95 protein-coding genes and 1 tRNA gene (2 of these 96 only partly in view) are annotated in these 114,302 nt (G+C 73.5%); 41 read left to right on the forward strand and 55 right to left on the reverse strand.

Translation table 11 applies throughout. From position 1 onward, the window contains the following. The 3 genes from EAH89_RS05040 to EAH89_RS05050 form a co-directional block, all read left to right on the forward strand. Positions 1–2,030, forward strand: partial view of a circularly permuted type 2 ATP-grasp protein gene (locus tag EAH89_RS05040; RefSeq protein WP_140881705.1) — the 3' portion only. Its footprint begins 427 nt before the window's first position; only the last 2,030 of its 2,457 coding nucleotides appear in the window; the start codon falls outside the window, past its left edge; the stop codon is at positions 2,028–2,030. Next, positions 2,027–2,899 carry a transglutaminase family protein gene (locus tag EAH89_RS05045; RefSeq protein ID WP_140881706.1) on the forward strand — a complete coding sequence of 291 codons (873 nt, stop codon included), beginning with the start codon at positions 2,027–2,029 and terminating at the stop codon, positions 2,897–2,899. Before EAH89_RS05040 ends, EAH89_RS05045 begins: the two co-directional genes overlap by 4 nt. A 108-nt stretch (positions 2,900–3,007) precedes the next feature. Next, positions 3,008–4,045, forward strand: coding sequence for an ABC transporter substrate-binding protein (locus EAH89_RS05050; protein WP_140881707.1), 1,038 nt, complete (start codon positions 3,008–3,010; stop codon positions 4,043–4,045). 12 nt (positions 4,046–4,057) lie between these two features. Here the strand turns inward: EAH89_RS05050 and EAH89_RS05055 are convergent, their stop codons facing one another. The 6 genes from EAH89_RS05055 to EAH89_RS05080 form a co-directional block, all read right to left on the reverse strand. Next, positions 4,058–4,801, reverse strand: coding sequence for an endonuclease/exonuclease/phosphatase family protein (locus EAH89_RS05055; protein ID WP_140881708.1), 744 nt, complete (start codon positions 4,799–4,801; stop codon positions 4,058–4,060). Then, positions 4,798–5,367, reverse strand: a complete 570-nt coding sequence (locus tag EAH89_RS05060) for a hypothetical protein (RefSeq protein WP_140881709.1) — start codon at positions 5,365–5,367, stop codon at positions 4,798–4,800. Before EAH89_RS05060 ends, EAH89_RS05055 begins: the two co-directional genes overlap by 4 nt. 80 nt (positions 5,368–5,447) lie before the next feature. Beyond that, positions 5,448–6,410 (reverse strand): Bug family tripartite tricarboxylate transporter substrate binding protein, encoded by a 963-nt coding sequence (locus tag EAH89_RS05065; protein ID WP_162861304.1) that lies wholly within the window; start codon positions 6,408–6,410, stop codon positions 5,448–5,450. Between the two features lie 53 nt (positions 6,411–6,463). After that, positions 6,464–7,933 carry an ATP-binding protein gene (locus EAH89_RS05070; protein ID WP_140881711.1) on the reverse strand — a complete coding sequence of 490 codons (1,470 nt, stop codon included), beginning with the start codon at positions 7,931–7,933 and terminating at the stop codon, positions 6,464–6,466. A 76-nt stretch (positions 7,934–8,009) separates the two neighbouring features. Beyond that, on the reverse strand, positions 8,010–8,522 hold the full coding sequence (locus tag EAH89_RS05075; protein WP_140881712.1) for a hypothetical protein: 513 nt from the start codon (positions 8,520–8,522) through the stop codon (positions 8,010–8,012). Continuing rightward, positions 8,519–10,162, reverse strand: coding sequence for an ATP-binding protein (locus EAH89_RS05080; RefSeq protein ID WP_140881713.1), 1,644 nt, complete (start codon positions 10,160–10,162; stop codon positions 8,519–8,521). Before EAH89_RS05080 ends, EAH89_RS05075 begins: the two co-directional genes overlap by 4 nt. A gap of 224 nt (positions 10,163–10,386) precedes the next feature. On the opposite strand from EAH89_RS05080, the gene EAH89_RS05085 reads away from it, so the two are divergent. Further along, positions 10,387–11,868, forward strand: a complete 1,482-nt coding sequence (locus EAH89_RS05085) for an amidohydrolase family protein (protein WP_140881714.1) — start codon at positions 10,387–10,389, stop codon at positions 11,866–11,868. A 25-nt stretch (positions 11,869–11,893) separates the two neighbouring features. Continuing rightward, positions 11,894–12,673 carry an SDR family NAD(P)-dependent oxidoreductase gene (locus EAH89_RS05090; protein ID WP_206667454.1) on the forward strand — a complete coding sequence of 260 codons (780 nt, stop codon included), beginning with the start codon at positions 11,894–11,896 and terminating at the stop codon, positions 12,671–12,673. Here EAH89_RS05090 and EAH89_RS05095 read toward each other — a convergent pair. Beyond that, the gene (locus tag EAH89_RS05095) at positions 12,666–13,040 is read right to left on the reverse strand and encodes a DUF1232 domain-containing protein (RefSeq protein WP_140881716.1); all 375 of its coding nucleotides are present in this window, start codon (positions 13,038–13,040) and stop codon (positions 12,666–12,668) included. The genes EAH89_RS05090 and EAH89_RS05095 overlap by 8 nt on opposite strands. A gap of 67 nt (positions 13,041–13,107) precedes the next feature. Between EAH89_RS05095 and EAH89_RS05100 the strand changes: the two genes are divergently transcribed. Next, a complete protein-coding gene (locus tag EAH89_RS05100) occupies positions 13,108–14,562 on the forward strand; it encodes a dihydroorotase (RefSeq protein ID WP_241666867.1) in 1,455 nt (484 codons plus the stop codon). Here the strand turns inward: EAH89_RS05100 and EAH89_RS05105 are convergent. The 3 genes from EAH89_RS05105 to EAH89_RS31735 all read right to left on the reverse strand — a co-directional run bounded on the left by EAH89_RS05105 (position 14,528) and on the right by EAH89_RS31735 (position 17,740). Next, positions 14,528–16,867 (reverse strand): xanthine dehydrogenase family protein molybdopterin-binding subunit, encoded by a 2,340-nt coding sequence (locus EAH89_RS05105; protein ID WP_140881717.1) that lies wholly within the window; start codon positions 16,865–16,867, stop codon positions 14,528–14,530. The two genes, EAH89_RS05100 and EAH89_RS05105, sit on opposite strands and share 35 nt — an antisense overlap. Before the next feature lie 73 nt (positions 16,868–16,940). Next, entirely contained in the window at positions 16,941–17,354 is a 414-nt protein-coding gene (locus tag EAH89_RS05110; RefSeq protein ID WP_140881718.1) for a DUF3775 domain-containing protein, read from the reverse strand. Between the two features lie 110 nt (positions 17,355–17,464). Next, complete coding sequence (locus EAH89_RS31735; RefSeq protein WP_140881719.1) at positions 17,465–17,740, reverse strand: hypothetical protein; 276 nt, start codon at positions 17,738–17,740, stop codon at positions 17,465–17,467. A gap of 148 nt (positions 17,741–17,888) precedes the next feature. Between EAH89_RS31735 and EAH89_RS05120 the strand changes: the two genes are divergently transcribed. Then, positions 17,889–18,629, forward strand: a complete 741-nt coding sequence (locus EAH89_RS05120; protein WP_140881720.1) for an SDR family oxidoreductase — start codon at positions 17,889–17,891, stop codon at positions 18,627–18,629. A gap of 120 nt (positions 18,630–18,749) precedes the next feature. Then, on the forward strand, positions 18,750–21,014 hold the full coding sequence (gene glgX, locus EAH89_RS05125; protein ID WP_140881721.1) for a glycogen debranching protein GlgX: 2,265 nt from the start codon (positions 18,750–18,752) through the stop codon (positions 21,012–21,014). 78 nt (positions 21,015–21,092) lie between these two features. Here the strand turns inward: glgX and EAH89_RS05130 are convergent, their stop codons facing one another. Next, entirely contained in the window at positions 21,093–22,091 is a 999-nt protein-coding gene (locus tag EAH89_RS05130; RefSeq protein WP_140881722.1) for a polyprenyl synthetase family protein, read from the reverse strand. 164 nt (positions 22,092–22,255) lie between these two features. Between EAH89_RS05130 and EAH89_RS05135 the strand changes: the two genes are divergently transcribed. Continuing rightward, entirely contained in the window at positions 22,256–22,474 is a 219-nt protein-coding gene (locus EAH89_RS05135; protein WP_338325519.1) for a putative signal transducing protein, read from the forward strand. Continuing rightward, positions 22,459–23,211 (forward strand): tRNA1(Val) (adenine(37)-N6)-methyltransferase, encoded by a 753-nt coding sequence (locus EAH89_RS05140; RefSeq protein WP_241666868.1) that lies wholly within the window; start codon positions 22,459–22,461, stop codon positions 23,209–23,211. Before EAH89_RS05135 ends, EAH89_RS05140 begins: the two co-directional genes overlap by 16 nt. Here EAH89_RS05140 and EAH89_RS05145 read toward each other — a convergent pair. From EAH89_RS05145 to EAH89_RS05190, 10 genes are all read right to left on the reverse strand, one after another. Beyond that, complete coding sequence (locus tag EAH89_RS05145) at positions 23,208–23,477, reverse strand: hypothetical protein (protein ID WP_140881723.1); 270 nt, start codon at positions 23,475–23,477, stop codon at positions 23,208–23,210. The genes EAH89_RS05140 and EAH89_RS05145 overlap by 4 nt on opposite strands. Before the next feature lie 163 nt (positions 23,478–23,640). Further along, on the reverse strand, positions 23,641–24,705 hold the full coding sequence (locus EAH89_RS05150) for a ribonucleotide-diphosphate reductase subunit beta (protein ID WP_140881724.1): 1,065 nt from the start codon (positions 24,703–24,705) through the stop codon (positions 23,641–23,643). Between the two features lie 162 nt (positions 24,706–24,867). Next, entirely contained in the window at positions 24,868–26,718 is a 1,851-nt protein-coding gene (locus tag EAH89_RS05155; RefSeq protein ID WP_140881725.1) for a ribonucleoside-diphosphate reductase subunit alpha, read from the reverse strand. 319 nt (positions 26,719–27,037) lie between these two features. After that, positions 27,038–28,057 (reverse strand): amino acid ABC transporter substrate-binding protein, encoded by a 1,020-nt coding sequence (locus tag EAH89_RS05160; RefSeq protein ID WP_140881726.1) that lies wholly within the window; start codon positions 28,055–28,057, stop codon positions 27,038–27,040. A 180-nt stretch (positions 28,058–28,237) separates the two neighbouring features. Then, positions 28,238–29,833, reverse strand: coding sequence for a glutamine-hydrolyzing GMP synthase (guaA, locus tag EAH89_RS05165; protein WP_140881727.1), 1,596 nt, complete (start codon positions 29,831–29,833; stop codon positions 28,238–28,240). Between the two features lie 30 nt (positions 29,834–29,863). Next, on the reverse strand, positions 29,864–30,439 hold the full coding sequence (locus tag EAH89_RS05170) for a GNAT family N-acetyltransferase (protein WP_140881728.1): 576 nt from the start codon (positions 30,437–30,439) through the stop codon (positions 29,864–29,866). A 34-nt stretch (positions 30,440–30,473) separates the two neighbouring features. Then, on the reverse strand, positions 30,474–31,781 hold the full coding sequence (locus EAH89_RS05175; protein ID WP_140881729.1) for an RsmB/NOP family class I SAM-dependent RNA methyltransferase: 1,308 nt from the start codon (positions 31,779–31,781) through the stop codon (positions 30,474–30,476). Continuing rightward, entirely contained in the window at positions 31,778–32,452 is a 675-nt protein-coding gene (locus EAH89_RS05180; protein WP_140881730.1) for a haloacid dehalogenase type II, read from the reverse strand. Before EAH89_RS05180 ends, EAH89_RS05175 begins: the two co-directional genes overlap by 4 nt. Further along, positions 32,449–33,945, reverse strand: coding sequence for an IMP dehydrogenase (gene guaB / locus EAH89_RS05185; protein ID WP_140881731.1), 1,497 nt, complete (start codon positions 33,943–33,945; stop codon positions 32,449–32,451). Before guaB ends, EAH89_RS05180 begins: the two co-directional genes overlap by 4 nt. A 684-nt stretch (positions 33,946–34,629) precedes the next feature. Then, a tRNA-Gln gene (locus EAH89_RS05190) sits at positions 34,630–34,703 on the reverse strand. 252 nt (positions 34,704–34,955) lie between these two features. Here EAH89_RS05190 and EAH89_RS05195 point away from each other — a divergent pair. From EAH89_RS05195 to EAH89_RS05205, 3 genes are all read left to right on the forward strand, one after another. Then, on the forward strand, positions 34,956–35,969 hold the full coding sequence (locus tag EAH89_RS05195) for a Ppx/GppA phosphatase family protein (RefSeq protein ID WP_241666869.1): 1,014 nt from the start codon (positions 34,956–34,958) through the stop codon (positions 35,967–35,969). Between the two features lie 32 nt (positions 35,970–36,001). After that, positions 36,002–36,700: an RlmE family RNA methyltransferase gene (locus tag EAH89_RS05200; protein WP_140881733.1), complete on the forward strand. Its 699-nt coding sequence runs from the start codon at positions 36,002–36,004 to the stop codon at positions 36,698–36,700. 285 nt (positions 36,701–36,985) lie between these two features. After that, on the forward strand, positions 36,986–38,002 hold the full coding sequence (locus EAH89_RS05205) for a Bug family tripartite tricarboxylate transporter substrate binding protein (RefSeq protein WP_140881734.1): 1,017 nt from the start codon (positions 36,986–36,988) through the stop codon (positions 38,000–38,002). Between the two features lie 41 nt (positions 38,003–38,043). On the opposite strand, the gene EAH89_RS05210 is transcribed toward EAH89_RS05205, so the two are convergent. After that, on the reverse strand, positions 38,044–38,892 hold the full coding sequence (locus EAH89_RS05210) for a creatininase family protein (RefSeq protein WP_140881735.1): 849 nt from the start codon (positions 38,890–38,892) through the stop codon (positions 38,044–38,046). A 377-nt stretch (positions 38,893–39,269) separates the two neighbouring features. Between EAH89_RS05210 and EAH89_RS05215 the strand changes: the two genes are divergently transcribed. Then, positions 39,270–41,135, forward strand: coding sequence for a glycoside hydrolase family 2 protein (locus tag EAH89_RS05215; protein ID WP_140881736.1), 1,866 nt, complete (start codon positions 39,270–39,272; stop codon positions 41,133–41,135). 108 nt (positions 41,136–41,243) lie between these two features. Here EAH89_RS05215 and EAH89_RS05220 read toward each other — a convergent pair whose 3' ends face one another. Beyond that, positions 41,244–41,648 carry a lipocalin-like domain-containing protein gene (locus EAH89_RS05220; protein WP_161993483.1) on the reverse strand — a complete coding sequence of 135 codons (405 nt, stop codon included), beginning with the start codon at positions 41,646–41,648 and terminating at the stop codon, positions 41,244–41,246. Then, positions 41,573–42,820 (reverse strand): LysR family transcriptional regulator, encoded by a 1,248-nt coding sequence (locus tag EAH89_RS05225; protein WP_140881738.1) that lies wholly within the window; start codon positions 42,818–42,820, stop codon positions 41,573–41,575. Before EAH89_RS05225 ends, EAH89_RS05220 begins: the two co-directional genes overlap by 76 nt. Positions 42,821–42,977: 157 nt before the next feature. Here EAH89_RS05225 and EAH89_RS05230 point away from each other — a divergent pair, with 157 nt between their 5' ends. Both EAH89_RS05230 and EAH89_RS05235 read left to right on the forward strand, forming a co-directional pair. Further along, positions 42,978–43,955 (forward strand): Bug family tripartite tricarboxylate transporter substrate binding protein, encoded by a 978-nt coding sequence (locus tag EAH89_RS05230; protein ID WP_161993484.1) that lies wholly within the window; start codon positions 42,978–42,980, stop codon positions 43,953–43,955. Between the two features lie 224 nt (positions 43,956–44,179). After that, positions 44,180–44,677, forward strand: a complete 498-nt coding sequence (locus EAH89_RS05235) for a VOC family protein (RefSeq protein ID WP_140881740.1) — start codon at positions 44,180–44,182, stop codon at positions 44,675–44,677. 180 nt (positions 44,678–44,857) lie between these two features. Here EAH89_RS05235 and EAH89_RS05240 read toward each other — a convergent pair whose 3' ends face one another. Further along, positions 44,858–45,745 (reverse strand): LysR family transcriptional regulator, encoded by an 888-nt coding sequence (locus EAH89_RS05240; RefSeq protein WP_161993485.1) that lies wholly within the window; start codon positions 45,743–45,745, stop codon positions 44,858–44,860. A gap of 556 nt (positions 45,746–46,301) precedes the next feature. Between EAH89_RS05240 and EAH89_RS05245 the strand changes: the two genes are divergently transcribed. Continuing rightward, a complete protein-coding gene (locus EAH89_RS05245; RefSeq protein ID WP_140881742.1) occupies positions 46,302–49,217 on the forward strand; it encodes an ATP-binding protein in 2,916 nt (971 codons plus the stop codon). Between the two features lie 29 nt (positions 49,218–49,246). Here the strand turns inward: EAH89_RS05245 and EAH89_RS05250 are convergent, their stop codons facing one another. Both EAH89_RS05250 and EAH89_RS05255 read right to left on the reverse strand, forming a co-directional pair. Further along, complete coding sequence (locus tag EAH89_RS05250) at positions 49,247–49,819, reverse strand: hypothetical protein (RefSeq protein ID WP_140881743.1); 573 nt, start codon at positions 49,817–49,819, stop codon at positions 49,247–49,249. A 19-nt stretch (positions 49,820–49,838) separates the two neighbouring features. Next, entirely contained in the window at positions 49,839–50,618 is a 780-nt protein-coding gene (locus EAH89_RS05255) for a VOC family protein (protein WP_206667455.1), read from the reverse strand. A gap of 162 nt (positions 50,619–50,780) precedes the next feature. Between EAH89_RS05255 and EAH89_RS05260 the strand changes: the two genes are divergently transcribed. Then, complete coding sequence (locus tag EAH89_RS05260; protein ID WP_140881744.1) at positions 50,781–51,398, forward strand: TMEM175 family protein; 618 nt, start codon at positions 50,781–50,783, stop codon at positions 51,396–51,398. Between the two features lie 10 nt (positions 51,399–51,408). Here EAH89_RS05260 and paoC read toward each other — a convergent pair whose 3' ends face one another. From paoC to EAH89_RS05275, 3 genes are read right to left on the reverse strand one after another with little or no spacing between them, the layout of a single operon-like run. Then, complete coding sequence (paoC, locus tag EAH89_RS05265; RefSeq protein ID WP_140881745.1) at positions 51,409–53,634, reverse strand: aldehyde oxidoreductase molybdenum-binding subunit PaoC; 2,226 nt, start codon at positions 53,632–53,634, stop codon at positions 51,409–51,411. Continuing rightward, entirely contained in the window at positions 53,624–54,589 is a 966-nt protein-coding gene (locus EAH89_RS05270; RefSeq protein ID WP_140881746.1) for an FAD binding domain-containing protein, read from the reverse strand. Before EAH89_RS05270 ends, paoC begins: the two co-directional genes overlap by 11 nt. Next, positions 54,586–55,077 (reverse strand): 2Fe-2S iron-sulfur cluster-binding protein, encoded by a 492-nt coding sequence (locus tag EAH89_RS05275; RefSeq protein ID WP_140881747.1) that lies wholly within the window; start codon positions 55,075–55,077, stop codon positions 54,586–54,588. The genes EAH89_RS05270 and EAH89_RS05275 overlap by 4 nt, the downstream gene beginning before the upstream one ends. A 371-nt stretch (positions 55,078–55,448) precedes the next feature. Here EAH89_RS05275 and EAH89_RS05280 point away from each other — a divergent pair, with 371 nt between their 5' ends. The 4 genes from EAH89_RS05280 (at position 55,449) to EAH89_RS05295 (ending at position 58,993) form a co-directional block, all read left to right on the forward strand. Next, positions 55,449–56,363 carry an NAD(P)-dependent oxidoreductase gene (locus EAH89_RS05280; RefSeq protein WP_140881748.1) on the forward strand — a complete coding sequence of 305 codons (915 nt, stop codon included), beginning with the start codon at positions 55,449–55,451 and terminating at the stop codon, positions 56,361–56,363. Positions 56,364–56,471: 108 nt separating this feature from the next. Beyond that, the gene (locus EAH89_RS05285) at positions 56,472–57,023 is read left to right on the forward strand and encodes a thiamine pyrophosphate-binding protein (RefSeq protein ID WP_140881749.1); all 552 of its coding nucleotides are present in this window, start codon (positions 56,472–56,474) and stop codon (positions 57,021–57,023) included. After that, complete coding sequence (locus EAH89_RS05290; protein WP_140881750.1) at positions 57,020–57,628, forward strand: thiamine pyrophosphate-dependent enzyme; 609 nt, start codon at positions 57,020–57,022, stop codon at positions 57,626–57,628. Before EAH89_RS05285 ends, EAH89_RS05290 begins: the two co-directional genes overlap by 4 nt. A gap of 276 nt (positions 57,629–57,904) precedes the next feature. Further along, positions 57,905–58,993: a TRAP transporter substrate-binding protein gene (locus EAH89_RS05295; RefSeq protein WP_140881751.1), complete on the forward strand. Its 1,089-nt coding sequence runs from the start codon at positions 57,905–57,907 to the stop codon at positions 58,991–58,993. Between the two features lie 467 nt (positions 58,994–59,460). Here the strand turns inward: EAH89_RS05295 and EAH89_RS05300 are convergent, their stop codons facing one another. Beyond that, entirely contained in the window at positions 59,461–60,003 is a 543-nt protein-coding gene (locus EAH89_RS05300; RefSeq protein ID WP_140881752.1) for a DUF421 domain-containing protein, read from the reverse strand. A 290-nt stretch (positions 60,004–60,293) separates the two neighbouring features. On the opposite strand from EAH89_RS05300, the gene EAH89_RS05305 reads away from it, so the two are divergent. Further along, positions 60,294–61,280, forward strand: coding sequence for a Bug family tripartite tricarboxylate transporter substrate binding protein (locus EAH89_RS05305; protein ID WP_140881753.1), 987 nt, complete (start codon positions 60,294–60,296; stop codon positions 61,278–61,280). Positions 61,281–61,489: 209 nt separating this feature from the next. On the opposite strand, the gene EAH89_RS05310 is transcribed toward EAH89_RS05305, so the two are convergent. The 12 genes from EAH89_RS05310 to EAH89_RS05365 all read right to left on the reverse strand — a co-directional run bounded on the left by EAH89_RS05310 (position 61,490) and on the right by EAH89_RS05365 (position 76,727). Then, positions 61,490–63,775, reverse strand: a complete 2,286-nt coding sequence (locus tag EAH89_RS05310; RefSeq protein WP_140881754.1) for a M12 family metallo-peptidase — start codon at positions 63,773–63,775, stop codon at positions 61,490–61,492. A 310-nt stretch (positions 63,776–64,085) separates the two neighbouring features. Next, positions 64,086–64,472, reverse strand: coding sequence for a hypothetical protein (locus EAH89_RS05315; protein WP_140881755.1), 387 nt, complete (start codon positions 64,470–64,472; stop codon positions 64,086–64,088). A 5-nt stretch (positions 64,473–64,477) separates the two neighbouring features. Further along, entirely contained in the window at positions 64,478–65,800 is a 1,323-nt protein-coding gene (locus EAH89_RS05320) for a sulfite oxidase (RefSeq protein ID WP_140881756.1), read from the reverse strand. 154 nt (positions 65,801–65,954) lie between these two features. After that, positions 65,955–67,181, reverse strand: coding sequence for an MFS transporter (locus tag EAH89_RS05325; RefSeq protein ID WP_140881757.1), 1,227 nt, complete (start codon positions 67,179–67,181; stop codon positions 65,955–65,957). A gap of 74 nt (positions 67,182–67,255) precedes the next feature. Continuing rightward, positions 67,256–69,685, reverse strand: coding sequence for a penicillin acylase family protein (locus EAH89_RS05330; RefSeq protein ID WP_140881758.1), 2,430 nt, complete (start codon positions 69,683–69,685; stop codon positions 67,256–67,258). Positions 69,686–69,836: 151 nt separating this feature from the next. Beyond that, complete coding sequence (locus tag EAH89_RS05335; protein WP_161993486.1) at positions 69,837–70,790, reverse strand: tripartite tricarboxylate transporter substrate binding protein; 954 nt, start codon at positions 70,788–70,790, stop codon at positions 69,837–69,839. A 44-nt stretch (positions 70,791–70,834) separates the two neighbouring features. After that, positions 70,835–71,782, reverse strand: coding sequence for a tripartite tricarboxylate transporter substrate binding protein (locus tag EAH89_RS05340; protein WP_140881760.1), 948 nt, complete (start codon positions 71,780–71,782; stop codon positions 70,835–70,837). A gap of 34 nt (positions 71,783–71,816) precedes the next feature. Beyond that, on the reverse strand, positions 71,817–72,800 hold the full coding sequence (locus tag EAH89_RS05345) for a VOC family protein (RefSeq protein ID WP_140881761.1): 984 nt from the start codon (positions 72,798–72,800) through the stop codon (positions 71,817–71,819). A 2-nt stretch (positions 72,801–72,802) separates the two neighbouring features. Continuing rightward, the gene (locus EAH89_RS05350; RefSeq protein ID WP_140881762.1) at positions 72,803–73,651 is read right to left on the reverse strand and encodes a fumarylacetoacetate hydrolase family protein; all 849 of its coding nucleotides are present in this window, start codon (positions 73,649–73,651) and stop codon (positions 72,803–72,805) included. A gap of 24 nt (positions 73,652–73,675) precedes the next feature. Beyond that, positions 73,676–75,151: a bifunctional 3-(3-hydroxy-phenyl)propionate/3-hydroxycinnamic acid hydroxylase MhpA gene (gene mhpA / locus EAH89_RS05355; RefSeq protein WP_206667456.1), complete on the reverse strand. Its 1,476-nt coding sequence runs from the start codon at positions 75,149–75,151 to the stop codon at positions 73,676–73,678. Beyond that, the gene (locus tag EAH89_RS05360) at positions 75,148–75,780 is read right to left on the reverse strand and encodes a nuclear transport factor 2 family protein (protein ID WP_140881763.1); all 633 of its coding nucleotides are present in this window, start codon (positions 75,778–75,780) and stop codon (positions 75,148–75,150) included. The genes mhpA and EAH89_RS05360 overlap by 4 nt, the downstream gene beginning before the upstream one ends. Before the next feature lie 173 nt (positions 75,781–75,953). Further along, a complete protein-coding gene (locus EAH89_RS05365) occupies positions 75,954–76,727 on the reverse strand; it encodes a helix-turn-helix domain-containing protein (protein ID WP_140881764.1) in 774 nt (257 codons plus the stop codon). Positions 76,728–77,079: 352 nt separating this feature from the next. Between EAH89_RS05365 and EAH89_RS05370 the strand changes: the two genes are divergently transcribed. Next, positions 77,080–79,386, forward strand: a complete 2,307-nt coding sequence (locus tag EAH89_RS05370) for a heavy metal translocating P-type ATPase (protein ID WP_241666870.1) — start codon at positions 77,080–77,082, stop codon at positions 79,384–79,386. Positions 79,387–79,420: 34 nt separating this feature from the next. On the opposite strand, the gene EAH89_RS05375 is transcribed toward EAH89_RS05370, so the two are convergent. The 4 genes from EAH89_RS05375 to EAH89_RS05390 all read right to left on the reverse strand — a co-directional run bounded on the left by EAH89_RS05375 (position 79,421) and on the right by EAH89_RS05390 (position 82,589). Continuing rightward, complete coding sequence (locus tag EAH89_RS05375; RefSeq protein WP_140881765.1) at positions 79,421–80,425, reverse strand: hypothetical protein; 1,005 nt, start codon at positions 80,423–80,425, stop codon at positions 79,421–79,423. A gap of 297 nt (positions 80,426–80,722) precedes the next feature. Next, positions 80,723–81,157 carry a hypothetical protein gene (locus EAH89_RS05380; RefSeq protein WP_140881766.1) on the reverse strand — a complete coding sequence of 145 codons (435 nt, stop codon included), beginning with the start codon at positions 81,155–81,157 and terminating at the stop codon, positions 80,723–80,725. Positions 81,158–81,522: 365 nt separating this feature from the next. After that, positions 81,523–82,155 (reverse strand): hypothetical protein, encoded by a 633-nt coding sequence (locus tag EAH89_RS05385; protein WP_140881767.1) that lies wholly within the window; start codon positions 82,153–82,155, stop codon positions 81,523–81,525. Then, positions 82,152–82,589: a hypothetical protein gene (locus EAH89_RS05390; protein ID WP_140881768.1), complete on the reverse strand. Its 438-nt coding sequence runs from the start codon at positions 82,587–82,589 to the stop codon at positions 82,152–82,154. Before EAH89_RS05390 ends, EAH89_RS05385 begins: the two co-directional genes overlap by 4 nt. 283 nt (positions 82,590–82,872) lie before the next feature. Between EAH89_RS05390 and EAH89_RS05395 the strand changes: the two genes are divergently transcribed. Further along, complete coding sequence (locus tag EAH89_RS05395; protein ID WP_140881769.1) at positions 82,873–84,930, forward strand: BTAD domain-containing putative transcriptional regulator; 2,058 nt, start codon at positions 82,873–82,875, stop codon at positions 84,928–84,930. A gap of 9 nt (positions 84,931–84,939) precedes the next feature. Here the strand turns inward: EAH89_RS05395 and EAH89_RS05400 are convergent, their stop codons facing one another. From EAH89_RS05400 to EAH89_RS05430, 7 genes are all read right to left on the reverse strand, one after another. Continuing rightward, positions 84,940–86,529 (reverse strand): ABC transporter substrate-binding protein, encoded by a 1,590-nt coding sequence (locus EAH89_RS05400; protein WP_140881770.1) that lies wholly within the window; start codon positions 86,527–86,529, stop codon positions 84,940–84,942. A 172-nt stretch (positions 86,530–86,701) separates the two neighbouring features. Next, the gene (locus EAH89_RS05405; RefSeq protein WP_140881771.1) at positions 86,702–87,016 is read right to left on the reverse strand and encodes a hypothetical protein; all 315 of its coding nucleotides are present in this window, start codon (positions 87,014–87,016) and stop codon (positions 86,702–86,704) included. Between the two features lie 94 nt (positions 87,017–87,110). After that, complete coding sequence (locus EAH89_RS05410; RefSeq protein WP_140881772.1) at positions 87,111–87,503, reverse strand: nuclear transport factor 2 family protein; 393 nt, start codon at positions 87,501–87,503, stop codon at positions 87,111–87,113. 320 nt (positions 87,504–87,823) lie between these two features. Then, positions 87,824–88,909, reverse strand: coding sequence for an alpha/beta fold hydrolase (locus EAH89_RS05415; RefSeq protein ID WP_161993487.1), 1,086 nt, complete (start codon positions 88,907–88,909; stop codon positions 87,824–87,826). A gap of 163 nt (positions 88,910–89,072) precedes the next feature. After that, complete coding sequence (locus tag EAH89_RS05420; protein ID WP_140881773.1) at positions 89,073–91,886, reverse strand: bifunctional diguanylate cyclase/phosphodiesterase; 2,814 nt, start codon at positions 91,884–91,886, stop codon at positions 89,073–89,075. Between the two features lie 337 nt (positions 91,887–92,223). Then, a complete protein-coding gene (locus EAH89_RS05425) occupies positions 92,224–93,843 on the reverse strand; it encodes a tannase/feruloyl esterase family alpha/beta hydrolase (protein WP_140881774.1) in 1,620 nt (539 codons plus the stop codon). A gap of 63 nt (positions 93,844–93,906) precedes the next feature. After that, positions 93,907–95,946 carry a 3-hydroxybutyrate oligomer hydrolase family protein gene (locus EAH89_RS05430; protein ID WP_140881775.1) on the reverse strand — a complete coding sequence of 680 codons (2,040 nt, stop codon included), beginning with the start codon at positions 95,944–95,946 and terminating at the stop codon, positions 93,907–93,909. A gap of 296 nt (positions 95,947–96,242) precedes the next feature. Here EAH89_RS05430 and EAH89_RS05435 point away from each other — a divergent pair, with 296 nt between their 5' ends. After that, entirely contained in the window at positions 96,243–99,443 is a 3,201-nt protein-coding gene (locus EAH89_RS05435) for a bifunctional diguanylate cyclase/phosphodiesterase (protein WP_140881776.1), read from the forward strand. 24 nt (positions 99,444–99,467) lie between these two features. On the opposite strand, the gene EAH89_RS05440 is transcribed toward EAH89_RS05435, so the two are convergent. After that, on the reverse strand, positions 99,468–100,433 hold the full coding sequence (locus EAH89_RS05440; protein WP_140881777.1) for a Bug family tripartite tricarboxylate transporter substrate binding protein: 966 nt from the start codon (positions 100,431–100,433) through the stop codon (positions 99,468–99,470). Between the two features lie 363 nt (positions 100,434–100,796). Here EAH89_RS05440 and EAH89_RS05445 point away from each other — a divergent pair, with 363 nt between their 5' ends. From EAH89_RS05445 to EAH89_RS05515, 15 genes are all read left to right on the forward strand, one after another. Then, positions 100,797–101,555: an SDR family oxidoreductase gene (locus EAH89_RS05445; RefSeq protein WP_206667457.1), complete on the forward strand. Its 759-nt coding sequence runs from the start codon at positions 100,797–100,799 to the stop codon at positions 101,553–101,555. After that, a complete protein-coding gene (locus EAH89_RS05450) occupies positions 101,552–102,349 on the forward strand; it encodes an alpha/beta fold hydrolase (RefSeq protein ID WP_140881778.1) in 798 nt (265 codons plus the stop codon). Before EAH89_RS05445 ends, EAH89_RS05450 begins: the two co-directional genes overlap by 4 nt. Continuing rightward, on the forward strand, positions 102,342–103,172 hold the full coding sequence (locus EAH89_RS05455) for an IclR family transcriptional regulator (RefSeq protein ID WP_140881779.1): 831 nt from the start codon (positions 102,342–102,344) through the stop codon (positions 103,170–103,172). Before EAH89_RS05450 ends, EAH89_RS05455 begins: the two co-directional genes overlap by 8 nt. Continuing rightward, on the forward strand, positions 103,169–104,098 hold the full coding sequence (locus EAH89_RS05460; RefSeq protein ID WP_140881780.1) for a VOC family protein: 930 nt from the start codon (positions 103,169–103,171) through the stop codon (positions 104,096–104,098). Before EAH89_RS05455 ends, EAH89_RS05460 begins: the two co-directional genes overlap by 4 nt. A 3-nt stretch (positions 104,099–104,101) precedes the next feature. Beyond that, positions 104,102–104,881 (forward strand): SDR family oxidoreductase, encoded by a 780-nt coding sequence (locus EAH89_RS05465; RefSeq protein WP_140881781.1) that lies wholly within the window; start codon positions 104,102–104,104, stop codon positions 104,879–104,881. Positions 104,882–104,892: 11 nt separating this feature from the next. Next, a complete protein-coding gene (locus EAH89_RS05470; protein ID WP_140881782.1) occupies positions 104,893–106,575 on the forward strand; it encodes a thiamine pyrophosphate-binding protein in 1,683 nt (560 codons plus the stop codon). Position 106,576: 1 nt separating this feature from the next. Next, entirely contained in the window at positions 106,577–107,401 is an 825-nt protein-coding gene (locus EAH89_RS05475; protein WP_140881783.1) for an aspartate dehydrogenase, read from the forward strand. An 88-nt stretch (positions 107,402–107,489) separates the two neighbouring features. Next, positions 107,490–108,455, forward strand: coding sequence for a PDR/VanB family oxidoreductase (locus tag EAH89_RS05480; protein WP_140881784.1), 966 nt, complete (start codon positions 107,490–107,492; stop codon positions 108,453–108,455). A 109-nt stretch (positions 108,456–108,564) separates the two neighbouring features. Next, entirely contained in the window at positions 108,565–108,795 is a 231-nt protein-coding gene (locus EAH89_RS05485; RefSeq protein ID WP_206667458.1) for a recombinase-like helix-turn-helix domain-containing protein, read from the forward strand. Between the two features lie 4 nt (positions 108,796–108,799). Then, on the forward strand, positions 108,800–109,900 hold the full coding sequence (locus EAH89_RS05490; RefSeq protein ID WP_140881785.1) for an aromatic ring-hydroxylating oxygenase subunit alpha: 1,101 nt from the start codon (positions 108,800–108,802) through the stop codon (positions 109,898–109,900). A gap of 35 nt (positions 109,901–109,935) precedes the next feature. Continuing rightward, positions 109,936–110,313 (forward strand): hypothetical protein, encoded by a 378-nt coding sequence (locus EAH89_RS05495; protein WP_140881786.1) that lies wholly within the window; start codon positions 109,936–109,938, stop codon positions 110,311–110,313. Positions 110,314–110,458: 145 nt separating this feature from the next. After that, positions 110,459–112,798 (forward strand): xanthine dehydrogenase family protein molybdopterin-binding subunit, encoded by a 2,340-nt coding sequence (locus EAH89_RS05500; protein ID WP_140881787.1) that lies wholly within the window; start codon positions 110,459–110,461, stop codon positions 112,796–112,798. Further along, the gene (locus EAH89_RS05505; RefSeq protein WP_140881788.1) at positions 112,791–113,669 is read left to right on the forward strand and encodes an FAD binding domain-containing protein; all 879 of its coding nucleotides are present in this window, start codon (positions 112,791–112,793) and stop codon (positions 113,667–113,669) included. The genes EAH89_RS05500 and EAH89_RS05505 overlap by 8 nt, the downstream gene beginning before the upstream one ends. Further along, positions 113,666–114,142, forward strand: a complete 477-nt coding sequence (locus tag EAH89_RS05510) for a (2Fe-2S)-binding protein (protein WP_140881789.1) — start codon at positions 113,666–113,668, stop codon at positions 114,140–114,142. Before EAH89_RS05505 ends, EAH89_RS05510 begins: the two co-directional genes overlap by 4 nt. Beyond that, positions 114,132–114,302, forward strand: partial view of a CoxG family protein gene (locus tag EAH89_RS05515; protein WP_140881790.1) — the 5' end (the start) only. It continues 576 nt past the right edge of the window; 171 of the gene's 747 nt are visible here — the first part of the coding sequence; the start codon lies at positions 114,132–114,134; its stop codon lies beyond the right edge, outside the window. The genes EAH89_RS05510 and EAH89_RS05515 overlap by 11 nt, the downstream gene beginning before the upstream one ends.

A 114,302-nucleotide genomic window follows, 5' to 3' on the forward strand; every position in this document is an offset into this window, starting at 1 on the left:
CCTTCCTGCACCTTTACGCCGCGGACCTGCTGCGCGGGGCGGACGGCGCCTGGCGGGTGGCCGGGGACAGCGTGGTCGGCATGGAGGGCCTCGCCCAGGCCTACGCCAACCGCTCCCACATGGCGCGGACCCTGCCCGAATGCGCCCGCGCCGTGCAGATGCGCCCGCTGCGCCCCTTCATGGACGCCTGGCGGGACGTCCTCCAGCGCGCCGTGGGCGGGGAGCCGGCGGGCGCCGCGACGGTCGCGCTGCTGACGCCGGGCGTCGGCCATCCCCACTGGGCCGAGCACGTCACCCTCGCCCGCGACCTCTCCTGCGCCCTCGCCGAGGCGGGGGACCTCACCGCGCGGGGCGGCGCGCTCTTCCTCAAGACGCTCCGCGGCCTGCAGCCGGTGCGCGTGCTGCTCTCCCGCGTGCCGGGGGCGCTGCTGGACCCGCTGGAGCTCGGCGGGCGCACGGCGGCCGGCGTGCCCGGGCTGCTCGACGCCGCGCGGGCGGGGAACCTCGTCGTGCACAACCACCCCGGCGCGGGGCTGGCCGAGGCGCCGGCCCTGCCCGCCTTCCTGCCCGCCCTCTGCCGCGACCTCCTCGGCGAGGAGCTCGCCCTCCCCTCGGTCGGCACCCTCTGGCTCGGCGACCCCGGTTCCCTCGCGCGCTACGCCGCCGCGCCCACGGGCTTCGCGCTGCGCGCCGCGGGCGAGGCGGGGCGGGGCGCGGAGGCGCTGTCCGGCGACCCCCGCGGCTGGGCCGCCGTCGAGCGCCCCGCGGCCTCGCTGGCCCCCACCCTCGTCGGGGAGCGGCTCGAGCCGCGGCCGGTCGCGCTCCGCCTCTTCCTCCTGCACGACGGCGCCGGCTGGCGCTGCCTGCCCGGCGGCGTCGCGCGCGTGGCGGACGCGGAGGGGCGCGGCGGCGAGGTCTCCAAGGACGTCTGGGTGCTGTCCGAGGAGGGCGCGGAGATCCGCGGTCCCGCCGCGCTGCAGGTGCCGGCCCTCGCGATCCGCCGCGCGGCGGGCGACCTTCCCTCCCGCGTGGCCGACAACCTCTTCTGGCTCGGCCGCTACGTGGAGCGGCTGGACGATTCCGCGCGGCTGATGCGCGCCACCATGGCCCGCCTCGACCGCGCGCCCATGCTCCCGCGGGACCTGGCGGAGGTCGCGGCGCTGTCGCGCTGCCTGCTCGACGCGAAGCTGATCACGGAGGAGCAGCTTCCGACCTCCGGCGACGACGCCGCCCTCCGCCGCGCCATGCTCCAGGCCGGGCGCAAGGGCGGGCGGGTCCACCGGCTGACGGGGGAGGTCGCGCGGCTGGTGGAGGGCACGCGCGACCGGCTGACCGGGGACATGCACGCCGCCTTCACCCTGCCGCTGCGCGACTGCCGCGCGGCCCTCATGGAGGCCTCGACCCCGGCCGCGCTCGGCGCCGCCCTCGGCGGCCTCGTGCGCTACGCCTCGGGCGTCGCCGGGGTGGCCGCCGAGAACATGGTGCGCGGCGGCGCCCACAGCTTCCTCGACCTCGGGCGGCGGCTGGAGCGGGGGGCGAGCGTCGCGGCCCTGCTCGGCCACCTGCTGGCCGAGCCGCCGGCGCGGGTCGAGAGCGCGCTGGCCCTCGCGCTCGAGCTCTGCGACTCCGTCATCACCTACCGCACCCGCTACCTCCACCTCCTGCAGCCGGCGCCGGCGCTGGACCTCGTGATGGCGGACCCCGCCAACCCCCGCGGCCTCGTCTTCCAGCTCGCCGCCGCCGAGGCGCTGCTGGCGGGGGTGGAGGGCGGCGGCGACCCCAGCCTCTCCGCCTGGGCACGGCGCCTGCGGCTGGAGGGGGAGGCCATGGCGGCCGAGGTCGCGGGCGCGGCGGAGGGGGCCACGGCCGCGACCCTCCTCTCGCCCCGCCTCCTCGCGCTCGAGGAATCGGTGGGGGCGCTCTCGGACGCGATCGGGCGGCGCTACTTCACCCTCGTCGCGCCGCCGCGGCTGCTCGGCGTCGACACGGCGGAGGCGCCCGCGCGCGGCGCGGTGCGGGGGGCGGCGTGATCTACCGCCTCCGCCACGTCACGGCCTATGGCTACGAGCTGCCGGTGGAGATGGCGACGCACCTCCTCCACCTCACGCCGCGCCCGCTTCCGCGCCAGCGCGTGCTCGACGCGGCGCTCGACTGCGACCCGCCGCCGGCGCGGCGGACGGAGGGGATCGACCACTTCGGCAACCCCAGCGCCTGGCTCTACCTCGACCGGCCGCACGCGCGGCTGACGGTGACCGCGGAATCGACCGTGCAGGTGACGGCGCCCCCGCCCCTGCCGGCAGCGACCCCGCCCTGGGAGGCGATCCGGGCCCTCGCGCTGGGCTACGCGGAGGCCGCGGAGTTCCTCTTCCCCAGCCCGACCCTGCCGCCGGTCGAGGCCGCGCGGGCCTTCCTCGCCCCCTACTTCACGCCCGGGCGCCCCGTGGGGGAGGCGGCGGTCGGGCTGATCGCGCATTTCCGGGACCACATGGCCTTCCGGGCGGGGGTCACCACCGTCTCCACGCCGGTCGAGGAGGTGCTGCGGCGGCGGGCCGGGGTGTGCCAGGATTTCGCGCACCTGCTCGTCACGGGGCTCCGCATGCTCGGCATCCCCGCCCGCTACGTCTCCGGCTACATCCGCACGCGGCCCGCGCCGGGGGGCGTGCAGCGGGTGGGGGCGGACCAGTCGCACGCCTGGGTGGCGGCCTGGATGGGCCCGGAGGCCGGCTGGATCGAGATGGACCCGACGAACAGCCTCTTCGTCGCGGACGAGCATGTCGTGCTCGGCTGGGGGCGCGACTTCGGGGACGTCTCGCCGTTGCTGGGGGTGATCCTGGGCGGGGGGAGGCACAGCGTCACGGTCGGCGTGGACATGGAGGAGGCGGCTTCCGTTTCGGGCTGAACCGATCCGGCACCGTTCCTGCATGGACGACCGCTCCGCGCCGGGCGATACCGGCGCCCGCCACGTCCCGGCATCCCCGAAGCCGGCATCCCCAGGAGAACGCCGCCCATGCTTGCTCGTCGCACCCTCCTCGCCGCCGGCGCCGCCGGGCTGGCCGCGCCCCTCGCCGCGTCCCTCTCCTCGCCGGCCCTGGCCCAGGCCGGGGCGCCCGTGCGCTTCGCGCTCGACTGGGCGCTGCAGGGCAACCACGCCATGTTCGCGCTGCCCGACGACCGCGGCGTCTTCCGCCGCGAGGGCATCGCGCTCCGCATGGACCGCGGCTTCGGCTCGGGCGACACGACCGTGAAGGTCGCCTCCGGCGCCTACGACATCGGCTACACCGACGTCTCGACCCTCGTGAAGTTCAACGCCGAGAACCCGGACAAGCGCCTCGTCTCCTTCTACCAGGTGCTCGACCGCACGGCGGCGGCGCTGATCACCCTCAAGAAGTCGGGCATCACCACGCCGAAGGGCGTCGCCGGCAAGCGCCTCGGCGCGCCCGAGGGCGAGGGCAGCCGGATGCTCTTCCCGGCCTTCTCCCGCGTGGCCGGGATCGAGGCGTCCGGCATCCGCTGGACGAGCATGGCGGCCAACCTGCGCGACACGATGCTCGCCCAGGGGCAGGTGGACGCGGTGACGGGCTTCCTCTTCACCACCTACTTCAACCTCGTCGGCCTCGGCACGGCCGAGAGCGACATCGTCGCCTGGCCCTACGCCGAGAACGGCCTCGACATCTACGGCAGCGCCCTCGTCGCCCGGGCCGAGTGGCTGGAGCGGAACCCGCAGGTGGCGGCCGGCTTCGTGCGCGCCTCGGTGGAGGGGCTGAAGATGCTCATCGCCGAGCCCGACGCCGGCATGGCCGCCCTCAAGAAGCGCGAAGCGCTCTTCGACGAGGCGCTGGAGAAGCGCCGCTGGGGCATGACCTACGAGCGCTCCATCCTGACGCCGAACGTCAAGGCCGGCGGCACGGGCGTGCTCGACAGCGCCCGCGCCGAGACCCTCATCCGCGTGAACGCGGAGGCCTACGGCGTCGCGAACCCGCCGAAGGTCGCGGACATGTTCACCGACCGCTTCCTGCCCCCCGCGGCGGACCGCCGCATCGGCTGATCCCCGCGCCGGTCACCGCCCGCGGAGCGAGACGCGCGCGGTCAGCGGCAGGTGGTCCGAGGCGCGGCGGGCGAGCGGCGTGTCGTGCGCCGCGACCGCCGCCGCCAGCCCGGCCGGGTGCGTCATGATCCGGTCGAGCGCGAGGAAGGGCCGGAAGGCGGGGAAGGTCGCGACTGCGGGCGGAGTCCCGAAGGCCGGCCGCAGCACGCCGAGCACGGAGCCGCCGGCGCGCCACTCGTTGAAGTCCCCGACCAGCACGGTCGGCAGCCCCGCGCCCGCGCCGGCCTCCATGGCCGCGAGCAGCGCCTGCCCCTGGCGCACCCGCCGCGCGGCGCCGAGGCTCAGATGCGTCGCGATGAGGCGGAAGGGGCCCCAGCCGAGGTCGAGCTCGGCCATGATCGCCCCGCGCGGCTCCATCCCGCCGATCCGCAGCCCGACCGGCGGCCGCAGCACGGTCGCGTCCCGGCGCACGAGGACGATGTTGCTCCGCCAGCCCTGCTCCCGCGGACGGTCGGGCAGGCGGAGCGGGCGCAGCCCGGCCTCCCGCGCCAGAAGTTCCTCGTCGAGCATCGGCGCGTCCGGCCGGAGGTAGTGCTGCGCCTCCTGCAGCGCGATCAGGTCGGGGCGGATCTCGGCGATGACGCGGGCGATGCCCTCCGGGCGGAACAGCCCCGCGGGCGGGCGGCCGCGATGGACGTTGTAGGTCGCGACGAGCATGTCCCGGTCGCCGCGCGCGGGGGGCGGCGCGTGGATCAAGCGCGCGGCCCCCGGCGACGGGCGGCGAGCGCCGCGGCGACGACGGCGCCGAGCGTGGTCAGCAGGATGTCCGTCCAGGTGTCCGTGAAGTCGCCGATGAGGCCGGTGATCGCCTCGAAGACCTCCCAGGCGCATCCCAGCGCCAGGCCGAAGCCGGCGCCGGCGAGGAGGATGCGGCGCGGGGTCCGCGCGCGGCCGTCGGCCAGCAGCAGCCCCACGAAGACCGCGCCGGCCAGGCCGCCGCTGACGAGGTGGACGACCTCGTCGTAGGGGTTCTCGCCGTAGAACCAGTTGAGCCCGTAGCCGGGGCTGCTGAGCAGGCTGGCGAGGAGCGGCGCGGCGTCGAGCGCGCGCGGGAGGGCGCGCAGGCGCTCCGGCAGCACCGCCATCCGCTCCCGCGGCGGCAGGATCAGGCCGAGACAGCCGACGACGGAGACGAGCACGCCCATGGAGGCGTTGCGCTTGTCCAGCGACCAGAACCAGGCGGAGATGGCGAGAAGGAGAAGCAGGCAGGCCCAGGCCGTGACCGATTGCCGGCGGAGGTCGTCGCGCGTCAGCAGGGGCAAGCCCGTCTCTCCCTCCCGGCCGCCTCGGCCGGAATGGCTGAACGCCGGGGCGGCGGGCCGGGTTGTGGCGGGCGGCGCCCCTAGTCCGGCGTGATCGGCGCCTCGCGCACCACGCGGATCCACTCGTCGAGCTCCCGGTTCACCCGGGCCTGGATCTCGGCGGGCTGCATGACGCGGATCACGGCGCCCTGCTCCTCCGCCCGGCGGCGGAACTCGGGCGTGGAGACCACGGCGTTGCAGCCCTCCACCAGCCGCGCAAGCACCGGCGCCGGGGTGGCGGCGGGGGCGAAGACGGCGAACCAGCCGACCACCTCGAGGTCCGGCAGGCCGGATTCCGTGAGCGTCGGCACCTCCGGCAGGGCGGGGGAACGCTCGCGCGCGGTGATCGCCAGCGCCTTGAGCTTGCCCTCCCGCACGAAGGGCATGAGCGGCGGGGGCGTCGTCATCATCATCTGCACGCGCCCGGAAATCAGGTCCTGGGTGGCCGGGCCGGTGCCGCGGTAGGGAACGTGCGTCATCTCCGTGCCCGTGCGCAGCCTCAGCAGCTCGCTGCCGAGGTGCTGGAGGGAGCCGATGCCGGAGGAGGCGTAGTTCAGCACGCCCGGGTTGGCCTTCGCGTAGGCGATGAACTCCGCGACGGAGCCGGCGGGCACGGAGGGGTGCAGGAAGATCACCTGCGGCGCGTCCAGCAGGAGAGAGACCGGCGCGAAGTCGCGGCGGACGTCGTAGCCGATGTTCGGCACGATCGCGGGCGAGCCGACGTGGTAGCCGGAATACTGCACCAAGAGCCGGGTGCCGTCCGGCCGCGCCCGCGCCACGTCCTGGGTACCGAGCGCGCCGTTCGCGCCCGCCTTGTTCTCGACGACGACCGTCTGGCCGAGCTGGCGGGACAGGGGCTCCGCCAGCAGGCGCGCCGCGAAGTCGGTGGTGCCCGCGGGCGCGGTCGGAACGACGAGGGTGATGGTCCCCGCCTGGGCCGCCACGCTCCGGGCGATGAGCGCGGCAGCGAGGCCGCCGGTGGCGGCGCGGCGCGTGACGGGCATCGAGGACCTCCCCATTTCCGGCGAGGATGGCGCAGCCGCCCGCCCCGCGCCACTCACGCAGCCGCGGGATCCCCCGGTGCCGTCTCCCAGGCGAGGCCGACGAGCGCCACGACGCGGCGCCCGCCGGCGGCCGGGCGGGTGACGATCAGGCCCTGCTCCTCGATCCAGGTCAGCAGCCGCCGCGCCCGCCCGGCGGAGCGGCTGCCATAGGCGCGGGCGATGGCCGCGTCCGACGGGCAGGGCAAGCCCTGGCGCGCCGCGTGGGCGAGGAGGAGGAAGACGCCCTGGGTGTCCTCGGGAAGGGTCTCGGCGCGGGCCGCGGCCTCGGGCCAGCCGGGATCGTTCGCGGCCTCGGGCGGCACGCCCGCGCGGGCGACGGCGAGCAGGCGGCGGAAGGCGGGAAGCTCCGGCGGGCGGCCCGCGACGGCGTGGATGCGCAGCCGCACGAGCAGGTCCTGGTAGAGCACGCCGATCGGGCGGAAGGCCGCGTCGGGCTCGTCGAGCATCGCCTGCAGGATGGCCCCGACCCGCGCGCCGCGCTCGGCCTCCTCCTCCGGCGTGGGCTCGGGCTCCGGCGCCTTCGCGGCGACGGGGCGGGCCTGGGCGAGCTGGGCCAGCATGTCCTGCGGCGGCACCGGCGGCGGCCGGCGGGAGGGGCGTGGAGCGGCGGCCCCGGGGGCGGCCAGGATCAGCTCGCGCGCCTCCTCGGGCGCGGTCTGCGGCAGCGGCATGAGGCTCGGTCCGGCACCGCGGCTCTCGGTTTCCACGGGGCCGATGCGGATGGAGAGCGGGCGGCGGGAGAGGGCGGGGCCGAGGCCGATGAACTGCCCGCGGCCGAGGTCCCGGAAGGCCTCCGCCTGGCGCCGCTCCATGCCCAGCAGGTCGGCGGCGCGGGCCATGTCGATGTCGAGGAAGGTGCGGCCCATGAGGAAGTTCGACGCCTCCGCCGCCACGTTCTTGGCGAGCTTGGCCAGGCGCTGCGTCGCGATGATGCCGGCCAGGCCGCGCTTGCGCCCGCGGCACATGAGGTCCGTCATGGCCGAGAGCGAGGCGCGCCGGGCGTCGTCGGACACGTCGCCGCCGGCGGCCGGGGCGAAGAGCTGGGCCTCGTCCACCACGACGAGCATGGGCGTCCAGTGGTCGCGCTCGGCGTCGAAGAGGCCGCCGAGGAAGGCGCTGGCGTGGCGGAGCTGGCGGTCGGTCTCCAGCCCCTCGAGGTTGAGCACGACGGAGACGCGGTGGCGGCGCACGCGGTCGCCGGCGGCGGCCATGGTCTCCTCCGCGTGGGCGGCGGCGTCGATGACGAGGTGGCCGAAGCGGTCGGCCAGCGAGGTGAAGTCCCCTTCGGGGTCGATGATCGCCTGCTGCACCCAGGGGGCGGACTGCTCCAGCAGGCGGCGCAGGAGGTGCGACTTGCCGCTGCCCGAGTTGCCCTGCACCAGCAGGCGCGTGGCGAGAAGCTCCTCCAGGTCCAGCCGGGCCGGGCCCGTGCTCGCCTGCCCCATTTCGATGCCGACCGTCATGGCCCCCCTGCCCGCCGGGCGTCGATCCCCGCGGCGGCTCCTATAGCGGATCGGGCGGGGCTGTGCAGGCCCGGCGCTACCGCTCGGCCACGCGGGCGACGCAGCCGTACCAGTCCCGGCCGGACACCCCGGCATCGGGCACGCCGAGAGCCGGCAGCTCGGCGCCCGATCCCTGCACGCTGGCCGTCCCGCCGCCGAGGAGGTCGCGGATATAGGCCTCGCCCCGCTCGTCGAGCGGGATGGTCGCGAGCGCCGCGCGGCCGCTGCCGCGGGCCGGCGCCTCCCAGCTCCCGTCCTCGCCCCGGAAGACGATCCGCGGCCGCCCCCCGGCGCGGCGGCCCGGCGAAGCCGCGGAGAAGGTGACCTCCTTGCCCGGGCCGGCGGTGATGCCAAGCGTCGCCTCGCGATGCGCGACCTGGGCGGTGCAGCGGTCCCCGGCGACCCCGAAGGACCAGGCGCCCTCCACGCGCGCGGGCACCGGGCGGGGGGCCGGGCGCGCGGCGCGCGGAGCTGCCACGGGGGCCGGCGGCGGAGCGGACTGGCACGCGGCGAGGAGGAGGGGGAGAAGGAGCCAGGCGGCCCGCCTCATGAGGGCGCCCCGCCGATGGCGAAATGCCGCCAGGGGCTCGCGCTGTAGCGCCGGGCCGCGCGCGAGACGGTCAGCACGCGCCAGGCGTAGCGGCCGGCGCCGGCGAGCTGGACGAGCTGCTGGTCGGGGGCCTCGGCATAGGCCGCGAAGACCTCGCGGAAGGCGGGCACGCCCTCCCCCGGGCGGCCGGCGCCGAGGGAGACGACCTCGATGAAGCAGCAGCCGGGGCGGTTGTCCCCCGGGGTGGACCAGGCGAGCACCACCCCGCGCCAGGCGGCGTCGGCCGGCAGGGTGGTGCCCTCCGGCGGGTAGGCGAGGCTCGCGGCCGCGGGGGCCGGTAGGTCCTCCTCGCCGGCAGATGCGTCGCGCTCCTCCGCCGCGGCACCGGGCTGGGCGAGGGCGAGCTCGATGGTGCCGGGGCGCGGGGCCGCGCCGCCGGGCGCGCCGAGCTGCGCCGCGCCGGCGTCCAGCCCGCCAAGCCCCGCGATGCGAAGCGCCGCCTCGCGGTCCTCGCGGAAGAAGTAGCTGAGCGCCGGGCCCGCCGGGGGGCGGGAGACCGGGAAGGGCGCGCCGACCGCGATCCCCGCCTGGGTCAGCGAGGCCGCGAGGGCCACCCCGCGCCGCGCGGCCTCCGCGGCGCCGCGCGGGTAGGTGAGGACGACCCGGACCATGGCGCCGGACGGAAGGGCAGCGCCGGCAGTCCGCGGCGGGGCGGGCGCGGGGTCGGCCGGCGGAGGCGCCGGCGCGGCGGCGGCCTGCTCGCCGGGCGGGGCCGCGCCCTCCGCGCGCGTGGCCGGCCTCGGCACCTCCCGCGCGGAGAACCAGGCGAGGCCGCCCAGGAGAAGGACAATCGCGCCCGCGAGGACGGCGGGGGCGAGCCGGCGCCGGGCGGGCTCCTCCTCCGGCGGGGGCGGCGGCGTGAGGGAGAGGGCCCGGCCGAAGGACCGCGGCGCGGGCTCCGGGCGGCCGAGCCGGACGGGCTTGCCGGCGGGCTCGGCCGCCGCGCGGGGCGGCGGCGCGTCGTGGCCGGCCAACGCCTCGGCCGCCTCGGCGCGCAGCGCGGCGGCCTCGCGCACGTGGCTCTCGAGCACCGTCTCGCCGCCGGTCATGTCGGCCTCGTGGTAGGCCATGGCGAGGAGCAGGTTCAGGAGCCGCGGGGTGCCCCCGGAGAGCTCGGCGAGCGCCGCCGCGGCCCCCTCGGTCAGGCGCGCGGCATCGAGTTCCGCGATGATCATGCGGGCGGTGAGATAGGACGGGATCTCGCCCGCCGGAAGCGGCGGCAGCTCGACGATCCGGTGAGGCCAGGGCGCGAGGCGGCGGGCGAGCGGGGGCAGGCCGACGAGGACGGCGAAGCATCCCTCGCGCTCCGCCACCTCCTCGAGCGCCGACTCGCTCATCCGGTCGGCCTCGTCGACGAGCAGCACCTCGGTCTCGGGCGCGGCCGCCAGCGCGCCCTCCGCGCCGTCTCCGCTCTCGAGGCGGAGCACGCGGATCGCCTGCGGGCGCAGCGCCGCTTCCACCTCGCGCAGCAGGCAGGTCTTGCCCACGCCGGGGGGCCCGAGCAGGGCGACGAGGTGCTCGCCCGTCGCGAAGGCCTGGAGGATGGCGCGCCGCGCCGCCGCCCAGGCGGCGTGCGGCACGGGGGCCGTTCCGCCCGACGCGCGTGGAATCGTGATCGGCCCGGACACCATGCCGCTTTATGGGCCGGGCGCCGGGGTCGTCACAATGGTTCCGCTTGCGACCGAACCTCGCGGGAGGATCAAGGATCGGTGTCCTGTGTTAACACGCGGCGGGTGTTGGCCGCGGGCCACGCGGCGGTCGGGGCGGCCTATGGCGTCCCGTGGAAGGGACCTAAGGTCCCCGCATGAAGCGACTCCTCATCCACGGCGCCCGGGTCCTCCTGCCGGACGCGACCGCCGCCCCGCACCGCGACATCCTCGTCGAGGATGGCCGCATCGCCGCCCTGCTGGCACCCGGCACGGCGGTGGAGGACGCGTCGCGGCACGACGCGACGGGGCGGCTGGTGATGCCGGGGCTGGTGAACGGGCACACGCACGGCCATGGCGGCCTCTCCAAGGGCATGGGCGACAAGTGGGACCTCGCCCTGCTGCTGACGCACGCGGGCTGGATCGGCGGCTCGCGCGGGCTGGAGGACAAGCGGCTGGCGACGACGCTCACCGCGGTCGAGATGCTGCGCAAGGGGTGCACGGCCGGCTACGACCTCGCCTTCGAGTTCCCGGGACCGACGGTCGATGGGCTGCAGGCCATGGCCGAGGCCTACCGCGCCGTGGGGCTGCGCGCCGTGCTCGCGCCGATGGTGGCCGACCTCACCTTCTTCCAGGCGACGCCCGGCCTCCTCCAGGCGCTGCCCGAGCCGCATCGCGCGCGGGCGGCGGCGATGTCGATGGCCAGGGCGGACGACATCCTCTCCACCATCCACGAGGCGGCGAAGGGCTGGCGCGGCGGCGAGGTCCGCCTGGGCTGCGCGCCGACGATCCCGCTCCACTGCTCCGACGACTTCCTAGCGGGCTGCCGCGACCTCGCGGAGGAGCACGGCCTGCCCGTGCAGACCCATGTGGCGGAGGCGCGCTACCAGGCCGCCGGCGGGGAGGTGCGCTACGGCTCCACGCTGCTCGCGCACATGGACGCGATGGGGCTCGTCGGCCCGCGCTTCAGCGTGGCGCACGGGGTGTGGCTGACCGAGGCCGACCTCGCGCTGCTCGCCGCGCGCGGGGCGGGGCTCTCGCACAACCCGGGCTCCAACATGCGGCTCGCCTCCGGGATCGCGCCGGCGCGCGCCGCGATCCGCGCGGGGGTGACGGTCGGGCTCGGCACGGACGGGTCGGGGTCGTCGGACAACCAGAACATGTTCGAGGCCATGCGCCTCGCCGCCTTCGCCTCCCGCCTCTGGGAGGACGCGACCGAGGAGCACTGGCTGGGCACCGCGGAGACGGTGCGGCTGGCAACCCAGGGCTCGGCCCGGCTGCTCGGGCTGGACGCCGGCGCGATCGAGGCGGGGAAGCTCGCCGACATGCTCTTCCTCGACCTCGCCCACGTGAACTGGGCGCCCTTCAACGACGCGGCCAACCAGCTTGTCTGGACCGAGGACGGGCTGGCGCTGCGCGAGGTGATGATCGGCGGCGAGTGGAAGCTGCGGGACGGCCGCGTCCTCGGCGTCGACGAGGCGGCGCTGGCACGGCAGGCGCAAGAGGCGGCGGACCGGCTGGCCGCCGCCAATGGAGGCACCCGCGCCTGGTGCGAGGCGGTGGCGCCGCACGTCGCCTGCCACTGCCGCGCGCTGGGCGGCCGCTTCACGGCGGCCCGGCGCCTGCTGCCGGCTCATTAGGGCCGGCTCATTGGGGATGGAATCCATGCTGCTGAAGGACCGCGTGGTCGTCGTGACCGGCCCCGCCAAGGGAATGGGGGCGGCGGCGACGCTGCTGATGGCCGACCACGGCGCCGACCTCGCCCTCGTGGGCCGCGACACCGCGGCGATCGGGCCGGTGGCGGCGGAGGCGCGCGCGCGGGGACGGCGGGCGGAGGTCTACGGCTGCGACATCACCGACGCGGACGCGGTCGGCGCCATGGCCGCCGCGGTGCTGCGGGACTTCGGGCGGGCGGACGTGCTCGTGAACATCGCGGGCGGCACGGGCCCGCTCGGCAAGACCTTCTGGGAGACCACGCCGGAGGAGTTCCGGGAAATCCTGGACCTCAACGTGACCGGCTGCTTCCTCACCATGCGCGCCTTCGCGCCGGGCATGATCGCGGCGAAGGGGGGCAAGATCGTCAATGTCGGCGGCACCTTCGGCCTGCGCGGCAAGGCCGGGCGCGCTGCCTATTCCGCGAGCAAGTGGGGCCTGCGCGGCATCACCAAGTCGGCCGCGCTGGAACTCGGGCCGCACAACGTGAACGTGAACTGCGTCTGCCCCGGCATGATCGAGGGCCCGCGCTTCGAGAAGGTGCGCGGCGAGATGGCGGCCCGCCTCGGCATCACGATGGAGCAGGCGCGGGAGGAGTACGCCAAGGACTACGCGCTGCGCCGGATCAGCACGGACGCGGACGTGGCGGGGGCGGTGCTGTTCCTCGCCTCCGATCTGTCGCGGCAGGTCACGGGGCAGGACCTGGCGGTGGACGGGGGCTGGGTCATCTAGCGCCGCTCAGCCAGAGGTCGAGGCCGGCCGCCGCCGCGATCCAGAGGGCGACGATGACGGCGGCGCCCGCGCGGCTCACCGGCCGCGCCGCCGCCCGGGCGGCCGCCTCGCGCTGCTCCGGCATGACCGCGGGCGGGATCAGCCGAATGGCGAGCAGGATCAGGGGCGGCAGCAGCAACGCCTCGTCGAGCAGGCCCAGCACCGGGATGACGTCCGGGATCAGGTCGATGGGCGAGAGGGCGTAGGCGGCGATGGCGAGCGCCAGCGCCTTCGCGTACCAGGGCGTGCGGGGGTCCCGGGCGGCGAGGTAGAGGGCGTGCACGTCGCGCCGGATGCGCCGCGCCCAGGCGATGAGCCGTTCCAGCATACCCTCCCCTCCCTCCGCCGCGCCGGCCCCTCTATCGGCATCCTGCCCGCCTGCGGGATAAGAGGCGATGGAACCCCAGGAGGGCGTGATGGAGCCGATGGCCGACCTTCTCATCACCGGCGGCACGGTGGTGAACGAGACCGGGCGCTTCGCGGCCGACGTGGCGGTGAAGGACGGGGTGATCGCCTTCCTTGGCCATCCGTCCCTCGCGCCGCCGGCGCGGGAGGTGATCGACGCGCGCGGGCGCCACGTGATCCCCGGCGCCATCGACGTGCACGTCCACATCCGCGAGCCCGGGATGACGCACAAGGAGGACTGGACGACCGGCACCCGCGCCGCCGCGGCCGGCGGGGTGACCACGGTCTTCGACATGCCCAACACCGACCCGCCGACCTGGGACCTGGAGGCGCTGGCGATCAAGCGCGAGGCCGCCGAGCGCCAGGCGCACGTCAATTTCGGCCTCTACGGGCTCGTTGACGAGCGCAAGCTCGACAGCCTGGAGCCGCTGATGGACGCGGGCGTCGTCGCCTTCAAGCTGTTCTACGGGAACACGACCGGCAACCTCCCCGCGCCGAACGACGGCGCGGTGTTGGAGGCCTTCGAGGTGCTGGCCGCGCGCGGCCACCGCTGCACCATCCACGCCGAGAACTCGCCCATCCTGTTCTGGCGCGAGAACCGGATGAAGGCGGCCGGGCGCACGGACAGCTACGCCCACTGGTGCGCGCGCGCCGACATCGTGGCGCTGGAGAGCCTCAACCGCTGCATCGTCCTCAGCGAGTGGACGGGGGCGCGCATCCACATCGCCCACGAGAGCTGCGCGCGCTCGGTGCCCTATATCCGAGCCGCCAAGGCGCGGGGCGTGCCGATCACGGTGGAAACCTGCCCGCAATATGTGCTCCTCGCCGCCGAGGACCTGACCGGCGAGGCCGCGCGGATCGGCCGGCTGAACCCGCCGATCCGCGAGGGCGCCCAGCGCGAGGCGCTGCTGGAGGCGCTGGCCGAGGGCACGATCGACATCCTCGGCACCGACCACGCGCCGCACGCGGTGGCGGAGAAGACAGACCCCTCCATCTGGGGGAACGCCTGCGGCTTCCCGGGCGTCGAGACCTCGATGCGGCTGATGCTTACGCTGGTGAATCAGGGCAGGCTGACGCTCGAGCAGTACGTTCGGATGGCCGGCGCCGCGCCGGCGCGCGCCTTCGGCCTCTACCCGCGCAAGGGCGTCGTGCAGCCCGGCGCGGACGCGGACCTCGCCGTGGTCGACCTCTCGGCGGAGGGGGAGATCCGGGGGGCGGAGCTGCACTCGCTCCGCAGCCGCTTCACGCCCTTCGAGGGGATGCGGACCACCGGCGCGCCGGTCGCCACCATCGTGCGCGGCCGCGTGGTGATGCGGGACGGCGTCGTGGCCGAGGCCGCGGGCTGGGGACGGATGGAGCGGCCCGACATGCCCGCCCCCGCCCCCCGCAACCTCGCCACGACGACGGCGGCTATTCTGCGGCCCGGCGCGATGCCGTTCGGCTGAGGGCCATCGCCCGCCACACCTTCTCCGCGGTGAGCGGCATGTCGATGTGGTCCACGCCGAGCGCGTCGCAGACGGCGGAGACGATGGCCGGCGGCGCCCCGCAGGCGCCCCCCTCCCCCGCGCCCTTCACGCCGAGGTCGTTGGTGGGGGTGGGCACGACGTTGAGCGCGAGGTCGAAGCCGCAGGCGTCGCCCGCGCGCGGCAGGGCGTAGTCCTGGAAGGTGCTCGTCAGGAACTGGCCGCTCTCCGCGTCGTAGCGCGCCTCCTCCATCAGGGCCTGGCCGATGCCCGTCATGATGCCGCCGTGCATCTGGCCGTGGACGAGGAGCGGGTTGATGACGTTGCCGACGTCGTCCACGGCGGCGTAGCGCGCGAGCGTCACCTGCCCCGTCTCGGGGTCCACCTCCACCTCCGCCACGTGGCAGCCGTTCGGGAAGTTGCACTCGGTGTCTCGGGTGTAGGTGAGGAGCTCGTCGAGGCCGGGCGTCTCGCCCTCCGGCAGCCGGGCGGGGTCGTGCGCGGCGGCGATCACGCGCGGCCAGTCGACGCCGATGTCGGTGCCCGCGACGCGGAAGCGGCCTTCGGCCAGCTCCACGTCCCCCGGGGCGGCCTCGAGCAGGTGGGCGGCGATGCGCCGGGCCTTCTCCGCCACCGCGTTGCTCGCGCGGAGCACCGCGACGCCCCCCATCTGGGAGGAGCGGGAGCCGCCGGTGCCGCTGCCGGCGGGGAGCTCGTCGCTGTCGCCCTGCACGAAGTCCATGGCGTCGGGATCGAGGCCCAGGCGCTCGGCCACGATCTGCAGGAAGGCGGTCTCGTGGCCCTGGCCGTGGCTGAAGGTGCCGACGCGAAGCTCCACCCTCCCCGAAGGCGTGATCCGGAGCCGGACGGTCTCGCTCGTCAGCCCGCCCGAGGCCTCGATGAAGTAGCCGAGCCCGATGCCGCGCAGCCGCCCCGCCGCGCGCGAGGCCGCGCGGCGCACCGGGAAGCCGTCCCAGTCGGCCAGCCGCAGCGCCATGGCCTGGGTGCCCGCGAAGTCGCCGGAATCGATGAGGTTCCCGGCCGCGTTCCGGAAGGGCATGGCCTCTTGTCGGATGTAGTTGCGACGGCGGATCTCGTCCCGCCCGATCCCCAGCGCCTCGGCGGCGCGGTCGAAGAGGCGCTCCATGATGTAGGCCGTCTCCGGGCGGCCGGCGCCGCGGAAGGCGTCGGTCGGCACGGTGTTGGTGAAGACGCAGCGCACCTGGTTGTTGATGGCGGTGCAGTCGTAGACCGTGCCCATGACGCGGGCGCCGCCCGTGGTGGGCACGCGCGGCCCCATGTCCATGAGGTAGGCGCCCATGCTGGCGACGGTGCGGATGCGGACGGCGAGGCACTTGCCCCCCTCGTCGAGCGCCATCTCGGCCGTCGTCACCTGGTCGCGCCCGTGCGGGTCGGACTGGAAGGTCTCGGTCCGCCCGGCGAGCCACTTCACGGGCCGGCCGAGGCGGCGCGCGGCCCAGAGGACGAGGGCGTTCTCCGGCATCAGCTTGCCGCGGGCCCCGAAGCCGCCGCCGACATCGGGCGAGACGACGCGGAGCCCGGCGGGCGGCACCTTGAGGGCGAGCTTGGCGAGGTTGTCGCGCAGGCGATGGGTGCCCTGGCTCGGGCCGTGGAGGAGGTAGCGACCGCTTTCGGCATCCCACTCGCCGATGGCGACGCGGGGCTCCATGGGGTTGGCGACCATCCGGTTGTTGACGAGCGAGACCGAGACGGTCCGGCGCGCCGCGGCACAGGCGGCGTCGACCTCGGCCGCGCGGCCGCTGTCCCAGAGGACGCAGAGGTTGTCGGCCCGCCCCTCCCAGATCACGGGGGCGCCCGGCGCGGCGGCGGCGGCGGTGTCGGTCACCGCGGGGAGCGGCTCGTACTCCACCTCCACCAGCTCCGCGGCGTCGAGCGCCCCCTGGCGGGTCTCGGCGACGACGAGGGCGACGGGATCGCCGACGTAGCGGACGCGCTCCGTCTGCAGGATGTCCCGGCCGGGGTCGAAGAGCGGCGCGTCGCGGCCGGGGACGTCGAAGAGGGTGGCGAGGCGGCCCAGCCCGTCCGCCGCGGCGTCATGCCCGGTGAGGATGCCGATCACCCCCGGCAGGGCCGCCGCCGCCCTGGTCTCGATCCCGAGGATCCGGGCATGGGCGTGGGGGGAGCGCAGGACGACCGCGTGGGCACAGCCGGGCGGGTCGATGTCGTCGGTGTAGCGGCCCCGGCCCGTCAGCAGGCGGACATCCTCGCGCCGGCGCACCGGCTGGCCGATCCCGTTCTTTTCCATGGTCCGCTCCCCGTTCCCGGCGGGGAGTATAGGGGCTGCGGCCGCCGCGGGTAGGCGGCGGCCGCGGGCGTCGCTAGCGCGCGACCTCCTCGGCCGAGATGCCGAAGGCGGCGACGCCCTCGGAGAGGTAGTCCCCGAAGAGCTCCATGTTGGTCAGGTATTCGGCCGCCGTGCCGCCCTCGTTCCGCTCCTTGGCGAGGCGGAGTGCCTCGGCCCATTCGGAGGCGTCGTGGTCGCCGCGGCCGATCCAGGTGAGGGCGATGAGCGAGGCCTGCTCGTCCTCGTTCAGCTCGTCAATCAGCCCCTTGAGGGTGTCGGCGATGGCGTCCGGGTCGTTGTCGTCGAGGTTCTCCTCGTCCTGGACGTCCTCGTTGTCCTGCTCCTCCTCCAACTCTCCCATCGCGCGGGCGGCATCGATGATGCCGACGACGGTGGCGAGGCTGATTCCGAGGTCCATCTCGTCATCGGGGGCTGGACGATCGCTCATGGGTGGCGCTTCCCGGCTGGGGTTCGTGGGGGCCGGCGGCGCCGCGCGGCGAACGGGCCCCTTCCGGGGCCGGCCGCCGGGCGGGCGCCGCCGGGACTGTTCCTCGGCGGCTATTCCTCGGGGCGCTCGATCATCCGGCGCCCGCGGATCGGCGAGATGTCCACGGGACCGCCGAGCGCCTGCGCCAGCTCCGAGCGGTCGCCCGCCTGGAACTCGCCGGGCGAGACCGGCTCGGCCGCGGTGCCGGAGGCCGGGTCATCGCCGCGCTCATCCGCCATGCGCCCGTGGGCCTGGCGGTGGGCGAGGGGGTTGTCCTGGATCGGGTTCTCGTGGGTGACGCTCGTGTCCGGCGTCGGGTCGCGCTCGCGATCGGTCTTGTCGCTCATGGCGGCGTTCCTTTCTGTCAGGCTTGGCCTGTCAGGCCTGGAACGCGACCTTTTCGGCAGGGTTGCCCGCGGCGGCCGGGGGGCGGCCGGCCTTGCCAGCGCGGCCGGCGCCCCCCAGGCTCCGTGCCTCACAACGGGGGGAAGGTCCATGGCGGATCGGTTCGCGGTCGTCACCGGCGCGGGGCAAGGAATCGGGCGGGCGGCCGCCCAGGCGCTGCTGGCGGAGGGATGGCACGTCGCCGTCCTCGGCCGCCGGATGGCGCCGCTGGAGGAGACGATCGCCGGCCACGACCGGGGCGTCGCCTTCACGGCGGACGTGGGCGACCGGCCGCAGGTGGAGGCCGCCTTCGCGCGGGTGAAGGAGCGCTTCGGGCGCCTGGACGTGCTGTTCAACAACGCCGGGCGCGGCGCGCCGGCCGTGGACTTCGACGAGCTCTCCCCCGAAGACTGGGAGGGGGTCGTCGCCGCCAACCTCAACGGCACCTTCTTCTGCGCCCAGGCGGCCTACCGGATCATGCGGAACCAGTCCCCCCAGGGCGGCCGGATCATCAACAACGGCTCGATCAGCGCCCACGCGCCGCGGCCGGGGGCGGCGGCCTACACCGCCACGAAGCACGCGGTCACGGGCCTGACGAAGCAGATCGCCCTCGACGGGCGCAAGCACGACATCACGGCGAGCCAGATCGACATCGGCAACGCCGCGACGCCGATGACCGAGCGGATGACCAAGGGCGTGCTCCAGCCGGACGGCTCGACCATGGTGGAGCCGCGGATAGACGTCGCCCATGTCGGGCGGGCGGTGGCGCACATGGCCTCGCTGCCGCTGGAGGCGAACATCCCCTTCATGACGATCATGGCGACCAAGATGCCCTTCCTCGGCCGCGGCTGAGGGCGGCGCGGCCGGCCCGGGGAAACCCGGGCCCCGTCCCGTGGTTCAAGGAAGGGGGACGGCGCTCGGCCGGACGAGGACAGTCCCCCCTCCCCTCCCGCACAGGTTCAGCCGCTCCCCATGCCCGACAGCACGCCGACGATCGGCCGCGCCAACATCGCCACCGCCCAGAACGGGCGCCAGCAGCGGATCAGCGAGGGCCGGCCGTTTCCCCTCGGCGCCACCTGGGACGGGCTGGGCGTCAACTTCGCCCTCTTCTCCGCCAACGCCACGAAGGTGGAGATCTGCCTCTTCGACGCCACCGGCGAGAACGAGCTCGAGCGCGTCACGATGCCCGAATACACCGACGAGGTGTTCCACGTTTACCTGCCCGACGCGCGCCCCGGCACCGTCTACGGCTACCGCGTGCACGGCCCCTACGACCCCGCGAACGGGCACCGCTTCAACGCCAACAAGCTCCTCCTCGACCCCTACTCCAAGGGAACGGTCGGCGAGCTGAACTGGCACCCCTCCCATTTCGGCTACGTGATGGAGAGCGGCGACGACACCACCTTCGACGAGCGCGATAGCGCGCCCTACACGCCCAAGTGCCGGGTGGTGGACCCCGCCTTCACCTGGGGCAACGACCGCCCGCCCAACGTGCCCTGGGGCGAGACCATCTTCTACGAGACCCATGTGAAGGGCTTCACCAAGCTGCACCCCGCCGTGCCGGAGCCGCTGCGCGGCACCTACGCGGGGCTCGGGCAGAAGGAGGTCGTGGACTACATCCGCGCGCTCGGCGTCACCTCGGTGGAGCTCCTGCCCGTCCACGGCTTCGTGCAGGACCAGCACCTCACCGACAACGGCCTTGCGAACTACTGGGGCTACAACACGATCTCCTTCTTCGCGCCGGAGCTGCGCTACTCCGCCACGGGCTCGCTGAGCGAGTTCAAGGAGATGGTGGCCCGGCTGCACGCGGCCAACCTCGAGGTCATCCTCGACGTCGTCTACAACCACACGGCCGAGGGCAACGAGCGCGGGCCCACCCTGTCCTTCAAGGGCATCGACAACGCCTCCTACTACCGGCTCATGCCCGACGAGAAGCGCTACTACATCAACGAGACCGGCACTGGGAACACGGTGAACCTCTCGCACCCTCGCGTGCTGCAGATGGTCACGGACAGCCTGCGCTACTGGGTGCAGGAGATGCACGTCGACGGGTTCCGCTTCGACCTCGCGACCATCCTCGGCCGCGAGCCCTACGGCTTCGACGAGGGCGGCGGCTTCCTCGATAGCTGCCGGCAGGACCCGATCCTCTCCTCGGTGAAGCTCATCGCCGAGCCCTGGGACATCGGTCCCGGCGGCTACCAGGTCGGCGGCTTCCCGCCGGGCTGGGCGGAGTGGAACGACAAGTTCCGCGACACCGTCCGCGAGTACTGGAAGGGCAGCGAGGGCAAGCTGCCCGGCCTGGCCACCCGCCTCACCGCCTCCGGTGACGCCTTCAACAAGCGCGGCCGGCGCCCCTGGTCCTCGGTGAACTTCGTCACCGCGCATGACGGCTTCTGCCTGCACGACCTCGTCAGCTACAACGAGAAGCACAACGAGGCGAATGGCGAAAGCAACCGGGACGGCCACTCCGACAACCAGTCCTGGAACTGCGGCGCCGAGGGGCCGACCGAGGATCCTGCCATCAACGCGCTGCGCGAGCGCCAGAAGCGGAACTTCCTGGCGACGCTGATGCTCTCCCAGGGCACGCCGCTGCTTCTGGCGGGGGACGAGCTGTCCCGCTCGCAGTCCGGCAACAACAACACCTACTGCCAGGACAACGAGCTGAACTGGATCGACTGGGCGAACATCCCCGAGGACGGGCAGTCCCTGATCGAGTTCACGCGCAAGATCATCGCGCTCCGCAAGGCCCTGCCCATCCTCCGCCGCGGCCGCTTCCTCACGGGGCGCCACAACGAGGAGCTGGACGTCCTCGACGTCGACTGGATCTCCCCGGACGGCCAGCCGATGCGACCGGAGCAGTGGGACGATCCCAGCGCGAAGTGCCTCGGCATGCTGCTGGACGGGCGCGCCCGCGCCACGGGCATCCACCGCCCGGCGATGGACACCAGCGCGCTGCTGGTGCTGAACGCGCACCACGACGTCGTCTCCTTCACCCTACCGGAGGTGGCGGGCGGCGCGGCCTGGCACTGCCTGATGGACACGAACCACCCCTCGGGCGTCGAGGTGGAGACCTTCCAGATGGGCGACACCTACCTGGCGACGGGGCGTTCGTCCCTGCTCTTCACCCTGGAACTCGGCGAGGGGCAGTCCATCGCCCTGCGGCAGGCGACGCAGGCGCTGCAGGAGTTGCAGGAGACGCCCTTCGAGCCGCCCACGCAGGATGGGTCCCCGAAATAGGGGGCACGGCGCGCCATCCGCACGAAAAAGGGGAGGTTCCCGGGCGGGACCTCCCCTTCTCCTTGCCGCGGCGGCCGCTCAGCGGGCGCGGGCGATGCAGAACTCCACGATCCCCGCCAGCGCGCGGCGCTCCGGGCAGTCCGGGAAGATCGAGAGCGCCGCGAGCGCGCGGGCGCCGTAGTCGCGGGCGCGGCGGATGGTCGCGTCCAGCGTGCCGCGGGACTGCATGAGGGCGATGGCGCGGTCGAGGTCCCCCTCGGCTTGGTCGCGGTCCTCCAGCACCCGGCGCCAGAAGCCGCGCTCGGCCTCGTCGGCCGCGCCGAAGGCGAGGAGGACCGGCAAGGTGATCTTTCCCTCGCGGAAGTCGTCGCCCACCGTCTTGCCGAGCGCCGCCTGGCTCGCGGAGTAGTCCAGCGCGTCGTCCACGAGCTGGAAGGCGACGCCGAGGCAGTGGCCGTATTCCCGCAGCGCCTCCGCTTCCACCGGCGGGCGGTCGGCCACCACCGCGCCGATCTCGGTCGCCGCGGCGAAGAGGGCGGCGGTCTTGCCCTCGATCACCTGGAGGTACTGCTCCTCGGTGGTGCCGGTGTCGTTCTGGGTGACGAGCTGGAGGACCTCGCCCTCCGCGATCGTGGCCGAGGCGGTCGCGAGGATGTCCAGCACGCGGAGCGACCCGTCCGCCACCATCACCTGGAAGGCGCGCGCGAAGAGGAAGTCGCCGACCAGCACGCTCGGCTTGTTGCCGAAGACCGCGTTCGCGCTCGGCGCCCCGCGGCGCAGCGCGCTCTCGTCCACGACGTCGTCGTGGAGAAGGGTCGCCGTGTGGATGAACTCGACGCAGGCGGCGAGCGCGACGTGGCGCTGCCCCCGGTGCCCGCACATCCGCGCGGCGGCGAGCGTGAGAAGCGGGCGGATCCGCTTTCCCCCGGCCGCGACAAGGTGCGCGGCAAGCTGCGGGATGAGCGCGACGGGGCTCTGCATCCGCTCGACGATGAGCCGGTTGCAGGCCTCGAGATCGGTGCGGACGAGATCGGTGAGGACCTCCAGCGCGTGTTCGGGATCGGGCGCGGGGTGCATGCTAGGGGCTCGAACAAGGGGCGCGCCTGGATCAGGCGCGGTGGTGGCGCTCACGCGGGCATTGACCTGTCCATGGGGGGCGGCACCATAGCCACGGGGTGGACCGGCAGCAACCGGCCCCCCAGAGGGTGGTGACGAAGCCGCGAATACGAAGGGGGCGAGGGATGATCCGCGTGCTGCTGTCGGAGGGCGACCCGATCCGGCTCGGCTTCCTCCAGGCCCTGCTGCGGGACGGCGGCCTGCGCCCCCTCCTGCTGGACAGCCACATGAGCGCCGTCGAGGGCCGGATCGGCGCCTTCCCGCAGCGCCTCGCCGTCCCTGAGGAGGAGGCCGCCGCCGCCGAGTCCCTGCTGCGCGAGGCCGGGGAGTGGCGACTGGGCTGAGCGGGGCCGGGCCCGTCCAGGCGCTGCTCGGCGGGCGGGTGCGGCTCCGCCAGCCGGCGACAGGGCTGGGCGCGGGGCTGGACGCCGTGATGCTCGCGGCCTCCGTCGAGGCCCCGGCCGGCGGGGTGGTGCTCGACGCCGGCTGCGGGGCGGGCGCGGTCTTCCTCTGCGTCCTGGCGCGCCTCCCGGGGGTCCGCGCCGTCGCCGTGGAGCGCGACCCGGAACTGGCCGCCCTGGCGCGCGGCAACGCCGCGATGAACGGCTGGTCCGACCGGGTCGAGGTGATCGAGGGCGACGTCGCGGAGGGAGCGCTCCGGGAAGGCCTGCCGCCCTGCGCGGCGGCGGTCAGCAACCCCCCCTACTGGTCCGGCGGATCCCGGCCCCCGGCCCGGCTGCGCGCCGGCGCGACCCACGCGGGGGATCTCGGGCTCGACGCCTGGGCCTCCCTTCTCGCGGCCGCGCTCGGGCGGGGCGGTCGGGCGTCGATGGTGCTGCCCGCGGCCCGGCTGGAGGAGGGGCTGGTGGCGCTCCGCCGGGCGGGCCTCGGCGGCACCGAGGTGATGCCGCTCTGGCAGCGGCAGGGCCGGGCGGCCAAGCGGGTGCTGCTCCGGGCGGCCCGGACGCCCCGGGCGCCCAACCGGCTCCTCCCGGGGCTCGTGCTGCACGGGGAGGCCGGCTGGACCCCGGCGGCCGACGCCGTGCTGCGGGGCGCCGCCCTCGGCTGGGCGGCCGGCTAGTCCTCGGGGTGGCGGAGGTGCCAGAGCCGTTCGTGCGCGGCCACGAAGCTCTCGATCGTCTTGCGCCGGTTCTGGCCCGGATGGACCTCCCGCCGGGCGACCATGGTCTCGAGGATCCCGAGCAGTTGGTCGGCTACCTCGAAGTCGCGCTGGTCGCAGGCCTGGTGGAAGGCGATGAGGATCTTGTCGGTCAGGCGCCGCGTGTAGCGGGGAACCGGGGCGCCCCGCCCCTCGGTCCCGTCCTCGCCCGTGTCCTGCCCCGGCATGCGCTGAAGAACCTTCCCCTCGTTCCGGCGACCGTATGATAAAAACCTCCAGCGCCGGCCGCCATAGCCAGGTTGAAGGCCACGCCGAAGGTGATCGGCCGGCAGAGAGACGGCGCCCGTTGCTCTCGCAACGGGCGCCGTTCCGCAGGACAGGCCGGCCGGGTCAGCGGCGCGCGTCTTCCCCAAGCAGGATCGCGCCCTCGGGCTGAGGGGAGCCAAAGGTCTGGTCGGCGAAGGCTTCCTCCCAGGTGCCCTCGGTCGAGGCGCGGGAGTACTCGGTCGAGCGGTTCTCGAAGAAGTTCGTGTGCTCGACGGCGTTGAGCATCTCGTCAAGCCAGGGAAGCGGGTTCTTCTCGATGTGGTAGAGCGGGTCGAGGCCGAGCTGCTGCAGCCGGCGGTCGGCGATGAAGCGGATGTACTCCTTCGTGTCGGCGGCATTCAGCCCATCCACGCCGCCCATGCTGAAGGCGAGGTCGATGAAGGCGTCCTCGTGGTCCACGATGGTCGCGCAGATGTGGTAGAGATCGCGCCGCAGCTCCTCCGTCCAGATTTCCGGGTTCTCCTGCACGAAGGTGCGGAAAAGGCGGATGACCGAGAGGCAGTGGAGCGTCTCATCGCGCACGGACCAGGAGACGATCTGGCCCATCCCCTTCATCTTGTTGTGGCGCGGGAAGTTCATGAGGATGGCGAAGGAGGCGAAGAGCTGCAGCCCCTCCGTGAACGCGCCGAAGGCGGCGAGCGTCTTCGCGATCTCGGTCTTATTCTCGACCGAGAAGTTCTGCATGTAGTCGTACTTGTCCTTCATCTCCTTGTACTTGAGGAAGGCCGAGTACTCCAGCTCCGGCATCCCGATGGTGTCGAGGAGATGGCTGTAGGCGGCGATGTGGATCGTCTCGATGTTGCTGAAGGCAGACAGCATCATCAGCACTTCCGTCGGCTTGAAGACCTGGGAGTAGTGCTTCATGTAGCAGTTGTTCACCTCGACGTCGGCCTGGGTGAAGAAGCGGAAGATCTGCGTCAGCAGGTTCTTCTCGGCCGGGGTGACGTTGCGCTGCCAGTCCTTCACGTCGTCCGCCATCGGCACCTCCTCGGGCAGCCAATGGACGCGCTGCTGCGTCAGCCAGGCGTCGTAGGCCCAGGGGTAGCGGAAGGGCTTGTAGACGGGGTTGGCGGTCAGCAGGTCGAAGCGGACGGGAAGCTCGTCGCGGGAGATGGCGCCGTCGGGCATGGGAGCGGTTCCTCGGAAAGATAGCCGATAGGGCGGTGAGGATGTCGGGAAAGGGCCACGGCGGGCATCGCGCCCGCCGCTGGCCAAGGCTATTGCGCCGGAACGCGCGGCGATCCCTCCGGCGGCGTCGGGCGCCGCCGGTGCCGGATCAGCCCGGCGGCCTCATTGGCAGGCGAGGCATTCCTCGTAGTTGGTGCTCTCGGCGGGGGCGGCGGCAACGGGCAGCGGCAGCACGGCGTCCACCGCATAGCCGAGCTTCGGCTGCACCGCCACCTTCTCGCTGATCGTGTCCGCGCGCTGGATCGACAGGCTGCGGCAGTAGTAGAGCGTCTTAACGCCCTTCTTCCAGGCCTGGTAGTGGATCTGGTGAAGGTCCCGCTTGTGGATGTTGGCGGGCAGGAAGACGTTCAGCGACTGCGCCTGGCAGATATAGGGCGTGCGGTCGGCCGCGTGCTCGATCACCCAGCGCTGGTCGAGCTCGAAGGCCGTCTTGAAGACGTCCCTCTCCTGCTGCGTCAGGAAGTCGAGGTTCTGCACCGAGCCCTTGTTCACGGTGATCGAGGTCCAGGTCTCCTCGTCGTCGCGCCCGTGCTTCGCCAGGACCTTCTGGAGATAGGGGTTGCGGACGATGTAGGAGCCCGAGAGCGTCTTGTGGTTGTAGACATTGGCCGCGATCGGCTCGATCCCGGGGCTCGCGCCGCCGCAGATGATGCTGATGCTCGCCGTCGGCGCGATCGCCATCTTGTTCGAGAAGCGCTCCATGATGCCGTACTCGGCGGCATCCGGGCAGGGACCGCGCTCGGCGGCGAGCTCGCGCGAGGCGGCGTCGGCCTGGGCGCGGATGTGCCGGAACATCTTCATGTTCCAGACCTTCGCGATCACGCTCTCGAAGGGCACGCTCTGCGCCTGTAGGAAGGAGTGGAAGCCCATCACGCCGAGCCCGACCGAGCGCTCGCGCATGGCGCTGTACTTCGCCTTCGCCATGGTGTCGGGCGCGGTCTCGATGAAGGACTGCAGCACGTTGTCGAGGAAGCGCATCACGTCCGGGATGAAGCGCGGCTCGTCCTTCCACTCGAACCAGGTCTCGCAGTTGAGCGAGGAGAGGCAGCAGACCGCCGTGCGGTCGCGCCCGTGGTGGTCCCGCCCCGTCGGCAGCGTGATCTCGGAGCAGAGGTTGGAAGTCTTCACCTCAAGCCCGGCGAGCTTGTGGTGCTCGGGGCGCGCGCGGTTCACGTGGTCGGCGAAGATGAGGTAGGGCTCGCCCGTCTCGATCCGCGCGGTCAGGATGCGGATCCAGAGCGCGCGCGCCGACACCTTGCGCACGAGGGCGCCGTCCTTCGGGCTGGTGAAGGCCCACTCCTCGTCGGCCTCGACCGCGCGCATGAAGGCGTCGGAGACGAGGATGCCGTGGTGGAGGTTGAGCGCCTTCCGGTTCGGGTCGCCCCCTGTCGGGCGGCGGATCTCGACGAACTCCTCGACCTCGGGATGCGAGATCGGGAGATAAACGGCGGCCGAGCCGCGGCGGAGCGAGCCCTGGGAGATGGCGAGCGTCAGGCTGTCCATCACGCGGATGAAGGGCACCACGCCCGAGGTCTTGCCGTTCAGCCCGACCTTCTCGCCGATGGAGCGCAGGTTGCCCCAGTAGGAGCCGATGCCGCCGCCCTTGGAGGCGAGCGCCACGTTCTCGTTCCACAGCCCCACGATGGCGTCGAGACTGTCGTCGGCCTCGTTCAGGAAGCACGAGATCGGCAGACCGCGCTTCGTGCCGCCGTTCGACAGAACGGGCGTCGCCGGCATGAACCAGAGTCGCGAGATGTAGTCGTAGATGCGTTGCGCGTGCGCGGCGTCGTCGCCATAGGCGCTGGCCACGCGGGCAAAGAGGTCCTGGTAGGACTCGCCCGGCAACAGGTAGCGGTCGCTCAGCGTGGCCTTGCCGAACGCGGTGAGCAGGTCGTCGCGCGAGCGGTCGACCTGAACCTGGCCGTGGCCCTCGAGCTGGATGGCATCGAACATCGAACGAACCCCTAATTTCCCCCGCGCCGGAGGATGCCTCCTGTAGGGCGGCCCGCACAAGATGTCGGGCCTCGCGGAGAGAACGAACCCTATATCTGGGGGTTTCCCGTTGCAACGAGGACACGGTCCGGGGGTTGCGGGGATACGACTCGCGCAATTTCAGCGAGTCGTAAGACGATGTTCATCGTTTCGCGCGGCAGAAAAATTTTTGTGAGACGGGCCGTCCCCGTGATCCCCGCAATCCACAGCCCGCGGCGCATGAAAAAGGGCCGGGGAGGCGCGCTCCCCGGCCCTTGCGCCGCCCGGTGCGGCCGCGGCGTCAGCGCATCGGCGGCGCGTATTGCAGGCCGCCCTGCGTCCAGAGGCTGTTGATCCCCCGCGGGATGCCGATCGGCGTGATGTTGCGCTCCCACACCTCGCTGAAGTTCCCCACCTGGCGGACGATCTGCACCGCGAAGTCGTTGTTCAGGCCGAGCTGCTTCCCGAGGTCGCCGCTCCGCCCCATGAAGCGCTGCACGTCCGGGTTCCCGCTGTCGTTGAAGGTCGCGAGGTTGGTGCTGTTGATGCCCATCTCCTCGGCGTTGACCATGGCGAAGTGGCTCCAGCGCACGACGTCGAAGAACTTCCAGTCGCCCTTCCGCACGACGGGGCCGAGCGGCTCCTTCGAGATGATCTCGGGCAGGAGGAGGTACTGCTCGGCGTTCGGCCCCTGGCTTGCGCGGAAGGAGGCGAGGGAGGAGGCGTCGTTGGTGTAGACGTCGCAGCGCCCGGCGATGAAGGCGGCGCGCAGCTCCTCGATGTTGTCGATGATGACGGGCGTGAAGCGGATGCGGTTGGCGCGGAAGTAGTCGGCCATGTTCAGCTCGGTCGTGGTGCCCGGCTGCACGCAGACCGTCGCGCCGTCGAGCGCGCGGGCGGTGGTCACGCCCGAGGCGCGCTTCACCATGAATCCCTGGCCGTCGTAGAAGTTCACGCCGGCGAAGGCGAGGCCGAGCGCCGCCTCGCGCCCGAGCGTCCAGGTCGTGGAGCGGACGAGAAGGTCGATCTCGCCGGACTGCAGCATGGTGAAGCGCTGCTGCGTGCTGGCGGGGATGAAGCGCACCTTCGTTGCATCGCCCAGAACGGCGGCGGCAACGGCGCGGCAGGAATCGACGTCGATCCCGCGCCACTCGCCGCGGCTGTCGGGAATCGAGAAGCCGGCGGTCGACGGCGCGACGCCGCAGGTGAGCATCCCGCGCGCGCGGATGGCGGCGACGGTGTCGGCGGGTTGTTGGGCCAGGGCCGGAAGGGCCGAGGCCGCGGCGGCGAGAAGCCCGGCGGCAAGAGTGGCGAGACGCATCCTGGAAACCTCCGCGAGGAACCGCCCGGGCTTCCTTGCCGGTTGCGGGTTCGACGGCGAAGCTTCCCTGGCTGGCGCGGGGCCCGCAAGAGCGGGCCGGGCGCGGATTTCAGCGCGCGAGGCGCCGCGCTGCCGCGGGCTTGGGCAGCCTGGCGCCCGCTTGGGCGGCCGCGCCCCGCCCTACTCCCACTCGATCGTCCCGGGCGGCTTGCTCGTGACGTCGTAGGTCACGCGGTTGATGCCGCGCACCTCGTTCACGATCCGATTCGCGACCCGGCTGAGGAAGGCGACGTCGAAGGGGTAGACGTCGGCCGTCATGCCGTCGACGCCGGTCACGGCGCGCAGGGCGCAAGCCTGCTCGTAGGTGCGCCCGTCCCCCATGACGCCGACGGTGCGGACGGGCAGCAACACGACGAAGGCCTGCCAGATCGCGTCGTAGAGGCCGGCGGCGCGGATCTCCTCGAGGAAGATAGCGTCGGCCTTCTGCAGGATGGCGACGCGCTCGGGCGTCACCTCGCCGGGGATGCGGATGGCCAGGCCCGGCCCCGGGAAGGGGTGGCGCCCGACGATCGCCTCGGGCACGCCGAGCTCCCGGCCGAGCGCCCGGACCTCGTCCTTGAACAGCTCGCGCAGCGGCTCCACCAGGCGCATGCGCATGCCCTCGGGCAGGCCGCCCACGTTGTGGTGGGACTTGATGGTGACGGAGGGGCCGCCGGTCGCGGAGACGCTCTCGATCACGTCGGGGTAGAGGGTGCCCTGGGCGAGGAAGTCGGCGCCGCCGATCTTCGCCTGCTCCTCCTCGAAGACCTCGATGAACAGCCGCCCGATGGTCTTGCGCTTCAGCTCGGGGTCCGTCACGCCCGCCAGCGCGCCGAGGAAGAGGTCCGAGGCGTCGCGGTGGACGAGCTTGATGTTGAAGCGGTCGCGGAAGGTCGAGACCACCTGCTCCGCCTCGCCGCCCCGCAGCAGGCCGTGGTCGACGAAGATGCAGGTGAGCTGGTCGCCGATGGCCTCGTGCAGGAGCACGGCGGCGACGGAGGAATCGACGCCGCCCGAGAGGCCGCAGACGACGCGGCCGCCGCCGACCTTCGCGCGGATCCGGGCGATCTCCTCGGCGCGGAAGGCGCCCATCGTCCAGTCGCCGCGCGCCCCGCAGACGAGGCGGGAGAAGTTGCGGAGGAGCTGGGCGCCGTGCGGGGTGTGGACCACCTCCGGGTGGAACATCGTGCCGTAGAAGCGCCGGGCGTCGTCGGCGATGACGGCGAAGGGCGCGCCCTCGCTGCGGGCGACGACGCGGAAGCCCGGCGGCAGCTCCGTGATGCGGTCGCCGTGGCTCATCCAGACCTGCTCGCGCGCGCCGGGGGACCAGACGCCCTGGGTGATCGCGCACTCGCCGGTCACGTCGACGAAGGCGCGGCCGAACTCGCGGTGGTCGCCCGTCTCGACCCGCCCCCCGAGCTGGGTGGCCAGCGTCTGCTGGCCGTAGCAGATGCCCATGATCGGCAGGCCCATGCCGAAAATCGCCGGCGCCGGGCGCGGGCTCTCGCCGTGCGTCACGCTGGCCGGGCCGCCGGAGAGGATGATGCCCTGGGGGTCGAAGGCGCGGATGCGGGCCTCGTCGGCCGTGTAGGGCCAGACCTCGCAGTAGACGCCGTCCTCGCGCAGGCGGCGCGCGATGAGCTGGGTCACCTGGCTGCCGAAGTCGAGGATGAGCAGGCGCTGGTGGCGCTCGCTGCCAGGGAGAAGGGCCGTGGGCTCGGAGGTCGTGTCGGGCATGGCGGCCATCACCACAGAATGGCCGCCGCTTCAACCCTTCCCTTGGCCCTCGCCCGGGCAGGGGCCCCCGCGATACGCGGCGGTGGCCTCCATGAGGAGGTCGATCGGGTTCCAGAGCACGGCGGTCTGCTCCACCGGGCGGCCGCCGACCGAGATGCTCTCGCGCCCGACGAGGCGCCCTCCGAGACGTCGGTAGAACCAACCGGCGCCGTTGGCCGAGAGGACCCACAGCATCGCGGAGCCGCAGCCGATGACCGACAGGTGCGCCGCGGCCGCCCGCATCAGGCGCCGGCCGATGCCCTGGTCCTGCCAGTCCGGGAGGATATAGAGCGTCTCGATCTCGCCGTCGGCGATGCCCAGGCGCCGCGCGCGCCCGGCGGTGGCGAAGCCGACCGCCGTTCCGTCGGGGCTGCAGGCGACGAAGGTCGCCTCCCCCCCGCCGCGGCGGAGCATGGAGCGAAGGTAGCCGGCCCCGATCCGCCGCTGGTCGAGGCCCGCGAGGTAGGCGTCCGGCAGGATGCCGGGGTAGCTGTCCTGCCAGGTCACGCGGTGGATGGCGCCGATGGCCGCGGCGTCGTCGGGCCGGGCGCGCCTGATCTGGATCATCCCCCTCTCCCGATCATGGCCGGCGCGTTGCGGCCTAGGGACGGCGTTGCAGCACGGCGGCGAAGAAGCCGTCCGTGCCGTGGCTGTGGGGCGCGAGCGCCATGTAGGGGCCCTCCCCCGGGGGGGAGCCCGCCATGCCCGCCTCCGCCCAGGCCTCGGCCAGGGGCAGCGCCGCGAAGTCGGCGTGGCTGTCCAGGAAGCCCCTCACCTGCTCGTCGTCCTCCCCGGGAAGCACCGAGCAGGTAGCGTAGATCAGCTTTCCGCCGGGGCGCACCAAGGAGGCGGCCCGATCGAGGATGGCGCGCTGCTTCGTGATCAGCTCCTCGAGGTCGCGAGGGCTCGTGCGGAGCCTCGCGTCCGGGTTGCGTCGCCAGGTGCCGGTGCCCGTGCAGGGCGCGTCGACGAGGACGCGGTCGAAGGTGGCGGCGCGGCGCTTCACCCAGCGGTCCCCGGCCTCCAAGAGGTGCGTCTCCGCGTTGTCCACCCCGGCCCGGCGGAGACGCTTCGTCGCGCCGGCGAGGCGAGGGACGGAGACGTCCAGCGCCGCGATACGGCCCCGGTTGCCCATGGTCGCGGCCATGGCCAGCGTCTTGCCCGCGGCCCCCGCGCAGTAGTCGGCGACCTTCATCCCCGGCCGGGCGTCGGCGAGGAGGGCGATGAGCTGGCTGCCCTCGTCCTGGATCTCGACCATGCCCTCCTCGAAGGCCCGCGTGGCGAGGACCGGGCGGCGGTCGGCAACGCGGAGGCCCCAGGGGGAGAAGGGCGTCGGCGCCGTGGGAATGCCCTCCGCCGCCAGGGCCGCCGCCGCGGCCTCGCGCGTGGTGCGGAGGAGGTTCACCCGGAGGTCGAGCGGCGCCGTGCCCTCCAGCCCCGCCGCCGCCGCGGGCAGCGCCTCCCCGAAGCGGGCGCGGAGCCCCTCCAGCGCCCAGTCCGGCACGTTGAGCCGCGTGGCCTCGTCCATGCGGGGGTGGTGCAGCGGCCGGCCCTCGAGCTTCGCGAGGAACCGGCGCTCCTCGGGGGTCAGCGGGCGCTCGGCGTACTGCCCGCCGGTGAAGGCCGCCTCCACGCCGGCCAGGCTGCCGCCCTCGGCGAGGATCATGTGCGCGGCCATGAGGAGGCGCCCCGTGGGGGCGGCGCCGACATGATCGAGGTGCCAGTCGAGCCGGGCGCGCTCCCGCACCACGCCCCAGGCGCGGTCTGCGACGGCGCGGCGGTCGCCGCCGCCAATGAAGCGGCGGGCGCGGAAGAAGTCGTTGGCGACCGCGTCGGCGGGCCGGCGGGGGGCGGATTCCAGCGCGTCCAGCAGGGCGATGGCGGCGGAGATGCGGGCGAGCGGGGTCAAGGGATGAGGTGGTCCGGAAGGGAGGCAAGGCTGGGAAGGATGGTCGCGGTCTCGTCCAGCCCGTACTCGACGGGGCCGCCGGCCCGGTTCACCCAGGCCGCGCGGAAGCCGAAGCGGGCCGCGCCGTAGGCGTCCCAGGCGTTGGAGGAAACGAAGGCGACCTCGTGCGGCGGCGCGCCGAAATGCCCTGTGGCCAGGGCATAGACCTCAGGATGCGGCTTGTAGCGGCGGAGCGGGTGGACGGAGAGGACCGCGTCCAGCCGGGGCGCGAGGCCGGCGGAGGCGACGGCCGCCGCGAGCATTCCGGGCTCGCCGTTCGAGAGGATCGCCGCGGGGATGCCGGCCTCCCGCAGCCGGTCGAGGGCCGCGAGCGCGTCGGGGAAGGCGTCGAGGGCGCGGTAGGCGGCGAGGAGGTCGGCCCGCAGCGCCGCGTCCCGGAGGCCGTGGGCGGCGAGCGTGTGGTCCAGGGCGCGGGCGGTGAGGACCGCGAAGTCCTCGTAGTCGCCGGTGGCGCTGAGGATCCAGGTCGCCTCGAGCTGCTTCGCACGCCAAAGGGCGGAGACCGCGGCGGCCCCCTCCCCCAGCCGCGCCGCGTGGCGCCCGACCGCGGAGTGGATGTCGAGCAGCGTGCCGTAGGCGTCGAAGACGGCGGCGCGCGGCTGGGCCGTCATCCCTCCTGCCGGTAGTTCGGCGCCTCCCGGGTGATGGCGACGTCGTGGACGTGGCTCTCCCGCAGGCCCGCGCCGGTGATGCGGCGGAAGCGGCAGTTGGACTGCATCTCGCCGATGGTGGCGTTGCCCGTGTAGCCCATGGCCGAGCGGAGCCCGCCGACGAGCTGGTGGATGACGTTGCCGACCGGCCCCTTGTAGCCGATGCGCCCCTCGATCCCCTCGGGCACGAGCTTGAGGCTGTCCTGAACGTCCGCCTGGAAGTAGCGGTCGGCCGAGCCGCGGGCCATGGCGCCGAGGCTGCCCATGCCGCGGTACGACTTGTAGGAGCGGCCCTGGTAGAGGAACACCTCGCCCGGCGCCTCGTCCGTGCCGGCGAAGAGGCTGCCCATCATCACGCAGTCCGCGCCGGCCGCGATGGCCTTGGCGATGTCGCCGGAGGTGCGGATGCCGCCGTCCGCGATGGCCGGCACGTCCTTCTCCCGCGCGGCCGCCGCGCATTCCATGACCGCGGTGAGCTGGGGCACGCCCACGCCCGCCACGATGCGGGTGGTGCAGATGGAGCCGGGGCCGATGCCGATCTTCACCCCGTCCGCCCCGGCCTCGATGAGGGCCTCCACGGCTTCGGGGGTCGCGACGTTGCCGGCGATGATCTGGACGGAGTTGGAGAGGCGCTTGATGATCTCCACCGACTTCAGCACGCCCGCGGAATGGCCGTGGGCGGTGTCGACCACGATGATGTCCACCTCGGCCGCGACCAGCGCCTCGGCCCGCGCCCGGCCGTCGTCGCCCGTGCCGGTGGCGGCGGCGACCCGCAGCCGCCCGAGCCCGTCCTTCACCGCGTTCGGGTTGGCCTGGGCCTTGTCCATGTCCTTGACGGTCACGAGGCCGACGCAGCGCCCGCGCTCGTCCACGACCAGCAGCTTCTCGATCCGGTGCTTGTGCAGCAGGGCACGGGCGCGCTCGGGGGTCACGTCGGCGGGGACGGTGACGAGGTGCTCGCGCGTCATGAGCTCGTAGACGCGCTGGGCGGGGTCGGTCGCGAAGCGCACGTCGCGGGAGGTGACGATGCCGACCAGGCGGCCGGTCTCGGGCTCCACCACCGGAATGCCGCTGATCTTGTACTGGTCCTGCAGCGCCCGAACATCGGCCAGGGTCTGGTCGGGGTGGATGGTGACGGGGTTCACCACCATCCCGCTCTCGAACTTCTTCACCCGGCGGACCTGGGCGGCCTGCTCGTCGATGCCGAGGTTCTTGTGGATGACCCCGATGCCGCCGTGCTGGGCCATGGCGATGGCCATGGGCCCCTCGGTGACGGTGTCCATCGCGGCGGCGACGAGGGGGATGTTGAGGGCGATCTCCCGGGTGATCCGGGTCCGCGTGTCGGTCCCGCCCGGCAGCACCTTCGAGTAGGCGGGCACGAGCAGCACGTCGTCGAAGGCGTAGGCCTCCTCGAAGCGCGCGAGGAAACGGGGCGGGGTGCTATCGGGTGCCATTGGCGGGGGCCTCTCGGGACGGGGCGGCGCTGCCTTGGCGATCCCTCCTACGCGCTGAGGGGGTTGCGCCGCAAGGCCGGGCGCATGACGCTGGCGAGACGCTGATCCCCGGCCCGGACGGGGGTGGCGCCGCCCCGGGTGCGAGTCCCCTCACCGGGGTTTTGCGGACGTTCACCGGGGCAAGGGAACGGGGGCGGCCTGGCAGCCAGGATGACCCGGCGGGCAGGCCGTCGGTCAGGGCCAGCACCATCTGAACGTCTGCAACAGCTAAATCCCGGCAGCCGCACCAGGGCCACCCTGTTCCAACGAGTGTGCATGGACCGGCCTGCCCGGCGAGCGTTGCGGCAGCCTTTGCTAGGTCCCGTTTCACGGCCTCCCTACAGTCATCCTCCGAGGATCAGCCCGGCGTCCCTCTCCTTTGCACCGGCCACGCTCGACGCCCCCTCCGAAGCATCTCGCAGCATCTCGCCCACCGGCGCCGCCCGATGGTTGGCCTCTCGGCAGCGGCGCTCAGCAGGGCTCGGCATGACCTCAGCCCGCGCCCGGCCCAGCGACCGGCGGCGGTGCTGGCCAATGCCTTGGCTTCGCGTGATGGGAGACATCTTAGGAACGCAGCAAGCAGGCCGAGCCTCGCGTGGCTGTCCCGCGCGAGGAAGGCTGCATCGTCGGTGGCTGCGGAGAGCGTGGCTGGGGAACCTGGATTCGAACCAAGACTGCCCGAGTCAGAGTCGGGAGTTCTACCGTTAAACTATTCCCCAACGGCAGGCGCCCGGCCCTATAGCCTTGCCCCGCCCGCCGCGCAAGCCCGTCAGGCCTTTCGCCTGCGCCAAGGAGCGTGAGCCATCGTGCGAGCGGAAGACCCCCTCCGGCTCACGGCCCCCCGCCACCGCCGGCCCGTGGAATCCGGCCTTGCTCCGTCCTATTTATGGGTGGAGGATAGCAAATCCAGTACCATGCAAACCCGGAACGCCCCTGATCCGCCGGGCGGCAGGCGGGGGGAGGCTCCCCCGGTGTCGCCGATCGCCAGCCCGCCGCAGGCTTCCGCGGGCGCGCCGCTCTACGCCGCGCTCGATCTCGGCACGAACAACTGCCGCCTCCTCGTGGCCAGCCCGTCCGGGCCCGGGGGGTTCCGGGTGCTGGACAGCTTCAGCCGCATCATCCGCCTCGGCGAGGGGCTCAGCGCGACCGGCGCGCTGTCCGACGCCGCGATGAACCGGGCGGAGGCGGCGCTGGAGGCCTGCGGCCAGAAGCTTGCTCGCCGCCCGGTCCAGGTCGTGAACGCCGTCGCCACCGAGGCCTGCCGGCGGGCCAGCAACGGCCCCGGCTTCATGCGCCGGGCCGAGCGCGCGCTCGGCGCCCCAATCCGCGTCATCCCGGCGCGGGAGGAGGCGGAGCTCGCGATGGAGTCCTGCGCCCCTCTTCTGCGCGAGGAGGACCGTCGGGCGCTGCTCTTCGACATCGGCGGCGGGTCGACCGAGGTCGCCTGGGTCCGCACCGACGGGCCGGAGGCGCCGCGCCTCATCGGCACCATCTCCATCCCCCTCGGCGTCGTGACGCTGATGGAGCGGGACGGGGCGGCCTGCTTCTCCGAGGAGGGCTTCGACCGGGTGGTGCAGGAGGTCGCGGCGAAGTTCGAGGCCTTCGACGGGGTGCACCGCATCCGCCAGGAAATGCGCGCCGGCGGCGTGCGGCTGATGGGCACCTCCGGCACCGTCACCACCCTCGCCGGCATCGCCCTCGACCTTCCCCGCTACAGCCGCGCGGCCGTCGACGGGCACGAGCTCGAGATGGGCTGCGCCGACAAGGCGCTGGAGACGCTTCGCCTCATGGGCCGGGCGGGGCTGGCCGCGCATCCCTGCATCGGGCCGGAGAGGGTTGATTTCGTCCTTCCCGGCTGCGCCATCTACGCGGCCATCCGGCAGGTCTGGCCCGCGGCCCGCATCACCGTCTGCGACCGCGGCCTCCGCGAAGGCCTGCTTCTCCGGGCCATGCGGGCCCGCCGTCGCAACCGGCGCGGCGGCTGACCGGGCCCGCGCCGCCCCTCAAGGAATCCCTCGTGACCGAACCCCATGGGCCGGGCGGCCAGCGCAGCACCACCACGCGGCTGCGCACCGCCAAGGGCCGCACCACCGCCAGCCAGAAGTGGCTCGAGCGGCAGCTGAACGACCCCTATGTGAAGGCCGCCAAGGCTGCCGGCTGGCGGTCCCGCGCCGCCTTCAAGATCCTGGAGCTGGACGAGCGCTTCAAGCTCTTCCATCCCACCCAGCGCATCGTCGACCTCGGCGCCGCACCCGGCGGCTGGACGCAGGTGGCGCTGCGCCGCATCGGGGACCGGGGCAAAGTGGTGGCCCTCGACATCCTGCCGATGGAGCCGATCACCGGGGCCATCACCCTGCAGGGCGACTTCCAGGAGGAGGCGACGGAGCGCGCCGTGCTCGACGCCCTGGCCGGGCAGGCGGACCTCGTGATGTCGGACATCGCCCCGAACACCACCGGGCATAACGCCACCGACCACCTCCGCATCCTCGCCCTCGTGGATCTGGCGGCGGACTTCGCCCGGCGGGTGCTGGCCCCCGGCGGTGCCTTCGTCGCCAAGGTCTTCCAGGGCGGCACGGAGCGCGAGCTGCTCACCGGGCTGAAGCAGGACTACGCGAGCGTCCGCCACGCCAAGCCGCCGGCCAGCCGCAAGGACAGCTCGGAGATGTACGTCGTCGCCCAGGGCTTCCGCGGCGGGGCCTCGGCACGCAATCGCTAGGTCTACGGACGCTGTGGTGCGCCACAGGACGGTGGCGGCGCGGGTCGGGCGGTGGCGGTTGCCTCCGCCCCCTGCCCTTCCGCCTCGCCCTCCGCATCGTCCGGGGTGAGCACGACGCCGGGCGCTGGCCTGAGGGAGAGTTGCTGAAGCCAGGTGCTTGGTTTTGCCCGCGCCCCGTTGATAGGAACAGCAGACCGCCCTGGCGGCTCACAAACACCCGCCGTTGAATGGGTCGCCACCCCGCGTGCTAGCGTCCGCCACAACGACGAAGCGGAGGACACGGCCATGACAGGTGACACACCGAACGCACCCGGGCGCCGCAGCATCCTGGGTGCCGCGGCAGGCCTCGCCGCCGGACCCGCCCTGGCCCAGGCTCCGGCACCGGCTCCGGCCCCCGCCTCGAACTGGCCGAGCCGCCCCATCCGCTGGATCCTCGGCTTCGCGCCCGGTGGCGCCGGCGACATCACCGCCCGCCTCATGGCACCGCGCCTGCAGGCCCTTCTTGGACAGCCGGTGTTGATCGAGAACCGCCCGAGCGCCGGCGGCATCGTCGCGGCGGAGGCCGTCGCGCGCAGCGCGCCGGACGGCCACACGCTGCTGCTCGTCACGAGCACCTCCTCGACCGCGGTCGCCTTCTACAGGACCCTCCCCTTCGACACGGAGCGCGACTTCGCGCCGGTCGGGCTGATCTCCACCTTCGGCCACGTCCTGCTGACCGGGCCGAACGCGCCCTACCGCAACCTGACCGACGTGATCGCCGCGGCCCGGGCGCGGCCCGGTTCCGTCAACATCGCCTCCATCGGCGTCGGCACCGCGCAGCACCTCTCGGCCGAGCTGTTCCGGGTGATGTCGGGCATCGAGACGGTGACGGTCACCTACCGCAGCACCCCGGACCTGCTGAACGCCGTGGCGGCGGGGGAGGTGCAGCTCGCCTTCGAGACCCTGCCCCCCGTGGTCGGGCAGCTCGGGCCCGGGGCGCGGATGCGGGCGCTGGCGATCTCCTCCGCCGCGCGCTTCCCCGGCCTGCCGGACGTGCCGACGGCCGAGGAGGCTGGATTGCCGGGTTACCTCGCGGGCTCCTGGAACGGGGTCCAGGCGCCCGCGCGGACGCCGCCGGAGATCGTGGCCCGCCTCAACGCCGCCATCAACCAGGTGGTGGCCGAGCCGGAGATCCGCGCACGGCTTCTCGAGATGGGGCTGCAGCCCAGCGCGGGCGCGCCGGACGCCCTGCAGGCCCGGCTGCTCGGCGACATTGCGCTCTGGAACCGCGTCGTGGCGGAGGCGAAGATCGAGCGGCAGTAGCGCCGGCAAGCGGGGCGCGGAGAAGGCCTCGGCCCCTCCCCTCAGGCGACCGGGCCGGTGCCGCGCACGGTCACCGGCATGCCGCGCAACTCCTCGACGAAGCCCGCCAGCCGGCCGGCGATGGCCGCCACCATGGCGCGACCTTTCTCGGCGCTCGCGAGGGAGTCGTCGCCGTCCACCCCCTGGCGCGCCTCGGTGCGCGCGCGGAACTCCTCGGGCGTGTGCGGCAGGAAGACGCTGTCCCCGTCCAGCCGCCGGTCCAGCGAGCCGTGCCCGCGCCGGGGCGGGCTGGCCAGATCGGGAACCGGGGCGGGCACGAAGCCGCCCGGCGCCTTCGCGAGGTCGGTGAACTGGGGCCAGTAGGCCATGACCATGGAGATCTCGGTCTCTCCCGCGTGCCCGATGGTGCCCGGCGCGCCCTCGCAGAGCGCCGCCACCGCCTCCCGCGCCAGGAGGCCGCAATCCGCCACGGCGACCGCCGCCCCCGTGGCCACGCGAAGCTTCACCGCCGCGATCTCCAGCGGCGGCAGGTTCGCAACCCGGTTGCCGTTGACGAAGACGACCCGCTTGAAGCCCGAGTGCAGGAGGGAGTGGGCGATGTCGGTCGCGACGGCGGTCAGCGTCTCCGCCCGCAGCCCGATCGCGCCGGGATAGGCCATGTGCCCGCTCGACCAGCCGAAGTGCAGCGGCGGCGTCACGAGGCAGCCGGAGCGGCGGGCGGTCTCCTCGGCGACGACGATCGCCCAGCCGGTGTCGAGCAGCATCGGCGCGAAATGCCCGTGCTGCTCCGTCGCCCCGATCGGCACGAGGGCGACGTCGTCGCGGCGCAGGTGCTCGTCCACCTCGTTCCACGACATCTCGTGCATCCAGACGCTCGCTGTCCGCGGCATGGCTCTCTCCGTGTTCCTCCCCTCGACGATGCCGGGATCCGTTGAAGGCCGGAAGAGGAGCGCGAGGCGCGTGTCACCGACGCGGCCGTGTCGGCCCGTGCCCCGCTGTGCGGATCCTCAGAACTCCTGTGTATCGACCATCAACCACCCGTTGCGACAGGGAGCCGCGCGTGGTTGGCTGGTTCGGTGGCGGGCTGCCTGAGGGTCTTTCCATCCTTGTCGGACGCGAGTACGCCCTCCGCCGAGCACGGACGAGCGTGGTGCACCCGCTGCCGCGTTGACGCCAGGCGGCAACCACGTCCGTTCCGGCGGATCCTCCCTCGGCGCTGGCGCCTCTCGTGACTTATCCATGAGCCTTCTTGTTCGTAAGGTCTTCCATGCTGGACGCAATCGTCGATCAGGCAGTGGCCGAGCACCCTCAAGCGCAGTTCCGGCGGCCCGGGTGGACCGATCTCCGGGGCCCTTGGGGCTTTGCCTTCGACGACGAGGATCGCGGCATCCAGGAGGGATGGCCAGGACGCACCGATGTCTTCGCCCGGGAAATCCTCGTTCCCTTTCCACCGGAATCCCAGGCCAGCGGCATCCAGGAGCGAGGCTACCATCCCGTCGTCTGGTACCGCCGCGTGTTCGAGCTCCCCACGGCCGAGCGGACGCCACGACTTCACCTGACCTTCGGTGCCGTGGACTACGAGGCCCAGGTCTGGATCAACGGCCATTTCGCCGGACGCCACGAGGGAGGGCACACCCCCTTCACCCTCGACATCACCGCCTGGCTGTCGCCCGGGACCGAACAGGTCATCGTCGTGCGCGCCCACGACGACCCGCTGGACCTGACCCAGCCGCGCGGGAAGCAGTACTGGGAGCTCGAGCCGGCGGAGATCTGGTATCACCGCACCACGGGCATCTGGCAGCCGGTCTGGCTGGAACCCTTGGGCGAAGCCTTCGTCGATTCCGTCCGGTGGACGGCCGATCCGGATCGCTTCGCCGTCGGGATGCGCTTGCGGGTGGGCGGTCGCGCCGCCAAGGCGACGCATCTCCGCCTCCGCCTGTCCCTGCGCCGGCAGCCGCTGGTGGAGGACATCTACGCGCTGGATGGGGCGCTCCTGGACCGGGAAGTGGTCCTGCCACGGCGCATGCACCGGGTCTCCGCGGTGTGCTGGGCGCCGCACCATCCCCATCTGATCGACGCCTCGATGGAGTTGCTGGCGGCCGACGGCTCCGTCCTCGACCAGGTCGAGAGCTATTTCGGCCTGCGCCGCATCGAGGCGGTGGACGGCCGGCTGCTGCTGAACGGCGCGCCCCTGTTCCTGCGCCTCGTCCTGTCCCAGAACTACTGGCCCCAGTCACACCTGGCGCCGCCGAGCGACGAGGCCATCCAACGGGAGGTGGAGCTCGTCAAGGAACTTGGCTTCAACGGCGTGCGCATTCACCAGAAGGTCGAGGACCCGCGGTTCCTCTACTGGTGCGATCGCCTGGGCGTGCTCGTCTGGGGCGAGGCGGCCAACGCCTTCCAGTTCGACGAACGCGCCGCCGAGCGCCTGTGCCGCGAGTGGACCGAGGCCGTGCGGCGCGACTTCAACCACCCTTGCATCATTACCTGGGTGCCGTTGAACGAGAGCTGGGGCGTGCCGGACCTGGAGCACGACCCGGCCCAGCGTGCCTACGTGAGGGCGTTGTACCACCTGACGAAGACCCTGGACACGACACGCCCCGTGATTGGCAACGATGGCTGGCAGAACGCCGTCGGCGACATCTTCGGCGTGCACGACTACGCCATGGATGCGGTCAAGCTGACCGAGCGCTACGGCTCGGCCGAGGCGCTCCGGCGCACCTTCGAGGCGATCCGCCCGGCGCATAACCGCCTCCTCGTGGACGGCCAGACCTTCGAGCAGCAGCCGGTCGTGGTCAGCGAGTTCGGAGGCCTTAGCATCAAGCCGGGCGCGGGGGAGAACTGGCATGGCTACGCCACGACGAACGACGCGCAGGAGCTGCTCGTTCTCTACGAGGCGCTGGTTGGAGCCTTGCTGGACAGCACCGGGATCGCGGGCTTCTGCTACACGCAGTTGACCGACACCGAGCAGGAGACCAACGGTCTGCTGACCGCCGCGCGCAAGCCCAAGCTGGACATCCCGACCATCCGGGCGATCAACTCCCGCCCGGCCAAGTCCGTCCCCAGCGAGATCCTGGACGCCATCTTCCAGCACGAGGTCGAACGGCGGCGTAAGAGCCGGACGGAGGAATAGCCCCGCGGCGGCGGTCGCTTCGATGAGGTGGCGGGCATCAACCCTGGCACTGCTGCTCCGGATCGAAACGGCCAGCTGACCCGTTCGGAAAAGCCTCGTGCCGCGCCCCTAACGCGGGGTCGCCCGGCGCCAGGACGTCTGAAGCGTCATGCCACTCGGCGTGCGCGGGTTGCTGAACTGCAGCTCGTTCACGGTGAGAGAGGTGATGATCCGCCGCTGCGATGGCCCAAGCAGGTTCGCGTAGGTGCTGCCCTCGAGTGTGATGGACAGGGAACGGTTCGTCTCGTCCACCGCGTAGGTGCCGTAGTAGGCGATGGAGTCCCGCACGACCGTCATTGCTTCCTCGGGCGTGGCCCGCGCCCGGTCGCTGGCCGCGAGACGGGGTAGCTCCGCCCGGGACTGGAAAAGGCTGAAATGGCCGTCACGGGTGAAGATCATCACCCCCTTCGGGCCGGGCCCGAACGGCTCGCCCCGCGTGCCGTCGTCCGCCTGGCTGACGACCGAGACGAGCACCCAGGTGCCGACGATACCCTCCGTGATCGGCCCACCCTGCGCGAGGGCCGGCGCGCCTCCGCCCAATAGGGCGAGCAGCGCCGCCAGCGAAAGACCAAGTGCGTTCCGGCGCAGCATCTGGTCCTCCATGACCTGGACGGGGTTGAAACCGCGCGGGCCCTCCCCGCGTCCGTCGCAACCCTGTCGCGGAAGCCCACCGCACGTCCATCGGAACAAGGCGCGTCCGCCGGAGGACCCCGTCTCAGGCCTGGGCAGCCCCGTGCGGCGCGTCGTCGTCCCCGCGCCGCGCGCCGGACCAGGGCGACGAAGTGCCGGACCGCGGCCGAGGGATCGTCGCGCCGCGCCATGATGCCGAGGAAGGCGCGCGGCCCGTCGGCGCCTTCCAGCTCCCGGTAGGTCACGCCCTCGAGCGCCATGCGCTGCATTGAGGCCGGCACGAGGGTCACGCCGAAGCCCGTGGCCACGAGGCTCAGCGCGGTGGTGATCCGCGGCGCCTCCTGGCCGAGGCGGGGGACGAAGCCCGCCCGCAGGCAGGCCGCCACCATGGCCTCGTAGAGGGCCGGCCCGGTGTCGCGGGCGTAGGCGATGAACGTCTCCTCCGCGAGGGCGCGGACCGGGACCGCGCGGCCGTCGTCCCGCGCCAGCGCATGCCCGCTCGGCAGCGCGGCGACCATCGGCTCCTCGCGCAGCGGGTGCACGGCAAGGCCCTCCGGCGCGGCGATGGAGGCGCGGAGGAAGGCCACGTCCACCTGCCCGCCGCGGAGCCGCTCCAGCGTCTCCGTCCGCAGGCTCTCCTCCATCGCGAGCGAGACGAGGGGATAGGCGTCGCGGAAGGCGCGGATCACCGTCGGCACGAAGGGGTGGAAGGGCGCCGTCGGCGGGACCGAGAGCCGCAGGTGCCCTTGCTCCCCCCGGGCCGCGCGCTTCGCCGCCTCGACGCCCTCCGCCGCGCGCGCGAGGCACGCCCGCGCGTGGCCGAGGAAGGCGCGGCCCGCCTCGGTCAGCTCGACGCCCCGTGGCAGCCGCCGGAACAGCGCGGCCCCGAGCTCGCGCTCGAGCGCCCGGATCTGGTGGCTGAGCGGCGGCTGCTGGATGCCCAGGCGCTCGGCCGCCCGCGTGATGTGCCCCTCCTCGGCAACGGCGACGAAGTAGCGGAGGTGGCGCAGCTCCATGGCATACCCGGCGTGTATGGGTTTCGGGGCGGACCGATTGTGGCCCGTCTGCTTCGCCGGCGCTATCGAGGGCGTCGGGCCTGTCCGGCGCCCCGGCCCGGCTACCATTGCCAACCCCATGGAACAGAAGGCGCTGGGGAACAGGAGAAGAGACACGATGACGCTGCTCCGTCGTACCGTCCTCACGGGTGCAACCGTCGCCTGCGCCCTCTCGCTCCGCCGCGCCGCTCGTGCCGAGGCCTACCCGTCCCGTCCCGTGCGCCTGGTCACCGGCTTCGCTCCCGGCGGCCCGATGGACATCGTGGCGCGCATCCTCGGCGCCGCGCTCGCGCCGCGGCTCGGCCAGCCGGTCCTCGTCGAGAACCGCCCGGGCGCCGGCGGCAACCTCGCCACGGAGGCGGTGGCGAAGGCCGCGCCCGACGGGCACGCGCTTCTCCTCTGCGGCCCGGTGAACGTCATCAACGCCGCCCTCTACGAGCGCCTGCCCTTCGACTTCGCCCGCGACATCGCGCCCGTCGCGGGGCTGGTGCGGGTGCCGCTCGTGATGCTGGTGCACCCCTCCGTTCCCGCCGCCACGGTCCCGGCGTTCATCGCCCACGCAAGGTCGGCGCCCCGGCCGCTCGCGATGGCCTCGGCGGGCAACGGCACGCCGCAGCACGTGGCGGGCGAGCTGTTCAAGATGATGGCCGGCGTCGACCTGCTGCACGTGCCCTACCGGGGATCGGGGCCGGCGCTGACGGACCTGCTCGGCGGCGGGGCCGCCCAGGTGATGTTCGACGCGGTGCCGTCCGCTATCGGCCACGTCCGCGCGGGAGGCCTGCGCGCCCTCGCCGTCACGACGGCAGCGCGGGCCGACGCCCTGCCGGACACGCCGGTGCTGGCCGACACCCTGCCCGGCTACGAGGCGAGCTCCTGGTACGGCATCGGCGCGCCGCGGGGCACGCCCGTGGCGATCGTCGAGCGCCTGAACGAGGCGATCAACGCCGCCCTCGCCGATCCCGGGGTGCTCGCGCGCTTCGCCGATCTCGGCGCAACGCCGATGCCCGGCCCATCGGCCGACCTCGCCGCGCTCCTCGCCCACGAGGGCGAGAAGTGGGGGCGGGTCGTGCGCACGGCCAGCGTGAGGGTGAATTGATGCTCGCCCGAGCCTAGCCGTCGCCCCACGGCGCACGCTTGGGGAGGGACGCCGCGCGGGGCCAGCCGCGGCGCGCGGCTCAGCGGCGAATCCTCGCACCCGAGCCACCTTCCCTTCCTGGAGAGCCTGGCGCCTCGCCGCACGTTCGGGATTTACCGCAATTTACGCCGGCGGCCAGGGAGGTGTTGGTAAGCGATCGTGGCAAGGTCACTCAGGAGAGTTCTGTGGAGTACCACCCGCTTCCGGTCACGCATGTCGGCCTCACGGTCACGGACATCGAAGCAGCGACGGCATGGTATGCAAAGGTGCTATGCTGCCGGCACATCATCGGGCCGCTCCACATCACGGATGATGGGAGCCAGATGTGGAAGGTCTTCCGAGGCATCTTCGGGGAGCGCTTCCAGGAAGGCTATGTTTGCCACCTGGCGACCGCGAACGGTGTCGGGATCGAGTTGTTCCAGTTCGTCACGCCACGGTCCGAACCAGCGGAGAACAACTTCGCGTACTGGAAGACCGGCGTGTTTCACTTCTGCCTCGTTGACCCGGAGATCGAGGCCCTCGCCAAGCGGATCGCCGACGCGGGCGGGAAGCAGCGGTCTGACGTGTGGACGCTCTTCGAGGGCGAGGCGTTCAAGGCCGTCTACTGCGAGGATCCTTGGGGCAATCTGATCGAGGTCTACAGCCATTCCACCGAGTTGATGTACGCGAACCGCGGCAAATAGGGCGACGATTCAGCCTTCTCGGTCGCTGGACAACACGGGGCGGCGTTCTGCTCGACAACGCTTCGGAAGAGCGGGCCTGTGCGTAGGGGGCGCTCCATTACTGACCGACGACAGGCCGTCAGGGCAGAAATGGAGCGATGGGCCGTTGCTCATCCCCCGCGATGCGGGCTCGGCTTGAGCTTACGCCGCCATCTCCTCAAGCTCAGCCATCAGTGTCTGGATAAAGGCCGTGGCGAGCTGCGGGAGCGCGCGGCCGTCCGGTGTCATCAACGTCACCGGCAGCATGATCGAAGGGGCAAACGGCCGCCAGCCCACCCCTGGCAGGCCGATATGCCGGATGAAGCCGTCGACGATCGCGACCCCCGCGCCGGCGAGAACATGGCACACCGCCGACATGCTCATCGTGATCTGGAGTGCAACGTCGCGCGAAAACCCCGCTGACGCGAAGGCCTGATCCAGAACCTGCCCGAAGTAGGTGTCCGATCCATAGGACACGAGAGGATGAGGCGCGACGTCGGCCGGCTGCACGACGCGGCGGCGCAGCACCGGGTGGCCTTCCGGCGCGATGAGGATCATTCGCGGGCCAGGCAGCGTTCGCACGGCCAGGCCCGGCTTTGGAACCGGCGACAAGCAGAGGCCCAGGTCGGCTTGGCCGGAAAGCACCGCATCCGCGGTCTCGCGGGCGGGGAGCAGGTGGGACGCCATGCGCACCATCGGATGCCGCCGCTCGAAGGCGGCGACTGCCCTGGGCACCAGCGTGATGGACAGCGACGAGGACGCAGCGACGCGCACCAGTCCAGCCCCGCCGGACCGGACCTCGCCCGTCAGGCGGGCGAAGGCGGCGACCTCGTTCACGATGCGCTCGGCGTCCGGTAGCAGGCGTTGCGCCTCCGGCGTCGGCAACAGCCGCCCTTTGACCGTGTGGAACAACCGGAAGCCTGTCTGGCGTTCTGCCAGCCGCAGGGCCTTGCTCACGGCCGGTTGCGAAACCCCGAGGAACGCGGCGGCGCCGGTCACGCTCCGCATCCGCATCACGGCATGGAAGATTTCGATCTGACGAGCGTTCATGGCGGAAGGGAGCATAACCGACGGTTATGACCCTTGCACGCGTCTGACGTGGCACGGTCCAGCGGGCGCCGGCTACTGCTCTCGTGCCGCGGCATTGACCGCGCGGCTTGAGACGGAAGTCACCCCATGAGCTCTTGTGTAGGCGCCGACATCAACGAAGCCTTCATCGGCCTTTGCCTCTGGAACGAGAACACGGCGGAGCTGAGCACCCTGGCAACGCGAGGAGCGGAGTTGCTGCGCGGCCGCCGCAGCCTGAAGGAACGCCAAGGGGCAGAGCCGTCAAAGACCACCCTCGCCGTCCAAGGCACGACGGCCGGCATCAACACCGCGATTCAGTGTCCAAAGTGCTACCGTTCCGATGTCTCGAGCGACTTGGAAGGGGGGCGCCGCGGGTGCGGGCCTCCGGTGCGCATGCGGACTGACGGGCAGGGTGGCGCCGCGCCCCACGCCGAGGCCGGAACGCCCGCGCCGCCGCGTCCCATGCCCACGCGGCGCGCCCAGACAGCCGCTCGGCCAGGCGCCGCGACCAGCGCCGCCGGCTAGGGCGGGGCATCTCATGGACATCCCGCTGCGCGGATCCGACCAGGAGGCATCCTTCGCCTTCGGCCCTTTCCTGCTGCTGCCGCGTCGCCAGTTGCTGCTCGCCGAGGGCCACCCCGTCCGCCTTGGCGGGCGGGCCTTCGAGCTTCTGCGGGTGATGGTCGAGCGCCCGGGCGAGCTGGTGACCAGTGAGGAGCTGATCGCCGCGGTCTGGCCTCGGCTGCACGTTCACGACGGCAACCTGAAGGTGACCGTCGCGAGCCTGCGCCGTGCCCTCGGCGACTATCCCGAGGCGCCGCGCTTCGTCGCCACCGTGGCCCGGCGCGGCTACCGGTTCGTCGCGCCCGTCACGGCCGGCGGCGCGCCCGCCCTTCCCCATCGCCTTGCCACGCCGCTTCCTGCCCTGAGCGCGCTGCCCCGCTCGCACCGCATCATCGGCCGCGCGCAGGAGGCCTCCGCCCTTCGGCGGCTGCTCGACGATGAAAGAGGGGTCACGATCGTCGGGCCAGGCGGCGTGGGGAAGACGGCGCTGGCCATCGAGGTGGCGCACGCCATCGGCCCGTCCTACCCGGGGGGCGTGCACTTTGTCGATCTGTCGCCCGTCGACGATCCGGTCTCGCTTCCGGCGGTGCTGCTCCAGGCGCTGGGATTGCCGGGCAACCCGGCCGACGCCCTCGCGAAGGTCCTCCAGCAGCTCCGCGCGGCGCCCACGCTGCTGCTGCTCGACAACTGCGAGCATCTGCAGCCCGCGGTGGCCATCTTCGCCGCCAAGTTCCTCGCCGGACGCGGCGCCTCGCGCCTGGTGGCCACCAGCCGGTTTCCGCTCGGCGCCCTCTCGGAGAGAGCGTTCACCGTCGAGCCGCTTCGCTACCCGGCCGGGGGCGAGGCGCCGGACTTGCGCCAAGCGCTGAGGTTCCCGGCCGTCGAGATGCTGGTCGGCCGCGCGGCGGACCTGACAGGCTATCGCTTCGTGGAGGAGGACTGCGCCGTCATCGCGCGGATCTGCCGGACGCTGGACGGGCTTCCGCTCGCGCTCGAGCTGGCCGCCGCGCAACTGGGCGTCCAGGGGCCGGACCGCCTGAGCGACACGCTCGACACCCAGCTCACCGTTCTCCGCCACTCGGACGGCGCGGTGCACTCCCGCCAGCGAACGCTGCAGGCCACCATGGACTGGAGCTACGGGCTGCTGTCCCGCGAGGAGGCGGCCCAGTTTCGGCTTGTCTCCGTCTTTCCCGACAGCTTCGACCAGGAGGACGCCGTGGCCGTGGCCGCCGCCACCGGCCTGGACGCGGCGGCCGTGGCCCGCTGCCTCGGCAGCCTCCTCGCCAAGTCGCTGCTGACGACGCTGACGACGCTGACGGGGCCGGCGGGGCTCCGCTTCCGGCTGCTGCACACCACGCGGCTCTACGCGGGCGAGCGGCGCCGGCGGGACCCGCAGGATGCCCTGATCCAGCGGTCCCACCTGCGCCGGGTGCTCGCCCTGTTCGAGCAGTCCGAGCGCGAATGGAGCTGGCGCGAGAGCGGTGAATGGGTGGCGCGTCACAGGGACCGGCTGCCCGACCTTCGCGCCGCGCTGTCCTGGGCCCTGGACGCGGGGAAGGAGCCCGGCCTCGGGGTTCGTCTCGCGGCGGCGGCGCTCCCCCTCTGGTTCGAGCTCTCGGCCCTGGCGGAAGCCCGCCGCTGGACCGACGCGGCGCTCGGCCACGCGCGGGCCGCGCCCTGCGACGGGCTGGCCCTGGCCAAGCTCGCCGACTTTCGGGCCTGGGTCATGGTCTACGAGGCCAGGCCGATGCACGAGGTCGAGGACGCCTGGCTCGTCGCGCTTCAGGCCGCGGAGCGCGCGCGACAGGCCGGCCAGCATCTCCGGGCGCTCGCGGCCCTCGCGCTCTACCTGATCCAGACCGGGCGCATCCGCCAGGGACTCACCCGCCTGGAGGAGTTCAGGGCGCTGTCCGCCACCATGGGGAACCCCTCGGTCCTGCCGGAGGGCGAGCGCGCCCTGGCCCTGGCCAAGGCCTATCGTGGCGATCTGCTCGGGAGCCGGGAAATCCTCGACCGGCTGGCGGCGGCGCACGCGCTGCCCGACCGGCGCTCGCGCATGGCGGGCTTTCAGGTTGATCGCTCCATCGGCATCGGCAGCTACCGGTCCCTGGTCCTGTGGCTGACAGGCAGCCCCGACCGGGCGGCATCCACCGCGCGAGCGGCCGTCGAGGCGGCCGGCACCCTGGGCCACCTCGTGTCGCAGTCCAACGCGCTCGGCCTGGCCGCGCTGCCCGTGGCACTGTGCCGCGGGGATGCGGCGGCGCTCGGGCGCGACACGGCGAGGCTGCGCGAGAACCTCGAGGTAGAGCACCTCGCCATCTGGGTTCCGGTGGAGCGCTTCCACGCGGCGGCCCTGGCGGAGATGCGGGACGAAGCCGGGGCGATCGACGCTTTAAGGGCGGCGGTCCGGGACCTGCTGCAGTCCGGCTACGGCGCGCGCATCGGACTGTCGCTCAGCGTCCTGGCCGAGGCGCTCGCCCGCCGGCAGCGGTTGGACGAGGCCAAGGCCACCCTCGAGGAGGCCTTCCGGCAGCAGGACCGGCAGGACCAGTGGTGGTGCCGACCCGAACTGCGGCGGATCGAGGCCGCCATCCATCGGGGCCGCGGGCAGCACCGACGCGCCGACACCCTTCTCCGCGACGCGATCGAGGAGGCCCGATCCATGGGCGCCACTGCCTTCGAGCTGCGGGCCGCGAACGACCTGGCGGCCCACGCCATCGACCAAGGGCGGTCGGCCGCCGCGACGGCCCTGCTCCTTCCCGTCTACCGACGTTTTACCGAGGGCTTCACGACGCGCGACCTTGCCGAAGCCGGTCGCCTCCTGGCCCGGGCCGGGGACGCCCGCCCGGGCCCTCCGGTCCCGCGCTTCCCCGCCGGCCAGGAGGAATGAACCACGGCGCCCGGATCGTGCCGGGCGCGTCAGCCTCCGCCGAGCGCACCCTCGGGCGGCGGCGGGTAGCGAACCACGTCCACCCGCATCTGCTGGTCACGCAGCCGCCACACGCGGGTCAGGCGGCGCGTGAGGGGCGAGATCGCCCAGATCAGCGCGACCGAGACGGCTCCGGAGGTCAGCGCGAGCCGGATTGCCCAGGGGAGCGTTGGGGCCACCCGGTCGAGCAAGGCGCTCAGGGCCAGCAGCAGCGGGTAGGTGAGGACCCAGGTCGAGGCGAGCACCTTCCACTTCGGCCCGGAGCCATCGCTGGGCACCGTCATCCGGACGATCGGCTCGCCGATGACGCAGAGCTCGCGCAGCGAATCGCGCTCCAGGGCCGCCACCATGCGCCGGTGGGCCGGCGAAGCCCTCCAGCGCCGCAGGTCCTCCTCGCCGGCGAACTGCGAGACCAGGAAGCTGAGCCCGTCGCCCTGCTGGATCAGCAGCGTTCCGACGTGGTGCGCTTCCTGGCCCGCCTCGAAGAAGGCGCGCTCGATGTCGCCGGCAATCGCGGCCTCCTGGCCACCCCGGGAGATGAGGGAGGTGACGGTCGTCAGCACGCGGGAGACCTTCCCGGCATCACGGCGCCATCTTCGCCAAGTGCCGCTCCTTGGCCTCGAGGAAGGTCCGCTTGACCGGGTCCAGCGCCTGGACGAACTCCAGCTGCTCGCCCTCCGGCCCCTTGCAGTAGATCAGCGACCACCCATCGGATTGGCCCTCGCGGATCTTGTTCGTGTTCGCGCTCACCGGGGCGCCGCGGCGCGCCTCCTCGGTGCGGGTCGTGATGACCCGGTTGGCCCGGACCTGCGTCATGCCCCGGTGCGCGCTCTCCGCCTCCAGGTCCGCGATGAAGCGGTCGAAGTCCACGTCGTCGCGAACATGAAAGCAAATGTGCATTGAGCGGGGGTAGGCCGGGCTCATCCGGTCGCGCGGCTCGGCGAAGCTACGGCCCTCGCCCTCGGGCTGGTCGGCGTTCCGGTACTGGAGGAGCTCGATGACGACGTTGTCGAACTGCACGAAGCGGACGTCGAGGCGCTGCGCCCCGCCGGCGAGGTCGGGCACGCCGATGGTCGCCGGCACGATGCCTTGCGCGGCGGCCCGGATCTCCTCGTCCGTCAGCAGCGTGTTGTGGATCGCCTCGCCCTGGAAGTCCCCGTCGCGCATCACCTCCGTGCCGCCGAGGACCTCCGTGTAGAACTCGAAGGCCCGGTTCATGTTCTGGACGGTGACGCCGAAGTGCTGCACGCCCTGCAAGCGGAAGCCCAGCGGCGCGCGGTCACGCGACGGCGCCGCGCCCGCCCCCTCCGCGCCGCTTGGACCGCGCGGGGTGATCGGGCGGGCGTGAGAGGGGATCGGCATGGACTTCATCCTGATCGGCTGGCGCCCCATCGGGGCGGCGGTGTGACGTGCATAGCCGTCCAACCGGATCGAGGGGCGTAAAATGGGGTAAATGCGCTTCATGGCGGCTCGCCCCGCGCGTTAGCCTTCCGGAGACCGCATCCGGGGCAGAACGAGAACAAGGTGAGACGCGGAACCGACAGCGGCTATCACCGCGCCGAGGCCTTCAGCGACGCTGTGATCGCGATCAGCGTCACGCTCATGGCCTACGAGCTCCTGGGAACGACGGGGGCAGAAACGAGTGATCCCCTGGGCGCGCTGAGGGCGGCCTGGCCCTCCTTCCTGGCCCTCGCAATGAGCTTCCTCGTGGTTGGCCAGATGTGGATTGTGCACCACAACCTTTGGCGCTTCGTGCGGGAGGTCGACCAGGGCATGCTCCTGCTCAACCTCGCCCTGCTGTTCTTCGTCGCCGTGCTACCCGTCGCGGCAAAGTTGCTGGCGGCCCATCTCAACGGCCCGCTGGCGCCGCTGCGCGTTGCCGCCGGGCTCTACGCCGCGGTCGCGCTCGGGCAGGCCCTGCTCTTCAACGCGGCGCTGCGCTGGGCCTGGTCGAAGCGCCTCTTCGACATGGGCCCCGAGCGCTACGCAGCCTTCCGCCGGCATTTTCTCATCGGGCCGGCCATCTACCTCGTCGCGTTCCTGCTGAACTTCGCCTCGCCCTATCTGAGCATCGCCTCCTATCTTGCGGTGCCCGTCGCCTACCTGGGCTTCGGCTTCGGCCGCGCGAAAGACGAGCCCTAGGCGGATCCGCTCAGAGCAACGCGAGGGCCGGCAGCGCGTGCAGGTGCTTCTCCAGGGTGATGGGATAGTCGCGCACCCGCAGCCCCGTCGCGTTGTAGACCGCGTTGGCGATCGCCGGCGCCGCCCCGCAGAGGCCGAGCTCGCCGATGCCCTTGGCCTTCATCGGGGAGGCCAGCGCGTCCGGATGATCGAGAAGGACGACGTCCAGGTGCGGGATGTCGGCGTGGACGGGCACCTCGTAGCCGGCCATGTCGTGGTTCACAAAGAAGCCACGCCGGGGGTCAACCGCCAGCTCCTCGATCAGCGCCGCCCCGAGCCCCATGGTCATCCCGCCGATCACCTGGCTACGGGCCGTGGCCGGGTTGAGGATGCGGCCGACGTCGCAGACGCAGAGCATGCGGCGGAGCCGGACCTCGCCGGTGAAGGCATCGACGCCCACCTCTGCGAACTGGGCGGCGAAGGTGGATTGCTGGTAGCGCTTCTCGAGGTCGCCGAACTCGATGCTGTCCTCGCCGGTGAGCCCGCCCCCGCGGGCCGCCTCCTGCAAGGGCACGACCTCGTTCCCCGACCGGACGGTGCCCCCGATGAACTCGCACCGGTCCCGCGGAAAGCCCAGGCGATCCGCGATCGCATCCCTCAGGGCAACGCAGGCGGCGAACACCCCGGAGGTCGCGTTGGCCGCGCCCCATTGCCCGCCTGAGCCCGCGGCGCGGGGGAAGTTGGAGTCGCCCAGCCGCACCTCGACCTCGGCCGCCGTGAGGCCCAGCATCTCCGCCGCGGTCTGCGCCACGATGGTGTAGGTGCCCGTGCCGATATCGGTCATGTCGGTCTCCACGATCAGGCCGCCTGACGCCTCCAGGCGCACCCGCGCCCCCGACCTCATGGCGATCGCGTTGCGGATGCCGCTGGCAACGCCCATCCCGACCAGCCACCGTCCCTCGCGCCTCTCCCCGGGGCGGGATCTCCGGGCCGACCAGCCGAAGCGGGCGGCACCGGTCCGGAGACATTCGACGAGATGGCGCTCGGAGAAGGGCCGGCTCGGGTTGTGCGGATCCACACGCGTGTCGTTCAGGACGCGGAATTCGACCGGATCCATGCCGAGCTTCTCGGCCATCTCGTCCATGGCCACCTCCAGCGCCATCAGCCCGGGCGCCTCGCCCGGCGCACGCATGAAGTTGCTCTCTGGCAGATCCATGGCGGCAAGCGTCATGCCGATCTCACGATTTGGCGCGGCGTAGAGGATCTTGGTCTGCGATGTCGCCATCTCCGCGCCCCCGAGCGGCAGGTTGCCGCTCAGGCCGCGGTGGGAAATCCCGGTCAGGACCCCGTCGGCACGGGCCGCCAGGCGCACGCGCTGGATCGTCGCTGAGCGATGGGTGCCGTTGTTGAAGATCAGCGCGCGCTGAAGCGCGAGCTTCACGGGCCGGCCCGCCGCCTTCGCCGCAAGGGCGGCCAGCACGACGTCGCTGCGGATGAAGAGCTTGGCGCCGAAGCCGCCACCGATATAAGGCGATACCACGCGAACCTTGTCCTGGCCCATCGACAAGGCCCTGGGCAGGTCGCGGATCGCCCAGTTGACCATCTGGTTCGCGGTCCACACGGTCAGGCGGTCTCCCTCCCATGCGGCCACCGTCGCGTGGGGCTCCATCTGCGCGTGGCTCTCATGCGGCGTCGTGTAGGTGCTGTCGATAGTGACCGCCGCCTGCTGGAACGCGGCCTCGAAGTCACCGACACGGTCAACATCTGGCGCGTCGGGACCGCCGTTCTCCCTGTCCGGCGCGGGCTTCGCGTTCCCGGCCTCGGCCGCGAGTACGAAGCGCCCGTCCTCCCTCTCGTAATCAACCTTCAGCAGCCGGGACGCGGCGCGGGCCTGCTCGAAGGTCTCCGCCACGACGACGGCGATCGCCTGATGGTAGTGCTCGATCATGTCACCACCGAAGAGCATGGCGGCGGAGAGGTCCGCGCGCGAGAGGGGAGCGTGGTCCAGCGTGGTCACAACGGCCAGAACGCCCGGCGCCGCGCGGGTGGCCGCCGCGTCAATCGCGCGCACGCGGCCCTTCGCCACGCCCGCGCCGAGGACGAATCCATAGGCCGGGTTGGTGACCGCGTCGTTCCGTTCGAAGGCATAGCGCGCCGCGCCGCTGACCTTCAGGGGGCCGTCGATGCGAAGCACGGGACGGCCGACGACGGTCCCGTTGTCGATCGGGTTGCCGGCGGCGGGCTGATCAAACAGCATCGGTTGTCCCCTTCGCTTCGGCGAGGACGGAGGCGAGCGCTCGCGCGGCCAGCGGGATCTTGAACGCGTTCTGCTCGGTGGGCGTGGCACCGGCGAAGGCGATGGAGACCACCGTCTCCGCCCCTTCGGCAAGGGCGTTCTCCGCCTTCTCCACTCGCCACGGCTTCGGCGCGACACCGCCAAAGGCGATGCGGCCCGTGCCGTCCTCCTGGATCACCGCGGCGACGGAAACGAGCGCGAACGCATAGGAGGCGCGGTCGCGAACCTTGCGGTAGATCTGCGTGCCGCCGATCGGCGGCGGCAGGAGCACGGCGGTGATCAGCTCATCGGGCGCCAACGCGGTCTCGATCTCCGGGGTGTCACCGGGAAGGCGGTGGAAATCGGCCACCGGGAGCGTCCGCGTCCGGCCGGCCGCGTCGACCGTCTCGACGGATGCGTCCAGCAGGCGCAGCGCGACAACGAGATCGCCGGGGTAGGTCGCGATGCAGGATGCACTGGTTCCGATCACCGCCAGCCCGCGCGAGACACCGCTCAGCGCCGAGCAGCCCGACCCGGGCAGGCGCTTATTGCAGGCTTGGTCAGTATCGTAGAAGTACGGGCAGCGGTTACGTTGCAGGAGGTTGCCAGCGGTGCTCGCCTTGTTGCGCAACTGTCCCGTCGCGCCCGACACGATTGCCCGGCTGATCACGCCGTAACCCCGCTTGATCCTACCGTGCGCGGCAAGGTCGGTGTTGGTCACCAGCGCTCCGATGCGCAGACCGCCGTCGGCGGTCTCCTCAATGCGGGAGAGATCGAGGTCGCGTATGTCGACGAGGTGGGACGGAACCTCGATCTCCAGCTTCATCAAGTCGAGCAGATTGGTCCCGCCCGCGATAAGCTTGGCGCTGGGCACCTGCGCCAGCGCCGCCGTGGCCTCCGCCATCGTGCCGGCGCGCTGGTAGGTGAAGGCCTTCATCGCGCTTCTCCGACGAACTGGGTGATGGCGTCCTGGATGTTGGAGTAGGCGCCGCAACGACAGATATTGCCGCTCATTCGCTCGCGCATCTCGGCCGGTGTCGGGCTTACGGAGGTTTCGAGCTCCGCCGTCACATGGCTGGGCACCCCACGGCGCAGCTCATCCAGGGCTCCCAGCGCCGAGCAGATCTGGCCAGGCGTGCAGTAGCCGCATTGAAAGCCGTCGTGCTCCAGGAAGCATTGCTGAAGAGGATGCAGATCGGCCGCGGTCCCAATGCCCTCGATTGTCGTCACCTCGTCGCCGACGTGCATGACGGCGAGGCTCAGGCAGGAGTTGATCCGGGTTCCATTCACAAGCACGGTGCAAGCACCGCACTGGCCCTGGTCGCAGCCCTTCTTCGTGCCCGTCAGGTCCAGGTGCTCCCGGAGGAAGTCCAGCAGCGTCGTCCGAAGATCGCCATCGAAGGCTCGTCCCTCCCCGTTCACCATGATCGCTCCCGCCTGTGCTCCGCTCTGGCATCGCGGCGAGGACGTCGGTTGGCCCGGCTTGACGGTCCGATCCTGCACGGGATGTCCTCCTCGACTGTTCTGCGTTTCACCCGAATTGTAGCGTTGCGGGGATCATGGCCGAGGTAAAATGCGGTAAATGGTTCCAGGGCTGCTTCTTCGTGTTGGCGAAATCACTGGTCTCAACTCGGGCAAGCGAACGTCACGCGTAGGCACAGTTGCATTTGAGTTATGTTCGTAGCCACGCGGCAACTCGCCAAGCCTTCCCGAGCAATGGGCCTGCGACCGCATCGGGTTTGACAAGTGCACGACGGGCTTTGAAGGTTGGAGGAACCGGAACGGAGGGGGCCAAGATGGAGCGGGTCGGGTTTGTTGGTCTCGGACGGATGGGGCGGCCGATGGCGGCTAACCTACGCCGCAAGCAGTTCGCTCTTTCGGTCTTCGACACGGTCCCTTCGGCCACAGAAGCACTTGAGGAACTGGGGGCAAGCCGAGCCCGCTCACGAGCCGATCTGGCCCGGACTTCCTCCGTCGTGCTGACGATGTTGCCGGGTCCTCGGGAAGTGCGCGAGGTCGTGCTCGGTCCAGACGGCCTGCTGACGCATCTCCATCCGGGATCGCTGGTTATCGATAGCTCCACGGTCGACCCCGCGACAAGCGACGCGCTGGCATCAGCTTGCGCGGAACGAGGCGTTGGTTTCGTGGACGCGCCAGTCGGGCGTCTGGCAAGCCATGCGGAGCGCGGCGAGAGTCTCTTCATGGTGGGGGCAAGCGACGCTGATTTCGCCCGGGCTCACCCGCTCCTCGCGGCGATGGGAAGCACCATCCATCACTGTGGACCGCCAGGCAGCGGCACCCGCATGAAGCTGGTGAACAATCATCTCGCCGTCCTGCTTTGCACGATCAATGCCGAGGCCCTCGCCTTGTCGACGCGCTTCGGGCTCGATCTGGAACGAACGCTTGAGGTGCTGCACGGGACCACCGCCACGAACGGCCAGCTGAAGGTAAACTGGCCTCAGAAGGTCCTTGCTGGTGACACGAGTCGCGGCTTTGCGATCGACCTGGCTCACAAGGATCTCACTCTCATCGTCGACGCCGGCAACGCGGAGCGCGTGCCGCTGCCCATGGCAGCGGCGGGACGGGAAACGCTCTCCTCCGCACGGGCGCGCGGCTTTGGGGGAAAGGATTTCTCGGCCTTGCTCGACGCGCAGTGCGACCTCTCCGCCTTGCCGCCGCCCAGATTGAAGGCTGGCACACCGCCCGGCTGAGGGTGGGATCCGACTTGGCGTCATCGGCTTGCCCACTGCTTGATGGCGGACGCCAAGCAGAGGCGACCCAACCACCGCCCAGAAGATAAAGAAGGCCAGGCATTGACGATGACCGCAGCCACTGAATCCGAAAAGCTGGAGAAGGCCCACCTATCCTGGCCAGGCGAGATCTACAACGTTCTTCGCAACCTGGAAGTGACCATTGCCGCCTATGTCCCCGACGGGGGCCATGCCGAGTTGATCCAGAGGTTGCACGACGATCCTGCGGTCACGGCGGTACCGCTGACGACCGAAGAGGAGGGAGTTGCCCTGGTCAGCGGCGCCTGGATGGGCGGAAAGCGGGGCGTGCTGCTGATGCAATCCAGCGGCGTTGGCAACTGCGTAAACATGCTCTCGCTCGTGAAGATCTGCCGCTTCCCGCTGCTCACCCTCGTGACCATGCGCGGTGAATGGGGTGAGTTTAACCCGTGGCAGGTTCCCATGGGATCGGCGACGCAAGAGGCGCTTGAAATCATGGACGTCAAGGTCTTCCGGACATCGGTCCCATCCGACGTGGCACCCACGGTGGAGGCGGCAGGGCAGATGGCGTTCCTCGGTGGAACACCCGCAGCGGTCCTCCTGTCCCAAAGACTGATTGGCGCCAAGGTTTTCGCGAAATGACCTACTCGAACACGGCGCGGACTGCTCCGCTCGACCGCCGGGCGGCCGTGCTCGGTATCGTCGAGGGCCGCCGAGACCTTCTTGCGGTCGCAAGCCTTGGCTCACCCACCTATGATCTGGCAGCGGCCGGCGACCACGAGCGGAATTTCTACCTTTGGGGAGCAATGGGTGGCGCCGCAACCTTCGGGCTTGGCTTGGCCCTCGCCCAGCCCGAGGTGCCGGTCCTCGTTCTCCTCGGCGATGGAGAGTGCCTGATGGGCTTGGGCGCCCTGGCGACCATCGCCGTCCAGCGCCCCTCCAACCTGTCGATTGTTGTCCTCGACAACGGCCTTTACGGCGAGACGGGTGCGCAGCGGAGCCACACGTCGGGTGGCTTGACCAAGCTGGACCAGGTTGCGCGGGCTTGCGGGATTTCCGAAACGATGTGCGTGGAAACGGAGGCACAGGTCAGGGAACTGGCGGAGAGGGTCAACCACCGTGGCGCAGGACCGCTGGTGGCCGTCGTCCGGATCAATGGTGAGGAGCAGCCCCGCTGCCTTCCCTCCCGTGACGGGGTGGCGTTGAAGACACGGATGCGCCACGCGCTCGGGCTGGAATCGATGTGAGGATGCGTCCGCCAGGATCCTGACGGGCTGAGTTCGCGCTGGTATCTTAGGCACGCTCCGCTGGTGGATGCGAAATTCCCATCCACCGCGAATGGTTCCTGGCGAATACAATCCTTTCGGTTCGGGCAGCGGCCGCTCGCCCGTAGCCCGGGTGCCGACGACGGCGATGCGTGCGCAGACGCGGCAGCGAAGAAGGACTGAACGGCGATTCGCTTGCGCGGGCAAGGTTTCCGTTTTCTACTCTAATCCAAGAAGAGTTCGAAGAAAGGAAGCGCTATGGACCGCCGCATGCTGCTCGGGAGCTCGGCCGCTCTTCTACCTTCTGCACTTGCCGCGCCCGCCGTTGCTCAATCGCTCCCAGAAATCCGCTGGCGGCTGACGTCCTCTTTCCCAAAAAGTCTCGACCTCCTGTCCTCGGCGCCCGAGAGCGCTGCGCGGCGAATCGCGGCGCTAACGGACAACCGCTTCCAGATCCGCATCTTCGCCGCGGGCGAGATCGTGGGTGGGCTACAGGCGCTCGACGCCGTGCAGACGGGAACGGTGGAGGCTGCGTTCACGGCGCCCTACTACTATGTCGGTAAGGACCCGACCTTTGCCTTCTTCTCCGTGCTGCCTTTCGGCCTTACGCAGCGACAGATGACCGCCTGGCTCCGGCATGGCGGGGGTCTCGATCTGGCGAATGAGCTTTTCAGGGGATACAACGTCATTGGTTTTCCGACCGGCGACACCGGCGCTCAGATGGGCGGTTGGTTCCGCAAGGAAATCCGCACCCCCGACGACTTCAAAGGCCTGAAGTTTCGGGTGGCTGGCCTGGCGGGCGAGGTTTTCGCGCGCATGGGGGCCGTGCCGATCCAGATCGCGGCCGGTGATATCTATCCATCCCTGGAGCGCGGCACGCTGGATGCGGTGGAATTCGTGGGCCCGCACGACGACGAGCGGCTCGGCTTCGCACGTGTCGCGCCTTACTACTACTATCCCGGCTTTTTTGAACCGAGCGCACGCCTGTTCACGATGGTGAACCTTCGTGCGTGGGAGGGCTTGCCGGAGCAGTACAAGCAAGCCTTCCAAGTCGCTTGCCTTGAACAAGAATCAGAATTGACCAGCCGGTATGACCATTCCAATCCACAGGCGCTCCGCCGCCTCGTGGCGGCAGGAACGCAGCTACGCGCCTATCCACGGCCCGTTCTTGAGGCCGCCTGGCGCTCGGCCAATGCTGTCTTCGAGGACGTTTCGCAGCGGAACGAAGGATTTCGAAAGGTTCTGGAATCCTATCGTCGGTACCGCGACGACGAGTTTACCTGGTTCCGAGTAGCCGAGAACTCTTACGACAACTTCGCCTTTACGGCGGCGCAGGTGGTGCGTTGAGTGGCCTTGGATAGCGGTCGCCCAATGGATCAGTTGCGGATAGACGGTCACGAGGAATGAATCTCAGTAGCCGATGAGGTGTTGGCTAAACCGTACAAGACAGGTTCCAGCCGCCAGCATCGTATCCCGAAGCAGCAGCCCCGGGGTACGAATTGGTCCTTCTACGAGGCAGGTTTGTGCGCCAGCGGCATCTCACCGCACGCTTCGCGGAGTAAGCCATCAAGTCACAGGGCATGACACATTCCGCCACACCCTTCATCGCAACGAGCAACGCCGCTTCGTCGTGGCGGGATATGGCGCAGGCGTCAGGAGTTGGCATTATGAACGTGGCGGCTATCCCCCACCAAGTCTGCATTCCGACCCGCTCCACCTCACCCTTCCAGCGATCCATTAACAAGATGCATGCCTTGGCTGTCGCGCGGGAGGCGGGTAGGTGGTGGTGACATCGTTGGACTCAAACCCCTGTTTCAGGCCTGAGGGTCGACCCAACCCTCCGACGCGGCGATAGGCCGCACAAGATCGCCCATACTCCGGCGCCCGCTCGCGCGCCGGATGACGGAGAGCTGTCCGCGTGCTTCAAGGATCGCGAAGCGAACCTCGCCGAGGTCTTCGAGACCCTGGCGGCGCAGGAGGGCGTGGAGGTCGGCGCGCGTCAGCCCGCAGGCGGCGAGGTCACGCTCCCGTACTTGAGCATCCACGACGAGGAGCCTGGGGGCCGGGTCCAGAAGGTGGCCGACAGAGGGCGAGGCGTGCAGGCGGGTGACGCACCAGTGGCCGGCGAGCACGGCCGCCAGCGTCGCAACGCCGGTGAGGTAGCTTGCGTCGTGCGCGTTCGGGATGCGGCCGACGATCGCGCCCACCGCGACCGCGGCGACGAAGTCGAAGGGCGACAGGTCAGCGAGGGTGCGGCGCGAACTGAAGCGCAGCCCGATGACGGCGCTGAGGTAGAGCAGCAACGCCTTGAGGGCGATCCAGCCCAACTCGTCCGCGCCGCCCAGCAGATGTTCCATCGCAACCCCTCCGTTCCACTTGGCGGCGCCCGGCCGAAGGTGAGCAGCCCCGGCGGGCTGCCCACGCTGTCCTCCTTCTGACAACGTCGCCCACCCCTGGACGGCTCTCCTTACCGGGGTTCTCTCACCTGAGAGCCCGAGGTCGTGAGCCGTGCCGCGCGCTGGTACACCCTGCTGTCGCTCGATGCCGGACGCGACATCCCTTATCCTGCTGAACGCCGGCGTTCAGCCTTTGGCTCCCCGTCGCTCGAGCCTTCACCGCCATTGGAAGCAGGAAGGACCTTCAACAAATGCAGCGTCGCACCTTCGTCGGACGTGCCCTGGGAGCACCCCTCCTCGCCGCGGCTGGGTTGCCCCAGGCGGTTTCAGCGCAGCAGTCCTCCCTTCCAGCCACCATCGCGCTCGTGGTGGGCGCCTCCCCCGGCGGCACGACGGATACTCTTGCCCGCGATGTCTCGGAGGTGCTGCGCGAGAAGCTCGGGCGCACCATCGCGGTGGAGAACCGCGCGGGCGCCGGTGGGAACGTGGCGGCCCAGTACGTCGCACGCTCGGCCCCCGATGGGGGAACGCTGCTGGTCGCCTTCACGAGCCACACCCTGAACGCCGCCATCATGCGCCAGGTACCCTACCGGCCGATCGAGGACTTCACCCCGGTCGCGCTGCTCGCCCAGCTGAGCGCCGCCGTGCTGGTGGTCGGCCCGAGCGTGCGGGAGGGAGACCTGGCTGGCTTTGTCGCGGCCGCGCGCGCCCAACCGGACCGGTACAGCTTCGCCATCGGCGGCGTCGGCAGCTCGCTGCACATGCAGACCGTGCTGTTCCGTTCGGCGCTCGGCCTGTCGGGCCCGGAAGTGCCGTTCCGCGGGACGGCGCCGGCGCTCGTGGACGTCGTCGCCGGGCATGTCGACGCGATGTTCGCGCCCCTGGATGTCGCCGGCCCGCTGCTGAGCGACGGAAAGGTCCGAGCGCTCGCCGTCACCTCGCGAAGCCGACTACCCTCCCGGCCCGACCTTCCGTCCCTGTCGGAGGCGGCCCCGCAGGTTCAGACGGCGGCGGCCTGGTTCGGCGTGCTCGGGCCCGCGGGCATGCCTCTCCCGGTCGTCGCCACCCTGAACGAGGCCATCCGCGCGGCGCTTCGCACGCCCCGGATCGTCGAGCGGATCGTGCACGCCGGCGGCGAGGTGCCCGACCTCACCCCGGCGCAGTTCGGCGAGTTCCTCGAGCGCGACCTTGCGCTCTGGATCGAGACCGCCCGGACGGGGAAGGTGGAGATCCAGTAGGGCCGTGCAATGGCCGGCCGTGTGTCGTCAGGTTGCCGAACAGGGCCGCGCCGATCGCCGGCCGACGCCTCCCTCAGGGATGACCGGCTCATCGACGCTCCGCCCCCCCTTCCGCGCGGCCCTGCTACGGGAAAGGGCTGCCCACGACGGGCAGCCCTCCCAACCCGGCAAGGCCGGGTTCCCGTCCCGTGGGAACCCGGCCCGCTCGCTCAGTGCGGACGGCACTCCTGGCAGGTCCTCGCCCGCGTCATCGGCGCCCGCGCGAGGTGGAGCTGGTAGAGCTGGTCCCCTGCCGCGATCCGCCCCGTGCTGCCGTTATTGTCCAGCATCTGCCAGCCCGGGCAGGAATTCCCGCTGCACGCCACACCGGTGTGGCGCCAGATCCGGCCCGTGTTGTGCACCTGGTAGAGCTGGTTGCCCGAGGCCACCAGGTTGATGGTTGCCGGGTTGTTGTCGAGCATCTGCCAGCCCGGGCAGGCGTTCCCGTTGCAGGCCGCGCCCGTGAAGCGCCAGATCCGGCCCGTGTTGTGCAGCTGGTAGAGGCTGCCCCCCGCGGCCACGATGCCGACCGTCGCGCCGTTGTTGTCGAGCATCTGCCAACCAGGGCAGGAGTTCCCGCTGCAGGCCGCGCCCGTGAAGCGCCAGATCCGCCCGCTGTCGTGAAGCTGGTAGAGCTGCGCGCCGTCGGCCACGATGCCGACCGTGGCGCCGTTGTTGTCCAGCATTTGCCAGCCCGGGCAGGAGTTCCCGTTGCAGGCCGTGCCCGTGAAGCGCCAGATCCGGCCCGTGTTGTGCAGCTGGTAGAGCTGGCCGCCGCCGGCGGCGAGCGCGACCGTCGCGCCGTTGTTGTCGAGCATCTGCCAGCCCGGGCAGGAGTTCCCGCTGCAGGGCGCCCCGGTGTGGCGCCAGATCCGCCCGCTGTCGTGCAGCTGGTAGAGCTGCCCGCCATCGGCCACGATGCCGACCGTGGCCCCGTTGTTGTCGAGCATCTGCCAGCCCGGGCAGGAGTTTCCGCTGCAAGGCGTCCCGGTGTGACGCCAGATGCGGCCGCTGTTGTGGAGTTGGTAGAGGTTCCCGGCGGAGGCCGCCAGCCGGACCGTCGCCGCGTTGTTGTCGAGAAGCTGCCAGCCCGGGCAGGAATTACCGCTGCAGGCCGTCCCGGTGTAGCGCCATACGAACCCTGCGGTCGAGGCCGGCGGGCGGTTCCGGAAGGCGGCGACGGTGGCCGCCGTCCCGTTCAGCACGCGCGCGTTGTCGTTCGTCGCCGCAGTGCCCATCGGCGTGCCGCCGTAGCTGACGTTCGGGTTGGACCAGTACTGCAGCCGCGTGCAGCCACCCGGGCAGGCATAGGCCATGATCGTGCGCCAGGCGGGCGACGGCGAGCGGTGCTGGAAGCCGTGGCCGTAGGCGTAGGGCGTCGCGGTGCTGTCGTTCGCCTCGTCGTGCCGGGCGCCCTGCAAGTGCCCGATCTCGTGCGCGAAGGAGTAGTAGCCGGTCGCGCAGTCGTAGTGGACGATCGCGAAGGCGGTGTTCGCGTTCGCCATGATGGCGTCGGCGAGGCCGCAATAGTCGGTCTTGTTGATGATCAGCACGGCCACGTCCGCCCCGACGTTGTTGCGCCGCGCGTTCACGCCCGCGTTCCCGGCGAAGTCGGCCAGGATCGTGTCGAAGCTGTTCGTCCCCTCCGTGTAGGCGTGCTGGAAGCTGTCGACCAGGTTGAGGCGGAGGTTGATACCGCTGTTCTGGTAGGACTGGTTCGCCTCCGCCACCGCGAGCTGGACGGTCGCGACGATGTCGCTGACGGCGGCGGCGGCGGAGGGTGTGTAGGCGACGAGGACGTCGATGACGGCCGGCGCGTCGGCCCGCTGCGTGTCCTGCTGTGCCGGCGCCGGCGCCGGGATGTCGCCGCGCTGCTGCCGCTGCTGGAAGCTCGGCGGGTGCTCGGGCGGGAAGCGCGACTCATCGATCTTGATGAGCGCGTGCACGCCGCCGCCGACGGGCTCGATCCGGTAGAGGCTGGCGCCGTCGTTGATCGTCCCGGTGACGTCCCCGTTGCGCACGACGAAGGTCGCCTGGCCGGGAACGCCGGGCGACCCGGCGGACCAGGTGAAGTCGGCACCGCCGCCCTCGCCCTGGCGGCGGCTGGACAGCGTGAGCGTCCGGGCGTCCGGCAGCGTCAGCCGCGCGTCGCCGCCGCGGAGCGCCTCCGGATCGATGCGGACAAGGTTGAGCGACTGCGTGGTCCGGCGCTGGCGAAGCTGGTCGATCCGCTGGGTCTGCGCGGGCGTCGCGTCGGTGAGCTGGTTCGCGGGCACGGGCGTGAAGAGCTCCCGTGGCTGCGCGAGGGCCGCGCCCGCCGGAAGCAGCCAGGCCGCCAGCAGAAGCAGCCCCCACAGGGGCGTGCGCCGTGCGGCTCGTCGGAACGGCGGGGCGGTCCGGCCCGTGGGCGAGACCCGCGCCGCGTGGCGGTGGTCGTCATGCGAGAGCAAACGCATCCTTGCCTCCTCCTGGGTTTTCCCGAGGAACGCACGGCGCCGACTTTGCCGGACGAGCCGGCCGTCGCTTCCCTCAGGGTGTCAACGCCATCCTGTCATCGGTGCGAACCGTCCTTCCCGCGCTTGCCGAATGCCGGCACGCGGAGGCTAGCACGGCCCGGAGCGAGGGTTTCAGGAAAGGAGGGCTCCGGGATGTTACCAAAGTCACGGGACCGAGCCGGCGGTCGTCGAACCGCACGCCCGCGCGGCAGCGCGCGCCGGACACCCCCCGACCAGGTGGCCAGGCCGGTGCCCCCCGGGGCGGGCGGGCCTAGTTCGTCAGGAAGGGATTGGCGGGACCGCGCCGCCGCGGCTCCTGCGGCGGGAACGCGCCGGCGAGATAGTCGACGATCAGCCGGCGCTCGTCGCCTTCCAGGGGCGGCATGCCGTGGCGTTCCGTCATCCAGTCCATCAGCTCGTCCCAGCGGTCCCGGGACAGGCGAGAGCGGCGGATGACCGCGGTGCCGTGGCAGGCGGTGCAGCGGTAGAAGGTGTCCTCGCGGCCATGCCCGTCCGGCAGGGCCTCGGGCGCCTCCGCCACCGGGTCGGTCGCGGCCGGCGGCGGCTGCGCGGCTGGGGAACCGCCCGGCAGCACCAACAGCGCGAGCGTCGCCGCGACGGCGGCGTTTCCCAAAGCCCGGCGGGAAGGACGGAACACCCCCCTCACCCGACCAGGATCGCCGCGCGGCTGATCGCGTTGCTGCCGTAGCCCTGCGGGTTCCAGTTGGCGGCGACGTGCGGCTGCATCATGCCGTCGCTGTCCGTGGCGCGGTACCAGACCTCGAAATAGCCGTCCGAGGGCAGGCTCACGCGCCCGGACCAGCGCTGCCAGGCGTGGCGGTTCGGCGGCCCGTCCGTCCGCATTTCCTGCCAAGTCGTGCCGAAGTCGACGGAGGCGTGCACCGCCCGCACGGTCCTGTCGCCGGCCCAGGCCTGCCCGCGAAGGTCCAGCCCTCGCGTGCCGGCCGGAAGGCGCGTCCCGTTCGCCAGGTTCGTCAGCACCGAGCGCACGGGCATGGATTCGAGGTCGCGAAAGCCGCTCCCGTCGTTGCGGCTCCCGGGCACGATGGGGGCCACGGGCACGCGGTAGCTCGTCCCGCCCATGCCCTGCCCGTCATGCGGCCGGTCCCGGACCAGGACGCGCGTCAGCCACTTCTGGCTGAGCGACCCCGGCCAGCCCGGGGTCACGAGACGCAGCGGCGCGCCGTGGATGAGCGGGATGGGCTGACCGTTCATACGGATCGCGACCAGCGTGTCCTCGTCCAGCGCCTTCTCCAGCCGCATCCCGCGGCTGATCGCCTGCCGCTCCGGGTCGCCCGAGAGATGCGGGTCCGCGCCGAAATGGCCCGTGAACTTCCCGCTCTCCTTCACCCCCGCGGCCTGCAGCAGGTCGCGCAGCCGCACGCCGGTCCACTCGGCGCAGGAGACGGCACCGTTACCCCACTGGTTGCCGCGGGTCTCCGGCGAGAAGAACGACCGGCCGTTGCCGCCGCACTCCAGCTGCAGGCGCCGCGTCACGAGCGGGAAGCGGCCGCTCCCGAGCTCGCCCACCGTCAGCTCAAGCGGCGTGTTCACCTCGCCGTCGAGGCGGAACCTCCAGCGCTGCGGATCGGCGGGCGCCTCCGGCACCTGGCCGTTGTTGCGGACGAACATCCGCTCCGCCGGGGTGACGTCGTCGTCGAGCAGCGTCTCCGGCGTCTCCGCGTTCAGCGGCCGCTCGCCCTGCAGGATCAGCGGCGCCTTGCCCTCGAGCTTGACCATGCGGGGCGCGTCGCCCACGGCCGCCGGCTGCGCGAGCGCCGCGGGCAGCAGCCCCGCCGGCAGGTGGCGGCCGAAGGGGATGGCGGCGCCGAGCGCGGCGCCCAGGGAGGCGAGGGCGGCGCCCTTCAGCGCCCCGCGGCGGCCCCAGAGGAGCGCGTCGGACCGCTCCGGGTCGTCCTGGTAGAGCTCGCGCAGCGAACGCTCGGGCCGGCCGATGAAGGGCATGGGCGCTCTGTCTCCTCTGCTTGTCTCGTTCGCCGGGTCGGGGCCGGGCATGGGCGTGGCGCGCGCGAAACAGGCGGCGCCTCGCGGGTGGAGCCTAGGCACGGCGTCCCGCGGTGCCAAGCCGGGCGCCCGGCCTGGCACCGGGGGGCAGGATTCAGGGACTGACGGCCACCGCCGCCGGCCGGCCCCGCAGCCGGACGACAATCCAGGCCGCGATGGCCAGGTTGAGCAGGTTCCAGCCCATGCCGTTCACCACCGCCCAGCGGTAGCTGAGCGTCGCGTCGAAGATCGCGCCCGAGAGCCAGCCGCCCAGCCCCATGCCGGCCAGCGTCGCGGACAGCACGAGGCTGACCCGCAGCCCGGCCTGGGCCGAGGGGAAGAACTGCCGGACCATGACCGCGTAGCTTGGCACGATGCCGCCCTGGAAGAGGCCGAAGACCGCGGAGAGGACGTAGAGCGCCGCAAGGCTGTCGAAGCGGAGGAACAGCGCCAGCGCCACCGCCTGCAGCCCCGAGCCGAGCAGCAGCATGACCGGCGCGCCGACCCGGTCGGTGATGGCGCCCGAGACGAGGCGGCTGACGACGCCGAAGCCGAGCATGAGCGACAGCATCTCCGCCCCGCGCGCCGGGCCGTAGCCGAGGTCGGTGCAGTAGGCCACGATGTGCACCTGCGGCATCGCCATCGCCACGCAGCAGGCGACGCCCGCCAGCATCAGCAGCGCCTGCAGCGCGTTCGGCGAGAGCCCGAGCCGCACCAGTCCGTCGGTCGCCCGCCCGTTGCCGCCGGCGGATTGCACCGGCGGCCGCCGCCGCAGGGCGAGCGCCAGCGGCAGCATGGTGACCACGCAGAACAGCCCGATGCCGACATGCGTCGCGCGCCAGCCATGGGCCGCGATGAAGTGCTGGAGGATCGGCGGCCAGACGGCGCCGGCGAAGTAGTTGCCGCTGGCGCAGAGCGCCACCGCGATGCCCCGCCGCCGCGTGAACCAGAAGGAGGTGTCCGCCACCAGCGGTCCGAAGACCGCGCAGCTGCCCAGCCCCCCGACCAGGAGCGCGTAGAGGATCCCGAACTGCCGGAGGTCGGAGACGAAGGCCGTGGCGACGTAGCCGGCGCCCAGCGCCAGCGCGCCGATCACCACTGGCACCACGACGCCGAAGCGGTCCGCCAGCCGCCCCATGCCCACGCCGCCCACCATGAAGGCGAGCATGGTGAGGGTGTAGGGCAGCGAGGCGTCGGCGCGCGCCACGCCGAACTCCGCCTGGAGCGCCGGAAGCGCGACCACGATGGACCAGAGCCCGATCCCGCCGATCGTCGCCAGGAGCACCGCCGCCACCAGGCGCCACCAGGCATAGGACGAGTCCGCCACGCTTTCCTTCGGCACCCTCTCTCCTTCCCGTCTCCGCCCCGCGGCTTCCGCGACGGGCACCCGCGCGGCCCGCGCCGCCCGGCCCGCCGTCAGCCCGGAACCAGCGCGATGCGCCGCTCGGCCGCGCCCTCCACGGCGGGGCGGCTGTAGAGCATCGGCACGTAGCCGCCCGTGCGCCAGGCCTCGAACAGGTCGCGGTAGTGCGGCGTCGAGGGATCCCCGGACTGGCCGGGCGTGTTGACCACGCGGCTGTTGTCCCAGGCGCCGACGTCCACGACCATCCGGAAGGAGGCCCCGGCCGTCAGCCGGAAGCTGCCCGGCGCGTAGGTCGCGGCGGAGACCGTGAAGCCGCTGCCCGCCTTGGGCATGGGCCCGACCCGGAAGCGAGCGCGCGTCGCCTCGTCCATCCAGGCGGCCATCGGGTGGTCGAACTGCACGGTGTGCACGCGCCCCCAGGCCCAGGCGTTCCGGTCGGCCCCCATCCGCGCCGCGGCATCGGCCAGGGCGGCGCGCAGGCTCTCCGCGAGGATGGCGTCGCGGCGCCCCGGCGGATCGGCGCCCAGCCGGGCGTCCGGCCTCTCCATCAGCTCCACCGCCGTGCGCACGTCGCCGGCGCCGACCACCGCCCGCAGCGGCTCGGGCACGGCCGCGGCCACGATGGCGGGGCGGAGGTGGCGCGTGGACCAGAGCTCCATCAGCGCGCCCTGCGGGCTCTCCTCGGTCAGGCGCCCGTCCCAGGCGCCGATCCAGGCGATCGCGTCCCGCAGGGCCGGGTCCTCCGTCCGCAGGCCGGCCAGCACCCGCTGGAGGCGGAGCCCGTGCTGGGAGACGACATCCATCTGCAACGCCTGCGCGTCCTCCACCCGCAGCCGCGGCGTGGCGGCCAGAACCTCCCGCGACCGCTCGAAGCGCGAGCGGTCCGACCATTCCCGGCCGATCAGCGCGGCCGGGTAGCCCTCGGGCAGGTTGTTCTCGTTGGAGGTGTTCACGAAGCCGGCCGGCGGGTTGACCGACGCCGGCATCTCGGAGCGGTCCAGGAAACCGTCCCACTCGTAGCGCCCGTCCCCCGGCACGGGCAGCAGCCCGTCCCAGTTCGGGCGCCGCGGCATCAGCCCGCCCGGCACCCAGGCGATGGTGCCGGCGGTATCGGCGTAGACCTGGTTCTCCGAGGGCGCGCCCCAGCGGTCCATGGCGCCGAGGAACTCGTCGACGTTGCGCGCCCTCGTGTAGTCCAGGCCGCCGAAATAGGGCGCCGTGCCGGGCTCCAGCCACACGCTGCGCACCGCCCAGGCCCGGTTGCGGTCCGCCTGCTCGAGCACGACGGGTCCGTGGCGCGTGAACTTCAGCGTCACCTCCCGCGGCGCCTCGCCGCGCACGGGAATGGCCTCGCGGACGACGCGCATCGACTCGTTCCGGCCGCGGTAGCGGTAGGTGCCCGGGTCGGCCGCGTCGGTCTCGTAGAAGAGGAGGTCCTCCTGGTCCATGGCGAAGATCGTCAGCCCGAAGGCGACCGTGCCGTTGTGCCCGATCGAGATCCCCGGCAGCGCCGGCTCCCCCGCGCCGATCACGTCCATCCCGGGCGCCGTGAGGTGAACCACGTAGCGCAGCGAGGGGGTACCGTGCGCCCGGTGCGGGTCGTTCGCGAGCAGCGGCCGGCCCGTCGCCGTGCGGCTCGCCGCCACGACCCAGTTGTTGGAGCCGATGGTGGAGAGTTCGTAGGGCTCGGCCTCGCCGAGGCGCCGCTCCCCCTCGCCGCCCGCGTCCGCCCGGCGCTCGGCCGAGGTGAAGGGCACGTTCCGCGTCGCCAGCTCGAAGACGTCGAGCACGTTCGCGGGCACGGCGCAGGGGTCCAGACCCTCCGGCACCACCGGCGCCGGGTCCGGCGGGTCCAGGCGCTGGCGGATCGTGTCCGTCGCGGCGTCCGCGCCGCACAGGACCTGGGCGCGCCGCAGCTCCGACTGCACGTTGCGCGTCAGCCCGTGGGAGCGGATGCGGACGACGTCCTCCGGCGCCCACTCGCCGGGCTCGTAGCCGAACTGGCGGAACTCCGCCGGCAGGCGCGCAGGATCGGCCCTGGCCCAGCGGATATAGGCGTTCACCCCCTCCGCGAAGCGCGTCGCCGCCCGGCGCGCGCCGTTGCCGTAGGAGAGCCATTCCGTCCGCATGTCGCCGCGGTAGAGGAACAGCCGCGCCGCCCGGTCCTGCTCGACATAGGCCGGGCCGAAGGCCTCGCTGACCAGGCCGAGGCCGCGCCGGCGCCAAAGGTCGATCTGCCAGAGGCGGTCGCGCGCCGCGTTGAAGCCCTGCGCGAAGTAGGCGTCGTCCTGGCTGGCGGCGGTGATGTGCGGGATGCCCCAGCGGTCCACGAGGATCTCGGCGGCGGAGCGCAGCCCAGGAACGGCGACGCGCTCCTCCGCGACCGCCGCCGGCGCGGCGGCGGGCAGCGCCTGCGCGAGGGCCGGCAGCGGCGCGGCGAGGAGAAGCGCCGTCGCCAGGCGCGCGCGTGCCGTGGGCCTCATCGTTTCCTCCGGTTTTGTTGGACGAAGCCTAGGCCACCTTCCCGCCGCCCGTCACCCTCCGCCCCGGTTGGTCGCGCTCCCGCAACCGTCCGGCCCTTCCAGGCGCGGGGACCGGCGCCTCTCGTCCCGCGCCAGCGCCGCCCCCGATGGCCTAGGGCGCGAGGCCGATCTCGCGGAGGAAGCTGGCCGCGCTGCGATACTCCTCCTCCAGCCGCGTCCCGAAGGCGGCCGCGCCGAGCGGCGGCGCGATCTGCCCGGTGCGCGCGGCCATCTCGCGGTACCCCGCGCTCCGCACCGCCTCCAGGCAGGCGCCCTCCAGCCGCTGCAGGAGGGCCGTGGGCACGCCGCGCGGCGCCATGATGCCGCCGAAGCCTCGCCACTCCACGGGCTGGCCGAGCTCCTTGAGCGTCGGCACCTCGGGCAGCGCCGGCTGCCGCTCGTCGGCGACGACCGCCAGCACGCGCAGGTCGGTCCCCCGCACCGTGGCGAAGGTCGACATGGAGAAGGCCAGGGCGCCCGACTGCGTGTCGAGGATCATCTGCGGCGAGTTGCGGTAGGGCACGTGGGTCATGCGCAGCCCGTTGCGGCGCGACAGCTCGAGCGCGACGAGGTTGCCGACCGTGCCCGGCCCCGCGTCGCCCCAGGAGAGCGCGTCCGGCCGTGCCCGCGCCGCCGCGACGAGGTCGGGAAGCGCGCGGAAAGGCGAGCTCGCCGGGACGGCGACGACGAAGATGTTCTCGAAGGTCTGGCAGACCGGCTCCAGCGCGCCCCAGGCGTAAGGCAGGCCGCGCACGAGGAAGGGCAGCGTCGTCACCATGCCCGAGGGACCGAAGTAGAGCGTCGCCCCGTCCGGCTTCGCCGCCGCCGTCGCCGCCGCGCCGACCGCGCCGCCGCCGCCGTCGCGGTTCAGCACCACCACGGAGGCGCCGCCGCCCAGCGACGCGCGCAGCGCCTCCGCGAAGGGCCGGGCCATGATGTCCACGACGCTGCCGGCGGAGAAGGGGACGATGAGCGTCACGGCCCGCGGCACGCCCTCCTGCGCCCGCGCCGCGCGGGCGGCGAACGCGGCCATCCCGGCGATGCCGAGGGTCCTGCGCGTGATCATGCCTGTCTCCTCCCCAAGGCCCCTCGCGGGGCGCTCCGTTCCGGTCATCGGGCCGGCTCGATGGCCCGCAGAAGCTCCGCCTTCTCCGCGACGTCCCGCGCCAGCCGCGCGGCGAAGGCGGCGGCGCCGGCGTGGTAGGCGTCCGGCTGCAGCGCCCGCCGGGCGGCCGCGCGGTAGCCCTCCTCCGCGGCCACCGCCGCGCAGGCGGCCTCCAGCAGCGCGACACGCTCCGCCGGCGTGCCCGCGGGCGCCATCAGCCCGCCGAAGCTGGTGGGGGCGACGTCGAAGCCCTGCTCCGCCGCGGTCGGCACCTCCGGGAAGGCGGGGTTGCGCGCCGTGTCGAAGACGGCGAGCAGTCGCATGTCCGTGCGCCCGGAGGCGGAGCCGAGCACGATGGCCGCGAAGTCGATCCGCCCGGCCAGCGCGTCCGTCATGACGGCGCCGTCGCCGCGGTAGGGCACGTGCGTCATCTCGATCCTTGCCGCGCGCGCCCATTGCAGGATCGCGAGGTGCGGGATGGAGGCGATGCCGAGCGAGCCGTAGGTCACGGCCCCCGGCGCGGCCCGGGCCGCGGCGACGAGGTCCGCCAGGCCGCGCAGCGGCGAATCCGCCCGCACCGCGATCGCCTGGGCGTTGGCGAACATCTGGCAGACCGGGCGGAGCGAGTCCGGCCGCAAGCCCGAGTTGGGCTGGGTCACCGGCAGCACCGACAGCACGAGGGCCGGCACGAAGGCCAGCGTGTACCCGTCCGCCGCCGCGCGGGCGACGCCGAGCGTGCCGACCGCCCCCGCCGCGCCGTCCCGGTTCACGACCACCACGGGCTGGCCGAGCCGCGCCTGCAGCCCCGCCGCCAGGGCGCGCGCCATGAGGTCCGTGGCGCCCCCGGCCGGGTAGGGGTTCACCACCTGGAGCGGGCGGGAGGGAAAGGCCTCCTGCGCGCAGGCCAGGTGCGGCGCCGCCAGCATCGCGGCAAGGGCGCGTCGTCCGATCATCCTTCTCCCCGTCCCGTCACGCGGTCCCACGTTCCTACTCCTGCGCGATCACGGCGTCGGCCCAGGCGCAGCCCGAGCTGAAGGGGCCGGGCCTCGGGTCCGGCGCGCGCACGCCGCGGCGGGCGGCGTCCATCGCGATCTCGCGCATCCGCGCCCGCCCCTCCTCCGGCAGGTGGAAGCGCTCGTGCCCCCAGAGGGTCGGGCCGTCGAAGGTCTCGTGCGCCCGCCAGGTCGCCGGGTCGATCACGCGCGCCCCCCAGCCGTACTCGACGAAGAAGCCGGACGGCGTGGTGGCGTAGAAGGAGGTCATGTGGTCGTTGGTGTGGCGGCCCAGCCCGAAGGCCAGCCGCCCCTCCTCCGTGCGCGCGAGGTCGTGCCCCTGCCCCACGTCGTCGAGCGCGCCGAGCTCCACCATGAAGTGGTGCAGGCCAGAGCGGCCGGAGCCCACCATCGCGAAGGAATGGTGCCGCCCGTTCATGTGGAAGAAGTAGAGGGGGTAGGGATGGCGCGACCAGTCCGTCACGGCGAAGCCGAGCACGTCGCGATAGAAGGGGATGAGCGCGTCCGCGTCCGCCACGTGCAACACCGCGTGGCCCATGCCGAGCGGCCCCGTGCGGAACCCCGTGATCGCGCGGCCGGGCACGAAGGGGCCGTCCGCCCGCACGGGGCCGTGGAAGGCCTCCAGCCGCGTGCCCTGCGGGTCCTGGAAGAGGATGAGGTCCGCCACCTGCCGCTCGGCGGCCAGCGCGCGCGACCCGCGCGCGACAGGCGTGCCCGCCGCCTCCAGCCGTGCCGCTAGGGCGTCGAGGGCCGCGGCGTCCTCCACCTCCCACCCGATCGTCGCGGGGGCGGCGCGGTCCGAGACGAGGAGGCGCTGGCTCCGGTCGTCCATGCGGAAGGCCCGCAGGCCGCCGCCGCGGTCCACGGCCTGCATGCCCAGCAGGCGCGTCGCGAAGTCGTCCCAGTCCGCGAGCCGGTCCGAGCCGATCACCATGTAGCCGAGCGACTGGATCGCCATGGCTAGGCCTCCTGAACGACGGGGTTGCGCAGGACGCCGATGCCGGAGATCTCCACCTCCGCCACGTCCCCCGGCTTCATCCAGAGCGGCGGGTTCCGCTTGGCGCCCACGCCGCCCGGCGTACCGGAGACGATGACGTCGCCCGGGAGCAGCGGCAGGATCGTGGAGATGTAGGCGATGAGGCGCGGCACGCCGGTGATCATCAGGTCGGTGGTCGTGCGCTGCACCACCTGCCCGTTCAGCCGCGTCTCCAGCGTCAGCGTGGAGGGGTCGGGGATCTCGTCCGACGTCACCAGCCAGGGCCCGAAGGCGCCGGTGCCCGCGAAGGTCTTGCCCGCAAGGAACTGGGTCGTGTGCATCTGCCAGTCCCGCACGCTTCCCTCGTTGTAGCAGGCGTAGCCCGCCACGTGCGCCAGCGCGTCGCCCTCCACGACGTGCCGCCCGGCCGTCCCGATCACGACGGCGAGCTCGCCCTCGTAGTCGAAGCGCTCGGAGACCCTCGGCCGCACCAGCGGCTGCCCGTGCCCGACCTGGCTGCCGGCGAAGCGCGCGAAGAGGGCGGGCTCCGGCGTCTCGGTGCGGCCGGTCTCGGCGACGTGGTCGCGGTAGTTCAGGCCGACGCAGATGATCTTGTCGGGATCGGGGATCACCGGGAGCAGGCGCAGCCCGGCGAGCGGGCGCCGCGGGGCGCTCGCCGCGGCGTGGCGCGCCTCCTTCAGCAGCCCCGCCGCCAGGAGGCCGCGCAACCCCGCGGCGCGCCCGGCGAAGGCCCCCGTCAGGTCGGCCACCGCGTCGCCCTCGACCAGGCCGAAGCCCGCGCCCCCCTCCGCCTCGAAGGATACCAGCCTCATCTCGTCGTCCTTCCCGTCATCGCGTCACAGCGCCTCGGCCAGCGCGCGCATCTCCGCGGCGTCGCGGGCCGCGCCCAGGACGTGGCGGTCGGGCCGCAGCAGCACCGCCTGAGCCCCGGCCTCGTCCAGCATCGCGCCGACCGAGGGCGCGGGATCGGCGACCAGCACGGCGCCGTGCGCCGAGAGCCGGTCCAAGAGTTCGTTCGGCAGGGCGGCCGCGAAGCCCGCCCGCATCACCGCCGCGAAGCGCAGCCCCACCCGGTCGTCGAGGAGCGTCCCGTCCGAGAGGCGCGGCTGGGACAGCAGGCGCCCGGCCGGCCCCGCCCAGCCGGCGGCCGGGCCCGGGCCGAGCGCCGGGCGCACCGGCGCCAGCCGCGCCGTCGCCTCGCCGCGCAGCACCGCCGCGGGAACCACCGCCTCCATCGCCGTCGTGTTGATCAACCCGCCGATCCGAACGGCCTCGCGGATATAGCCCTCCACATGCGGCGCGCGCTCGCTGCCATAGCTGTCCAGCAGCGCCTCGGGCACGCGGCCCCGCAGGACCTGAGCGAGCTTCCAGGCGAGGTTGGCGGCGTCGCGGATGCCCGCGCACATGCCCTGGCCGAGGAAGGGCGGCGTCTGGTGCGCGGCATCCCCCGCGAGCAGGAGGCGTCCCTCGCGCCAGCGCCGGGCGACGGTGCTGTGGAAGGTGTAGACCGCGGATCGCTCGATCGTCGCGTCCTCCGGCGTGATCCAACGCGACAGCAACGGCCAGGCTCCCTCCGGCCGCGCGAGCGCCGAGAGGTCGTCCCCGGGCCGGAGCGAGATCTCCCAGCGGCGCCGGTCGCCGGTGCCCCGCACGTAGGTCGCGGGGCGGTCCGGGTCGCAGTGCTGCACCGTGTGGTCGCCAAGGTCCGGGCGCGGCCGGCGGAGCAGCGCGTCCAGCACCAGCCAGCGCTCGTGGAAGCCGAGATCCTCCATCGGCGCGCCGATCCAGCGGCGCACGAGGGAACGGGCGCCGTCGCAGCCCACGACGTAGCGCGCCCGGGCCCGTCCGATCCGGCCGTTCGACAGGTCCTCGAAGCGCAGCCCGACGGCCTCCGCGCCCGGCTCCAGCGCGAAGACCTCCGTGCGGCTCCGCAGCGCGACCGAGGGCCAGCGCCCCGCGCCCCGGCGGAGCACCGCCTCCAGGTCCGGCTGGTGGAAGCGGTAGGAGACGTTCCAGCCCTGCGGGCCGACATCGGGGGAGCGCGACCAGTCCAGCAGCAGCCGCCCCTGCCCGTCCACGAAGCGCGTGCCGGGGGAGACGTGGGTGACCGGCAGGATCGCCTCCGCCAGCCCCATGGACTGGAAGATGCGCATCACCTCGTCGTCGAAGTGGACGGCGCGCGGCAGGTGGTAGGCGGCGGCCTCGCGCTCGAGCACCAGCGCGCGCAGGCCACTCGCGCCGAGCAGGTTCGCCAGCGCCGCGCCCACGGGCCCGTAGCCGACGATGGCGACGTCCCAGGTTTCCTCGCTCACCCCCCGGCCTCCAGCCAGGCCCGGCCGCCGGCGCGCAGCGCCGCCTCGCCCTCGCTCCCCGGCCCCGGCAGGTCCGCCGGCACCGTCCGCCCGGCGCGGCGCAGGCGCCAGGCGAGGAAGCGGTGGCCCGGCGCGTCCCCGGCATCGGGCGCCGGCGCGACGCCGCCGGGCAGGGCCGGCACCATCCAGTCGTGGTCGTAGATCGCGTCCCGCCGCAGGACGCGCCAGGCGCCGTCGCCCCGCCGCTCCACCCGGTCCAGGAAGCGCATGGTGGTCTGCCCGATCATCTCGGCGCCGTCGACGGGCCCGCGCATGCCGAGGAGCACGTCGGTCTCGACCAGCGCGCGGTCGCCGTCCAGCGCCGCGCGGCTGCCGCACATCACGTGCTTGGAGAAGGCGGCGCCGCGCCGCGCGCGGAGGGTCTCCACGAAATCGGCGAAGGGGCCGTCGAACCAGCTCACGGCGATGCGGCCGTCCGGCTGGAAGGTGGCGGCCAGCGCGTCCCAGTCGCCGGAATCGCGCGCGAAGCCCCAGGCCTCGATCAAGCGGCGGATGGCGGCACGGTCCGCCTCCTCGGCGGCGCTGCCGGGACGGCCGGGATGCGCCCCTATTGGGAAAGCCCCGCTCATCCGGGAAGGCCCCTCGCCGCCCGCCGCTCCACCGGTTCCGCCACCGCGGCGACCTCGCGCCGACGCCTCCTCCGCATGCCCGCTTCCCCCGTGGCTCTCCGGCCGCCGCGAAGCCTAGAGGGGCGCGGAGCGGGCCGCGAGCGGGATGGTGGAAGTGTCCGCCCGGTGGACAGCTACCCCTCGCCGCGGGCCAGCCGGTGCTCGATCAGGCGGGCGGTCTCCAGCAGGGGCTCGAGGCACTGGCGGATGCCCTCCTCCCGGCCGATCACGCGGGCCATCCAGATCACGTTGATGCACCCCAGCACGCGGCCGCCGTGACGGATCGGCACGCCGATGGAGCCGGTATGCGGCCAGGGCGCCCCGCCCTGCCGCACCGCGTAGCCCCGGCGCCGCGTGGCCGCGAGGAGGCGGGAGACGCGGGCCGGGTCGCGCGCCGGGGCGTCCGCCGGGTCGTCCGATCCCGCCAGCAGGCGGAGGATCCCCTCCCGCTCGGCGGCCGGCGCGTGGGCGAGATAGGCGAGCCCCACCGTGCTCGCGAGCGGCGGCAGGCGCCGCCCGACCATCCCGTGGTCAATCGAGAGCGGCGCGATGCGGTGGGTCGTGTCCCGGATGATCATGCGCGTGCCCTCCAGCGTCGCCACGTCCGAGGGCCAGAGGATGCGCGCGGTCAGCGCCGTCAGGGCGGGCTTGGCGACAGTGGAGATCCACTGCTCATCCTCGAAGCCCTCGGAGAGCTCCCGGACCCGGAGGCGCAGCAGGAAGCGGTCCTCCGAGGCGCCGCGGGCCACGTAGCCGTCTTCCAGCAGGGTCTGCATGACGCGGTACACCGTCGCGCGCGAGAGCCCCGTCTCCCGCGCCAGCATCAGCACGCTGGCCGGTCCGAGGCGGTTCAGCGCCGCTAGGACGTCCAGGCCCCGCGACAGGGCGCGGATCGGCTTGGGCTGCATCGCAGGACCGGCTCAGCCGGGCAATGGCCGGGGCGGCCCGGGAGGCCGCCCCGCTCCGCCGGCGGCACCGCCGTCCGTCACAAGACCGGGGCCGAACGCGTCAGCTTCTGACAACAGCATCCTCCGGCGCGCGGCCTCGTCAGGCAGGACGGGCGACGCCCGCGCCGGGGATCACCAGCGAATCCGGCCCGACGGTCAAGGGCCGGGCCGAGGCGAGGCGCGCCGGCGCCCGGGCACCCGCCGGCCCCGCGCGGCGCCGGCCGGAACGCCGCTTCCGCCCTTCCGCGGGATCGCCCCTTGATCCCTGGCCCAGGGAGGGTCGTATCTGGGCACGGCAGCAGGAGCCTGGACCATGGACGGTGTGCGGGACGGGGGCGGCGAGGCGCGGCGCGTGTCATGGCGCGTCGAGGGCATGGACTGCGCCTCCTGCGTCGCCAAGGTGGAGAAGGCCGTGAGCCGGCTGCCCGGGATCACGGACGTCTCCGTCAACCTGATGGCGGAGCGGCTCGGCGCCACGCTCTCCCCGGGCGGGGCGACGCGGGAGGCCGTCGAGGGCCAGATCGCGGCGGTGGGCTACCGGGCCACGCGCCTCGAGGGGGCGGCCGACGCGGCCACCACCGGCGCCCGCGCGGCCCACGACCACGCGGCCCACGACCACTCGCACGACCACGCGGGCCACGATCACCACGACCACGCGCATGATGGCTATCACGCGCACGGCGATCACGCGCAGGGCGGTGCCTTCGGCCATTCCCACGCCGACCACGACGACCCGGCCGACGCGACCAGGCCCTGGTACGCGACAGGCAAGGCCCGGCTCGTCTGGCTCCTAGGCGCCCTGGTCCTCGGCGCCTACGCCCTGTCCCTCGTCCTTCCGGCCCGGCTGACCGACCCGCTCTTCCTCGTCGCCACGCTCGTCGCCCTCGTGCCCTTCGGCCGCCGCGCCGTCGCCCTGGCCCGGGCCGGGACGCCCTTCTCCATCGAGACCCTGATGGTGACCGCCGCCGCCGGCGCCGCCGTCATCGGCGCCGCGGAGGAGGCGGCCGTCGTCGTCCTTCTCTTCGCGCTCGGCGAATTGCTGGAGAACGTGGCGGCCGGGCGCGCCCGAGCGGGCATCCGGGCGCTGGCCAGCCTCATGCCGCGGACGGCGCAGCGCCTGCGCCCCGACGGCACGGCCGAGGAGGTGCCCTCCGACCGCCTCGCCGTCGGCGACCTCGTCCTCGTCCGGCCCGGCGACCGCGTCCCCTGCGACGGCGCCATCGAGGAGGGCCAGTCCTCCCTCGACGAGAGCCCCGTGACCGGCGAGAGCATCCCCGTCCCCCGCGGCCCCGGCGAGGCCGTCGTCGCGGGCTCGATCAACGCCGACGGCGCGCTGCGCGTGCGGGTCACGCGCGGCGCGGCGGACAACACCATCGCCCGCATCATCCGCCTGGTGGAGGAGGCGACCGCCTCCCGTGCGCCGACCCAGCGCTTCATCGAGCGCTTCTCGGCCTACTGGACCCCCGGGGCGATGCTCGTCTCGCTGCTGGTCATCCTGGTGCCGCCCTTCCTGCTGGGCTGGGACGGGTGGACGAGCCTCTACCGCGGGCTGGCCGTGCTGCTGATCGCCTGCCCCTGCGCCCTCGTCATCTCCGTTCCCGCCGCCCTGGCCTCGGGCCTCTCCGCCGGCGCCCGGCGCGGCCTCCTCATCAAGGGCGGCGCCGCGCTGGAGGCGATCGGCGCCGCGACGACCGTGGCCTTCGACAAGACCGGCACGCTGACGGAGGGGCGCCCGACCGTGACCGATCTCCTCCCCGCCCCCGGGACCTCGGAGGCCGAGCTCCTCGCGCTGGCCGCCGCCGTCGAGCAGGGGTCGTCCCACCCCCTCGCGCGCGCCGTCGTGGCGGCGGCCGAGGCGCGGGGCCTCGCGACGCCGCCCGCCTCCGGCCAGGGCGCCGTGCCCGGGAAGGGCGTCGTCGCCACGGTCGGCGGCCGCCGCGTGAGCGTCGGCAGCCCGCGCCACGCGGCGGAGGGCGGGGCGGAGCTCGGCGCCCTGGCCGAGGCCGTCGCCCGCCTCGAGGCCGAGGGAAAGACGGCCGTCGTGGTCCTGGACGAGAACGCCGTCCGGGGGGTGCTGGCGCTGCGCGACGAGCCGCGCGGCGACGCGGCCGAGGGCATCCTCGCCCTCTCCCGCCTGGGCATCCACTCCGTCATGCTCACCGGCGACAACGCCCGCACCGGCGCCGCCATCGCGAAGGCCCTCGGCCTCGAGGCGAAGGCGGAGCTCCTGCCGGCCGACAAGCTCCGCGAGATCGCGGCGCTCCGGTCCGCCGGGACGGTGGTGATGGTCGGCGACGGCATCAACGACGCCCCCGCCCTCGCGGCGGCCTCCGTCGGCGTCGCCATGGGCGGCGGCACGGACGTCGCGCTCGAGGCGGCGGACGCGGCCGTGCTGCGGGACCGGGTCTCCGGCGTGGCGGAGCTCGTCGGCCTGTCGCGCTCAACCCTGGCGAACGTGCGGACGAACGTCGCCCTTGCGGTGGGGCTGAAGGCGGTGTTCCTCGTCACCACCCTGATCGGCGCCACCGGCCTCTGGCCCGCCATCCTGGCGGACACCGGGGCCACGGTGCTCGTCACGCTCAACGCGCTGCGCCTGCTCGCCTGGAAACCCGCCGCGTAGCGGCACCGGAAGCCCGCGCGGCAAACGCCGGGCGTCACGGCTTCGTCGGCTCCTGCAGCGGCGTCGAGGCGTCCGTCCGCGCCGTCCCGGCCGCGGCCGGCCCCGGCTCCACCAGCGCGGCCAGCAGCCGCCGCGTCATCACCGGCAGCATGAAGATCGGGAAGACGCCGAGCGCGAGCAGCAGCTCGACCACCGGCCGGTCCGCGAGGAAGGGCGCGGCGGCGGACCAGATGAGGGTGATGTTGCGGTTGCCGCTCACCAGGCCGACGGTGAGGGCGCGGGTGCGCTCCATGACGCCGCTGAACAGCAGCGCCCCGACGAGCTGGAAGCCCGCGTTCGCGAGGAAGGCAACGCCCAGCAGCAGCGCCGCCTGCAGGGGCGCCTCCAGGATCTCGTCCCGCATGCCCCGCATCGCCCCCACCGCCACCAGCAGGAGGCCGAGGACCGCGACCCCGGTCATGGCGTTCGGGTTCCCCGCCACCCATCCGCCGGCGAAGCGCCGCAGGAGGATGGCCGCGCCCGCCGCGCCCCCGACGATCAGGCCCAGCCGCCCCGCCAGCGCCACGGGCTCGATCGCCAGCTCGGCGCCCGTCAGCGCGGCGGCGAGCGGCGGCAGGTAGAAGGGCGAGGCGAGCGTCGCCACGACCGTGGCCAGCAGGGCGAGCGGCGCGCTGAGGCCGAGCATGGCCGCGATGGCCGCCGCGCTGCCGACCGGCGGGGCGAGCGCGGTGAGCAGCAGCCCCTGCGCCACGTCGTGGCTCGGCCGGGCGAGCAGCAGCAGGCCGAAGGCGAGGAGCGGCACGCCGAAGGTCGCCCAGGCCAGCGCCGCGAGGAGCCCGGCGCGGTCCGCCGCCTCCGCGCGGAAGGCCGGCCCGTCCACCTTCAGGAAGGCGCCGAGCGTGAAGACGAAGACGGCCACCCCCATCAGCGGGCGCGCGAGCTCCGCGAGGGGCGGGGCGACCAGCCCGATCAGCACGCCCCCGCAGAGCAGCCCCGGCCCGTTCCGCCCGGCGAAGGCGAGCAGCCGTCCCGCGCTCATGGCCCGACGGCCCGGCGCCCGCGGCGTAGGGCCCGGAGGCGCCCGGCCGCCGTCGCGGCGCGCGCCCGTCCCGCTCCCACTCGCTGCCCCGGCCACGAAACGGCGCCCCGCGCGATGCCCATCGGCTTCCCCTCGACCATCCTGGTCCTGGACGGCCGCGCGCCGCCCCTCGCCGCGAGCATCACGGCTGGCGTCCCGCCCCGGGCGTGAAAACCCCGTCAAACCCGGCGCCGGAACGTGTGACGCCCGCCGCGGCGTGCCGGCGCCGCCCCGGGTCCGGCGGGCGGGCCGCGCGCCTCATCCGGCACCGGCCGGCCACGAGGGGTGGAGAAGCGCCTGCCGGAGCGCCCGCCCGATCTGCCCGGCCCGGACCATTCGGCTGAGATGGCACGCCTGGGCGAGGAGGACCGCCGCGTTCCCCGCGTCGAGGATGGAGCAGGTCAGGGGCAGGGCGCTGACCATCCGGAAGGCCAGGTCGGCCGCGACCGACGGGTGGTCCTGGCCCATCCAGGCCGCCAGCGCGGCTACCCCCGCGAGGGCCGTGCCGCCGCTCGTCGCCGCCTCCCGCCGGGCGCGGCAGCGCTGGACGCGCATCGCCGCAAGCAGCTGCCGCTCGGCCTCGCCGACCGGATCGGAGGCGTCGAGGGACGCCCGCCCGCAACGGGAGAGGTATCTCCACGCGAGGCTCCGGCACTCGGCCTCCGCGTCGCGCGCGACGGACCCTTGCGGCATCGCCTGTTCCCCTCGCTCCACCATCCGGCCCGTCGCCGCGGGATGGCCCGGGCGGCCGCGCCGGGAACGACCCTCCACCGGCTTGGGGCGGAAGAGACCCCGAACGAGGTTGCCCCGTGCCGCCGCGCCCGGCCCGTGCCGAAGGTCACCCGCCGGGGAGCACCCAGGGCACTCCCCAAGGAAGGGCGGCGGCACGGGCCTCAGGGACGCAGCGGTCCGCGCGCCGCGGGCGTTACGAGCGCGACGGCGCAATCGAGGGCGGCCGCGCCGATCAAGGGCGCACCGGACCAGGCGGCCGCGCGCCGGACGGGGGAGGCGCCGGGCGCTTCGGCTCCGGGGGATGGCCCGCCGTCGGCCGGCACCGCCTAGTCGAGCGCCGGCACGCAGTCCTCGTCCAGCAGGGCGAGCGCCGCGAAGCGCGGCCCGAGCGGGCCCAGGTAGCGGCGCGCCGCCTCCTCCCCCGCGCGCAGCACCGCCGCGCCGCCGAGGCCGGGAACGCCGAAGGCGGAGACCGGGCCGGCCGGCAACCCGCGCAGCATCCGCAACGCGCCGAACAGGTCCGGCAAGAGGTCCTCCGGCGCCGGTGCCGGGGGAAGAAAAGCGCTGTCGGCGGAGAGGCCGCGCGCGGTGTGCACGTCCAGCTCCAGCACCGCCGCCCCCGCCTCCAGCAACTCCGCCGCGAGCCGGTCGCGCCAGGGCTCGGCGCCGGCAAACTCGCCGAGCAGGACGGCGGCGGGGTCGCCCGGCCGCCAGGCGGCGGGCGTCGTCAGCATGGCCGGCACGGGGCCCGGCGATGGCGCTCCCCCGTCGGGCGGCGCGGCCGGCTCCACCCAGCGAGCCTCCATGCGCGCACCGGACGGAGTCTCCAGTCCGGTGGCGACGCTCGTGCCGAGGCCGGGAAGGCCCGCCAACGCCAGGACGGCGACGCGCGCCGCGGCCCCGGCGCCAGCGACGGCGCGCCCGATGCCCCCGCGCGCCCCGTCCGTCGCCGGGGTCACGGCGCGCCCTCCCGCGTCTTGGCCGGGCCCGACCGCCTCGGCCCGCCGCCGTGCCACGCCCGCGACCCGACGGGCGTCGACAGGCCGGCCGTGCTCTCGCGGGGCGCGGGCCTCTCCGTCGCCGCCGTCCCGGCCGCGGGCGCGTCGCAGGCCGATCGCCTCTGCCGCTCCAGCGCCGCCAGCTCGTTCCCGGTGAGCGCGCCGGCGCGGTGCATGACGGCCAGGAACCGCGCGTAGGTCGCCGGGTCGAGCAGGGTCTCCACGCCCTCCAGCGAGCACTCGCAGGCGCTCCCCGCGGCGCGGCAGAAGGCGACGACCTCCGTCGACGGATCCGGCGGCAGGCCGTCCGGCCCCGCCCCCAGCGCCGGCCGGCAGGCCGGCCACGACGAGAGACAGGCGGCGAGCCACGCGCCGGTCACCGACCTCCAGGACACGATCGCCCTCCTCCGCTGCGGGAATACGGCCTCGGCATCGCGCCGCCAGCCTGCCGCTGCGCGTCGCGACAGGCTGCACGCCGCGGGCGGAAAGGGGGCGTTAGAAGCGCATCAAAACCGGGCTCGAAACGTGTAACGGGCCGGGCGGCACGCGCCGCGGAACGCCTTGGGCGGCGCATGCAAATGAGTTAATGCCGGCCGGCTCTCCAGCCCGCCAGATTGATCCGTGGCCCCTCCCCCGCGCGTCGACGGCGTGCGGGACGGGGCGGACGGAGGGCTTGCGATGGTCGAACCCCTCACCCCCGCTCCCGCGCCGGAACCGTCCCGCGCGCACGTCCGGCTGCTCGGCCCCTTCGAGGCGCGGCGGGCGGACGGCGCGCCGGTCCCCGGGCTGGGGCACCGCGGCGTCGCCCTTCTCGCCGTTCTCGCCCTGGCCGAGGCGCCGCCCGCGCGCGACGAGCTCGCGGCGCTCCTCTGGCCCGGGCGACGGCCGGAACAGGCCCGCGGCAGCCTCCGGCAGGAGCTGCTGCGCCTCCGCCGCGCCTTCGGCTGGCCCGCGGGCGGCCCCCTCCTGATTCCGGACGCCCTGGCCGGGGTGGACGCGCGCGACCTGAGCCGCGCGCTGGCCGGGAGCGCGGGGCTGGCGGAGGCCGTCCGGCTCTACCGGGGGGTCCTGCTGGCGGGCTTACCCCTCGGCCCAGACGACCCCTTCGCCCGCTGGCTCCTCCCCCGGCGCGCCGCCCTGCACGAGCGGGCGCTCGCGACCATGCGCGCGCGGCTCCGCGCGGGCGAGGGCACCGAGGCGCTGGCCCGCCGCCTCCTCGCCCTCGACCGGGGGGACGAGGACGCGCATCGCCACCTCATGCGCGGGCACGCCGAGCGCGGCGACCTCGCCGCGGTGCTGGACCAGTACCGCTGCCTCACCGAAGCCCTCGGCCCCGCCGGCCCGGGCCCCTCGGCGGAGACGCGCGGGCTGCTGGACGAGCTCACGCTTCGGCTCGGCCCGCGCGCCCCCGCCGAGCCCGCCGGTGCGCCCGCGCTCGACTGGATCCGCGCCGCGCCGGACCGCGCCCCGGTGCCCGCGGTCCCCGCGCCCGGCCCCGTCGCCCCGGTGGACGACCGGCCCTCCGTCGCCGTCCTCCCCTTCGCCGGGATCTCCCACGACCCCGTGGCGGGCGACGTGCTGGCCGACGGCCTGACGGAGGAGATCACGAACGCCCTCGCGCACGTCCCCGGCTTCTTCGTGACCGCGCGGCAGTCGGCGCTCGCCTATCGCGGGCTCGGCATGGACGTGCGCCGCATCGCGGCGGAGCTCGGCGTGCGCTACCTCGTGGAGGGCGGGGTGGAGCAGGACAGCCACCGGATCCGGCTGAACATCCGCCTGCTCGACGGGCGGACCGGGATGCATCTCTGGGCGGACTCGCAGGGCGCGCGGCTCGGCGACGCCATGGGGCTGCGCGACACGATCGTCCAGCGGATCGCGGCCCGCCTGGCGCCGCGCCTCATGCAGGAGGAGGTCGCGCGCGCTATGCGCCGGCCGCCCGAGTACCCGGACGCCTGGACCTGGCTGCAGCGCGCGAACGGCGTGCTCCTCGGCGGCCGGCACAAGGCGGCGCTGGAGCGGGTGCTGGAGCCGCTCGGCCGCGCGCTGGAGGCGGACCCCGGCTACGCCATGGCGCACGCGCTGGCCGGCGCCGTGCGCACCGCGCGCTGGCTGACGAAGGAGTTCCCGGACCCGGACGGGGAGCGCCGCCTCGCCCTCCAGCACGCGGACGCCGCCCTGGCGGCGGACCCGGAGAACCCCTTCGTCCTGTCGCATTGCGCGGAGGTGGCGCTCTACGCGCGCGCGAGCACGGAGGAGGCGCGCGCGCTGATCGAGCGGGCCGCGCAGCGAAACCCGAACGACGCCAACAGCCTCGCGCTCCTCGCCCATATCCGGCGCCAGGCGCAGGAGGACCCGCGCGCCTGCCTCGGCCTCATCGCCGACGCGCTCCGCCTGAGCCCGCGCGACCCCCGCAGCTTCGCCTGGCACCACTACGCGAGCTGGTGCCACTTCCGGCAGGAGGACCTCGGCGCGATGGAGGCCGCCTGCCGCCGCTCGATCGGGCTCTACGGGCGCTACCCGATGAACTGGATCGCCCTGACCTCGTCCCTGTCCCTGCAGGAACGCGAGGCGGAGGCGCGCGAGGCCGCGGCGGTCCTGCGGCGCCTGCAGCCGGGCTTCCGCGCGGACGGCTTCTTCGAGGCCGCGCGCGCCACCTACGGCGCGCGGTTCGAGGGGCCGGTGCGGCAGGAATACGAGGCCCTGCGCGGCGCGCTCACCCGCGCCCTCGCCGACTAGCCCCGGGGCTCAGGCCCAGCGGACGCCCCAGAAGGTCGGCAGCCCCGGCGGCACCCCGGCCAGCCCGCGCCGGTGCGCCGCCCGCGGGAGCACCGCCCCGATGGGAATGTAGGGCAGGTCCTCGAAGGCCTGCCGCTGCAGGGCGCGGGCAAGGCCGTCGCGCTCCCCCGGGCTCCCGGCCTCGAGCCAGGCGTCGCGCAGGGCCTCGATCCGCGGGCTCACCGGCCAGCCGATACGGCCCTCCCGCCCGTTCCCGCGGAGATAGGGGTGGACGGCGGGGTCCAGCATGTCGAGGCCGGAGAACCAGGTGTGGACCACGTTCCAGCCCCCCTGCGCCGGCGGGTCCTGCCGCGCGAGGCGCCCGAAGGCGGTGGCCCAGTCGAGCGCCTGGACGTCGACCTCGAAGCCGACGCGCCGCAGCAGGTCGGCCCCGACCTCCGCCTGCGCCCGCAGGATCGGCACGTCCGTCGGCGCGATGAGCACCACCCGCGCCCCCGCGGCGCCGGCCCGCGCCAATGCACGGCGCGCCCCCTCGAGGTCGCGCGGGCCGAGCAGCACGTCCAGCCCCTCGTCGCTCGCGCCCAGCGCGCCCTCCGCGAAGAAGCCGACCTCGGTCCGTCCGCCCCCTGGGAAGTCGCCGGCGACCGCGGCGACGTAGTCGGCGGGCGAGACCGCCGGCAGCAGCGCGCGGCGCACCGCCGGGTCGTCGAAGGGCGGGTGCAGCTGGTTGAAGCGCAGCGCGCCGTGGAGGCCGAGCGCGCCGGGCGGGGTGACCGCCACGCGCGGGTCCCGCGCGAGGGAGGGCAGCAGGTCGAAGCCGGGATTCTCCCACCAGTCCACCTCGCCCGCGCGCAACGCCGCCGCCGCCGTGGCGGGGTCGGGCAGCACGTGCCACTCCACGCGGTCGACCTGGACGTGCTTGGGCCCGGCGGTGAGGCCCGCCCCGCCGCCCTCGCGAGGGAGATAGGCCTCGTTCCGCTCGTAGGCCACGCGCGCGCCGGCGAGGCGCTCGGCGGGCAGGAAGCGGAAGGGGCCGCTGCCCACCACCTCCGTCACCGGGCGGTGCGGATCGGCCCGGGCCAGGCGCTCCGGCATGATCGCGCAGACCGGCGAGCCCGGCTTGCCGAGCGCGTAAGTCAGCAGCGGGAAGGGACGCCGGAGCCGGATGCCGATGTCCCGGTCGTCGAGCGCCCCGATCTCCTCGGCCGCGGCGAGCAGCGCCCCTCCGAAGCCGTCGCGCGCGCCCCATCGGCGGAGGCTCGCCGCGGCGTCGCGCGCGAGCACCGGCTCGCCGTCGTGGAAGCGCAGGCCCTCGCGCAGGCGGATCGTCCAGCGAAGGCCGTCGGCGGACACCTCGTGCCCCTGGGCCATCTGCGGCTGGACCCGGTAATCCGCGTCCATGCCGTAGAGGGTGTCGTAGACCATCAGCGCGTGGTTGCGCGTGACGTAGGCGCCGGACCAGACCGGGTCCGTGACGCCGAGATCCGCGTGCGGCACGAAGCGCAGGACGCGCGCGCCCGCGCCGGCCGCAAGGCGCGGGGCGGCAAGGCCGAGGGCGAGCGCGGCGCGGCGCCCAAGGGCAGCGGAGGGGAGACGCATCGCGAGCTCCAGCAAGGACCGGCGGCGGGAGGATCGGCCTCCTGGCGGGCCTGCACCACCGGAAAGCGGGGCGGGCGCGGGCGGTGCGGCGCCTCTTCGGCGCGCGGGCCGGAACGCGCTGGCGGGTGCGCCGGTCCTGCGTGCCGCCGGGGCGCGCGGAGGGCAGCTGCGGCTAGCTGCCAGTCCTGGCCGCCCATGCCCGAGCCGACGCCGCTGATCGCGCACCCTCGACGATCACCGGCCGCCCGTCCTTCCGGTTCGTCATGCGAAGCCCGGTCGCGAGGGCAAGCCGCGTCTCCGTCGCCCGCGTCATGCCGCCGGTCGGCGCGCCGGCCACGGAAGGATGCGCGAGCCGTTCGTCCGAAGCCTCGTCATCGGGCTGTTCGACAACCGGGAGGGCCTCGCCGGCTGGCACGATGACCACGCCGCCTTCGTCGAGACCATCTGGCGCCAGCGGCACCGGGCCGCCGCGCTCACGCAGCAGCATCTTGCGAGGATCAGCAGGATCTTCGTCTCAGTCGCCCGCGCCGCCATCAGCGTGTGGCCAGCTGTGGCCCGGCCCGTCGCGGGACGGACGGGGATCAGCCCGCGGAACGGTCGAGCAGCACCCACAGCCGCGCGATGCGGCCACCCACGATCTCCGCCGCGTCCGCGCCGGTGACAAGGGTCTCGCCGCCCTCCGGACCGGCCCGCCAGCGCAGCACGCCCAGCCCGTGATGGCCGACCGCCGCGCCCTCCGGCACGAAGGCGAAGCCCGGCCCGAACCCGTCGAGGAGCCGGCCCGCGACCTCGGCGATGCCTGCCTGCCCCTCGACGACGCCGTCCGGCTCGAACATCACGGGGTCAGACACGTACAGCTCCGCCAACGCGACCGCCCGCCGCGCGGCGTCGCGCTCGTTGAAGACGCGCAGGAGGTTGGCGCGGAGCAGATGGTCGTAGTCCGGCTCGGCGGCGGGGTCGTTGGCGTCCGGCATGGCGGTCTGGATCCTCTGGTCGTCGCGGCACGTTCGAAGCGGCCGGCGGCCCCCGGCCCGCAAGGAGGCCACGGAGGGGTGGCGTGGCGCAACGAGCCCGCCCTCCACCACCGATAGCCTAGGCCACCCCAGGCCCTGCCCGGAAGTCGGGGGCCGGCGCGCGGCTCCTGCGGCGAGGCGGAGCGGGCGCGTGATGGAGGGCGGTCCTCACGCGGCCGACGCACCCAGCGTGACCACCTCGCCGCACGCGGGACGTTTCCCTGATCCCGTCACGGCCATGCGGCGGGCTGCCCATCCAGGCCGAAGACGCCGCGGCCGTCTCAGGCCCAGAGCCCCTTCCCCGCGAGCCATTCCTGGACCAGCCCCGCGACGGTATCGCTGTTGCGGTCCATCATCATCATGTGGCTGTTCCCGCGGATCCCGCGCTCCGGCAGGTTCACCACGTCGACGGATCCGCCGGCCGCGCGCACAGCCTCGGCGAAGCGCATCCCGCTCGCGCGGATGGCCGGCCAGCGCGCGTCGCCGTCGATGTAGTCGCCGTAGAGGACGAGCATCGGCACGTCCTTCAGGGCGGCCACCTTCGCCAGGTCGCCGACCGCCGCGGGCTCCACGAGCACGAGGGCGCGGACCTTGTCCGGCCGCTCCTGGGCGGCGCGCCAGCCGAAGAACCCGCCCTGGCTGTGCACCATCACCACGCTCGGGCCTACGCGGTCGAGCAGGGCGCCGTAGGCCTCCAGCGTCAGCTCGTCCGTCGTGGTGAAGCGGGGCACGTTCTGCCGCATGAAGTTGCGGTAGCTGTCCCCGTCCGCCGGGAACTGGTTGCCCGGCAGGGTGGTGCCGCGCGCGCGGGAGCCGGGGCCGTCGCCGATGCGGAAGCGCTCGTAGGGATTGTCCTCGGTCAGGAAGATCGGCTGGCCGCCGGTGGCCTCCGGGATCATCGTCCAGCCGGACCGCCCGCGCTCCACCGCGTCCGAGACATAGACGGGCCAGCCGCGCCGCAGGAAGAAGTGCTGCCAGCCCTCCCGGCCGTCGGGCGTGGTCTCCCAGGTCACGCCGGTCAGGCCGCCACCGTGCCACATCAGCAGCGGGAAGCGGCCGCGCTGCGGCGCGGGGATCATGTAGCCCGCGTACATGCCGCCCACGAGGTAGGTGCCGTTCGGGTCCACCCGCGCGGGCTGCCCGCCCGGCGAGAAGAGGACCTCGCGCGTCGGCTGGCCGGAGACGACGAAGTCGCGCCCGCCAACGTGGAAGGAGCCGAACTCCGCGAGCGTGATCGGCGCGCGCCCCGCCGCGGGCGCAGCCACGGCCGGCGCCGTGCCCGGCACCATGCCCTGGGCGACGCCGGACTTGGGCAGCGCCGCCGCCGCGACGCCCATCGCCGCCCCTTGCAGGAACGTCCGTCTCATTGTCGCCTCCCGAATGTCAACCGCGCGGCCCAGTCTGCACGTCGCCCGCCGCCCTGACGAGGCAGGGCGCGAGCCGCCGGCCGTCAACGTGATCGGCCAGGGCGCGCCATCCAGAACCGGCGGCCAACTCAATCGACCGCGGCTTCCGGTCCGGAGGCCGCGGTTAGCGCGCGGGAACCACCGGGCCCAGGCCGGCGCGAAGCGGCCCGGCCTTTCCGGGGCGCGCGGCGGAGGACAGGGTGGAAAGGACCCGCGGCACTTCCGAGGACGGTACCGGCCGGCTGAACAGGTAACCCTGGACCTCCGTGCAGCGCTCGGCCTCGAGCCGGCGGAACTGCTCCTCGGTCTCCACCCCCTCGGCCGTGCTCGCCATGCCGAGCCGCTCGCAGAGGCCGGTCACCGCGCTGACGATCGCCGCGTCGTCGGGCGAGGTCCCGAGGTCGCGCACGAAGGCCCGGTCGATCTTGATCTTGTCGAAGGGGAAGCTGCGCAGGTAGCTCAGGGACGAGTAGCCCGTCCCGAAGTCGTCCATGGCGATGCGCGCGCCGAGATCCTTGAGGCGGTGCAGCGTCGCGATCGTCGCCTCGGTCTGGTGCAGCAGCACCCCCTCGGTGATCTCGAGCTCCAGCCGCCCCGCCGGCAACCCGCTGTCGGCGAGCGCCTCCGCCACCATCTCCACGAGCCGCGGGTCGCGGAACTGGATGGGCGACAGGTTCACCGCGACGCGCAGGCCCGGTGCCCAGCCGGCCGCGTCCGCGCAGGCCCGGCGCAGCGCCAGCTCGCCGAGCGCGACGATGAGGCCGATCTCCTCCGCCAGCGGGATGAACTGGGCGGGGGGGATGAAGCCGCGCTCCGGGTGCCGCCAGCGCAGCAGCGCCTCGAGGCCGGTCGGCGCCCGGGTCTCGACCGCGATCACCGGCTGGTAGTGAACCTCGAACACCTCGGGCGTGGCGTGCAGCGCGCGCCGCAGCTCGAGCTCCAGTTGCCGGCGCTCCTGCGCCTGCTGGTCCATCTCGCGCTTGAAGAAGCGGGCCCGCCCGCGGCCATCCTGCTTGGCCCGGTAGAGGGCGAGGTCGGCGTGCTTCAGCACCTCGTCGGAGGTGGTCCCGTCCTGCGGGAGCACGGCGACCCCGATCGAGCTGCCGATGACCACCTGGTGGCCCTCGATGTCGAAGGGCTCGGAGAGCACCCCGATCAGGCGGCGCGCGAGCGCGGCCACCTCGGTGTTCACGGGGCGCTCGCCCTCCTCGTCGAGGGCGACGACCACCGCGAACTCGTCGCCGCCCAGCCGGGCCACCATGTCCCCGCGCGCGCCGCGCACGTTGGCTAGGATGCGCGCCGAGGCCGCCTTGAGCAGCGCGTCGCCCACCGGGTGGCCCAGGGTGTCGTTCACCTCCTTGAAGCGGTCGAGGTCCATGTAGAGCACGGCGGCCGGCGTCCCGCGCGCCGCGGCCTCCGCCACCGCGTGGCCGAGCCGGTCGTGCAGGGCCAGCCGGTTGGGCAACCCCGTCAGGGCGTCGTGCCGCGCCATGTGCTCGACCCGCGCCTCGGCGGCGCGGCGCTCCGTCACGTCCTCGAAGGTGACGACCCAGCTTCCGTCGGGGGCGGGCTGGTACACCACGGAGGCGGCGCGCCCATCCTCCAGGTCCTGCACGAAGGCCCCGCCCTGGCGCGCCTCCACGAAGGTCGCCAGGCGGTCCAGCACGGGCCGGGCCTTCCCCGACGCTGCCCGCAGCTCCTCGAAGGTCGCGCCCGGGCGGAGCGCGCCGCGCGGATAGCCGATGATCCGCGCGCAGTTGTGGTTGGCGAGCTCCAGGCGGCTCTCCGCGCTGAACTTCCAGAGGCCCTGGGACATGCCCTCGACGGCCATCCGGAACCGCGCGTCCTGCGCCGCCAGCTCGCTCTCCCGCCGCAGCCGCTCGGCCAGTGCGGCCTGCTCGGCCTCCGCCTTCCGCGCCGCCGCCGCCAGGGTCACGCCGATCAGCAGGAGCAGGAGACCGCAGCCAATGATCAGGTTGATCCCCTGCTCCCGCCAGCCCGCGAGCGCCGCCTCCGTGGTGGTGCCGACATGGACCCGCAGCGGATGCCCCGCGAGGGCGCGCGCGGAGACCAGCCGCTCGCGCCCGTCGACCGCGCTGGCCATGCGGACCGCGGCGCCGTCCGGCGCGGCGAGGGTGGAGCGGAACTGGGGCGAGGCGCTGAAGTCGCGCCCGACGCTGCTCCCCGCGTCGGGGTAGCGGGCGATCAGCGTGCCGTCGGTCCGGAACAGGGCGACGCTCGTCTCCGGACCGAGCGCGAGTTCCCGGTAGAAGCTCTCGAAGTAGGCGAGCTCCACGACGCCCACGGCGGCGCCGAAGAAGCTCCCGTCGGGGCCGGAGATGCGCCGGGCGAGATGGATGCTCCAGGTGCCCGTGCCGCGGTTGTGCACGGGCGGGCCGATCACCCAGTCCTGGCCGCCGTCCCGCAGCAGGCGGAAGTACTCGCGGTCGCCGAGCTCGGTCGGCGGCGCTGGCCAGTGGCGGGAGAAGGAGAGGAGCCGGCCATCGGCGCCGATGAGGAGCAGCGCGTCGGCCTGCGGCATCGCGTCGGACCGCTCGCGCAGCGCCTCGTGCACGGAGCGCGCACGGGCCCAGGCCGCGAGGCGGTCGGCCGAGGCGAGCGCGCCCTCCGCCCGCGCGCGCTCGAGAAGCGCCTCGAGCGCGAAGTCGACGGTCTGGAAGGCGCGGTCGGTGTGGTCGGCGAGGACCACCGAGATCGTTCGCAGCTCGCGACCGGCATCGACGATCGTGCGCTGGTACGTCTTCCACGACACGAAGGCGCTCGCCAGGATCACGGTCAGGCCGAGCAGCAGGGCCGCGACCACCGGCACCCGCGCGCCGCGCAACAGCGCGCCCGCGCCCGCCGACGCATCGCGCGCGGCGTCCCGGCCCGGGCGAGGCCGCGTCGGGGTCTCCGGGCGGAGCGCTGGCGCGGGCATCGCCGGCTAGAGAGCCCGCGGCGGGCGCTGGATCCGGGAGGGACGGAGCGGATACCCGACGGACGGTGACCTCACGGGAGCAGGCCTTCGCTGATCTTCTTGCTGCCGCCACCGATACAGGCCGCCGGTTGAAGGATTCGCTAACGGGCGGCGCGGCGCGTTCCAGGCCGCCGCCCGCCTAGTCACTTGCCGCGCGGCGTGGCCGGTAGGACCTGCCTGCCGGGAAGGCCGGCGACGGCGCCTCGCCCTGCCGCAACCGCGCCGATCCCGCGCGCGGCGGCCCGGACGGATTGCGCGCAGGGCGCCCCCTGCGGGATCGCTGCCGCGCCGGTCTTGCCTAGCGCCGGTAGGACGCCCCGATCTCCGGCAGGTCCATGCCGGGGAACTCGGCGCAGCGGTAGCTTTCCGCCGTCGCCTGATCGCCGGCCCCGTCATGCACCGCGCGCTGGGGGTAGGGGCAGAGCGGCCGGCTGAACTGGATTGCGCCGTCGGGGCGGTTGCCCTCGCGGTGGTGCGCGAGGATCCGCGCGGGGGGCGTGCCCTCCTCCACCCAGCGCTCCAGCGCCGCCTGCAGCTCGGGCTGGTTCGCGCCGGGGCCGCCGCGGCAGTGCTCCATGCCCGGGACGAGGAAGAGCCGGTAGAAGGACGGGACGTCCCCGCCCGCCGCCTCCGCGACGCGCCCGTGGTAGGCGATGGACTCCGCGAAGGGCACGACCGGGTCGGCCAGGCCGTGATAGGCGATCAGCTTGCCGCCGCGCCGGCGGAAGGCGGAGAGGTCCGGGTCCGTCGCGTTGATCACCGGCGCCAGCCGCGCATCCACCGCCGCTATGTCGCGGTCGAAGTCGAAGGCCCACCAGCTCCAGCCCGCGCCGAACCCGGCCCAGTGGCGCCAGTAGTTCACCCGCGCGGGCGCCGAGGGGTTGCCCGGGTCCGCCCAGTAGAGGCTCCAGCCCGGCAGGCTCGGCGGCCCGCCGCTGTTCTCGCTGCCCCGCGGGAAGGGGAAGTGGATCCGCTCGCCGGTGCGCGGGTTGCGCGGCCCGTCGTACATGGACCGGAGCGCCTCCACCTGCGGGTCCGTCAGGCAGTCCGCGCCGTCCCCGCCGGCGCAGCGCAGGGCCGCCGGATCGAAGCGGCAGGCCAGGGGATCGTTCAGCCAGCCGTCCGCCGCATGCCCGCCGCCCGCGCCGTTGCCGGCCCGGCAGGCCGCCAGCGCGGCCTCGGCGACGAGCCGCAGCTTGGCGGGCGGGACAAGCGCCGCGGCGTCGTCGCCGGGCGCGTGGTTGCGCTGGTACTGCCAGAGGAAGCCCGCGTTCAGGTGGGTGCGGTTGCCGCCGGAGGCGCCGGCGATGATGCCGTCGAAGTCCTCGGGGTAGCGCTGGGCCGAGGCCATGCCCTGGTGGCCGCCGGTGGAGCAGCCCGCGAAGAAGGTGCGGCGGGCGGGCTGGCCGTAGAAGGCGGCGACGACCTGCTTCGCCCGCACGACGGATTCGTGCACCGCGCGGTGCCCCCAGTCCACGATCGCCTCCGGGCGGCCCTCGGCGAAGGAGGGGTCGTCGCCCTCGTGGCCGGTGTCCGTGCCCAGCGTGGCGTAGCCGCGCCGCAGGAGCCCGGCCATCTCCCCGTAGGAAAGGGCGGAGCTGTAGCCGCCGTTCCCGAACATCTGCAGCCGCCCGTTCCAGCCCCCGGCCGGCAGCCAGAGCTCGAAGCCGATGCGCGACCCCGCCACCGGCTCCACGACGCCCCGGACGCGGCAGAAGGCCGGGAGGGCCTCCTGCACCGGGCCGGAGGGCGGGCGGTAGCTTCCCGCCGCCACCTCCTCCGCCTCGACCCGCGCCTGCGGGAGGGCGAGCCCCGCGAGCGCCCCGCAATCGGCCGCGCGGGCCGGCGCCGGCATGCCCGCCAGCAGCGCGAGCGCGGGGCCGGCGGCCACCCCCAGGAACGTCCAGCGATGCCTCATCGGCCCCTCCTCCCTCCGGGCACCCTCGCCCGCGCCCCTCCGGCCACCCGCGCCGTCCCGCGCTCAGTCCGGGATCGCCGCCCGCCCCGCACGGACCTCGATCCGGTCTCCGGCCGCGGGCTCCGCCGCGGGGGGCGGCACCGCCGCGGCCACCAGCGGCGGCGCGGACCCGGCACGGCCGCCGCGGGGCGTGGTGCGGACCACCTGGCTCGGCGGGATCGGCGCGCCGGCGGTCAGATGGGCCCAGAGCGCGTCGAGCCCGCGCAGGAGGTAGAGGTTCAGGGGGACGAAGCGGGTGTCGAAGCCCGGCCCGGACAGGCCGAAATGCTCCGCGTTCTCCACCTCCCAGTAGCGGAGGTTCCCGCGGTCCCCCTCGGCCAGGCTGTTCAGCGCGAGATAGGGGCGCGAGGAGAAGGCCGCCGGGACCCGGTCATCCAGCCGCCCGTGGACAATGATCACGGGCCGACCGCGCAGGTTCCCGTTCGCGAGGAACTCCGCGATGCCCGCCTGCACGCGCCGCGCCTCCGGGCTGCCGCCGACCGCCATCTCCCGCAGGCAGAGCGCGCCGTCGAGGTTGTAGTCCTGGCGCCCCGTCGAGGGGGAAACGGAGAGGGCGTTGCGCCGCGGGCCGGTCGGGTCCCGGTCGTTCACGATGTCCACGGGCCCGAAGGGCGCGCCGCCGGGCGCGGTGGCGAAGCTCTGGGCCAGCACCTCCGGCGGCGCGGCGACCGGTCGGCCCTCCGCGTCCACCGCGGCGAAGCTGAGGCCGCAGACCCGGTCCTCCACCCCGAAGCGGCCGTGCGCCGAGACGTACTTGGCCGCGGTGGCGTCGGGCACGACCGAGTAGTTGTGCGCGTGCAGGATCTCGACCTCGCGGTCGTAGCCGTAGGCGTGCACCCGCTCCAGCGCCTCCCGCGCCTGCGCCGGGAGGTCGTCCGCCGCCAGCAGCCCCTTCTCGCGCAGGGAGGCGCAGCGTTCGGCGGCGCGGGCGATGCCGGCGCGGCCCGGGGCGTCCTCCGGCAGGGCCGGCGCGGCGCAGGGGAGGTAGAGGTTGCCGAAGGTGAAGTAGTCGAGCAGCGTCCGCCCGGGATCGCGCCGCTCCCGCCCGCGATAGGCCACGACGGCGCGCGCCTCCGGCCGGACCTGCACCTGCGGCTCGCCCGCGAGGACGGCGTCCACCAGCCCCGCGTCGTCCGCCTCCCCGGCGTAGAGGGCCGCCCCGCCGCCGTTCGAGTTCCCGGCCACGATGACGAGCGTGTTCGCGCGGGTGAAGCGCTCCGACCCGGCGCGCTCGTTGAGCTGCCAGAAGGCGTAGCGGATGGTGCGGAGCACGTCCTCGCCCCAGCCCGCCTCCGCGTTGCGGCGGGAATGCGCGTGCTTGAAGGCGATCCGGTGCGGCGCCTCCGCCAGCAGCCGCCGGCGCGCCTCGGGTGCGAGGTCGGCGGCGAAATGGGCGTGCTCGCCGGCCTCGGCGGCCGGGGCGCGCGTGCCGTCGATCCGGTGCACCGTGTCGGTCCCGAGGTCGTGGACGCCGTTCCCCGCTCCCTTGTCCGTGTAGACGACGGCGCAGCCGCGCCGCAGGCCCCAGAACCCGAAATCGACGATGTCGCGGAACAGCGCCGAGGAGCCGTTCACCGGCACGGCGAGGATGCAGTTCCGCTCGCCCGACCGATCGCGCGGCACCTGCAGCAGCACGGCGACGTGGCGCGACCCGCGGCCGGCGGGATCGTCGGTGAAGGCCAGGTACTCCTCGCCCGCGATCCGCCCGTCATCCTCGAGCAGCCGGCCCGTGGCCGTCTCCACGTTGGGCCCGAAGAGGCGCCCGAAGCCGAAGCCCGCGTCGCCGCGGCGGAACATCGACGCGCGGCGAAGCTCCTCCGCCGTCGGCGCCCGCGGGTCGGCGTAGCCGGGCGCCGGGCCGGACAGGAGGCCGCCCACGCCCCGCCCCGCGGTGACGAGGTCGTCGGAGAGGCCGTCCAGGGTCCGGTGGCTCTCCACGCGGAGCCAGGCGGGCCGCGGCGCCACCTCCGCGGCCGCGGGGACCGGGGGCGCGACGGCCCCGCCGGCCAGCAGGAGAGCACCCAGGAGCCGCACAGCCGCCATCGTCGTTCCTCGCCCGTCCAGCACCCTTGGCCCCGCCCGGCCGCGGCGGCCGCCAACCCCGCGAAGTCCCGCACGGAACGGACCGGCCGGCAATCCGGCCGCCGCGGTCCCTCCCCCGACCGTGATCCCCGGCGCGCGGAGGCGCCGCGGGCGCGGACGGACTCCGCGGGCCTTACGCTTCCTTCATCCACGTCGGCTTAGGAAGGAGGCGGCATCGCCGTGAGAACCCGGTGCCGCCCGCCCGGCGCCGGCCCTGGCGGGGCAGGACGCCGCCAGCCGGGGATCGGATCCGCCGCATGCTTTCCCTCGTCGCCGCCGCCCTGAAATGGCCCGAGAGCGCGCGCCGCCGCGGACCGGGGCCGGCCACGCCCGTCGAGGCCGACGATCGCCGGGCGGCCTTCCACCGGGCCGCCATCGGCGCCCTCCTCGCGGCCGCCATCGGCCTCGCGACGGCCGGCTACCTGGGCAACCAGCGCGAGGCCGCGCTGCGCGACGCGGAGCGGGAGGTGCGGAACCTCTCCCTCGTGCTGGCCACCTGGATCGGCGACGGCTTCCGCACGATCGAGCAGCTCGAGGCCGGGATCGCGGACTGGATGCGCGCCGAGGGCGTCGACGACCCCGCCGAGTTCTACCCCCGCCTCTCCACGCGGGCGGTGCACGAGATGCTGCGCGGCCGCGTCGCCGCCCTGCCGCGCGTGAGCCGCTTCTTCCTCGTCGACCACGACGGGCGGAACACGGCGAACACCGCCTCCTTTCCCGCGCCGTCGATCAACTCCATCGGCCGCGACTACTTCGACGCACTGCGCAACGACTCGGCGCCCGACACCTTCCTCAGCGCGCCGTCGCGCAACCAGGTGGACGGCCAGTGGAGCATCTTCCTGGCCCGCCGCCTGCACGCGCCGGACGGCCGCTTCCTCGGCGTGGTCGCCGCCGGCATCGACCTCAACTACTTCGAGGGCATCTTCGGCCGCCTCACGCTCGGGCCCGGCAGCTCGGTCCAGCTCGCGCGCCGCGACGGCCTCCTCCTGGCCGGGCATCCCTGGCCCGAGAGCCTGATTGGCACCTCCATGGCGGGGGACGAGGTGTTCACCGCGCTCCTGCCGCGCGCCGGCGACGGCACGATGCGCAGCGCCGGCGGGGCCGACGGCGAGGCACGGGTCCTCGCGGCGCGGGCGCTCGATTCCCACCCCCTCGTCGTCGTCGCGAGCCGCGCGACCGACCAGATCCTCGCGCCGTGGCGAAGCGAGGCGCGGCGCCTGGGCGCCGGCGCGGCCGTGCTGGACACCCTGATCCTCGCGGGCGTGCTGCTGGTCAACCGCCAGGCCCGGCAGCGGGCGGCGGTGCGCCGCCTGCAGGACGCCCAACGCGAGGCGGAGGCGCGGGCGGGCGCCGCCGAGGCGCAGGCGCGCGACGCCCGGCTGCTCGCGGCGCGGGAGGCCTCGCTGCGCGCCATCTTCGACAACGGGACGGCCGGCATCGCCGAGGTCGACGCGACTACGCGCCGCTTCCTCCGGGTGAACCGCCGCTACGCCGAGATCACGGGGCGGAGCGAGGCCGAGCTCCTCGGCGGGCTCGGCCCCATGGACGTCGTCCACCCGGACGCGCGCGAACGGATCCGCGGCACCTGGGAGGCCGCGCGCGACCGCGACAACTGGGAGATGGAGGCCCGCTACCTGCGGCCCGACGGCACGATGGTCTGGGCGCGACTCAGCGTCGCCGTCGTCGCGCGCGACGCCGCGGGCGCGCCGGTCCGCCTCGTCTCCATCGTGCAGGACGTGACCGAGCGGCACGAGGCCGAGGCCTTGCTGCGGCTGAGCCTGGAGGTGGGCCGGATCGGCAGCTTCCGCCACGACATCGCCGCCGGCACGGTCGCGTCCGGGCCGGAGATGTGCGCCATGCTGGGCCTGCCCGCCGTCGAGCGGCTCCTGACCGAGGAGCAGTGGTTCGCCCCCGTGCTGCCGGAGGATGCCGAGGGGCTGCGCGCCGCGATCGACCGCGGGGTCGCCGCCCGGGAGGCCGAGGGCGCGGTCGAGTACCGGATCCGCCGGGCCTCGGACGGCGAGGTGCGCCACGTCGAGGCGCGCGTTCGCCTCGAGTACGACGGCGAGGGCCGCCCGCTCTCGGCCGTCGGCGCGGTCATCGACGTGACCGAGCGGCGCGAGGCGGAGGCGCGGATCGCCCACCTCGCCCACCACGACGCCCTCACCGGCCTGCCGAACCGCCTCCTCCTCCGCGAGCGGCTGGACGCGGCCCTGGCGCGCGCGCGGCGGGGCGAGGGCTTCGCCGTGGTCTGCCTCGACCTCGACCGCTTCAAGGAGGTGAACGACAGCCTCGGCCATCCCGTCGGCGACAGCCTGCTGCGCGCCGTCACGGAGAGGCTGAAGGCGGCCGTGCGCGGGACCGACACGCTGGCCCGCCTCGGCGGCGACGAGTTCGCCATCGTCCTCGCCGACGTCGACCAGCCCGCCGAGGCCACCTCCCTCGCGCGGCGGCTGGTCGAGGTGGTCGGCCAGCCCTTCGAGGTCGACGGCCACCAGGTCGTCATCGGGACGAGCATCGGCATCGCGGTCGCCCCCGGCGACGGCCTCGACGCCGACGTGCTGCTCAAGGCCGCCGACATGGCCCTCTACTGCGCCAAGGCGGACGGGCGCGGGCGGTGGCGCTTCTTCGAGCCCGAGATGGACGCCCGCATGCAGATGCGCCGCGCCCTCGAGACCGACCTGCGCCACGCCCTCGCCATGGGCGAGTTCGAGGTCCACTACCAGCCCATCATCGGCGTCGGCTCTCGGCGGGTCAGCGGCCTCGAGGCCCTGGTGCGGTGGCGCCACCCGGTGCGCGGCCTCGTGCCGCCGGACGCCTTCATCCCGCTCTGCGAGGAGATCGGGCTCATCGTGCCGCTCGGCGAGTGGGTCCTAGCCCAGGCCTGCGCCGAGGCGGTGACCTGGCGCGGGGCGCCCAAGGTCGCGGTCAACCTCTCCGCCGTCCAGTTCGCCAACCGCGGCCTGGTGGAGGCGGTGGCCGCGGCGCTGGAGGCCTCGGGCCTCGCGCCCGGGCGGCTCGAGCTCGAGATCACCGAGACCGTCATGCTGCAGGACACCGAGTCCACGCTGGCCACCCTGCACCGGCTGAAGGCGCTCGGCGTGCGGATTGCCCTCGACGACTTCGGGACGGGCTACTCCTCACTGAGCTACCTTCAGCGCTTCCCCTTCGACAAGGTGAAGATCGACCGCTGCTTCACCCGCGGCCTCGACCATTCGCGCCAGAGCGAGGTCATCGTGAGCGCGGTGACCGGCCTCTGCGCGGGTCTCGACATGACCACCACGGCCGAGGGGGTCGAGACCGAGGAGCAGTTCCGCGCCCTGGCCCGCAACGGCTGCACGGAGGCGCAGGGCTATCTGTTCAGCCGCCCCTGCCTCGCGACCGAAGTGCCGGCCACGCTCGCGCGCCTCAACGCGGCCGCGGCCGGGCAGGTGCGGGCCGCGCCGGCCCCGGCGTGACCCGGCGCCGGCTGGCCGCACCGCCTATTCCACGCGGATGTTCAGCTCGCGCACTACGCGGCCGAAGCGCTCAAAATCCGCGCGGTTGACCTCGGCGAGCCGCGACGGCGGCCCGCCCGCCGGCACGCCGCCGAAGGCGGCCAGGCGCTCCTGCACGTCCGGCATCGCCAGCACGTCGTTCATGTGGGCGTTCATCGCATCAACCATCGGCGCGGGCAGGCCGCGCGGGCCGAAGAGCCCCCACCAGGTCGTCACGTCCAAGTCGTAGCCCGATTCCTTGTAGGTGGGCACGTTGGGAAGCACCGGGCTGCGCGCCGCCTCGGAGACCGCGACGGGGACGAGCGTTCCCGCGTTGAAGTGGTCGTAGACGGCGCCGATCGTCACCAGCCCGACCCCCAGGGAGCCGGAGAGCAGGTCGTTCACCACCGGCGCGACGCCGCGGTAGGAGATCTCGGTGAGCTGCAGCTTCGCGAGGTGGTTGAACATCTCGGCGTAGATGTGCATCGGCGACCCGGACCCGGGCGAGCCGTAGCCGACGAGCTGCCCCGCCTTCGCCTGCGCGACGACGTCGGCCAGCGAACGGATGCCGCTCTGCTTGCTGGCCACGAGGACGATCGGGTTCGTCGCGATCATGTGGACCGGCGTGAAGTCGCCCACGGGGTTGTAGTTGACCCCTTGCTTGAGGACGAGCGGCGCGATCGGGAAGGTCGAGGGGGCGAAGAGCAGGACCGACCCGTCGGGCGGGACGCGGGCGACGTACTGGGTGCCGACGGCGCCGCTCGCCCCGGACCGGTTCTCCACGATCACCTGCCGGCCCAGGCGGGGCGTCAGCCGGTCGGCGAAGAGCCGCGCCAGCGCGTCGGTGTCCCCGCCCGGCGGGTAGGCGACGACGAAGGTGACGGGCCGCACGGGCTGCGCGACGGCGGGAGCGGCCAGGCCGGCGGCGAGGCCGAGGGTGAGGGTGAGGGCGCGTCGTCCGAGGTTCTTCATGAACAGCCTTCCCAGGTGGGCGGATAAGAGGTTCAGCGTGAGCCGTGGCCGCCCCCGCGCGGCGCGGCGAGCGTCCACCGCCGTGCGACGGACCGGATGACAACGCGCTCCCGTTCTTATTTGAACAGTGTGTTCGAATTGCCCGAAGGGTGTGAGAAGAGCCCCCGCAAGGTCAAGCCGGATTTTTCCCGGCCAGCAAGGAAAGGCGATACCCGGCCCGGCGGGAACGGCGCTCGCTCGGAAACAGATTGCCTTTGACAAGCCGAACCCGCGCCGCCATCTTCCATTCATGAACACTTGGTTCGAATATGAACAAGTTGACCACGCGGCTGCGACGCGGGGTGCCTGTTGGAAGCGGGCCGCGTGAGCGCGGTGGGGAATCTTCTGGCCGGCCGCACCGTGGTGGTCACGGGCGCAGCGCGGGGCGTGGGGCGGGCCATCGCGCTCGCCTGCGCCGCCGCCGGCGCGCGCCTCGTGCTGGCCGACATCCTGGCGGACCCGCTCGCGGAGACGACCGCCGCGCTGGTCGCCGCCGGCCACGCGGCCCGCGCCGTGCCGCTGGACCTGGCGGAGCCGGGCAGCGTCGCGGCCTTCGCCGCCGACATCGCGGCGCATGAGGGGCGCGTGGACGGGCTCGTCAACAACGCCGCCATCGCAACCGGCATCGGCGGCCCGGAATTCGACGCGATCGAGATCGAGACCTGGGACCGGGTGATGCGCGTGAACGTGCGCGGCACGTGGCTCGTCACCCGCGCGGTCGTCCCGCTGATGGGCGCCGGGCGGATCGTCAACATCGCCTCCGACACCGCCCTCTGGGGCGCGCCGCGCCTCCTCGCCTACACGGCCAGCAAGGGCGCGGTGATCTCCATGACGCGGTCGCTCTCCCGGGAGCTCGGCCCGCGCGGCATCGCCATCGCCTGCGTCGCGCCGGGCATCATGCGCAACGAGGCGACGGAGTACGTCCCCGCCGAGCGCCACCGCCTCTACGAGACCGGCCGCGCCGTCCCCGGCCCCCAGGTGCCCGAGGACATCACGGACACGGTGGTCTTCCTCCTCACCCCCGGCGCCCTCGCCCTCACCGGCCAAGTGCTTCCCGTGGGCGCGGGCTTCGTCTTCACGTGAGCGCCCGCCTCGAGGCCGCCGGCATCGCCCTGCTGCACCGTTCCGGCCCGGACGCGGTCCCGCCGCTGGTGCTGCTGCACGGCATCGGCAGCAACGCGGAGAGCTGGCGGCCGCTGATGGGCGCCCTGCCGGAGGGCCGCGCCCTCTGGGCCTGGAACGCGCCGGGCTACGGCGGCTCCGCCCCGGTCGCGCCCGCCGCGCCGACGCCGGGCGACTACGCCGCCGCGCTGGCGCGGCTGCTGGACGCGTTGGGGCTCGACCGCATCGTCCTTGCCGGCCATTCGCTCGGCTGCCTCTTCGCCGCCCGCTTCGCCGCCCGCCATCCGGCGCGTGTCGCGCGTCTCGCGCTGATGTCGCCCGCCCTCGGCTACGGCGTCACGGCCGGCCCGCTGCCGCCGGCCGTGCAGGCGCGGATCGACGACCTGAGCGCCCTCGGCCCAACGGCCTTCGCCGAGCGCCGGGCCGCCCGCCTCGTCCACGACGCGCCCAGCCGCCCGGCGGTGCTGGAGGGCGTGCGCCGCGCCATGGCCGCCGTCGACCCCGCGGGCTACGCCCAGGCCGTCCACGCCCTCGGCGCCGGGGACCTGCTGGCGGACGCCGCGCGGCTCGCCATGCCCGTCCTCGTCGCGACCGGGCTGGAGGACGTCGTGACGCCGCCCGACAACGCCCGCCGCCTGCACGCCGCGCTCCCGAACCCGATCCGCCTCGCGGAGTTCCCGGCGGCCGGCCACGCCCTGCCGCAGGAATTCCCCGCCGAGGTCGCGGCCCTTCTCGCGGAGACGATCCTTGCCTGAGCCGGAGGCCGACGCCCACGCCTACCTCTCGCCGCCCGTGCAGCGCGCGGCGCTTCTCCTGCGCCACATCGCGGAGGGGGACCGGGTCACCAACATGGCCGCCACGGCGCGCGCGCTCGGCATCAACCGCACGACCCTGCTGCGGCTGCTGACCACGCTTGAGGCGGAGCGCTTCATCGAGGCCGCGCCCCAGGGCGGCTGGCGCATCGGCCTCGGCCTCATCGGCATCGCCGCCCAGGCCTTCTTCTCGCAGGACCTGGTGCAGACCGCCGCCCCGGCCATCGGCCGCCTCGCCGACCAGCTCGACCTCTCCGCCCATCTCGGGGTCCTGGACCGCACGGAGATCGTCTACGTCGTCCGCCGCACGCCGGAGAACGGGCGCTACGTCAGCAACATCCGCATCGGCAGCCGCCTTCCCGCGCACGCCGCGAACATGGGCCGCATCATCCTCGCCCACCTGCCCGCCGCGCGGGTGGAGGAGATCTTCGCCCACGCCCCCCTGCCCGCGAGCACGGCCCAGACGCCCGTGACCCTCGAGCAGCTCCGCGCCCGCCTCGACGCGGACCGCGCCGAGGGCCTGGCCTGGAGCGACGGCTTCTTCGAGGCCGGCATCAGCTCCGTCGCCGCGGCCATCCTCGACGCCGCCGGCACGCCCGTCGCCGCGCTCAACGTCAGCGGCCAGACCGCGGCCTTCGACGGCCCGGCGCGGCGCGAGCGCATCGGCGGCCTCGTGCGCGAGACGGCGGAGGAGATCTCCCGCCGGCTCGGCTGGCCCGGCCCGGCAGCCCTCCCTAACCCAACGAAGCTGAAGGTGGTGGCATGAGCGAGACGGCCACGGTCGATTTCATGCGCGGGATCGCCATGCGCGCGCCGGGCGTGACCGCGACCCGCGACTTCTACGAGAAGAGCTGGGGCCTGCGCGCGGTGGCCCAGGGCAACGACGGCACGGTCTACTTCCGCGGCACCGGCGCGGAGCAGTGGATCTACGCCCTGCGGGGGGACGCCACCTTCGGCATCGACTACATCCATTTCGGCCTGAACAGCCGCGCCCGCGTGGACGCGCTCCACGCCCAGCTCGCGGCCGCGGGCATCGCCCTCGGCGGCGCCCCCGCCGAGCTCGCCACCCCCGGCGGCGGCTACGGCTTCACCGCGCTCGACCCCGAGGGCCGCCGCCTGCGCTTCTCCGCCGACGTCGCCCGCCACGCCGACACCGACGACAGCCGCGCCATGCCGCGCAAGGTCTCCCACGTCGTGCTGAACACGCCGGGGATGGAGGCGCTCAGCGGCTGGTACCGCGAGCATCTCGGCTTCCGCGTCACCGACTACTCCGCGGACATGATGATCTTCCTCCGCGCCGCCACCGACGCCGCGTTCAGCGACCACCACTCCATCGCCCTGAACCGCGCGCAGTACGCCTCCGTGAACCACGTCGCCTTCGAGATGCCCTCCATCGACAGCTTCATGCGGGGGATCGGGCGCATGCGCGTGGCCGGGCAGTCGCCGGCCTGGGGACCCGGCCGCCACGGCCCGGGCAACAACCCCTTCGCCTATTTCGTCTCGCCCTCCGGCTTCGTCATCGAGTTCACCTCCGAGGTGCACAAGGTGGAGGAGGCGACGCACCAGCCCGAGGTCTGGCCGCGCGACGTGCCGGAGAAGATGGACACCTGGATGACCGCCGGCCCGCCGACGCCGGCCATGCGCACCGTCATGGCCGGCCGCCCCGACGCCGGCTGGCCGACGGCGGGCTGAGCGGTGGACCTCGGCTACGCGGGCCGCGTCGCGGTCGTGACCGGCGGCACCTCCGGCATCGGCCTCGCGACCGCGCGGCTGCTGCTCGAGGAGGGGGCGCGTGTCGCCGTCTGCGGGCGCGACGCCGGCCGGCTGGAGGCCGCGCGCGCCGCGCTCGGCGGCGACGTCCTGGCGCGCCGGTGCGACGTGCTCGACCGCGCGCAGGTGCAGGACTTCGCGGCCGCCGTCGCCGAATGGGGCGGCGGGGCGCTGGACCTCCTCGTGAACAACGCCGGCCAGGGCCGCGTCTCGACCTTCGCGGAGACGACCGAGGCCGCCTGGCGGGAGGAGCTGGAGCTGAAGTTCTTCTCCCAGATCCACGCGCTGCACGCCTTCCGCTCGCTGCTGGAGCGGGCCGCGGCGCCGGCCATCGTCGGCGTGAACTCCCTTCTCGCGCTGCAGCCCGAGGCGCACATGGTCTGCACCTCCGCCGCCCGCGCCGGCGTGCAGAGCCTGCTCAAGTCCCTCGCGACGGAGTTCGCGCCGCGCATCCGCGTGAACTCCGTCCTGCTCGGCCTGGTGGATTCCGGCCAGTGGCAGCGCCGCTACAAGGCGCGCGAGGACCGGGCCCAGACGCGCGAGGCCTGGTTCGGCGCGCTCGCCGCGAAGAAGGGCATTCCCCTCGCCCGCCTCGGCCGCCCGGAGGAGCCCGCGCGCGCCATCCTCTTCCTCGGCTCGCCGGCGGCGAGCTACGTCACCGGCGCCAGCCTGGAGGTTTCCGGCGGCGTGTCGCGGCACATCTGACGAGAGCCCGCATGGACCACCTCCCGCTTGCCGCCCCGACGACGACCGAGGAGCCGGTGGGCGACCTCGTCGCGCGCGCGCTCGCCGATCTCGGCGTCACCACCGCCTTCGGCGTCATCTCCATCCACAACATGCCGATCCTCGACGCCATCGCGCGCCAGGGCCGCATCCGCTTCGTGCCCGCGCGCGGCGAGGCGGGGGCGATGAACATGGCCGACGCCTTCGCCCGCGTCTCGCGCGGGCTCGGGGTCGTCATCACCTCCACCGGCACCGGCGCCGGCAACGCGGCGGGCAGCCAGGTGGAGGCGCTGACGGCGGGCACCCCGCTCCTGCACATCACCACCACCATCGACCGCGCCTTCATGGACCGCGATCGCGCCGCCATCCACGACGTGCCGCGCCAGCCCGAGATGCTGAAGGCGATCAGCAAGGCCTATTTCCGCGTCTGGGAGCCCTCCGGCGCGGTGGACACGCTGCTCGCCGCCGCCCGCGCCGCCCTCACCGCCCCCACGGGGCCGGTGAGCATCGAGTTCCCCGTGGACCTGCAGCGCGCCAAGGTGCCCGGCCGTGCCCGGCCCGCCCGCCTCCACGTCGCGCCCCAGCCGCCCGACCCCGCGCAGCTCGACGCCCTGGCGGAGGCGATCCTCCGGGCCGAACGGCCGATGCTCTGGCTCGGCGGCGGCGCGCGCGGCGCGTCGGAGGCGGCGACGGCGCTGGTGAACCGCGGCGTGGCCGCCGTCACCAGCACACAGGGCCGCGCCGTGGTGCCGGAGGACCATCCCTGGTCGCTCGGCGCCTTCAACATGACGCCCGCCGCCCAGGCCCTCTACGACCGCGCGGACCTGATGGTCGTCCTCGGCTCCCGCCTGCGCGGGAACGAGACGCGCAACAACGCCATGCCCCTGCCTCGGCCGCTGGTGCAGGTGGACGCCGAGCCCTCCCAGGCCGGGCGCAACTACCCCGTGGACATGTTCATCGCCGGCGACGCCCGCCTGGCGCTGGAGGGGCTGCTGGCCCGCCTGCCGACGTCGCTTGCCACCGACGCCGCCTTCCTGCACGACGTCGCCATCGCCCGCGCCCAGTCCGAGGGCGCGCTGCGCTCGGCGCTCGGCCCCTACCAGGTGGTGGCGGACGCGCTGCTGGCCCGCGTGCCCGCCGGGCGGCACCCCTTCGTGCGCGACGTGACCCTCTCCAACTCCACCTTCGGCAACCGCTACGTCCACCTGGCCGCGCCGCATCTCGGCGTGCACGCGCTCGGCGGCGGCATCGGCCAGGGCATCGCCATGGCCATCGGCGCTGCCATGGCGGGCGAGGCGAAGACAATCGCCCTCGTCGGCGACGGCGGCGCCATGCTGATGATCGGCGAGCTCGCGACGGCGGCCGACACGGGCGCCGACGCCGTGTTCATCCTCATGAACGACGGCGGCTACGGCGTGATCCGCAACATCCAGGACGCGCAGTACGGCGGCCGCCGCCACTACGCCGACCTGCTGACCCCTGACTTCGGCACCCTCTGCCGGAGCCTCCGCCTCCCGCACGAGAAGGTCTCCGACATCGGCGCCTTCGAGGCCGCGCTGGACCGCGCCCTCGCGCAGGAGGGCCCCTGCGTGCTGGAAGTGGACATGGCCGCCATCGGCCCTTTCGCCGAGAGCTTCGCCGGTCCCCCCGCCGGCGCCGCGGGGAGCGTGCGCTGAGATGCTGCGCCTCGGCATCATCGGGGCCGGGGGGATCGCCTCCACGGTCCTCTCGGCGCTCTCGGCGGAGCTCCCGGCGCCGCTCCGCTCCCTCGACCTCCTCGTCCGGCCCGGGCGCGAGGTGGAGGGCGAGGCGCTGCTGGCCGGCGCCGGCGGCCTGGCCGCGGAGCGCCGCGTCCACGCCGCCCTCGAGCCCTTCCTCGCGCAGGCCCCGGACCTCGTGCTCGAGTGCGCCGGCCACGGCGCCGTGCGCGCCTACGCCGAGGCCGTGCTGCGCGCCGGCCGGGACCTCGTCGTCGTCTCCGTCGGCGCCCTCGCGGACCCCGCCCTGCACGACCGCCTCCGGGCGGCGGCGCGGGAGGGCGGCGCGCGGCTCGTCCTGCCCGCCGGCGCGATCGGCGGGATCGACGTCCTGGCCGCGGCCCGCGCCTCCGGCCTGGAGGAGGTCTCCTACATCGGCCGCAAGCCGCCCCGCGCCTGGGCCGGCACCCGCGCGGAGGGGCTGCTGGACCTCGGCGGCCTGACGGAGCCGGCCACCTTCTTCGAGGGCAGCGCGCGGGACGCCGCGCGCGACTACCCGCAGAACGCCAACGTCGCGGCCACGGTCGCGCTGGCGGGCGCGGGGTTCGACGCGACGCGGGTCCGCCTCGTGGCCGACCCCGGCATCGCCCGGAACCAGCACGAGCTCGTCGTCCGCTCGGCCGCGGTGAACTTCACGATCCGGCTGGAGGGACGGCCCTCCGCCGCCAACCCCAAGACCTCGCTCGGCGCGGGCTACAGCGTCGCGCGCGAGGTGCTCAACCGCGTGGCCCCGGTGGTGCTCTGATGGCGCGAACGGAAACCTGCCGGTCCCCCGTCCCACGCACCGCCGGCGCGCGCCGCCCCAGGGTCTGGGCCAAGGCGGGGGCCGGCGCATGAACGCCATCTCCGCCGCCGCCGCGCGGACCTTCCCCGCCCTGCTGCGCCGCGTGACCTACGTCGCCCCCGGCGTCCTCGCCCTCGACTTCGAGGCGGAGGACGGCGGCGAGCTGCCGCCCTTCGAGCCGGGCTCGCACCTCGACGTCCACCTGCCGGACGGCACCGTCCGCCAGTACTCCCTCTGCGGCGACCCCGCGGACCGAACCACCTACCGGATCGCCGTGCGCGACGTGAAGGGCGGGCGCGCCTCCCGCTTCGTGCACCGCGGGGAGCTCCGCCCGGGCGTGGTCGTCACGCTGGGGGCACCGCGCAACAACTTCGCCTTCGAGCCCGCGGCACGCTACCTCTTCGTCGCCGGCGGGATCGGCATCACCCCGCTGCTGCCGATGATGCGCGCGGCGACGCGGGCCGGGACGCCCTGGACCCTTCTCCTCTGCGCGCCCCGCAGCGCCGAGGCCCCCTTCATCCGCGAGGCCCGCGCCCTCGGCGGCGAGGTCTCCGTCCACGCCAGCGAGGAGGGCACCCGCCTGGACGTGGCCGGGCGGCTGCGCGACGCCCCCGCCGACACCCTCCTTTACTGCTGCGGCCCGGAGCGGCTGATGCTGGCGGTGGAGGAGGCGACGGCCCACTGGCCCGAGGGCAGCGTCCGCTTCGAGTGGTTCACCGCGCGCTCGCGCCCCGAGGGCGAGGTCTCCGGCACCTTCGAGGTGGAGTGCGTCCGCTCCGGCCTCACCCTCGCCGTGCCGCCCGAGCGAAGCGTGCTCGCCGTGCTGAACGACGCGGGCCTCGCGGTGCCCTGCTCCTGCGAGCAGGGGGTCTGCGGCACCTGCGAGGTGGCGGTGCTGGAGGGGGAGGTGGACCACCGCGACAGCATCCTCTCCGCCTCCGAGCGGGCGGCGAACGCGACGATGATGACCTGCGTCTCCCGCGCGGCATCGCCCCGGCTGGTGCTCGACCTGTGACGGCGCGTCCCGGCGAACCGCGCGGCACCGGCCGCCGCGCGCCGCCCCGCTTCCCGGCCCGCCCGCGCGGACCGGACGAAGGTTTGCTTCGGCAGGAGAGGAAGGCATCGTGAACGACACCTATCGCTTCCCGCACCTTGAGGAGCGGCAATCCATCAACCGCCTGCCGACCGAGTGGGAGGGCAGCCTGGCGGACGCCATCGAGGCCGCCTTCGCCAAGGGCAACTGGGAGCTCGAGGACCTCGTCGCGGCCCTGAACCGCTCGCGCGTGCGCCCGAGGGCGGGCGGCGAATGGACCCCCGAGAACTTCCAGGCCACGATGCACGAGCTGGGAGCCTAGCCCGATGAGCGCGACCACCCTCTCCCCCGCCGCCGCCCGCCCCGCCCCGCGCGGCACGGAACCGGCCCCGCCGAACCCCGTGACCGACCTCGAGATCCGCGAGGCCCTGAAGCTCGGCGTCCGCAACCGCTGGTGGCCCGTCCTGCCCTCCCGCTTCGTCAAGGCGGGCGAGAAGCCCGTCGGCCTCACGCGGCTCGGCGAGCCCCTCGTCCTCTGGCGCGACGCCGCGGGCGGCATCCACGTGCAGGTCGACCGCTGCCCGCACCGCGCCGTCCCGCTCTCCCGCGGGCAGAACGAGGGCGACCGGCTCCGCTGCAACTACCACGGCGTCGAGGTGGGGCCGGACGGCACCGTCCTCGCCGTCCCCGGCCAGCCCGGCTGCCCGCTGGAGGGCAAGAAGGCCGTCAAGACCTACCCCTCCGTGGAGGTGGCCGGCGCCGTCTTCGTCTGGTTCGGCGACGCCCTGCACGAGGAGGCGCCCGACTTCGTGCCCCCGCCCCAGCTCGCCGCGCCGGAATGGGAGCGCTTCGTCTGCTACGCTGACTGGGAGATGTACTGGCGCTACTCCCTCGACAACGCCATGGACCCGATGCACGGGACCTTCCTGCACGCCAACTCGCACACGATGTACCAGGGCGACACGCAGGCGCACTTCGTCACGCGCGACACGCCCACCGGCTTCTTCTTCGAGAAGGAGGGCCAGCGCGATGTGAACTTCGACTGGTCCGAGCTCGTCGACGACGGCGCGCTCTACGTCCGGCTCGAGATCCCCTACCCGCCCTCCGGCGGCCCCGGCGGCAACTTCGCCATCATCGGCTTCGCGACCCCGATCGACGAGAACAACACCGCGAGCTTCTTCTGGCGCTGCCGGAAGGTGCAGGGCTGGCAGCGCGACGTCTGGCGCTTCCTCTACCGGACGCGCATGGAGCCGCGGCACTGGGCGGTGCTCGAGCAGGACCGCGAGATGCTGGCGGGCTGCAAGCCGGGGCTCGAGAAGCACGAGATGCTCTACCAGCACGACGCCGGCCTCATCCGGCTGCGGCGCTACCTCGCGCAGGTCACGCGCAGGCAGCTCACCGAACTCCGCGCCGCCGGCAAGGGGTGAGCGGCCGAGCTGCGCGGGGCAGCGAGGAGGCGGGGATGGATCCGGACACGCGGCGCATCGCGGCCGTGGTGGCGCACCGCCACCGCGCGGGCCGCTGCCCGCTCCTCGTCCACGCCCTCGGCACCGGCGAGAGCTTCGCGATCGAGCCCCTGCCGGACGGCTTCCGCGACGTCGCCTCCGGCCAGGTGGTGCGCCCGCGGCCGGACGGCTTCGCGCTCGAGGGCGGCGGCCAGGTCGAGCTCCGCTTCACCGGCGACCTCGACTTCGAGGGCCGCGACGGCGCCTCGGGCGCGCGCTTCACCGGCCGCGCCGGTGGCGGCGCCTCCGTCACCCTCTACGGGCGCGACCCCGCGGACTACGCGACCTACGCCATGTCCTACCGGCCGGACGGCGCCGTCGCCCAGCCGGGGTGACGCGGCGGGACGGCCGCGCCGCCCAGGAGCGTGCCTAAGCACGTTTCTCCTTGCCGCTCCGGGGGGCGGCACCTAGAGTGGCCGCGTCGCGCGGCGCCCCGATGTTGGATGCCCGCTGCCGCGAACGGCCCGGACGAAGGCGACCATGACGACAGAAGCCCGGCTTGACGGCGCGGCCTCGACGATCGGACGGCCGACGCCCCCGCTCAACGCGCGCGAGAAGCTGACGGGGCGCGCGCTCTACGCCGCCGACTTCAAGATGCCGGGCATGCTGCACCTCAAGGTGCTGCGCAGCCCCCACGCCCACGCGCGGATCGTCTCCGTCGACACCGCCGCCGCCCGCGCGCTGCCGGGCGTCCACGCCGTCCTCTGCGGCGAGGACACGCCGGACCGGCTCACGGGCGTCCACCGCAAGCAGCACCGCATCCTCGCGACCTCCAAGGTGCGCTTCGTCGGCGAGGAGGTGGTCGCGGTCGCGGCGATCGACGAGGAGACGGCGCGGGACGCGCTGGACCTCGTGCGCGTCGCGTACGAGCCGCTGCCGCTGGTCCGCAGCATGGACGAGGCGCTGCGGCCCGGCGCCGCAGAGGTCCACGAGAACACCGGCAACCTCTCCATCGAGTACAACGTGGAGCGCGGCGACGTCGACGCCGCCTTCGCCGGCGCCGCCCTGGTGCACGAGGCCACCTACGAGACGACGCCGCAGTACCCGGGCTACCTGGAGCCGATGGCGACCGTGGCCTGGGTGGACGGCGACGGGCGCCTCGTCGTGCGCACCTCCACCCAGTCGGTGTTCCTCCAGCGCAACCGCTACGCCGACGCCCTCGGCCTGCCCGTCTCCGCGGTCCGCGTCATCCAGGCGACCGTCGGCGGCGCCTTCGGTGGGAAGGTCGTGGAGGAGTGCAACAGCCTCATCTGCGCCTGGATGGCGCACCGGCTGGGGCGGCCCGTCAGCTTCGTGAACAGCCGGCTCGACGACTTCCTCGGCGCCCGGTCGAGCCCGGCCGAGCGCATCACGCTCCGGATGGGCGTCGACGCGGAGGGCCACATCATTGCCAAGGAGGTCCGCATCCTCGCCGATTGCGGGGCCTACGAGGGGCTCGCGACCCATGTGCTGCAGGTGTCGCTCGTGCGGAGCGACAACATGCACCGCCACCTGAGGAACGTCCGCTCGAACGGCCGCCTCGCCTTCACCAACCACCCGCCCCGCGGCGCCGTCCGCGGCTTCGGCGGACCGCAGGCGGCCTTCGCGCTGAACAGCCACATGACGGAGATGGCGCAGGCCCTGGGCATCGATTCCGTCGACTTCATGAAGCGGAACGCCGTGCGAGCCGGCGACACCAGCGTGCACGGCTTCGAGCTTGGCAGCGCGGGCCTCGCCGAGTGCTTCGACCAGGTGAGCGAGGCCATCGGCTGGGCCGCCAAGCGGGAGCGCCCGCGGGACCGCGGCACGAAGCGCCGGGGGATCGGCTTCGCGGGGGCGATCCACGTGAGCGGCAACCGCGAGATGGGCAACTGGGACGGCTCGATCGTCACCGCCCGCGTGACGGCGGATGGCCGCGTCACCCTGTCGACCGGCGAGTCCGACATGGGCCAGGGCGCCTACACGATGCTCGCCCAGTGCTGCGCGAGCGAGCTGGGGATCCCCGTCTCGCGCGTCACGGTGCTGCCGACGGACACGGACCTCTCGCCCTACGGCCACGGCTCCATCGCGTCCCGCGTCACCATCCTCGCGGGCAACGCGGCGATCCGCGCCGGGCGCGCGATCCGGGGCCGGCTGCTCGCCCTGGCCTCCGAGGTGCTCGGCGTGCCCGAGGGCGACCTCACCATCGCGGGCGGCGAGATTTACGCGACCTCCACCTCGCCGAACCGCCGGCTGACCTTCGGCGAGCTCTCGCGCCTGCACCTCTACCGGCACGGCGGCGAAGAGCTGCGGGTCACCGCGACCTACGACCCGCCGACCTTCCTCGCCATGTCGCGGCCCGACCAGTACGGCAACGTCGCCCCCGGCTACTCCTTCGCCGCGCAGGCCGTCGAGGTCGAGGTCGACACCGAGACCGGCCAGGTCGAGATCCTCGCGACCGTGGTCTCCGACGACTGCGGCCGGGCGCTCAACCCGCTGGCGGTGCACGGGCAGACCTGCGGGGCGGCCGCCATGGGCATCGGCTGGGCGCTCTACGAGGAGATGAAGTTCGAGGACTGCCGGCTCCTGAACGGCAATCTCGCCGACTACACCATGCCCACCGCCGGATCCCTGCCGCATATCCGGTCCGAGATCGTCGAATCCATGGAGCCCAACGGTCCCTACGGCGCGAAGGGGGCGAGCGAGACCGCGATGCTTCCGGGCGCGGCGGCGATCGCCAACGCGGTGCACGACGCCGTGGGGGTGCGCATCCGCGAGCTGCCGATCACGCCGGAGAAGATCCTCGCGGGGCTGCGCGCCCGCGCGTCGGCGGACGCCGCGCCGGGTGCCTCCCATGCGTGACGTCGACTACCTCCGGCCCGAGACGGTGGCCGAGGCGAGCGCGCTCCTCGCCGAGCTTGGCGAGGGCGGCCGCCTGATCGCGGGCGGGACGGCGCTCCTGCTCGCGCTGCGCCAGCGCATGGTGGCGCCGACGCATCTCGTCTCCCTCGCGCGGGTGGGCGGCCTGCGCGGCATCACCTACGACCCGCGCGACGGGCTCCGCATCGGCGCGCTGACGACGCACAGCGCCCTCGCGCGCTCGGCCGTGGTCCGGGCGCACTACCCCGTGCTCGCGGACATGGCGGGGCGGCTCGCGGATCCCCAGGTCCGGAACCAGGGGACCCTCGGCGGCAACCTCTGCTACGCCGACCCCACCACCGATCCCCCGACCTGCCTCGCCGCGCTCGACGCCCGCCTGGTGCTCGGCAGCGCGCGCGGCGACCGGTCCCTGCCGGTCACGGAGTTCCTCGTCGACTACTTCACCACCGCGCTGCATCCGGACGAGATCCTCACCGGGATCCGCCTCCCGCCGCCGCGCTTCGACCTCGGCCACCACGCCCGCTTCCACCGCACCGCGGCCGAGCACCGCCCCCTCATCAACCTCACCCTCCTCGCCCGGCGCGACGGGGATACCGTGGCGGAGGCGCGGCTGGTGGTGGGGGCGACGACCGTCGTGCCGACCCGCGTCGCCGCCGCCGAGGCCTTCCTCGCGGGCCGCGCGGTGACGGCGGCCGTGGCGCGCGAGGCCGCCGACATTGTGGCGGATGCGGTCGAGCCCCTCTCCGACCTCCGCGGCACGGCCGCCTTCCGCCGCGACATGCTGCGCGTCATGGCGCGCCGCTCGATCGAGCGCCTGATGCCGCCGGGCATGGAAGGCCGGGAGGTCGCATGAGCCGCATCCCGATCGAGGTGATCGTCAACGGCGTGGCGCAGCGGGCGGAAGTGCCGGCGCGGCGGCTTCTGGCGGACTTCCTCCGCGACGACCTCTTCCTGACTGGCACGAAGCGCGGCTGCGAGACGGGCGTCTGCGGCGCCTGCTCGGTGCTGCTCGACGGCGAGGTCGTCAAGTCCTGCCTCTCCCTCGCGGTGCAGGCCGACGGCCACGAGGTCACCACGGTGGAGGGGCTCGCCGCCGGGGAGGACCTGCACCCGCTGCAGGAGGCCTTCGCCGAGCACGGCGGCTTCCAGTGCGGCTACTGCACGCCGGGCATGCTCATGGCCGCCATCGCGATCCTGCACGAGACGCCGAGCCCGACGGAGGCGGAGGTCCGCGCGGGGCTGAGCGGTAACCTCTGCCGCTGCACCGGCTATGTCGGCATCGTGGAATCGATCATGGCCGCCGCGGAGAAGATGCGTGGAACTTGAGAAGACGCTCACCGTCGCCGCGCCCATCGCGCGCGTCTGGGACCTCCTGCTGGACCCCCGGGTCATGGCCGGCTGCGTCCCCGGCACCGGCGCGGTCGAGGTGCTGAGCGGCACCGAGTACCTGGCGGAGATCACGGTGAAGATCTCCTTCGTCGCCGCC

This window comes from Muricoccus nepalensis (assembly GCF_006438825.1).
In the GTDB taxonomy this organism is placed as follows: Bacteria; Pseudomonadota; Alphaproteobacteria; order Acetobacterales; family Acetobacteraceae; genus Roseomonas; species Roseomonas nepalensis.

Bases quoted from the DNA above. Each gene is read 5' to 3' on its own strand.
- EAH89_RS05440 (WP_140881777.1), bottom strand. From the start codon at position 100,433: ATGAAGAACCTCGGACGACGCGCCCTCACCCTCACCCTCGGCCTCGCC.
- EAH89_RS05285 (WP_140881749.1), top strand. From the start codon at position 56,472: ATGACCGCAGCCACTGAATCCGAAAAGCTGGAGAAGGCCCACCTATCC.
- EAH89_RS05205 (WP_140881734.1), top strand. From the start codon at position 36,986: ATGACAGGTGACACACCGAACGCACCCGGGCGCCGCAGCATCCTGGGT.
- EAH89_RS05210 (WP_140881735.1), bottom strand. From the start codon at position 38,892: ATGCCGCGGACAGCGAGCGTCTGGATGCACGAGATGTCGTGGAACGAG.
- EAH89_RS05320 (WP_140881756.1), bottom strand. From the start codon at position 65,800: ATGCCCTTCATCGGCCGGCCCGAGCGTTCGCTGCGCGAGCTCTACCAG.
- EAH89_RS05340 (WP_140881760.1), bottom strand. From the start codon at position 71,782: ATGATCGGACGACGCGCCCTTGCCGCGATGCTGGCGGCGCCGCACCTG.
- EAH89_RS05395 (WP_140881769.1), top strand. From the start codon at position 82,873: ATGGTCGAACCCCTCACCCCCGCTCCCGCGCCGGAACCGTCCCGCGCG.
- EAH89_RS05500 (WP_140881787.1), top strand. From the start codon at position 110,459: ATGACGACAGAAGCCCGGCTTGACGGCGCGGCCTCGACGATCGGACGG.
- EAH89_RS05365 (WP_140881764.1), bottom strand. From the start codon at position 76,727: ATGCAGCCCAAGCCGATCCGCGCCCTGTCGCGGGGCCTGGACGTCCTA.
- EAH89_RS05290 (WP_140881750.1), top strand. From the start codon at position 57,020: ATGACCTACTCGAACACGGCGCGGACTGCTCCGCTCGACCGCCGGGCG.
- EAH89_RS05145 (WP_140881723.1), bottom strand. From the start codon at position 23,477: ATGCCGGGGCAGGACACGGGCGAGGACGGGACCGAGGGGCGGGGCGCC.
- EAH89_RS05380 (WP_140881766.1), bottom strand. From the start codon at position 81,157: ATGCCGCAAGGGTCCGTCGCGCGCGACGCGGAGGCCGAGTGCCGGAGC.
- EAH89_RS05510 (WP_140881789.1), top strand. From the start codon at position 113,666: ATGAGCCGCATCCCGATCGAGGTGATCGTCAACGGCGTGGCGCAGCGG.
- EAH89_RS05280 (WP_140881748.1), top strand. From the start codon at position 55,449: ATGGAGCGGGTCGGGTTTGTTGGTCTCGGACGGATGGGGCGGCCGATG.
- EAH89_RS05335 (WP_161993486.1), bottom strand. From the start codon at position 70,790: ATGATCACGCGCAGGACCCTCGGCATCGCCGGGATGGCCGCGTTCGCC.
- EAH89_RS05180 (WP_140881730.1), bottom strand. From the start codon at position 32,452: ATGACGGCCCAGCCGCGCGCCGCCGTCTTCGACGCCTACGGCACGCTG.
- EAH89_RS05245 (WP_140881742.1), top strand. From the start codon at position 46,302: ATGGACATCCCGCTGCGCGGATCCGACCAGGAGGCATCCTTCGCCTTC.
- EAH89_RS05495 (WP_140881786.1), top strand. From the start codon at position 109,936: ATGGATCCGGACACGCGGCGCATCGCGGCCGTGGTGGCGCACCGCCAC.
- EAH89_RS05215 (WP_140881736.1), top strand. From the start codon at position 39,270: ATGCTGGACGCAATCGTCGATCAGGCAGTGGCCGAGCACCCTCAAGCG.
- EAH89_RS05460 (WP_140881780.1), top strand. From the start codon at position 103,169: ATGAGCGAGACGGCCACGGTCGATTTCATGCGCGGGATCGCCATGCGC.
- EAH89_RS05100 (WP_241666867.1), top strand. From the start codon at position 13,108: ATGGAACCCCAGGAGGGCGTGATGGAGCCGATGGCCGACCTTCTCATC.
- EAH89_RS05150 (WP_140881724.1), bottom strand. From the start codon at position 24,705: ATGCCCGACGGCGCCATCTCCCGCGACGAGCTTCCCGTCCGCTTCGAC.
- EAH89_RS05350 (WP_140881762.1), bottom strand. From the start codon at position 73,651: ATGAGGCTGGTATCCTTCGAGGCGGAGGGGGGCGCGGGCTTCGGCCTG.
- EAH89_RS05070 (WP_140881711.1), bottom strand. From the start codon at position 7,933: ATGACGGTCGGCATCGAAATGGGGCAGGCGAGCACGGGCCCGGCCCGG.
- EAH89_RS05275 (WP_140881747.1), bottom strand. From the start codon at position 55,077: ATGGTGAACGGGGAGGGACGAGCCTTCGATGGCGATCTTCGGACGACG.
- EAH89_RS05475 (WP_140881783.1), top strand. From the start codon at position 106,577: ATGCTGCGCCTCGGCATCATCGGGGCCGGGGGGATCGCCTCCACGGTC.
- EAH89_RS05330 (WP_140881758.1), bottom strand. From the start codon at position 69,685: ATGAGGCCCACGGCACGCGCGCGCCTGGCGACGGCGCTTCTCCTCGCC.
- EAH89_RS05295 (WP_140881751.1), top strand. From the start codon at position 57,905: ATGGACCGCCGCATGCTGCTCGGGAGCTCGGCCGCTCTTCTACCTTCT.
- EAH89_RS05065 (WP_162861304.1), bottom strand. From the start codon at position 6,410: ATGCCCGTCACGCGCCGCGCCGCCACCGGCGGCCTCGCTGCCGCGCTC.
- EAH89_RS05255 (WP_206667455.1), bottom strand. From the start codon at position 50,618: ATGCCGATCCCCTCTCACGCCCGCCCGATCACCCCGCGCGGTCCAAGC.
- EAH89_RS05085 (WP_140881714.1), top strand. From the start codon at position 10,387: ATGAAGCGACTCCTCATCCACGGCGCCCGGGTCCTCCTGCCGGACGCG.
- EAH89_RS31735 (WP_140881719.1), bottom strand. From the start codon at position 17,740: ATGAGCGACAAGACCGATCGCGAGCGCGACCCGACGCCGGACACGAGC.
- EAH89_RS05300 (WP_140881752.1), bottom strand. From the start codon at position 60,003: ATGGAACATCTGCTGGGCGGCGCGGACGAGTTGGGCTGGATCGCCCTC.
- EAH89_RS05430 (WP_140881775.1), bottom strand. From the start codon at position 95,946: ATGGCGGCTGTGCGGCTCCTGGGTGCTCTCCTGCTGGCCGGCGGGGCC.
- EAH89_RS05225 (WP_140881738.1), bottom strand. From the start codon at position 42,820: ATGGAGCTGCGCCACCTCCGCTACTTCGTCGCCGTTGCCGAGGAGGGG.
- EAH89_RS05505 (WP_140881788.1), top strand. From the start codon at position 112,791: ATGCGTGACGTCGACTACCTCCGGCCCGAGACGGTGGCCGAGGCGAGC.
- EAH89_RS05415 (WP_161993487.1), bottom strand. From the start codon at position 88,909: ATGAGACGGACGTTCCTGCAAGGGGCGGCGATGGGCGTCGCGGCGGCG.
- guaB (WP_140881731.1), bottom strand. From the start codon at position 33,945: ATGGCACCCGATAGCACCCCGCCCCGTTTCCTCGCGCGCTTCGAGGAG.
- EAH89_RS05170 (WP_140881728.1), bottom strand. From the start codon at position 30,439: ATGATCCAGATCAGGCGCGCCCGGCCCGACGACGCCGCGGCCATCGGC.
- glgX (WP_140881721.1), top strand. From the start codon at position 18,750: ATGCCCGACAGCACGCCGACGATCGGCCGCGCCAACATCGCCACCGCC.
- EAH89_RS05050 (WP_140881707.1), top strand. From the start codon at position 3,008: ATGCTTGCTCGTCGCACCCTCCTCGCCGCCGGCGCCGCCGGGCTGGCC.
- EAH89_RS05135 (WP_338325519.1), top strand. From the start codon at position 22,256: ATGATCCGCGTGCTGCTGTCGGAGGGCGACCCGATCCGGCTCGGCTTC.
- EAH89_RS05160 (WP_140881726.1), bottom strand. From the start codon at position 28,057: ATGCGTCTCGCCACTCTTGCCGCCGGGCTTCTCGCCGCCGCGGCCTCG.
- EAH89_RS05090 (WP_206667454.1), top strand. From the start codon at position 11,894: ATGCTGCTGAAGGACCGCGTGGTCGTCGTGACCGGCCCCGCCAAGGGA.
- EAH89_RS05230 (WP_161993484.1), top strand. From the start codon at position 42,978: ATGACGCTGCTCCGTCGTACCGTCCTCACGGGTGCAACCGTCGCCTGC.
- EAH89_RS05105 (WP_140881717.1), bottom strand. From the start codon at position 16,867: ATGGAAAAGAACGGGATCGGCCAGCCGGTGCGCCGGCGCGAGGATGTC.
- EAH89_RS05345 (WP_140881761.1), bottom strand. From the start codon at position 72,800: ATGGCGATCCAGTCGCTCGGCTACATGGTGATCGGCTCGGACCGGCTC.
- EAH89_RS05405 (WP_140881771.1), bottom strand. From the start codon at position 87,016: ATGCTGCTGCGTGAGCGCGGCGGCCCGGTGCCGCTGGCGCCAGATGGT.
- EAH89_RS05435 (WP_140881776.1), top strand. From the start codon at position 96,243: ATGCTTTCCCTCGTCGCCGCCGCCCTGAAATGGCCCGAGAGCGCGCGC.
- EAH89_RS05470 (WP_140881782.1), top strand. From the start codon at position 104,893: ATGGACCACCTCCCGCTTGCCGCCCCGACGACGACCGAGGAGCCGGTG.
- EAH89_RS05370 (WP_241666870.1), top strand. From the start codon at position 77,080: ATGGACGGTGTGCGGGACGGGGGCGGCGAGGCGCGGCGCGTGTCATGG.
- EAH89_RS05420 (WP_140881773.1), bottom strand. From the start codon at position 91,886: ATGCCCGCGCCAGCGCTCCGCCCGGAGACCCCGACGCGGCCTCGCCCG.
- EAH89_RS05480 (WP_140881784.1), top strand. From the start codon at position 107,490: ATGAACGCCATCTCCGCCGCCGCCGCGCGGACCTTCCCCGCCCTGCTG.
- EAH89_RS05410 (WP_140881772.1), bottom strand. From the start codon at position 87,503: ATGCCGGACGCCAACGACCCCGCCGCCGAGCCGGACTACGACCATCTG.
- EAH89_RS05400 (WP_140881770.1), bottom strand. From the start codon at position 86,529: ATGCGTCTCCCCTCCGCTGCCCTTGGGCGCCGCGCCGCGCTCGCCCTC.
- EAH89_RS05360 (WP_140881763.1), bottom strand. From the start codon at position 75,780: ATGAGCGGGGCTTTCCCAATAGGGGCGCATCCCGGCCGTCCCGGCAGC.
- EAH89_RS05375 (WP_140881765.1), bottom strand. From the start codon at position 80,425: ATGAGCGCGGGACGGCTGCTCGCCTTCGCCGGGCGGAACGGGCCGGGG.
- EAH89_RS05130 (WP_140881722.1), bottom strand. From the start codon at position 22,091: ATGCACCCCGCGCCCGATCCCGAACACGCGCTGGAGGTCCTCACCGAT.
- EAH89_RS05270 (WP_140881746.1), bottom strand. From the start codon at position 54,589: ATGAAGGCCTTCACCTACCAGCGCGCCGGCACGATGGCGGAGGCCACG.
- EAH89_RS05490 (WP_140881785.1), top strand. From the start codon at position 108,800: ATGAGCGCGACCACCCTCTCCCCCGCCGCCGCCCGCCCCGCCCCGCGC.
- paoC (WP_140881745.1), bottom strand. From the start codon at position 53,634: ATGCTGTTTGATCAGCCCGCCGCCGGCAACCCGATCGACAACGGGACC.
- guaA (WP_140881727.1), bottom strand. From the start codon at position 29,833: ATGCCCGACACGACCTCCGAGCCCACGGCCCTTCTCCCTGGCAGCGAG.
- EAH89_RS05305 (WP_140881753.1), top strand. From the start codon at position 60,294: ATGCAGCGTCGCACCTTCGTCGGACGTGCCCTGGGAGCACCCCTCCTC.
- EAH89_RS05425 (WP_140881774.1), bottom strand. From the start codon at position 93,843: ATGAGGCATCGCTGGACGTTCCTGGGGGTGGCCGCCGGCCCCGCGCTC.
- EAH89_RS05120 (WP_140881720.1), top strand. From the start codon at position 17,889: ATGGCGGATCGGTTCGCGGTCGTCACCGGCGCGGGGCAAGGAATCGGG.
- EAH89_RS05155 (WP_140881725.1), bottom strand. From the start codon at position 26,718: ATGTTCGATGCCATCCAGCTCGAGGGCCACGGCCAGGTTCAGGTCGAC.
- EAH89_RS05075 (WP_140881712.1), bottom strand. From the start codon at position 8,522: ATGAGGCGGGCCGCCTGGCTCCTTCTCCCCCTCCTCCTCGCCGCGTGC.
- EAH89_RS05310 (WP_140881754.1), bottom strand. From the start codon at position 63,775: ATGCGTTTGCTCTCGCATGACGACCACCGCCACGCGGCGCGGGTCTCG.
- EAH89_RS05240 (WP_161993485.1), bottom strand. From the start codon at position 45,745: ATGAACGCTCGTCAGATCGAAATCTTCCATGCCGTGATGCGGATGCGG.
- EAH89_RS05110 (WP_140881718.1), bottom strand. From the start codon at position 17,354: ATGAGCGATCGTCCAGCCCCCGATGACGAGATGGACCTCGGAATCAGC.
- EAH89_RS05095 (WP_140881716.1), bottom strand. From the start codon at position 13,040: ATGCTGGAACGGCTCATCGCCTGGGCGCGGCGCATCCGGCGCGACGTG.